Source organism: Mucilaginibacter sp. SG538B (genome assembly GCF_013376065.1).
Taxonomy (GTDB): Bacteria; Bacteroidota; Bacteroidia; order Sphingobacteriales; family Sphingobacteriaceae; genus Mucilaginibacter; species Mucilaginibacter rubeus.
This window is the reverse complement of sequence record NZ_JABMJI010000001.1, coordinates 1727345-1842687: the sequence shown is the minus strand read 5'-3', so window position 1 is coordinate 1842687 and position 115343 is coordinate 1727345. Positions and strand designations below refer to the sequence as shown.

Below are 115343 nucleotides of genomic sequence, written 5' to 3'. Positions count from 1 at the left end.
GCTACCCTTACTTCCAACTGATTGACCGTCCTTAACTGTGCTGAAGGCATAGTAACTACATATTGCGGACCGATGAGCGTGGCCAGCTTTTTTCCGTTTAAATAAACCTCTGCACTTTCATTAACTTTCCCCAAATCAAGCTTCCAAACAGCAGCATTTTGCACCGGCTTTTTAAAGGAGATAGCATAACTGCCCGTTCCGGAAAAAGCCTTGAGATCATCACCGCCTAAATCAGTCCATGATTTGAGCGCTGCGGTTTTTATTGGCTGAGGTAATGTTGGGCCACCTTCGGTAAAGCTCAGTGTCCACGTACCGTTAACAGGCACTTTATTACCTGCAACCTGATAATAAGGATATGCTGCTATTTGAGTTTTTACAGGCAGGGTTTGTAAAATACAGCTTTGTCCGGGCGATAATTGCAGGTATACGCTGGTTTTATCATCGGCCTGCTTGCGGCTTTTAGCCAATCCGTAACTTTTTGTCATCGGATCAAATACTACTACTGATGCAGCATTAACAGATAGATCAACCCAACCATTAACCTGGTTACCGCCGCTATTTGTTATAAAGTAGCTGTTCCCATTTTCATAAGTACGGCGTACAAATTGCAGCCCCTTATCGGTCATTTGTTCCCTGTTTATTCCCGCCGCGTCCAGCAACGGAGCAATATCATCTGCTATTAAAAAACTGCCTTTGCCAACTTTGGCAATTTTAACACCATTATTTTCAGCAGTAAAATTAAGCCCGGCAAGCACTGTTTTAAATGCTTTTTCGCGTTCCTGCAACCCGGAATATCCCGGAACACCCGATGGAAGATTTTTATACACCACAATTGTTGCCCCGGCCTTTGCCAAATCCACCATTTTATTAAAGGTTTCGAACGGGATATATTTATTATCAGGCAAAAGGATAGTCTTATAATTAAGACCGCCGGTAAGCAAATGACCACCGGAGGTTTGTAAATCCATTATTTGCTTATCTGATATAAAATCAAACGTGTAGCCTTGTTTAAGCATTTCTTCGGCAGAGGATTCAAAGCCTGTCCCCTTAAAATCGGGTTTCATGGCATCATAATGCTTAAGCAGGCCCCTATCCCCCGGCTCGGAAAAGCTATCAAATAACGGGTAATAAACCAATATATCATTATTGGGCTTTCCTTGCTGCAAAAACGACTGACAATTAGTTATGTATTTATTTAATGTTGAAAAATCATTCCAGAACGGATTGGTTTGATTAAAATGTACCGCGGCATAAAATAACCACCCCGGCCATTGGGCATTTTGAGGCGAATAACTGATTCCGTGATAGAAAATATGGTTTACGCCTCCTACAAAATATTTATCAATAGCCTGTTTAACATCTCCTAACGACGATAGAAAATGATCATTAAGCCATGTCGCCGACTCGGACGATGCAAGAGGTTTTCCCATTACATGTGCTGCCGATGTGGCAAATTTAAACCGCAGCACATCATCGCCCTCTGTTTCGGGAATATCAATAGCAGCATACAGATCCAGTATATTTGATGGGGAACCGTGTGATTGATTGCGGATTAAAGCGCCCCTGGTTTTAGCCCAGCCATGCCATGGTTTGGTAAAATCATCAAGCAACAGGTCGGATATAGTTTCCCGGTAGTCACACAGGATACGGCTATTGTTTTCTTTGCTATCATTACCAAACAGAGCAGGCAAGTGATCGCGCAGATCGTACCCGCGGCGTTTAATAAATTCGTCAAAAAACTGCGGGGTAAAGTTCGATTGCCCGCGAGCATCATCCACTTCGTACGAGTCATTAAAATATGCCCTGATCCCGCTTAAATCCTGCCCTTTAAATGCCTGATCAAACCGGGCAAGGTAATGATCAAGTGCCGGTTTGGAAAAATGATCGATGACATAACCTTCGCCGCCTGGAGCAGCACGCTCAACCATTTTACCATGCCAACCCTGGAAAAGTGCATAAAGTTTCCATTCGCCTACGGGAGCCGTCCAGTTAAGGTTACCGGCTGCATCAACTTTATCGGTAAGGTTCAGCACCTGCCCCTTACCATTGTAAGCCATTAAAACAGTTAAAGGGATCCGTTTTTCAAACCGGACCTGGTCAAGGGCCATCAACTGTAAATTTTTATTGCTGCTGATGGGTTCAACAAGGTCGGTGATCTTCGGAGCCTGGCCGTCCGCCCTCACTAAGGGTTGCTGCACAAATACCACGGCGTCGCTTAGTTTTTCGCCACCTTTAACATCGTAATTTTTCCAGAACAGTTCCTTACTGGCATCTTCATTGGTAACCCAAGGGCCACCAAAAGGCCAGCCAGTGGCATTAGCCAAATCGATACCCATATTTAGCCGCTTCGCCTCTGTGAGCGTATACTTCAACATATCCACCCATTGCGGCGACAGGTATTTTATAAACTCATTTTCGTGCCCTTTTACACCATAAATCGGCGTTATTTCCAAACCACCCAAACCTGCATTATGGTAGCTTTCCATGTTCCAGGTAAGGTCTTTTTTGTTTACAGCGCTGCCCTCCCACCACCAGCGGGCCCAGGGTTTGGTTTGTTCAGTAGTTGCAGGCCAGCCAACTTGTGCAGATGCTATTTGAGTGCCAGCTAACAGTGCAATTACAACAGCCTTTTTTAAATTATTTTTAATGAATGACATCTGTTTAAAATTATTGATGTTTAGCGATTTCCACAGCGTAAACACCTTCGTAACCTTCAAAGTTGGCCCTGAAGATAACCCATTTTTCATCGGGCGAGAAATGCACATTAGGTTCCAGGTGGTAATTATGATGTTTCATATTTACCAGTTTTTCTGATTTAAAATGATCACCATTGGGCTTAAATAAATAGATCCACATGCCATCGGGTGCTTTGGCTACCTGCCCGGAATTGCCACCGTCGCCGGCAAAGGTTTGCTCATCTTTAGTTACATTAAAATGGATAGACCATTCGTTCCTGTCCATTTGATAAACACGGTCTTCTTTTCCTGTTTTCATGTTGATACCTGCCAGAAAAAAAGTTTGCCCTTTAGGTTTCTGCAAATCAAACCACTCAGTATTGCCCAACGGTGAAAAAAACTCATGACCGGCTATTTCATTGACCATGGTGCGCTTGTGCAACAGCTTGTTTTCGCCGGTTTTTATATTGATGTTCCAGATCCGGTCCACCTTTTCCCAGGGGCCTTCATGGCAATATGAAAGGTTATCAGGATCTGCAGGCGAAAAAAGCAGATGGTTTGTCCACTCATTTTCCTGGTGTATTTGTTTCAGTGTTTTATGTTTAACATCAAGCACATACAAGGTATGCTGGATATGCGCATCATAGATCCGGTTAAAAAAATCATGCTTTTCGGGATATTTTGCAAGGATCTTACGTTCCTGCTCACCGGTAGCCTTAACACAGGCCATATAAGTTCCGTCGGCATTTACAGTACCGACCCTGCCTTTAAAATCGGGTGCAAAGGCGTAGATAAATCTAGTTTTGTGGGTGTTAACATTTACAGCGAATATGCTGTCGGCACTTTGATAAAAGGCTTCACGGGTTTTGGCACAAACCATCTCGCCGGATACTTTTGTCCTGTTTGTTAGCTGTTCTATTTTTTTCGTTTTTAAATTAACCGTAAATAGCTGTTCCCCCTTATCCGTTTTACCATAAAACACCATCAAATCGCCTTCATTCTTCAATTGAGGAACAAAAGGCGTATTGTTGAAATAAAAACTGCCGTTGTCACTTTCGCGGTTCACCAGGCGGATTACTTTATGACCGGTTTCGCTATCGACCCATTGAGCGGGCATAGGTTTGACACCTCCTGTTTCCATTACTTCCTGGGCCTCTGCAACCAGTGAAAGGACAAGTAAAAACTGCACGGGTAAAATGAGCCGCAACGAAACGCAAACAGAACACAGCAAGATCTTGTAAGGCAGCTTGATCATTATAGTATAATTTATCTGGTTACCGGCCGGTTTATATGGGCCGAGGTTTATAATAAATAAAGTTAGAGCATGTTTATACTAACAGCGTCCTGCACCATCCTGATTAAAGACTCTCTTATTGTAACAAATTCATCACTTTATTTATTTTGGCTGCTTATTAAGCTTCCCCTGCTTACACACGCAAAGGTGGGAGTCTTATCAAACCTAATTTGATTAACTTTAAGTTTTTGCCAGTAGCCAGTTCAATAGTTATGAAATCTTCACGTTTTTTAGAATACATCTATATTGATTATTATTCATCTACCCCTAAATACATCCAGTTAGCCAACTCAATCATCAAAAGTGTACGTGAAGGGAAATTAATCATTAACGAAACGCTGCCATCCATTAATGAATTAAACTGCAACTTTGAAATATCACGTGATACCGCCGAAAAGGCTTATAAACACCTGAAATCAATCGGCTTGCTTGGCTCGGTACCTGGTAAGGGGTATTACATTAAAAACACTGAAGCCGGGCAACAGTTTAAGGTGTTTTTAATATTTAACAAGCTAAGCACTCATAAAAAGCTGGTTTATGATGCCATAATTGATGGCCTTGGGCATGAAGCAGCTATCGACTTTTATATATACAATAACGACTTCGAATTTTTTAAAAAACTACTTCAAAATAATAGCAACGATTATACTCATTATGTGATCCTGCCGCACTTTATGCACGGCGGCGAAAACGTTCACGATATTATTAATACTCTACCCAAAGAGAAACTGATCATACTTGATAAATTAGTGCCAGGGATAAAAGGCGATTTTGCTGCCGTGTACGAGAATTTTGAAAAAGACATTTACCAGGCCCTGGAGGAAGCCCTGCCGCAATTAAGGAAGTATCACACCCTAAAGATTATATTTCCTGAATACACTTATTTTCCAGGCGAGATTTTGAAAGGCTTTTTCAGTTTCTGTATCCAATATGCATTTACCTACAAAGTAGTTCATGACATACAAGGCGAACCCATACATGAAGGAGATGTATTCATTAACCTGATGGAAAACGACCTTGTGGTCTTGATTGAAAGGATCCTGGCTACGGAATTAAAGATAGGTAAAGATGTTGGCGTAATATCATACAATGAAACCCCGCTAAAAAAAATCATCCTCAATGGCTTAACCACCATATCCACAGATTTTGAACAAATGGGAAAAATGACCGCGGAGATTATTAAAAATGGTTCTACCGGCCGTTACGAGGTGCCTTTTTACCTTACACTCAGGGCTTCGCTATAGCGATTTTCGGATAATTATTTTAAAAGCGTTTTTAATAACCGCGGCTTTGTTTTGCAACATTAGCTCAGCTGTTTTTCTGCCCATTTCTTCAAAATCACTGGTAATAACGGTAATATCCAATAATTCTTTAAACACGGTTTCATTAAAAGATATGATCCCTATATCTTTCCCTAATTCATATCCACTTGCTCTGGCGCCTTTAATCAAATCTGCCAGGTCATTTTCGGTCAATGCAATATAAAGGGTGCTTTTTTTGAGATCGTCTGTTTTAAAAGCATCTATTACTTCAAACTTTTTGTTTTTCTCTTCACAAAACTGCATTATTCCATCCTTAATTTCGGGCGGATGGTGGCGGTCTATGGGATATATGATAATTAATTTTTTGTATTTGGCAATCAGGTCGGTGACTACGTTTAATGCCCCATAGATATCATTGCGAAAATCCTGGAATACAGCCGACTGCCTGCCTAATTTGGGCAAATCTTTATCCAGCAATATCAACTGATCAACCGGAATCTTCTTTAAAATGGTTAAATATTCATGCTCGTTACTATAATCAAAAAAATGCGGCATTACCACATAATAATGGTAATTGCCCAAATTTGAATCTATACTTTCCTCGAGCAAAGCGGGATTATAATGATGAATATGAAGATCGACCCTGGCTTTATCACCCAGGGTGCGTACGATGGTATCATAAACTGTTTTCTTATAAGAGCTTAACTTATTAAACAACAAAAGTACCTTGATCCGCACATCGGGCTTACCGACCACAAAATAACCCTTTCCGGAAACCGAACGGATATAGCCATTGCTCTTAAGTATCGTGTAAGCCTTTTCAATGGTGTCTCTTGCTACACCGTGTTGCTTGCTGTATGTATTTATTGACAGCAGCTTTTCATTTTTCCGGTAAACACCTTTGTCAATATTCTTACTGATTGATCCGACAATTTGCTGTACGAGGGATTTCACCCCGTAATTAGCTCTTTGCTTTGTTTGCATTATGCTTGTTTAATTGGTTTACAACGGCGATTTAAACATAGTTTAATTTTATCAAAGCCGTGATAAGCAATGAAAATATAAAATATTATTAAATTAAAATATTGGGGCTATCGGCAGCACCGGTATTCTTATCAGATACTTGAAGACTTCATCTCTAATAAATTTATACTTAATACAGCCATTTTAACAATTTAAGCGTCGCATATGAACGATAAAACTACCTAACAGGTACAAAAAGCACTGCATCAGCCACAATTACGCCATCCGCGTTTTTATTGAAAATTTCAACATATGCCTTTTTTTCTCCTGAAAAGTTATATAGCCCCAGTGGAAGCCACTCACCTGAAGTTTGGCCTTCTACCTGCAAATCAGACTGGTTGATTATCTTTTCTGTGGCCTTATCACCATCATAAATAGCAATATAAGTTTTTGTTGCCGGATTCATAACCTTAGGAAAATAGGTATAAACGTGGTAAGCACCTTTTTTTAATTTTTCCGGAATAAACCTTACCGATTTTGCAGTTTCTGCTTTTGAATCATCCGCGAGATAGGTTGGCCCATAGCCGCCTGATTTTTCAGTTTTCCAGTCGCCTGTTATGTGACTGTCCTCATTATCAACCAGTACTTCGGGTATACTACCATCTGCAAGAGGGTCTGCCCTGAGCAAGCTTTGTACTTCTTTTACATTAACCTGCTGTACCGCAATTCTTTTATCAATAGCCTGGCATGCCGCCACAGCCGAAGATTGGCCTAATACCATGAATACCGGCTCCATCCTGATTGATCCGTAAGCTATATGACTTGCAGATAAGCATACCGGGACAAATAAATTAGCGGCTTCCTTTTGCTTTGGGACTATTGCCCTGTACGAAACAGCGTATGGCGCAAAACCATGTACCTGAACATCCCCCTCATTTTTCACCATGCCATTAACTACCAACCTTTCGCAATTATGCGAATCCATACCATATGCGGCCATTCCTACTCCATCTTCTACCTGTTCTTTTCCCTGACAATGATGCTGGGTCATAACCAGTTCACCAATCATTCGTCGGGCTTCCCTGATATAAAGCTGTGGTGTCCAGTTCCCATTATCCGTATATTCATCTTTGGGATACCCCCATTGTTTCATTTCGTCCCTGATATTTCCGGGTATGCGGGTGTCATTGCCGATAAAATAAAAGAAACCTTTGGTATAATCTTCATGCTCCTTCCATATTTTGGCCCTTGTATTATAATCAGCCTCCGGATATTCCCAGTTCATCCCGATCATATCCGTAGAGAAACCTCCGTTATTATTGATATCCGTTTTGCCATTGGGCATTTTACTTATAATAAAAACATCGGAAATTGATTTCCAGGGTTGCTTCTCTTTTAAACGCAGCAGTAACTCATACTTTTTAGGATCATAGTTGTCGGGTTTTGAAATTGGGATCCGGTTTTCGGGCACATTGGTTAACGTGATACGAAAATTGTATGCCTGCACTTTTTTATCGCCCGCACCATTTACTTGTAATACCTCATTACTTATGCCCCACAATAAACCGCTTTTTGCGTCGCCCGGCACTTTATAGGGATCAATATTATCCGGAAACTGGTGTTTATCCAGCAACTCCACTCCGTTTATAGTTTCATCATACTGGCTGTTAGCTTCTCTTCCTACAGTATAAAAAACACCCGAGCGGGCCATCAGGTCCCCTTCGTAAGTACAATCAATAAATACCTTAGCGCGAATAGTCTTATTGGTAGCAGTCGAGGGTTTATAGCTGTCCTCTACTATAATTTCCTTTAGCTGATTTTCTTCCTTTTTCACTTTTATAAGCCTGTTCCGGAATAAAACAGGAAAGCCAGCCCTTTTTACATAATCGTTAAAAATGCCCTCCGCTACCTTTGGCTCAAATATCCATTGTTCAAATTTTCCGTAATGAGCTCCTATACGGCGGTAAAAATCCCGTGCTAAGCCCGTCACCACATATTTGTTCCCAATATCCGTATAGCCAAGACCTCCCGAACTCATGCCACCTAAATGCTTTCCCGGCTCTATCAACATCACCGTTTTCCCCATCTTTTTTGCCGTATATGCAGCGATAACCCCTGCGGAGGTTCCGCCATATACACAAACATCGGCGGTAATTAATTTGCTGCTTTGCGCATTAACCGAAGCCCCGGCCATAAAAAAGGTAGTTATGATTGCGAGGATGATCACTTTAATATTTTTCATTATTGCTTATTAAACATTTCAAATTTTCAGAAAAAAGATATGCCGGTAAATCTTAAGGTATAGGTAGTTAAGACTTGTAAATTTTGATTATTTAATTTTAAGCCTAATATCTGACAATTTTAAAAAAATATATAAATGTTTTCAGATCACGCCGGGGAGCTTAAATGATGGCGTATAGGTTTCGGAAGTTTGCTGCGATGAGTTGCCAATTCCTTCGCGGGTTAACTCAGTTGGGCTGGTAGGATATATTAATACTTTTCGCGTATTTACTGATCACTCAATAGTTAGGGTCACAGGGGCATTTGCTAAACAGGCGGGCACATGCCTGTAGTGGAAAAGCCTCAGCAATGCTTTGGCAAATAATAAAACAAGTACGGGAATGCTAATGCAATTACCCTAAACCATCTTAATTTTTTGCGGGAGAGTTGCTGAGGCTTTAACTATTTATTTGGCAGCGGCATTTACTTCGGGAAACCAAACGGTCATTTCGCCTTTACCACGGTTTGCCCATGAATAATAAGGAATGGCCGTAAGTTCTACCTTTTTAGCAGCTTCGCCTTTTGTTTTACTCAGGATCTCTCCTTTTAAAACAGTTATGCCATTTAAGAGGTTTGGTTCGGCTACAGATTTAAAAGTTGCATTTGCAGGAATTGCTAAATTGCTCACTGTTCCGCCGTTATCTTTCCACTCGGCGCAGTATATAATCGGGCCGCGTTGAAGGGCTGTTTTACCTTTATCATCAACCAATGCTTTATTGGAAATAACCTTTTTAACTTCCATCGGCAGGTTTAATTGAATGTTATCACCTTTTGTCCATTGCCTGTTAATTACAGCGTAGCCATTTTCAACTTTATAAGCAACCGCTTTGCCGTTTAGTTTCAGGCTGATTTTTGCAGTCGATTTATTTTGGAAAGCATACAAATCAGACGGGATCGCCTCTGCCCTTGCCCAGCCCGGGATCCGGATGTGCATGGCAAAATTAGTTGGCGTCTCCGGTGTTACGGCAAACGACAGGGCGCCACTCCATGGGTAATTATTGCTTTGAACAATGCTCACTTTTTTATTACTTACCTCCATATTGGCTATACCGGCAATAAACAGGTTTACAAATACATTATTATCCTTTTGGGCATACATATAGCCTGACAATGAGGGCAGGAAACGCGCCATATTGGTTGGGCAGCATGAGCACTCAAACCAGCCGGAACGTTCGGGCTCAAGTTCATGATGTGTAACCCCATTGGTTACCTGCATGGCATTGGTGTAGAAGAATGTCTTGCCATCCAGCCCAACACCCGAAATTAACCCGTTATATAAAACCTTTTCCATCACATCAATATATTTCGACTCGCCGTGCAGCAGGAACATCCTCTGGTTCCAGAACACATCACCTATTGCCGCACAGGTTTCATTATAAGCGGTAGTATTTGGCAACTCATAATCGGCTCCGAAACGTTCACCGCCCGGCACTGCGCCGATTCCCCCCTGCACGTAGATCTTTTTGCCAACCATGTTGTTCCAGATCTTATCAATGGCGGTAATGTATTCCTTGTCACCGGTTAAAGCGGCAACATCGGCCATGCCCGAGTACAGGTACATTGCCCTTACGGCATGACCTTCGGCATCTTCCTGTGCTATAACAGGTTCATTGTCCTGCCAGTACATCCCGTTCTTCCATTCGTCGGTACTGGTTTTATCATAGGTGCGGTGCCCTCTTTCGTCAATAAAAAATTTAGCAAGATCGAGATATTCTTTTTTGCCGGTGATACGGTACAGGCGTACCAGGCCCATTTCCACAATCTCATGTCCGGGCGCTACATGCCTTTTACCCGGCCCAAAAGTTTTAACCAGCAGATCGGCATTTTTAAGGGCGATATCTAAAAAATTGCGCTTGTTGGTAGCCAGATAATGTGCGGCCGCTGCCTCAAACATGTGGCCGGAGTTATACAGCTCGTGGCTCAGCTCGTTCTCTTTTACCCAACGCTCCGGGCCCGACCATGCGTGCGGGTGCAATGGGTCAATAGTGCGGGCGGTATAAAGATATCCGTCCGGCTCCTGCGCTTTCCCTACTATCGTGATCAATGAATCGACATAGGCATCCAGCTTTGCATCAGGATGAACGGCCATAGAATAAGATGCGCCCTCAATGGTTTTATAAATATCCGTATCATCAAAAGGAAACTTAGTACAAAACTTACCGCTGCGGGCAGCCGCCATTTCAAAATTTTTAACCCTGCCGGTATTCTCGCAACGGGCAAATGATGCCGGGATGGTGACCGTACGGTTGGTTTCAATACGCGGGGTCCAAAACTTATCGTTAAGCTTCACATTGGTAAATGATACCGGCTTAATGGGGTAATCCTTAGTTTGCGCGTAAGCAATGCCGCAATAAAATGATAATGCAATAAGTAATCTTTTTTTCATCCTGATGATATGTTAGTCCAAAAAAACAGTGCAGGTCAACCCACCATCCCGCGCTTTATTTATTTTTATTAGTAACCTACGAGCTTTAGCCAATACCAGTTGTAGATTTCTTTAAACGCATCAATATCTCCAGATTCAAAGAGCCTGGTCAATTGAACATCCGTATGATCATAAAAATTTTTCATTTAAGATAAAATCATTCTTACCGGCATTTCGTACGTACATAATTATAAGCGTACTAAATACATTTAATTGAGCGAGATAAAATTAACCAATTCAGATTGTTGTTTACGTTTATCACATCCTAAGCAGCAATTTTGCCATGGTGTAACTATTTTTAGGCTATAACGACGACAAGATAAGAAATAATTTATATTGAAAAACAGAAATAAAAAATTAATTGTATTTATAACACTAATAAACACATGCAGACCGGCGATCCAATAAAGCGTTCGTACAGGGCAGATTTAGCTACCATGGGCTTTGCTTAAACGAGAAGCTGTTTCAATGACTGAAGATTTTCCAGCGCTGCTCCGGCGGTATTGTTGAAGTACACATAAACTGTTTTGCCCTCCTGCTGCCATTCATTGATATACGATGCGTATTCAGAAAGGAAACTTTCACTATAACTTCCTTTATAATTGCCAGATGGGCCATGAAAGCGCAGGTAAACTAGTTCATCGGCGGTGATCTCCATGGGCGTGGCCGATTTGGGCATATCCTGCAGTACCATTGCTGCCTGGTACCAGTTTAAAAGTTCAAAAACTTCATCCCTGTACCAGGACGGGTGACGAAATTCGACGGCCATAGGCCAGGTATAAGGTTTAAGGACCTCCAGCAATTCCGTTAATTGAGGAAGAGCACCCGCCTGCAGGCTTGGCGGAAACTGAACAAGCAGGCAACCCCGCTCAGTTTCCGGCAAATGGATAGCCTGCATAAAACGGGTAACCTCTTCCTCATTAAAAAACAAACTTTTTTGGTGCGTGATCCCCTGCCACAGCTTGAAAGTGAAACGAAAACCTTCGGTTACTTCCGTTACCCACCGGGCTATGGTTTTTGCCTGCGGGATTTTATAAAAAGAGCTGTTGATCTCGATGCTGTTTTCCTGCAAAGCATAATAACCAAGCCGCGACAAATGGCTGTATTCAGGGGGAAAATCCCGCCTGGGCCTGTCGATTTGTAAGCCACTGGTACCTCCAAAAAATAGTCCTTTCATAGGTCAAGTATGATATACCAATGATTGTTATCGTTAAGGGCATAGGCCAGGCCGTCACTCATTTCATAAACATCACGGCCATGTTTTTGACTAAAATAGATTTTCTCATCACGGATAATAGTCCCGTTGTTTTCCACCCGCAGAAAAAAAAGCAGTGCGCCTATGTTCGGCGCAACATCTTTAAGGTGCCTGGCCTCCTCCTCTTTTACAAATGCCGAACTCATGCCTGTTTCAGTTTGGCTTCCATACTTTGGGTAGTGTGCGGAACCGCAAGCAGGCGTTCCTTTGGTATCAGTTTACCGGTAGTACGGCAAATGCCATAAGTCCTGTTTTCAATGCGCATTAGCGCGGCTTCAAGCTGCTCGATGAATTTTTTCTGGCGGGCGGCCAACTGGTTGATCTGTTCCTTTTCAAAAGTTGCCGAACCATCTTCAAGCGTCTTGCCCGCAATTGCGGCATCATCCCCGTTGGTATTTGAAGCGCTGAGCGTACCCACCAGTTCCTGCAGCTCTTCGCGTGCCATGCCGATCTTTCCTTTGATCAACGTTTTGAATTCATTTAATTCGGTATCAGTGTACCGTGTTTTAGTAGTTTCTTGTTGCATGATTGGCTTAACAAACATCTGCCTAAATGGTTGGCATAAATGTGATATGCTATACAAAGCTGTTCAAACCATTCGTCCCCAATCGTTTGGACTCCCCTAACAGCACGTCACCGCGAAAAAGTTGATTATCTCAACTCCCCTCTCCTCCTGTAATTTAATTAAATAATTAAAAATATTCTTCGAAAGAAACCATTACGCATTTACACTGTATTTAATGGTACAAAATCTATGCAATGACATTTATGAACCTTAAACGAGATGGTACCAGGAATAGCCCCTGGCAGTCTCTCAGCAGCCCGGCAGCCAGGGTTAGGCCCGAAGATAAAATATATGATTGCCTCATTGTTGGCGCAGGAATTACCGGTATGACGACGGCTCTGCTGTTACAAAAAGCAGGTAAAGTTACGATTATTACAGAAGCGCATAATACCGGTTTTGGCACAACCGGCGGCACCAGCGCGCATATCAATACTTTTGCTGATACTACTTACAGCGAAGCTGAAAGTGCTTTTGGCGAGGAAGGCGCACAGGGTTTTGCAGACGCGATCAATGAGGGGTTCGAACTGATTAAGACCAATGTCGATATCTATGGCATCAAGTGCGATTATGAACCGAAAACCGGTTACCTGTATGCCGAAAATGAAGATGAAGTGAAAATGCTGGATGACATATACCAGGGTGCTACCAAAGTTGGCGTTCCTGTAAAATATACTGACGAAGTACCGACACCTATTCCTTTTCAAAAAGCTTTGGCTTTCGATGGCCAGGCACAATTTCATCCCATAAAATATTTAAAAGGATTACTAAAAGCTTATTTGGAAGCCGGCGGCACCTTATTAGAAAATACGCTTGTTGAAAAAATAGTCACTGAAGATGAAATACATAATGTGCAGGCCGGTGAAAATAAGATTCGTGCAAAAAATGTAATCTATGCCACCCACATGCCGCCGAATATCAATGTACTCAATTTCGAATGCGCACCTTACCGCAGTTACGTATTGGCCGTTAAACTCCATAGCGGAAAATATCCTGACGGACTAATTTATGACTGCCAGGAACCATATCATTATGTGCGGACACATGTAATAGACGGACAGGAATTATTGTTGATTGGCGGGTTGGATCATAAGACAGGGCACGAAGAGCCGGAGAAAGCTTTTGACGACCTTGAAAAATATGCACGTAAGTATTATAATGTATCATCGGTGAAATACCGGTGGTCAAGCCAGTATTATGTACCCGTAGATGGCCTTCCTTATATCGGCCGCATGCCTTTAGCGGCCAATGGTATTTACTGCGCAACCGGTTATAATGGCAACGGCATGATGCTTGGAAGTGTTGCCGCCCAAATCCTTGCCGACCTGGTAAGCGGCAAAGGCAGCAAATATGAAAAACTGTTTAATCCGGGCAGAATAAAACCGATAGACGGGTTTAGCGAATTTGTAAAAGAAAACGCCGATGTAGCCTACCACTTTGTGGCTGATCGCCTGAATATTAAAAGTACCGATTCGCTGAACAGGTTAAAGCCTGGCACCGGCAAAGTGGTTGAAGTAGACGGAAACAAAATCGCCGCTTACCGCGATGACGACGGCACCATACATGCCTTAAGTCCCGTTTGCACTCACGCCGCCTGCATTGTTAGCTGGAACAGCGAAGAAAAGAGTTGGGACTGCCCTTGTCATGGTGCACGCTACGATATTGATGGCAATGTATTAACCGGACCCGCAACCAAAGGCCTTACCAGGATAAGCGATGATGAAAACTAAAGAAATTTTAATTTCGGGAGTCACCGGCACTACCTTCATGACGCTGTTCAGCTATCTTGTCTCGCTGGCCGATGGCGAAAACTTTAGCGAACCGGAGCGACTGGGGCAGCTAACCGGCCGTCTGATCCCTAAATTAGATAAACAGCAAAGCCAGGCGTTAGGCTGGCTGGGGCATTACGGCGTAGGCCTGCTGTTTACGCTCGTTTATGTAGAACTATGGCACCGCGGTAAATTAAAACCTGACCTTAAAACAAATCTTTGGTTGGGTGGCCTAAGCGGGCTGTTAGCTGTAGCTGTTTGGAAAACGACCTTTAAAATGCACCCGTTGCCCCCATCCCTCAACTTTAAAAAATACTATCTGCAACTGATACCAGCACATATTGTGTTCGCAGTTTTTGCCGGCATTGGTTATCACATCTCACAAAAAACAACAAGCTATGCTACAAATAATTAATAATCTCCCGCAGCACGTGGTAGGGATTTATGCCAGCGGCGAAGTAACCCGCAACGATATGGAGACCATACTGATACCCAAGATACAGGAGCTGAAAAACCGCCAGGGTGAAATTAACTATTTGCTGGTATTGGGAACAGGCGTGGAGAATTTCACGCTGGCGGCCTGGTGGGACGACCTCAAACTTGGGCTAACGAACTTTACAAACTGGCACCGCATTGCGGTAGTAACCTACCAGAAAGGTGTGGAATGGTTTACGGACCTCTTCCGGTTTATGATACCGGGCAAGTCGCGCGGTTTTTCACCCGATCAATTGGAAGAGGCCAAAGCCTGGGTTAGCGGGGAAGAAATATGAAAGACCTGGCACAACGCTTTCCCGAAAACCCTTTGCTGCTGCCAAAAGATCTTGCTCCCAGCCGCGAGGGTTTACAAATCATCAGCCTGCTTAATCCCGGCGTTTTTAGGTATGGCGGTAAAACCTGGCTTATTGTAAGGGTAGCCGAAGGGGTTATGCAGGAGGAAGGAGTTTTATTTTTCCCTGCCCTTGATGCTCTGGGCAATACCGAGATCATCAAGGTACCGCTTAACGACCCCGACCTTATCGCTACCGATGCCCGGGTCATTAGTTACAAGGGGTTGGATTATCTCACTACAGTTTCGCATTTACGTTTACTGGCCAGTGACGATGGGATCTGTTTTACTGAACAGGAAGGCTATCCGCCCTTATTCGGAAAGGGATACCTGGAACGTTTTGGTATAGAGGATTGCCGGGTTGCGCAGATAAATGACACTTATTACCTCACCTATACCGCTGTATCTGACAGCGGCGTAGGTGTAGGCCTGCTAACAACCACCAATTGGCAGCACTTTGAAAGCGGCGGAATGATCCTGCCTCCGCATAATAAGGATTGCGCAATTTTTGAGGAAAAGATCGGCGGAAAATATTACTGTTTACACCGGCCAAGCAGCAAAGAGATCGGCGGCAATTATATCTGGCTGGCAGAGTCATCAGACAGCCGGCAATGGGGCAATCACCAATGCCTGATAAAAACCCGGCCCGGAATGTGGGACAGCGGTCGCGTTGGCGCGGGCGCGGCACCTATCCGTACGGAACATGGCTGGCTGGAGATATATCATGGAGCAAATGCTGAACACCGTTATTGTCTTGGAGCTTTTTTAATGGATATTAACAATCCATCAAAGGTTATCGCCCGAAGTGGTGACCCGATTATGGTGCCAACCGAGGCTTATGAGCTTAGCGGGTTTTTCGGTTATGTTGTTTTCACTAACGGCCATATTGTCGATGGCGACCGTTTAACCATCTATTATGGAGCAGCCGATGAGTTTGTTTGCGGCGCACATTTCTTTATCGGTGCCATTCTCCAAACTTTAATTTATTATTAAAATAATAAATTACAACAAAACAAAACCGTATTTCCGGAGGTTTTTATAGAGTCTGTAATCGACAGGCCTGGACCAATTAATCATGGCAGAAAATAAGATTAAAGAATGTAGTAAACTGATAGCTCAACAGGGGATGACCATTGCTTTTGCCGAAAGCGCTACGGCCGGCTGGCTTTGTTCGGAATTTGCACTTACCGACGAATCCGGCCAGGTGCTCAAGGGCGGGATCGCCTGCTATGATGCCGATCTCAAAGTATCCCTGTTAGGAGTACCGAAGGGATTGATTGATCAGTTTACACCAGAGTCGATGGAGGTGACGAGGGAAATGGCATACCGCCTGGCACATCTTATCCCATCCGACATACAGGTAACCGTTACCGGGCTCACTACACCCGGTGGCAGCGAAACCCCGGAAAAACCGGTTGGAACTATGTTTGTATATGCGCTGATCCATGACAGGCACCTCAGTTTTCGAAAAGTATTTCAGGGATCATGCGAAGAAATTATTCAGCAAACCATCCAGGCTACCGCGGAGATGCTGATCAGGGGGCTAACTCAATTTAATTATCATCAACATATATCTACTATGGCAACAAAAAACAACAAAAAGACCGCAGCAGCGGCCAGTCGCAGTCCGGAAGTCGAGAGTGCGCTGAAAGAACTATTCATCGACGAGATCAAGGACCTTTATTGGGCCGAGAAGCATTTGGCCACCGCCCTGCCCAAATTGATCAAGGGAGCTACCTCAGAAGATCTGAAGCAAACCATCACCACCCACCTGGAAGAAACCAAAAACCATGTAACGCGACTGGAAAGCGTATTCGAGTCTATTGGTGAGAAAGCTTCGGCTAAAAAATGCCTGGCCATGGAAGGTTTGCTGAATGAAGCAACAGAATTGCTGTCAGATACCGACAAAGGTACCGAAGTACGCGACGTAGCGATCATTTCAGCGGCACAGAAAGTGGAGCATTATGAAATCGCGTCATACGGCACCTTGCGCACGCTGGCCGGTACATTAGGCTATAGCGAAGCGCAAAGCCTGCTTGAGGAAACCCTGGCCGAGGAGAAAAATGCCGATGCACTGTTAACCCAGGTAGCTGAAAACTATGTAAATGAAGCCGCAGCAGCGGAAACAGAATAAAACAAACCGATTGTTAGGGCGGCTTTCGCCGCCCTATTTATTAACCTTTTATTTTAGTGCTTAACCGAAAATTGCAGCAGGGACTTTGCGTTGGGAATAGCTGCCACTGCCGCGTCATTGTTAAAATAACACCATGCTTCCCGGACTTCCGGTTTTGAATTAATCCCATCGGCAAATTTCCGTAATTGAGCATCACTATAAGATGAGCGGTATACATCCGGCACACCGTGAAAACGATAATATACCACAGGGCCGGTTACAACAGGCTCATCCGGCAGTTCGGGATGGCTCATACCGCAAAAAGAAACACCACGCTCCCTAAGCCGTGAATAAACATCTTCCTGCCACCAGCCCGGGTGCCTGAATTCCAATACATTACTAAAGCTGGGATCCAATTGCGCCAACACGCGTGCCAAACGTTCTTCATCATAATGAAAACGCGGCGGGAACTGGAACAATACAGGCCCTAACTTTTCCTGTAAACCATCGCGAATGGTATCATAAAAACTCGTGATCATATCCACGGTTCCGTGAAACTGCTTAAAATGGGTAATAGCCTTGGGGGCTTTCACCGCGAAGCGAAACTCAGCCGGCGCTTTTTCATACCAGGTACGCAACATAGATAATTGCGGAAAACGGTAAAAGGTCACATTTAATTCCAGGGTACGGAATTGCCCGGCGTAAAACTCAAACCAGCGTTTTTGCGCCAACCCTTCCGGGTAAAAAGTATTTTTCCAGTGACGATAGTAAAACCCTGAACATCCTATATGCCAATCCATACATATCATTTTTTAATGGCGCTGATATCGCCATTCCGTTCCATATACACCTTGTCTATCTTTTCTAAATCTTCAGTAAGTGCAGATTTGCGTACACCCTGCATGACATCTTCACGGCAAACCAGTGCCCGTTTCATCCGCTCTTCATCAAACCGGCCGCCACGAAAAAGCGGGATCTTCTCCCCTTCTACCCAACTAACTAAAGGACTGTTACGTGCAATAAGCCAGCCTAGCAGCCGGTGTAGCAGAACGATCACAAAGCAGCAAACAATAACCGGCACAAAAGCCGAGGCACCAACCACCGCCCTGCTCATAACAGCCCCAAGCGAAATACTGACGATATTATCAAGCGGGGTACGTAACCCAAAAGAGCGACGTCCTGAAATGCGGATCAGCATAAGCGCGATAAAAAAGATAACAACGCCGCGGCTACTCATTTGCAGCGCATTCAGGTCCTTCCCCTCTCCAAAAACAGTGATCAATAACTTTTCCATAACTCAATTTTTTAAAGGTCCGCTGCAAACAACTACGGGCTTGACGTTTTGGGCCGAACGATACCTTACCGCCAGCCAAATGCCCGCTGCAACAAACCCAATGATGATCAAAAATCTTATTTTACTTATCATAATCTCAATAATTAATGAGCCGGTTCCAGGCATTAGGTTACCCTGAATTCTTATTATTCCTGATATAACGTTTTGATTTATTTTGTTGATTTACCCGCGCGGCATCAATAGAATGTGTTTTGGTAAGGTCACTTTCTTTTTGCGCCAGTTCGGACAAACGGATATAAAATTTGTACAGGTGATCCAGCTCCTCTTCACTCAGGTCCTCAATATTAACCATCCTGTTACTGGTACCTTCATGAGAAGCCAGCAATTCATTCAGTTTTAAATGGACGGCTTTCGAATCCTTATTCTGCGCCTTCTGGATAAGGAAGACCATTAAAAAAGTAATGATGGTTGTGCCGGTGTTTATAATAAGTTGCCAGGTTTCCGAGTAGTGAAATACCGGCCCGGTAACAGCCCATATCACTATGGTGGACGCGGCTATAATAAAAGCGGCCGAACTGCCGGTTGCCGCGGTAGCCCAGTTAGAGAACCGCTCAAAGTAATTGATTTTCTTTTTCATGTTATTTCCAGCTAATAGTGATTTCGGCATTGCCGGGTATTAAATATTCAAAGTGGCCGCCTTTGATTTTTTTTCCGTCGATAGGCTTCTGATTAACACGCACTTCTACCCCTGGTAATTTGCCAGGACCACTCTTAACCACCATCAGGCGGCAGTCGATGCGATTATCGCCCGCCATGCGGACATGAAGATAATCTTGCTTCCTGGTGGTAAATCGGTAAACAGGATAATCAGTGAAGACCATGAAAGGCTGATCAGGTATACGGATATAGTGGCGCGGCAAGATACCGAAAGCGTTGCCTGCCCCATATACTTCCTGACCTACCTGCCCTGATTTTTCCCAGCCGTCGTGTAAATCCTCAAGCGCGATCCACAGGTTCGGATCAACCTCTCCTATTTTGGGCTTTTCCTGGAGCATTTCTTTTGGAAGCATTGTTGGGTAATAATAAGCGGCTCGGTCTACAAGGTAACGGACATATTCGGTTATCAGGAGGCGTACTGATGGTAAAATCTCAATATCCTGGGCGTGGCGGAGGTAGTCATGCAGCGCGCAGAACACTTCCTGCTCTTCGTATACTGCCGTATAAGGAGCATCATTAAGCGGGAACAATGCAAAAAATGTCGGAAAGTTTTTTCCATAGCCATAATCACAGTCCCACAGCTTCACGTTGTTAAACACACCGGCCAGGCACAGGTAACTAAGCTCGCGGTAAATTTCTTTTCTGGTGATTTTATATAAGCGCAGCATTGCACCAGCTGAAAAGGCGGTATTGTTGGCCTGGTAGAACAGGTCGAAACCCTGGCCGCGCAAATGCATAGCGGCTTTTTCCGCTTCGGTTAAATAGCGTTTTTCGCCCGTAAGCTCCCAGGCCTGCAGCATGACATGGGCATATAAACCGGGCACATCCTTTTCACCTCCTTTGCCTGGCTGCGTTTCGGCTTTCACTACCTCAAGGGTATCTACTTTATAAAAAACCGGCCATTTGTAATTAAAATGATGCGCCACCCGTATCGAAAATTCCAAAGAATCTAAAAAGAGTTTGCTGGCAACCTTATCGCCTTTCAGCGCAAGGCGAGACAGGTTTAACAAAGGGTGGTGCAGGTACCAGGAATCCATAACCAGCGGTTGTTTTTGCTCCTCCTCACCTTCCAACGTATCGGCTGCTTTTGGGTGCCAGCGCATTATGGTGCCGTATTTTTCACTATAGAATGATGGCAAGCCGGCTTTAACTTTTTTCATTACTTCCAGTTCCGCGCCGCTCCATTCCACATAATCAAGTAAAGGAAGCAGTACCGCCAGTTGCACCATGATTTCGGGAGGAGTGACATAGTCTGATACATAGGCGTTAAAATAATGATGACCATCAAGTTGTACCCAGCAGCCCGGGCTGTCTATCAGGTCCTTTAGTCCTTTGCCAAGTATGTCGGGCCAATGGATATAATTCGTTGCCGGTTTGGGTAAAGCCAGGTAAACTTCAGCCAGCAGGTTGAGATATTGCCGAACCATAGCCGCCTCATCAGCAGGCACTTCTTCCGAAAAAACAATAAAGGCATCACTCAAAGTATAGCTTTTACCTGCTGCCAGCGGTTTATTTTTAATGGTGGGCGGCAGGGCAAAGCCAATTTCAGGCCATTCACCGCCTACACTGTCCGCCGCGGAGGTTTCGGTTTGCTGGTTGTAACCGGCCAACGCGGTTAGGTTTTGCAGGTATAATACTGAACCCGCTTTTGGCCGGTTCATGCTAAAATAGAGCTGTCCCGAACGTGTACCCACCTGCCTGGTATGTATTTCTCCTTCTGCCATGCTTTCACTTCCCCCGGAGCCAAGCGGTACAATGTCGCGCGGCCAGTAAGGGAACAATAAGGTGGAGGCAGGCGTTAACCTGGTGGTGTAATGAAGTACGGGCCGGTTTTCTGTGGGTAGCGTCAAAACAACTTCGTAGTCGCCCAGTAACGAGCCAATCTTCAATCGCACGTCGTTTTTCCTTTCTTTTAGTGTGATCTGTAACCGGTCGTTTGGTGAATAGGCCAACCGGAAAGCAATCTGGCTGCTATTTGGCCATCCGGCCACCAGCCAGCAGCTGTCCCCAAGGTCATATATTTTAAAATCATAACTGCCTGCTGTGGTTTTATATACCGGAATAAGGTCAGGCAAATGCAGGGCGGCTTTGGTATTCCTGAGCCAGGGTGATGCGTTCATAGGTTTAAATCGATTAACAATTAAAAAAATCGCTGAAAAATATCTTTTAAATGATAATTAAAACATCGCTTGCTGTTTTAAGTTTTAATTATAAAACTATCAGTCTATGAAAAAGTTAATTACACCACTATTCTTAAGCCTTTGCCTGTTATTGAGCAGCTGTGATGCCATTGTCGGTATTTTTAAAGCCGGTGCTGCCGTGGGCATTTTCGCGGTAATCGTCGTTATCGCGGTCATCATCTGGGTTATCTCATTGTTTCGCGGCCGCAGCAATTAACAGGTAAATCATGGAAAAAGAGCTGCAGAATTTCAAGATCGCCCGTTTCGCGCTTAATGCCCGCTATGATGACATCGGTGAAGCCTCCGTCGAACAACTGAAACGCCATCTGCTTGACGCTTTGGGGTCGCTGATCCACGCCGGTAACAAACGTGCCATCCAAAAATTATTGAGGCAATTGCAGGTTATGGGCGAAGGCGGCAAATGCAAAGTGCCGCTTATTGAAAACTTACCCTACGACCGGGCGGCACAATTGTATACAGCGCTTATCCGTTATCCGGATTTTATGGATAATTTTATGGGCAAAGAAGCTACCTGCCATCCCAGTGATAATATTGGGCCGCTGCTGGCGGTAGCACAGTTTGGGCCGGTATCAGGTAAGGATTTCCTTGCTGCTATGGCCGTGGCTTACCAGATAGAATGCCGCCTCGTACTGGAAATCCCGGTCATGAAAGAAGGTATCGACCATACCTTGCTTTTAGGCTACTCGATGACAGCCGGAATTGCCCGCCTGTTAAACCTGACTGAAGAACAAACAGCTCATGCACTGGGCATTACCGGCACTTCAATAAGCCCGATGGTAAGCAGCCGGGCATCATATACCTATGAGTGGAAAGGGTTTGCATCTTCCCTGGATGCGCTGAACTGCGTTAACATCTGTTTCCTGGCCCGAGAAGGGATGACCGGCCCGGTGGCCATTTTTGAAGGCCCTAAGGGCTTTGATGATGTGTTTGGCATGAAGCTGGATTATGACTGGGATAGTGAGACCTTTGAACTGCTACCACGCTGCGTACTGAAGAAATATAATGTAGAAGTACATGCGCAAGCCACACTGGAAACCCTTGACCAGCTGCGCAAACAGCAGCAGGTTAATCCGGAAGAGATTGAAAGCGTCGAACTTACCACATTTTTAACTGCCTATCACATCATAGGATCCGGTGCTTACGGCAACCGGCAAATTGTGGAAACAAAGGAACAGGCTGATCACAGTTTATTTTATGCTGCCGCAGTGCTCCTGCTCGATGGCGAAGTTTATCCCGAACAATATGAGCCGGAAAGAATTAAAAATAACGATGTACAGCAATTGCTAAAGAAAGTGAAAGTAAGTACGGGTTTCCCACTGCATCAACCGCTGGTAGTTGCCGGTATCCTTGATCCTTATACCGTTGCATATCCCGATAAAATGAAAACCAAGGTGGAGATCAGCATGAAAAACGGCCAAACCCTAACCAGGGAACAGGAAGATTACCATGGCTTTTTTACCCGTCCGTTTACATGGAATGATACGATTGAAAAATTTCGGCGGCTGAGCAACAATATTATTTCCGCAGAGATGCAGGAGCAACTGATCGGCATCGTTCGTAACCTCGAAAACCTCCCCGAAATTTCAACCTTAATTAACCTGCTGGCTGCTATATAAAAAAGAATTATTTGAGCCGCTATGGTAACTGCAGGGCCATGGCACAGCCGGAGATTTACCGCATGGCACCGATCAAGCGGCAAAATGACGCACATGATTAACAAGTTCATTCACATCAAAAGGCTTAGCCAGATAATCATTGGCCCCGCATTGTTTCTCGTGCATCGTATGCAACCCGTGACTTGCCGAAACAATGATTATAGGTATATCCTGCATACCCGGATCATTTTTCAAATGTTTACAAATATCGCGGCCATCCATATCGCCCAGCATAACATCCAGCAACACAACATCTGGTCGTAAGGTCTGTATCGCTTCAAGGACGCCATGACCGTTATCCAGTTCGGTCACCGCATATCCCTCCATTTCCAGGATCAGGTGCATTAATTCACGAATGTCCTTATCATCATCAACAACCAGGACTCTTTTCTGATAAGAGGCAATCATTATAGTTCTAAAAGCTACGTTTTAACATATTAACATAGCTCTTTTTGCACAAACATCATGCCCTGATATCGGAGGATGATTGAAGAATAAGTAAACATCCCATCGTCTGGCCTGTTTAAAACAGCTTTAAACAGCCACCAACTCTTCGTTTTCTATCGGCACGGTAAAATAGAACGTACTTCCGATCCCGGCCTTACTTTCAAACCATATGGTGCCATTGTTTCTTTCCACAAGCTCTTTACATAATAACAACCCCAGACCGCTCCCCTTTTCACTGGCTGTGCCAAAAGTGGTATATGAGGTATACTTGTTAAATATTTTTGATTGCGCTTCTTCGGGAATACCTTTCCCGTTGTCCCGAACCTTCAGTATCGCAAAGGCCTCGCTTTTTTCCGCGGTTACGGTAACATGATCACCCGCTTTTGAAAACTTTACGGCATTCTCCAATAAGTTCTTGATCACAATATCAATCATAGTTTCATCTCCGAATACCATCACGGGCTCAGCTATCTCCTCACTTGTTACTACCACTTTCTTTTCAGCGGCCCGCTGTTTCAGCAGCATAACATTTTGATCAATTAACTTTCGCACATCAAAACCGGCAGGATTGGGCTGGATTCCGTCCAACTGACTTTTTGCCCAGTATAGCAGGTTTTCCACTAAGCTTGAGGTTATTATCAGGGTCTCATCTATTTTTTCAATCCAATAATCGCTTTCTTCTTCCGACAGGCTTTTTTCCTTTACTATATCCATCATATGACTGATGGTATGGATCGGTCCCCTTAAATCGTGCCCGATAATTGAAAACAGGCGGTCCTTTACGTGTACAAGTTCTTCGAGGTGAAGATTTTGCTCAGATATGTTTTTATTTTGCAGAGCCAGTTGCTCACTGAGCTTCTTTTTTTGCATGTAATTTCTGAGCAGGATAAAAGCGAGCAATACTAAAAGTATGGTGCCCGCAGTTAAAATATCCCGCTTCAGACTTACTTTTTCCAGCTCTTTTTGACCTATAATTTTATTTTTATTTAGCAAATCAATTTGCCGTTCCTTTTTTTCCAGCTCGTAAGCAGACTGCATATTCCTGATAGTTTTCAGTCTTTGTTCGGTTTTCAAGCTATCGTTCAAAGCAACTTCAAGGTTCCGGTAATATAGGGCCTGTTCGTAATTACCCATTTTCTGATGAGTTAAGTATAATACGTTATAGGCGGTTTGAATGAGTTCAACAATACCTGATCTCCTGCTTTCGTCAAGCCCTTTTTGTGCATACAGCATACTCGAATTGTATTTACCTGTATAATAAGATGTAAGTGCCAGGCCGGTATGGCAGTAAGCAACATCTTCGTCGTCGCCTGCATTTTGCGCAATATCAAGCGCCTTATTTAAATAACCCTCGGCAAGCCGGTATTCTTTCTTCGTAATATAATTTTCGGCAATATTGTACATTGCGGCGGCAGTAAAAACCGGGTCCTTTACCTTTTTTGCTATAACCAAAGCCTTTAAGTTATAAGCAATTGCCGAGTCTGACAATCCTTTTTTCTTAAATATCTCGCCAATATTCACCAACGGGCTAAACGTTCCTTCATGCGCGGGGTCGTTTTGCTTCATAGCTATCTTATAAGCCTTCTGACTGTAATAAAGCGCTTTCGAATAATCTTCCATTGAGGTGTACAGGCCGGCGATATTATTATACTCATTTCCGCTTAACCCTTCCATGCCCAGTTTTTCACTAATGCGCAGGCACTGTAAATGACTGTTAAGAGCTTCGGGCCATCTTCCTTTGTACCCGAAGGCTACCCCTTCTGCGAGATATGCCAGTGCAATACCTTTTTCATAATGGATTTTTTTTGCAAGATCAAGGGATTTTTGTGCCATCAGCAGCGCGCTGTCGGCATTCCTGCTCCAATACAACCTTGAAATAGAGTAATAGATCTTTACCCGGTCGGTGTCGTGCTTTGCTTTATCGAGATTTTTTATTTGCGTATTTATGTTATTGGTTTGGGCACGACATGCAGAAGTACTGATAATTATATTTCCAATACAAGCCAGGATACCATGCATGATAATACACAGCGTATATAAACGAAGTTTGCGAATCGTTGCCAAGCCGAACATTGATATGTTTTCTAAATGTTTATATAATGCCTTTATTCCCTGACACTTTAAGGCCTGCTCAACACTCCCGCGTGTTAACGACCGAAGGCATGCTGCTTTTTGTACAGGCGGATAGCTGTGAGAATAAGAACTAATATGAATATATAAATAATCCAGGTATCCAACGGACAATTATTATCCAGCGGGTCGCTGTCATCACACGGTGCGCCCGGATCATCAGCAAACAGCAAAATGGGGCTTATAACCAGGTAAAAAGTCAATAATATCCTACTGACCCGATAGATTGTTTTGCAGAGGTAAAATTTCATTTTTTATTAAATTTTTTAATTCCAATCAGCCTTTTGGTTGCCTTGTCCGAAATCTCAACAATGTAGTTTCCGGGCAGCAGACTGCCTACGTTCTGTTGTATATTATTGCCATCCGTTTCCCGGTAAAACATTACCTGGCCGGTTATGCCGGTTACCTTAAGTACCACCCTGTCCGGTACATTTCTATTGATCTTAATATAAAGTTCGCTGTTAACTGGATTAGGATAAAGTGTAATTTGCTCATTAATAATACCAGGTGCATTGAAACTTGCCGCTACTATTTTGCTATAGCTGATCGTATTAAAAGCATCATTTTGCTGCAAGCGATAGTAATTGGTTCCTGTTGACGGGAACCTGTCTATATAAGTATAAGATCCGCTGCCATTGCTTAACATTGATGTTAAAAGAACAAATTCCTTAGAGCCGTCCTGCCTTTGCAGTGTAAAGCCCGACAGGTTTCCTTCATGCTCAGTTTTCCAGGTTAACTGAATACCGTCTTTAACCGGGCTTGCCTCAAAACTCAGCAACCGGTAGTTTAATGAACTTTTTTTATGAAATACGATCTCAAACCTGTTTGCGCCGTAGCTGGTTGTATCTGTTTTGTCGATATTGAACGGGTAACGTTTATACTGGCTGAAAAGCAAAGAATCCTTTTTATAATGATCAAGCAGATATATGTCATATCTCGAATCAAGTGATTCAAATCCCGAACCGGAAATTGTATCTGTGGTCGCCGAATTATTAACATTCACAAATAACTTTACCCGGGTAGTGGAATCGATAACATTCATCCTGTTAATGGCGAGCATATTTTGGCTCCTGTATCCGTAGCTGGCCAGTGTCGAAACGTTTCCGATGCCGTTTAACCGGTCTGAATCATAAAAAGGCTCATATTCGTTTTTGGATCCGGGATCAAATAATACCATAATCTCATCCGTATTAACCGAATCAGAGGAGAGTTTCACCCGCATTAACTGGGGCCTGGCTAATGCCTGGCCTTTTTTGCTCATCAACATGTAAAGGGTACTCCCCAGGGAACTGGGTTGCACTGTTGTTTTGGCAACTTCATTAAAAGTCAATGAAGCCGAGGTTGTGGTAGCCTGCACAAAAAAGCCTTGTCCGCTGGCAATGTAACGGGTTGCATTATTGGTGCCAATGCCCCCCGGGATCAAAGCGGTATAAGTACCATAATTTTTATTGGTGTAATTAAAAACATATATGGTAGCAGATACACCGGGGCCGTAAATACCGTTTGTTGAACTGCTTTGCGAAAAAGTGTCCCAATCAATAGAAGACGCATATGGATTGCCTACCAGATTATAACCGGTTTGTGCTTTGCTTAAAGTGGTGGCGCTGCTGTTCCACCATAGTTTTACCGGGATGCTGCCCTGGTTAAGTGTGCCAACAGCTACCATTGTTGAAGCATCCGGGTCAATATAACTTCCGCCAAATCGGTATTGTTTATTCAGTGCTGTTGTGGAGGTGACATTGTTAACATTATTTCCGGCATAATATAACATGTAGCCATTACCTACCGGAAGCGTTGTTGTTGCAGTGGTGGTGCCTGTGCCGGTATAATAAGATATTGTATTACCCGAAATGTCTGTTAAGCCTTTAAAATTTCCGGAATTAAAAGTAGTGCTGCTTGCAGGCAGGTTCTCTTTGTATAAATAAACCGTAGAGGCAGCGTTGGTGACAGTAAATCCACCTGTCGTCCCTGTTGGTCCGGCAACAAAAACCCCGGAGAAATTCCCCGAATTGGCGTTCAGATAACTGAGGTTATAAGCACCTGTAGTGGTATTTACCGGGGAAGACAGAAGCCGATAATTGCGGGTATTGGTAGCAATAGTCCCGGCCTTGAAATAACGTTCTGCATATACTGTACCTGTAATGCTGTACCCTGATGGGATAGGATCGACAGAGGCCGTTTGAGAGAAACTGCTTTTGAGTACCATAATAGCCCCGGAGGCAACCGCCAGGTTCCCCTTGGTAATTTTGAGCTCGCTGTAAATATCAAGTGTATCACTATTAACCGTTATTGTTCCACCCGCCGAATTATTCACTTCCATAGTGCCCACATGTGTATACCCTGTAGAGGCTGCACCATTGTAGCTTTGAGCGGCACTGGTCCCATTCCAGGTTATCTTTGATGTATTTAAATTATTCCAATCTATTTTTCCGGTGCCCTGGTTATAAATATTGCACCCAACACTTAAATTTGCCTTAAGGCTTATTGAAGCCGTACCGCTTAAAGTAAGCCCGTATACCGAAGCATCAGAATTAATTGTAATACTTTTGCCTGTTGGAATAATTAAAGTAGCTGTACCGTCAAAAGCAGGTGCCTGATTGGTGGTACCAGCGGTGGTGTTATCCCAGTTGCTGGCATCGGTATAAGTTCCTGTAACGCCTTTATAAGTATAGGTTAGTGCGCCCGGTATACTTGCCGCATTAGTGACATTAACAGAGGTTGTACCAACAGTAGTAAACGTTGCCGGGTTATTTTGATTTACATATTCTGCCTTAAGCCAATCGGCCGTTTTTGCAACATTTGAAACACGCGGTTCATCAATTACCCCGTTAAAATAATAGCTGTTCCCCCCTTCTCCTACTCCAATATAAAAGCTGGTATTAGCAGCAGGATTGACGACCGATAGTAATATTTTATATTGTGTTCCATCAACATATGTACTGAGGGTCGTACCTGTATAAACACTTTGTATATAATGCCATGCGCCGCTGGTAAAAGCAGTTGGATTAGGGATACTAAGCCTGTTTGTGGCAATACCCGATTCCGATTCAGGGATGTCATTAGTATAGATCCCCATTTTATAGCCGCCGCTAAACCCTCCTGTTGCATCCTGGTTTGTCATTACTTTTTGATCAAGACCTGTAGCCCCTAATTTAACCCAGGCAGATAAGGTGAAGGGGCCTGTAACAGATACGGCATTGGTTGTAATTTTTTTGCTCGATCCGTTAAAGCTGTAAGCCGTGCCGATTTTACCGGTAACAAGGTCCGCCGAGGTCATCCCGCTGGCAGTGCCCGTATGCCCTCCCGCGGTACCATCAGCAACCGAACCCGTATAGCTCGATTCATTAAAATGGAATACAGCCAGGTAATTACTTGCCCAGGTATTCGCAAAAAATGCCGTATTGTGTGTTACCGTAGGTGATTTTGAACCGTAATAAAAAGATATGATATTGTTGGTAGCATAAGTTAAAGTAGGGATTTGTACCCAGACCAGCAGGGTTCCCGTGGTTTGGTTGTAGCTTTCAACCTGGTAATATAACTCGCTGCCGCCGCTTACAAATGCAAAATCGTAATTGGGGCCGTTGGGATTTTGCACTTTGTCTGAACATGTATTTGTAATGATCAGGTTATTATCCTGTATGCTGAGTAATGCCGGGAAATTGGTAAGGTTTGATGTAATGCCAAGCGAGGTTGTATTTAATGTGATGGTTTCACCAAAAGCATAATTACCATAGGTACCCAGGTTTACAGTTACATTTTGTGTTGATGACGACGAGCAGCCCGCAGCATTGGTTACAGTCAAAGTAATTGTTTTTGTTCCGGGCGTTGCCCATTGTACCGAAAACGGTCCCTGCCCGGTACCGGTTGAAGGTGTGCCTCCATTAAAATCCCAACTATAAGTTGAAGTTGAGGGGTCTGTCCCTGTATAAGTGACAGTAGCGTTTGAGTTAATGTTTACCGAAGACGTTGCAGTAAATGTTGTTGAAGGCAGTGCATTTACAACTGCGGTTACATTTAACTGCGAGGTACAGCCATTTGAACCGGTTACAGTAAGTACATAGGTGCCTGCATTTGCTGATGTAATATTGCTGATTGTAGGATTTTGAGAGGTAGATGTAAAGCTGCCCGGCCCCGACCATGAGTAGGTAGCGCCGCTTACCGTATTGGCCTGGAAAGCAAGTGTACCGCCGGGGCAAACCGGGGCACTGCCTGCACCGTATAACGTATACACTTGAGCCGCAGTTAACTCGGTTTGATAAACAGCTATGTCATCCAGTGAGCCGTTAAAATAATAACTGGATGGTGCACCTGGCCAACTTGCTAAATTGTCATAAGCAACCCGCCAATAACCTGTGTAAGCTCCTGCTGATGTCATCGTAGGATCACTGGCCTGCAGTGCGCCATCTACATACAGGTTGGCCCCATTTGTAGATGACATAGTTACAACTGCATGGTGCCATGCGCCATCAGCATAGGATGCAGTAGTGTTTATTGTGTTATATGTACTGCCAGGTTTAACCCCAAAGTATAGTTGTCCGCTGCTATTCATATAAATATGACGGTCATAACCAAAAGCACTTGAGCTTAACCCGGTTTGCGACGAACCGAAACCGACCAGCTTACCTCCTGCCGAACTTGTTTTAAACCACACACTGATAGAAAAAGTTTGCGGACTAATTAGTATCAGGCTGGAAGTGGCCATGTATTGACTTGAACCATTAAAACTATAGGCACTGTTTGCTGCTCCATAACGATCAGTAGTAAGTGTGGGAGCATTTTGAGGTATTCCATTATTAAAATTACCAGAGGCGTCATTAGCGTTACCTGTAAACGGATAGGAAAGATATAAGCTGCCTGTAGTGGGCGCAGTTGATATAACGGGTTTGGCATTTACTGTTGCCGTTACGGCGATGCGCGGCGTGCTTGTTGCCCCGTTTTGAGTATAGCTTACATAATAAGTAGTAGTTGCCGATATAGTTGGCGTAGTAAAGGTGGCTCCCGTTCCTAAAGATGAGCCGCCGGTAAGAGCTGCATACCAGTTATATACCCCGCCCGACGGGGAGCTTCCTGAAGCTGAAAGCGTTACAGTGCCCGAACCGCACGTTGAACCGCCGGTACCTGTAGGGGCTGTAGGATTAACCGTAATAGAAAATGTATTACTGGTACCTGCACCACTGGCATTATAGCCCGTAACAATATAATTGGTGGCTGCCATCGCTGCTGTCGGGGTACCGCTGATGCTGCCTGTTGAACTGTTAAAGCTTAATCCGGCAGGTAAAGCCTTGTTTAAAAAAAAGCCGCCGGTTGGCGTAGTTTTGTTTATTTGGTTGGCATAATAGACCGCGGTAAATATGACGCCCTTGCTGTCAACAGCTATCCCCTCAGGATCCGTAAGGGCTTTACTGGTAAGTAACGTACCGCTTTGATTGTAAACATAAACTATATTGGTAGCTGCATTGTCGCCTACATAAAAATTGCCGGCACCATCAATGGTTATGGCTTGCGCTGATGTATACCCGCTAAGAAAAATAGATTGAAATGTGCCGGCCGAATTGTATTTTGTTACATTCCCGGTGCCGTTATTTAATACGTAAATGTTACCCGATGCGTCCACAGCTACTCCAAGTGGAGTGCTTAAATTAGTAGTGGGCAGCGATAGTAACAGTGTACCACTGGTATTGTATTTTTGCACCGTAACAGCGCCCTGATCGGCAATGTAAATATTATCCGAATTGTCGATGGTAATTCCTAATGCATAATTTAAGCTGCTCAGTATGGTAGACTGGTATACGCCACTTGAATTATATTTATATACACTGCCTGTGCCCGGGGTAGCACCCAGGTTCAACACGTAAGCGTTGCCCGATGAATCAAAAACCAGGTCTTTAGGAAGCGACATGGTAGCACCCGTACCAAAGGTACCCAGGTAAGTACCGCTTGAATTATATCTGCTGATGGTGTTGTTACTTGTATTAGTTACATAAATATTGCCGGCCGCGTCGATAGCCATTCCGCGCGGGTTGCTTAAGGTAGCACCCGTAAGCGCTGTCGGCGTACCATAGCCTATCGCGCTAACGCCGTTAGTAACTGAGGGGGTCAAGGTAGTAATGGCTGTGCCAACTGTATAAACATTGGATGAAGTATAGGTAATGATGGGAACAGCGGCAAAAATGTTATTCCCCAGCAATATTAAAACAACCGATAGTAAAAAGTAAGCATGACGCCCTCTCATATTCACAGGTAAAACGTTATTAAATAATATTCTTAATAATATTCAACCTTTATACGGCCAGCCAGATCAATTGGTTTAGTTATTTACAGAAAATCAGTTATTTGAACAAAGTATTATAAGCACGCGATCAACACTTAAACATACGCTCAAATAATATAAAAACTAATCATTCGATTGACGTGCAGGAAAATAAGCAGCGAAAAGATTTCGGCTTTATTGCCCGATGACCGGCGAACAGGAATCGCCTTTATTTTCAAAGATTATTATATGCCGGCGGCTACCCTATGAAGGATAGCCGCCGGCCTTCTTCTTTGCTGACCAAACAATAGTTGGTAACCCTTAAGGTTAGACTTGTAAAAAATAGTTAATCAGGGGAAAGCGAAATAATGGCACCGTAACGGCGGCAACGCATGATCTTCTACAAGACACCTATATTTCAGATTGATACTCAACGTTAAAAGGCATTTTCGGTATCCAGATAAAAGAACATTTATTAAAAAAGTTACACTCCACCGAAACAGATCCGAAATCAACCATCCGCAACCGCACAATCACTGTGCGAAAACGAACGATTCCAAGACACACACACATCGCATTCAATTGACTTACAATAAATTAATCATTTGGCACACATTTAATACATATTCTTGAAGCAGGCCTGTCTGCGCATCGGTGGCTGCCAATTAAACAATCAATTTTATGATCAAAAATTATTTAATAATTGCATGGCGTAACCTTATCAAAAACAAGGTACACTCTGTTATCAATATCGCCGGGCTATCTGTTGGTATGGCAGTAGCTATGCTGATCGGCCTGTGGATATGGGATGAGCTATCCTTTGATAGCAATCATAAAAACCGAGACACTATTGCCCAGGTAATTCAAAATGTAACCAATAACGGGGAAGTGCAAACATGGCAATCAGTTCCGCTGCCCCTGGCCGCGGAACTGCGCAAAAACTACGGAAGCCTTTTTAAGCAAGTGGTGAACAGCGCCGGTTATGGCGATCACATGCTGGCGCTTGACAACAAAAAACTCAACCGTACCGGCATGTTCATGGAACCTAACGGCCCCGAAATGTTTACATTGCAAATGCTGAAAGGCAACCGCAATGCGCTTATCGATCCTTCATCTATCCTGATCTCCGCTTCAACGGCTAAAGCTTATTTTGGCGACAGTGATCCGATCAACAAAACTTTAAAGATTGATAACCATTACAATGCAAAAGTTGGAGGCGTGTTTGAAGACATGCCCTCAAATGCCACATTTGCTGGCCTCAATTTTATCGCGCCCTTTGATATGGGGTTTACTGCCAATGACATCAGATCGATGCGTGAACCATGGCGGCCAAACTTCTGTACGCTATATGTTCAAACTGCCGAAGGCGCCGACCTATCGGTCATCTCATCAACAATAAAAGATGCCAAGCTGCGTAATGTGAGCGCTGTTCTCGCTAAAAAGAAACCTGCGCTGTTCCTGCAGCCCATGAGCAAATGGCATCTTTATGATGAATTTAAGGATGGTAAAAATACAGGCGGCCGTATCCAGTATGTATGGATGTTTGGTATTATTGGCGTATTTGTGTTGCTACTGGCCTGTATCAATTTCATGAACCTGAGCACTGCGCGGTCTGAAAAGCGTGCCCGCGAGGTGGGTATCCGCAAGGCTATCGGCTCGGCCCGGGGCCAGCTGATCTATCAATTCTTCAGTGAATCAGTATTATGTGTATCCTTTGCCTTTGTACTTGCGCTGCTTTTTGTGCAATTGAGTTTGTCTTTTTTTAATGAAGTAGCCGGCAAACAAATAAGTATCCCCTGGACTAACACTTTTTTCTGGCTTATGGGAATAGGCTTTACCTTGTTTACCGGCATAGTGGCAGGTAGCTACCCTGCTTTTTATTTGTCGTCTTTTCAACCTGTAAAGGTACTGAAGGGGGCTTTCCGGGTTGGAAAAATGGCTGCCCTCCCCCGCAAAGCATTGGTAGTGCTGCAATTCACGGTATCTGTTACGCTGATTATAGGTACCATTGTTGTTTTCAGGCAAATACAATTTGCAAAAGACAGGCCTGTGGGTTATACCCGCGACGGGTTATTATCAGTTAACCCGGGTACAGACCAAATCCATAAAAGTTTTGAAGCCGTAAAAGATGAACTTTACAAAACCGGCACGGTGGTTTCCGCAGCAGAGGGAGATGTAAACCCAACACAAACCGCGGGCAGCACCAGTGCCATTGAATGGAAAGATAAAGATCCGAACCTGAGCATAGATTTTCAGCAGAATGGCGTTTCGGCCGGCTACGGAAAAACCGCCGGATGGCAATTCAAGGAGGGACGGGAATTTTCTAAAGATTTTCTGACTGATTCAACAGCGGTAGTCATCAACGAATCCGCCGTGAAGTTTATGGGGATGAAGGACCCTTTAAGAAATAGTATTACTTTTTATGGCGTCACTTTTAAAATCATCGGCGTGATCAAAGATATTATTGTCGATTCGCCATACGGACAGGTGAAGCCATGCGTTTACTTTTTTAATAAAGATGCCGGAGGCGCCGTACTGCTGCGTATTAATCCAAAGGTGAGCGCCGGTACTGCTATAGCAAATATCCAGAGGGTATTTAAACGTTTTAATCCTGAGCAGCCCTTCCAATATACTTTTGTCGACGGGGCCTATGCTCAGAAATTCGGTAACGAGCAGCGCATCGGCAGGCTGGCCGCATTCTTTGCCGGGCTGGCAATCTTTATCAGTTGCCTGGGATTGTTTGGCATGGCTTCCTTTATGGCCGAACAACGTGTTAAAGAAATCGGCGTTCGCAAGGTGCTGGGGGCAACAGTTTTCAACCTTTGGCGGTTATTATCTGCAGATTTCATTAGCCTGGTCATGCTTTCATTACTGTTAGCTACACCGATAGCGTTTTACCTGATGCACAACTGGCTTCAGCATTTTGATTACCGGGCGGGTATATCGGCGTGGATATTTATTATTACCGGTTTTACAGCGCTTGTCATCACACTGCTTACGGTTAGCCTACAGACGATAAAAGCAGCGTTAACAAGCCCGGTAAAGAGCCTAAAAAGCGAATAACCGGAAAATTCCGGTTACGGTATAGTGGGGTGAAGTTAAAAAAAGACCTGTCGTTAATTTTATTTGGCAGGTTTTCGCTAAAACGATAAATGCCGTAATGTTAAATTTTTACTAAGCCGTTATGCTAACCATTAAATTACCTGTTTAAAGATCGCGCGCAATTTGCATTACTTTTTCCGCTTCAATGCGACGATGGATCTCATGCACCATGCTGTCCATTTCCCGCGCGCATTCGCGGAGTTTTGAAAAAATCTCTCTTCGCTCGTTCTCATCTTCGGCCATATCCAGCAGGTTTACCAATCCGAGCATGGTTGCCACAGGCCGCCTGATCTCATGCGAGCTTATCCAAGCAATCTCACGGAGTAAACGGTTCTGCCTGTTAACCTCTTCTTCTTTTTCTTTACGGTAAGTTATATCCTGACAAACGATGATGTAGCCCTGAAAAGCGTTATCTTCATCATATGCAGGGGTTAACTGGGCTGATACCCAAACCGGGGTTCTGTTTTTGGTATAAATGATCGTATCAATACCAAAAGCTTCCCTGGCCTGCTGTTTCCTTAATAACGTTTGAATCACCGGGTCATCGGGATCTGTCAAAAAATCACCCGGCATCTTATTTACCACCTCTTCCATGGCGTAACCGGTCAGCTCTACAAAGGCATTATTTACCCATTGCACCCTGCGCAGATCATCTGTAATAAGCACCATATTATTTACCTGTTTGATGATCCCTGCCAACCGCTTATTTTCCTGGGTGCTGCGTTTAAGGGCATCAATATCTCTTACCGCTCCTATCAGTCGTATCGGTTGCTTCTGTTCGTTATATATAAAATACCCCTGGTCCATTACGTATTTATATTCACCTTTACCGCAATTGAGTCGGTATTCACATTCCCAATTGGTTAAACCGGCACGGCTGATCCTTTCCTGGCTGCTCACTACTTCTTCCATATCATCCGGATGGATCAGCGACCGCCACCATTCCAGTTCATAACTGATTTCGTCGAGCGATATTTGCACCAAATGTGTAAGGCTTGTATTGTATATCAGTTTGTTTTCAACAATATTAAGGTCATAAACAACATCCCTCGTCGCCTGGGCCACCAGTTCGTAACGTTCAACTGCTTCTTTTAACCGTTCGTCTTTAAGCCTGTCTTCGGTAATGTCGGCGAAGTATACGGCAACACCTTCATCAGTAGGATAAGCAGCCATCCTGAGCCAGCGCTGCAGGATAACCGAATAATCTTCGTGCCTTACAATAACCCTTTCTTCAAGCGCTTTATGGTAAACATGATAAAACTTATTTTCGGCTTTAGGAAAAAACTCAAAAATACTTGCACCAATAATCTGGCTTCTGTCTGTTTTAACCATCTCCCGAAAGATGTCGTTTATCCGGGTTATCTTCATTTGGCGGTCGAGCTCAAAAAAGCAATCGGTAATACTGTTCAGCGTATGCTCAAAGCTATACTGATACCGATTACGCTCCATTTCCAATTGCTTGAGCTCAGTAATATCCTGTAGCGAACCTGCTATCTTAAGTTCCTGCTCCCCGGTGCTTTCCACGCGGGCAAGCTGGCGGATATAACGGGTTGTGCCATCCAGAGCAGTGATGCGGTGCGTTACGTCAAGTTGTTTACCGGTACTGATGAGCTCATGCAAAGCGTTGATCATCAGCGGCCGGTCTTCCGGAAAAATGTGATTTACATAAATATCGAATGCTTCGCGCCCATCCCGCTTCAAACCTGCGATGCGATAAACTTCGTCTGACCATATCAGCTTGTTTTCACGGGGGTAGAATTCCCATCCGGCCACCCGCGACAACAACTGGGTTTCACTAAGCTTGTGTTTTTCTTCTAAAAGCTCCTGGTTTACTTTTTCAAGGGCTTGCTCAAATGCTACCCGTTCGGTCATGTCACGAGCCATAACCATGATATGGGGCTTTTTATTGAACCAGATTTTATGCGAGGTAATATTTACATAAATCAGTTGCCCGTCCTTTTTAATGTGACGCCAGGTACCGCTATCATTGAGCTTACTGTCTACCCGATCGGACGAAGCAATCACATTCTCCCGGTCTTCCAAAGGCCTGATATCCAATATTGTCCGTTGCCTGAACTCCTCCGCACTGTAGCCATAAACCGCAATTGCGGCATCGTTTACCGAAATGAAACGGAGTGTCCCCGGCTCGTAAATCCACATTGGGTTTGGATTGGATTCATACATGCTCCGGTATTGCTTTTCGCTCTGTTTCAACCTTCGTTCTTCTGACCTGATCAAAACGTAAAGAGCAATTGCTGTAACCATCACAAACAGGCACCCCTTTCCTAAACTCAGCCACAGGTATTGGTGGGGGCTAAGTATTCCTTCGAAATAAAACAACAGCCGGTCACTGAACAGGATCCACAGCAGGCTAATCAACAAATAAGCAAAGGCAATTCCGAACGCCCCTTTTCTCATATATAGTCAGTAAAATCAATAAAGTTGTTAAACGTTATTGTTAATTAGTAAGTTACCAATTAAAAAAATTAAGCCCCTGAATTAAAATTAAACCGTTGTATAAATAGCAAGCACCAAATAATTGTAACATCTATGTTACCTTCGATATTTATTACCGGTAACGCCAAACCATCCCTTTGGTTTTTTTCGTAAAAACATAAATTATTGTATACCACTTAACATCATTGATACCCGGTATCTCCATGCGACTGAACTTTACCCGCAATTTACAGCTCGGCTACGGGTTTTCGATATTGATCCTGCTGATCGTCGGATTCTTTTCCTATAATACGATTAATAATTTGCTAAATAGCAATAACGCTGTTGGCCACAGCACGCTGGTGATCCAGAAGCTTGAACAAGCTATTTCATCGATGAAAGATGCAGAAACAGGGCAGCGTGGCTTTCTGCTTACCGGCAAAACCGCCTTCTTAGGCCCTTATAAGGGTGCCTATCTCAAAACACAGCGCCTGATTAGTGAGGTAAGTGCCTTAACCGCCGATAACGCTCTGCAGCAAGCCAACCTGGGAAGCATTCAAGCGATACTAACCCGGCGAATGGCCATCCTGGAACAACTTGTTTCAAAAAAACAACATCAACAGGTTGTTTCCACAGCCGATCTGGAAGAAGGAAGATCTGCCATGGATGCATTGCGCCTTGCCGTTGACCATGCAGAAGATACCGAAAGCAAACTATTGGACGAACGCAGGGCGGTTTTGGAACGTTATACCTTTGTTGCTCCTGCAGCCATAATCGCAATGCTCATACTCGCCGTTGTGATCGCCTCTCTGTCATATATTAGTGCAATTCGGGATGTAAAGGTAAAAGAACGCCTGCAGCAGGAACTGGAGGTGAAAGAACAGGAGACCGCGGCTTTTAACGAGGAGCTTACCGCGGCTAATGAAGAGATCAGCACAACAAACGAGGAACTCCTCTCAATCAATGGGGAGCTTTTGGAGGCACAGCAGGCACTTTCACGGATGAACGGATCGCTGGAGGAACTGGTAGCATCACGCACTAAATCCCTTGCAGAAAGTGAAGAGGAAACGCAAGCTCTTAATGAGGAGCTTACCGCGATTAACGAAGAACTTGCGGCATCAAACGAAGAAATGCTGGCAAGTAATGAGGAACTACAAAAAAGCAGGGACGAAATACAAAAGAAGGAGCAGTTATTCCGTTCTATCGCCGTCAATATTCCCCGCTCGCTGATCCTCGTTATTGACAGAGAACATAACCTGATAACGATGGAAGGTGAACTGATGCAAAAATTAGGGTACAATGGAGATAGTTATGCAGGTTTACATATGGCCGAACTTAACTCTCCGGAGCGATATGCCATAACCAGGGAATATTATGAGCGGATGTTGAACGGTGAGCAGATAAGGACCGAACTTAAAAGCACCGGCGGCCACGATCTGCAGGTAGATTTTGTACCATTAACAGATGAACGGGAAATGGTGTATGCCGGACTGGTGATCGCGCTTGACATATCCGACCAGAAAAAAGCAGAGGAACGCAGTGCCAAACTGGCCGCCATCGTAGAATCATCAGATGATGCGATAATAGGCAAATCGCTGGAGGGAACGGTCACCAGCTGGAACAAATCGGCAGAAAGGATCTTTGGTTATCCGGCCTCCGAAATGATAGGACAGTCTATTCTTAAGCTGGTTCCGGAAGACCGACAGGATGAGGAACCGCAGATCATAGCCCGCTTGAAAAACGGGGAACGCATGGAGCATTTTGAGACAAAAAGGCTGGCGAACGGTGGTCGTGTCCTGGACGTATCCCTAACCATTTCGCCTATACGCGACAAACACGGAAAAATCACCGGGGTTTCCAAGATCGCCAGGGATATTTCGGAACAGAAACAGGACGAGCTGCGAAAAAATGATTTTATAGGCATGGTGAGCCATGAACTTAAAACCCCGTTAACGTCGCTGATGGCGCTGATCCAGGTAGCTAATCTCAAATTGAAAAATAATCCTGATAGTTTTCTCGCGGGCGCTATGGAAAAGGCGGAGATCCAGGCGAAGAGAATGAGCAGCATGATCAACGGTTTCCTGAATATATCGCGCCTGGAATCGGGTAAAATCGCCATTAATAAAGAATTATTTGATCTGAACCTGCTGATCAGGGAGGTTGTAGAGGAATACGGGCTCACTGTTTCCACTCATATTATTCACATTGATATCAGTAATCACGTACAGGTTAATGCCGACCGGGAAAAAATCGGCTCGGTGATTTCCAACCTGATTAGCAACGCCGTTAAATACTCGCCCAAACGCGGGAAGATTGAAGTGAAATGCGCTCCGGTCAATGGCTTTGCCCAGGTTAGCATAAAAGATGAGGGGATGGGGGTTAATGCCCAGGACCTGCCGAGGATCTTTGACCGTTATTATCGGGTTGAAAGTAACCAAACCCGTCATATTTCAGGTTTTGGTATAGGGCTTTATTTAAGTGCCGAGATCGTCCGCCGGCACGAAGGACAGATCTGGGCAGAAAGCGAAAGCGGTACAGGATCTGTTTTTCACTTCAGTTTACCGCTGGCTTAAACCGGGCATCATTACGGGTAACCGGGGATTTTTTATTAATTTACCTATCGCACCCGTTAAAGTTTAAAAAAGCATACGATGCCCGAAAAAAACACCATTCTATTTACATTGCATCACCTGGGCAATAGCGAACGTATCCATACACTCCCCGGGCAATATGACAGTTTAATGTCGCTCATATGTGATAAGCTGGCAATTCCGGGCTTTGGGCTGTGCTGCGGAATGGGGAGCTGCGGCACCTGTTTGGTGCAAATTACCGGCCATCACTCAACAATTAAAAGAAATGTATTGAGCTGCAGTATCCTGGTCAATGACGATCTATCAAATACGGATATATTTATACCGGATAAAATATATTAAAAGATCCCGTGAATGCTGATATAGCCTTGCTAATGTTTTTTTTATGCTATTTCTTTTTCGATGTTGTTAATCATTTCTTTTAACAAAGCTTTAAAATCACTGAATACTAATAAATTACATCACACAAGTATAGCTTTTAAATTAGCAGATGTACTTGAATATACCTAAATTTAAAAAAAAAGATTGATGCAGACAGGCTCCCAACCAAAGATGAAACGAGCTGACACGATACGAAAATGCAAACTGATTATCCTGTGCTTTCTTTTGGCCATTTCAGCAAACGCGCAGGAAATTACCAGGCGCCATGTTGATTCTTTGCTTTCGCAAAAAAGCTTCCCGGGTTCTGCCACCAGCCGCATCCATGTTGCGCTGCAACTGGCGGAGTTTTTCACCCATCTGCGACACCCTTCCACTGCACAGTTGGATAGTGCTTCTCACTTTATTAACCAGGCCGAACAGCTTAATTACCGCTCTCCGCAGGCTGAAACCAGCTTTCGCATTGCTTTGATCCGTTCGGCTTTTTACAAGTCGAAAGGCCAATCCAAAAACGGCCGCGCATTGCTTGAACAAACCATACAGGAAATTAAGCAGACACATAACTTGGTGCTGCTTGGTAAAGCTTATTTTGAGTTATCTGAATATTACAGTCAGGATTTTTTGCAGCAAACCATGGTTTCCCGAATTCGCTATTTAAATCTGGCCGTCGGTGCTTTTGAACGTACAAACCAACTGGTTGAACTTGCCAGGTGTTACCGGTTATTAGCCGACCTGCACCAGATGATGAATGATTATACCCTTGCTTTTGCCGAAACTAAAAAGGCATTAGCCTATTATGACCAGGCTCACTACACCGAAACCCAGGGGCTTTACGCGTTATTAGGAAGGCTATATTATACCCAGGGCGACTATAAAACAGCCATAAGCTATGAACTAAAGGCCCTGAAAATTGCCACCGCAAGCCACGCGGATAATGTGAGGTTAATATGCCAGATCAACAATAACCTGGGCTATGATTTTGTAAAGCTTGGCGACAATCAAAAGGCCATCAATTATTTTTCACGTGCTTTGGAAATTGCAAAATCGGAGAAAGATAATGCAACCATATACCTGCTGGCAGGCAATATAGTTGATGTTTACCTCCGGATGCATCAGCCCCAAAAAGCCAAAGCCTTTTTAACACAGGTGACTCAAAAATTTGTGCATCCCTCCGGTAAGTTATATGAAGGAGGCGATGAGGTAAGTCAAACCTATCTTAAAATTTACCTGGCATTAAAACGGTATGATACGGCTAAACTTTACTGCGACAAACTGATACAACAAACCAACAATCCCAACCTCAATTTATATGCGCGGACCAGCTATTATGAACTGATCATTAAGTTTTACACCGCAACCGCAAGGTTTGCCGAAGCGTTAAAATACCTCAAAATGAACCAGGACCTATTGAGGAAGATTGGTAATGACAATGACCTTGGCACCAATGAAACTCTTTGGTTTGGCCTGGATACCAGCCGGAGGCAGTATCAGTCGGCTATTCATCATCTTATATCAGCCAATATCATCAAAGACTCGATATTTAATACCACCAAAAGCAAACAGATTGAACAACTGCAAATTGAATATGAAACACGGCAAAAAGAAGCACAAATTACACTTTTAAACCAAAAGAGCAAGCTTGAGCAGGCTAATTTACAGCAGGCCAACCTGGTTAAAAACCTTACTATCGGCGCCATATTTTTATTGCTGGTCATAGCGGCTTTATTATTCAGGCAAAACGTACACAAGCAAAAAAGCAACGAGGTGATCACTTCCAAAAACGTTTTGCTGGAAGATCTGCTGCTGCAAAAGGAATGGTTGTTGAAAGAAGTACATCACCGTGTAAAAAACAACCTGCAAATTGTAATGAGCATTCTGAACACCCAATCGGCTTATTTACAAAACGATATCGCGCTTGAAGCAATTCGCGGCAGCCAGCACCGGGTAAATGCTATCGCACTTTTACACCAGAAACTCTACAGCAGTACAACCACTGCCCTCGTATCTATGCCCGCTTATATCGGTGAATTGATCGATTACCTGAGCGATTCATTCGATACAGGTTACAGGCAGATCAAAATAAACCAGGTATTAAATCCTCTTAACCTTGATCCGGCCCTGGCGGTACCCATCGGTTTAATATTAAACGAAGCTATCACCAACGCTATAAAATATGCTTTTGATCATAGGGGCGGCGAGATCAAGGTGAGCCTGTCAACATCAGACGATGAAAACGCAATTTTAAAGGTATCTGATACCGGTCGCGGCCTCCCTCCCGACTTTGACTTTAGTGAAGCTAATTCCCTTGGGATGGAAATGATGAAAGCGCTCGGCAGACAGTTAAAAGGGAAATTTGTAATTGAAAATGGCCATGGCGTTACCGTAATGATAACCTTTCCTATTGAACAAAACCGGGAAGAAGCTTTTGTAGAAAAGGACTATTTATAGTGCACGTTAATTGAAAACCCTTCGACCCGGCAAAATCTTAGATTGTTCATAAATATTTAACGTATCACAATGAAAAATAAACTTCTTTTAATCAAAAGCTTTTCGGGTTGATCGTTGTTTTTTCACAGCGCAGTCGTTTTATTACCGTTAGCTTTCGTCTTCTAAAAACTTGAAGTAAAGCACAATATTCACTAACACCTTTCGACCAATGATTGAAAGAACTAAAAAAACTTATTTATTTATACCAGGTGGGTGGCATGGTGCGTGGGTATTTGATCCAATAACAACGCGAATGAAATCGTATGAAAAAGATTGTTTTTCTTTAACATCTTACTTTTATCTATCTCAGCGGCTGGGAAAATACTCCTTTCCGGCAACTATATGAATTACATAAAAATTCTCCGGAATGGCGAGTGGAGGTGATTGATTGTGAACATAATGTTATGGAGCATCGCCCCGATGAATTGACTGAAATTTTACTGAGCATAGATAAATAGGCGATTTACGTAGTCTTGACCCATAATATTTGAATGATGCGATACGGCAAATCGGTCAACAAACGAGGAAACTCTCAAAGGTAATTTTCTTCTTCGGTCTGAAAATACAGCCATTCAACCGAGCGATAGCCCAAATGCCAAACAGGTTCATGATTGTATTTATTTTTAGGAGTTGTTAGGTCGAAAAAGAAAGTGAAGACTATCTGAATGCTTTTTAAAACAAAAACATATTTTCACAGAAATGGTTAATTAATCATGCGTTTGCGTCTTTGTTTTTTGATATGCTTTTCAATATCAGGCTTATGGGCCGCAGCGCAGACGTTAGTAACAGGGCAAGTGGTAGATGCCTCCAGTGGTGAGCCCCTCGCATCAGTTTCAGTGACTTTTGCAGGTAGTAATATTGGCACCCAGGCAGATTCGCTGGGACGGTTTCGGCTGGCCGGAGCAGTAACGTTTACACAGGTAGCATTTTCACATGTTGGTTATTTACCCACCGTCAAAGTAATTGTACCCGGGCAAGCGAATAAATTACAAGTATTGCTTGAACGGGATGCCAATGAGCTGGCTAATGTAACGATAACCTCGGTGAGAGGGCAGCGTTATCGCAACAAAGGAAATCCGGCAGTCGCGCTCATTCAGCAAGTGATCGATCATAAGCAGGAGAACCGGGCAGAGGCTGCAGCTTATTTGCAATACGAGCAGTATGAAAGAATGGGGCTGTCTTTTTTTAATTTACCGCAGAAAGTGGTTGAGAGTAAATTTTTTAGCCAATATAAGTTTATGTTGGATACGGTACAAGGGCAAACTTTTTTGCCGGTGTTGCTGGAAGAAAAACTGTCGGACATTTATTTTCGAAAGGAGCCGGAGAAGAAAATACAGATACAGAGAGCCTATAAAGGCGTCAATATATTGCAGTTTATTGATACCGCGGGGGTTAAACTTTATGTAAATCAACTGTACGGTCATCAGGTGGATATTTATGAGAATAACCTATTTATTATAGCTAACCAGTTTTTGAGCCCGATAGCGGATCATGCGCCAAATTATTATAAGTTTTTTATTACAGATACCATTAGCACAGCTATGGGTAAACAGGTGGAGCTCGCTTTTACGCCGCGTACAAAAGGAGATTTGTTATTTGAGGGCAAGTTGGTTGTGACGTTGGACGGGCGTTTTTCAGTAACCGCCTGTGAATTAAGGCTAAATGGGAAGATCAATGTAAATTTTGTTAGAAGCTTTGATGTACTGTTAGATTTTGCCCGGCAAACCGGCGGTCGGTATGAACTGGCCAGCAGTAGGGTTAAGGCAGATTTTGGGCTGACTAAAAAAGGTTGGGGTATATTTGGTGAGCGTAAGGTGATATATCGTAACTACAAAATCGGCGCGCCGCAGACTGCGGCATTTTACCAGGGTGAGACTTTACAGGTGGCTACGGGCAAAGCTGGTTTTGATACGCTTAGCAAAGGCCAGGCACAGGTTTACGAAAAGTTGTACAAACTGGAACAGATGCCGTCTTACAAAAGAACAATGTGGTGGTTGTCTGCACTTACGGCGGGCTATGCCGATACTGGCCCAGTACAAATCGGACCAATTGCACATTTTTTGTCTTTCAATAGCCAGGAAGGCTTGCATTTGGAATTGGGCGGACGAACTACTCCATTGCTGGATAGCACCTTTTATTTTGAGGGATACGGTGCTTATGGCACTAAAGACCATCGGGTAAAAGGGAATGCAATTGCTTATTTGTCTTTAAATAAAACAGCGCCCTATCGTTTTCCTAATAATTACTTTAAGGTAAGCTATTTATATGATGTAGATGTACCTGGTCATACTTTTTCGGTAACCAACCGTGCTACAGCATTCTCATCTTTTCAAACCGGAAAAACTAACTATTGGCTATATAGCAGAATATTTGAGCTACAATACTTCCGTGATTTCGAAAATCATTTCTCGTACATTCTGGGTTATAAAAACTGGCAGCAAACACCGGCTGCAGCACTGGTTTATCAAAAAAATGATGATGGCAGTTTGGTGAACAATTTAACTACCAGCGAGCTAAATCTTCACTTACGCTATGCGCCGCACGAAGAGCTTATTCAAGGCAGCCGCACGCGGCATAGTATCCATAACCCTTATCCTATTTATGACCTTCTTATTAACCGTAGCCTTGGTGGCAAGTATGCATATACCGACTTTGGAATTAACATTTATAAGCGCTTTTATCTCTCTCAGGCCGGCTTTACCGATGTTACCCTGCTCGGCGGCTATGTGCTGGGCAAAGTGCCTTTTCCTTTGCTCAATATCAGCCCCGCCAATCAATCGCTCGCCTATAAGCGAGATGCTTATAATGCTATGAACTATCTTGAATTTGTGAGCGATCACTACCTTGGCCTTAACCTTACACACACCTTTAACGGATTCCTGTTAAACAAAGTCCCGCTAATCAAGCATCTAAAATGGCGGGAATTCATCTCTGCTAAAATATTGTACGGTGGCTTGCGTGCCGAAAACGATCCGGCGCAAAGCACAGGCCTTTATCGCTTACCTGCTGCAACCAAAAGTTCCAACGGCACTTACACCCTTGGCAGCGCACCGTATGTTGAAGTCGGGGCCGGTATAGCCAATATTTTCAAATTTTTGCGGATCGACCTTATTCGCCGTTGCAATTATCTTGACCATCCCGGCGTACGCATCTTCAGCATCAAATTCAGTTTCCAACCTGAATTTTAAAACCAATGAAACTTAATTTGAAGCGGAGTTAAAATCTTTGAAGGGAAAATAACGCCGAACAGTTAGATAACGCTAAAATTATAGACGGAGCATCGTTGCGGCTAAATATGCTGTTTAAACCGTATAGAAAGGCTAAAATTGACGAAAAAAGGCCGATTATTGGTTCGATATTTCCAGAAAAATGAAAGATTTAGAAAAAGCTGTAAGAACCGATCAAATTAACTTGACGGCATTTTTAATTCACCATACTAACAATAAGTTAGGAAGAAAAAAGCCGGGATAAAAACTTCGAAAAGCTTTCATCCCGGCTCGGTACCCAGCGCCGGGGTACTTTAAATTAATTCAAACACCTTCATTTACCTTCAAAAGCTCACGTAATATTGCTAAATACACTCAAAAGGGAATATCCTATCTCATGAGACGATAGTAAATAAAACTACAAAATATTTAAACTATATTTAAACCAAAAGCTTTTTCGTAACTTTATCATAAATCATGATAATGAAAGCACCCAAAATTCAACCTGTATTATTTACTTCAAAAACATATAAAAACGGGGAACACCCTTTAATGATTCGATTAACTCAAGAAGGCATTCCTAAATATATTTCAACAACATATACAGCTAAGGCCGAAAACTGGGATGAACAGAAATGTCGAGTGTATGAAAAAAAACCATCTCTAAGCCAAAAAGAAAAGGATAGTCTTAAGCCTAAGGAGTTGACAGATCGAAAAGCTAAGTATTTAAAAGCTGCAGTGCTATCTAATGCAAAGCATATTAATCAAAGAATAGAAAACACAATCGATAGTATCAACGAAGCTATAAAATATCTTGAAGTGCATAAAAAAGAGTTAACTTCTCAAAACATTATTCAATTCGTTGCAGGAAAGCTTAAAGATGCTGACTCATCGATGAGCTTTATTGAGTTTGCCGACGAAGAAATAACAAAAAAATTGCATGGCAGTCCCATTACTTTAAAAAACTATAAGTCGACTGTAAATAAGCTCAAAGCGTATATTAAAGATCAATTAAAAAAGAAAGACCTAAAATTCAGCGATTTTACAGAGGTTTTTTTAGACAAATACCACGTCTTTCTCCAGGGTACGGGCATATCAAATAATACTATTTGGTCAGAATTAAAAAACTTAAAGGCCTTAATGAATAAAGCCGTAACGTTAAAACATATATCATCAAATGATAACCCCTTTTTAACATTTAAGGATGCCAAGTATCAAAAACCTAACAAAACTAAATTATCCGTTGATGAAATTGATAAAATAATCAATTTAAAGCTTGAAGAAAAAACTCCGGTGTGGCATGCAAGAAACTATTTTATGTTTTCGTTTTATAATGCAGGCATGAGAATAAGTGATGTTTGCCAACTTCGATGGTCAAATATTGAAAAAGGATACCTCAAATACGAAATGAATAAAACTGGCCACTTGTCAAAGTATTTGCTTTTGCCTAAAGCCAAAGAAATACTTACTTACTATGAGAATGAAAAAATGAACAGTGAGTCTTTTATTTTCCCACTATTAGATGATAATACAGATTATACCAATGAAAAAACTTTAAAAAATCACATTGCTTCAAGGAATACCATAATCAATAAAAACCTTAAAATTTTGGGAAAGTCGGCAAAAATTAAATCGGCCATAACTTTTCATATCAGCCGCCATTCATTCGCTGATTACGCGAGAAAAAAGGGAATAAGCACATATGACATCTCCAAAATGCTTGGACATAGCAGTTTAACTATCACAGAAGCATATTTATCATCATTCGATCAGGAGTCGCAAGACAAATCACTCTCCGAATTATTTGGGTAATAAAAGACTATTTTCAATAATGACAATTAGATGACGAAAAAACAGCATTTTTCAAATCACACGGAAGTTATGTAGATGTATATCAAATTATATACACATGGCATACGAATTCTGCTTTCTTAAAGTCGCTGTAATTAATCAGCTATTCAACGAACTTGAGGTCATTAAGGACCAACTTAAAAACATCCAACAAAAACAACTGTCTGAACAATGGATAGATAGTAAAGATGTTCCAAACTACCTTGGGTGTAGTGCAAAGACTTGGCAAAAGTTGCGAGATGAACGTAAAATCAAATTTACCCAATACGGGTCTATTATCCGGGTAAAAGTATCGGATCTGGAGATTTTCCTGGAGAACCATTCAGTAAAACGTAAATAAGCATGTACGACTTCATTAAGGGAGAGGTAACGCTCTCCCCTTCTGAAAATTTCAGTACTTCAGAAGTAAACAAAATTGACGTCCTGTCTTATGGCTACCAACATTATCAATTAAAATCTCTCAACGTTATGAAAATAAGGTATAACGACGATCTTCGCATTTTGAAATTCGAAGGAAGTATCCCCTATTTTTGGAATGGACATAATTATCATCAGACAAAACGAGAGTTTATTCAAGCCATAAATTTTATTTCCACTACGATTGGTGTTGATATAAAGAAAGCAATAGTAAAACGCTTTGAATACGGAAAAACAATCGAAGTTGACCACAATCCTTGGACAATAATTGCCAATCATAGTAAACTGGGATCGAAGCGACCCAGCATTAAAGATGAGTGTAAATTCTTTTTTCCTAATGGTTCTGATTATTTAAAAATGTATAATGCCAAAAAAAACTACCGATATAAAACAACCATAAAGCAACGGCAATCACTTATGGTAGCCGCAGGGTTTGATTCTAACAAAAGTTATATCAGAATTGAAAATCACTACCAAAATCTTGAAAGAATATTCGGCTGTGTAGCAACAATTGAAGATTTGATTTCAAGCCCTTTTATCAACTTTTGCAGACGAAACCTATTCCAGAATTATAAAAGGATTAAAATTAATACGCCAATCGGTTATCCTTGCGACAAAAAGCATTTAAACTCACTCAACATTTGCATTATAGCGATGATGAACCTGATTACTAACCAAAATTTGGAGGAAAATATACATGATTTAATTTGGCATACAATCGAAAACTCAAGCCGATTGAACAAAAATGATCGAGATGGTCGTAAACGCCAATTCAAAAAATCTTTTGATACGCTATTTGAGATGGCAAAGCCGCATTATGATTTATCACTATCAATGATCAGAAAAATTGCTAAAGACAGATACTAACTCTTTTTATTAATACAATAAAGCATATAAATATTAATCCTTTTATATGCTTTAACTTCCCTTTTAGTAACTAAGCTCAGTATTGATTGAGATCAACAAATCCCAAAAAGCCACCCCAAATATTATTAATAGAGGATCCTAATTAGCTAAAAAGCTTACAATCCGTTATTCAAAAAAATCTGACCTTGCTTCAGATTGCGACTGAACAAAGATGCTTAAATAATCAAAAAAAAGCCCGTAAAACCAATTAAACCAAGCAACCCAACTCTTAATACGCTCGACGTATTTCGATTGATTAGAGGGCTTATTTTCGAGCTAATTAAATTTTAGTTAATATGATTACTACAACAATCAAGAGAATAATTATCCCAACAATATAAAAATCGACTATGCCCTCACGCGGCATATCCCTTAAAACATCTGCATCGTAAGACACTATGTTGTTTTCATCAGTGAACTTCACGCCCCCATGCCCCGGTAAAAACTGCAAACCGCACATTAAACAAGTGATTTCAATTTCATTCGCATCTGTAGCCCCAAACAACAAGCCTTTTTTTACAATCCGCCCCAATGTAAATCCCCTTTTTGCTGATGTTATTTGCTCTGAATGACATTTAGGGCACACTACTTCCTTTTTCATTTATAACAATGTTAAAATTTAGTTGAACAAATAATTTATTGATAAATTTCTCTCTTGAGGTCGCTAATCAAAATCCAACCTCTCGTAATTTTATGGTTAGCACCAATAAATTCCACGTAACAAAAATTCCCCTGAGAGCTTCGGAGGCTAACGATATTGCCCTTTATTAAATATGATCTCTTAACAGAACCTCTCTCCGCCGAGGAATGAAAATAACTTTTAGCAACAATAACAACATAAGAATTCTTACGTATTGAATCTGCTGAGTTCGCGAAGCTATTTTCATTTGAGCTTGCTGTGTCAATTACTGAAGTATCGATTACCGCGGGATCAATAACATTAGTTTCAACAGAAGAGGTTTGTTGATCTATGACATTTCTTGAATTGTACAATTCAGTTAAACGAAATCTTTGGTAACAGTAATCAGTCACCCTCAACGCAGTTTGTGCATTATGGCATAAGGAATACAATGTGAATTGAAGTAGGTTCTTGCCACCTTTGTTTGAGTTACAAACAATGTTCAAAAAACCATCTTGAATTGTTTTATCACTTGAAAGTAGCTTGATTTTTGCTTCTATGCCAGCAAAGCTATCCATGGGATACACTTTTTGCATCAATGCAAATACCGTTGCGCTTACACCTTGATTGTAATGCTTGTTATAATTGACTTGATCACCGAAGTCTTCCAAATCTGCTTCAAATTGATTTTGGACTATCAACGTTGAATCCATTTTCGCAAAAGACGAGCTATTGCTTTTTGAATTGCAACTGCTCAAAAGTTGTAATGAAAGAAATGCAAATAAACATTGGCTTAACAACAGCAAGAATAGGTTTGCTTTCATGTAATAAGGTTAAAAAAGCAAAGCGTGGTAACGTCACCATCCTTGCTACTGAGGGGGTCGAATCCCTTTTGGACAAAGAATAGCAACGCCCACGCTTAACCGTGAGCGCTATGCTAAACTTCCCATCCATTTTGAATTTTCGACCTTTCAGTAGTGGGATTGTTTTGCTTAACGCAAATGCCTTATGTATTTTACTTTATAAATTATTTCACGTACGAAATTAATAAGAAAAAGCCCTTTATTAAAATAATTATTAGCTTGAAGGCAATTAGTTAAAAGTGAACCGTTGATAAATACTATTCAAGACTCAAATTACACCTCCCGTTTTTAGCTAATTAATCATATTATCGCAAAGCAACTTCCTATTGCAAAATTAGCTTCAAGTTTCGTATTATTGACAATTACAAATGTTATTAAAAATAACCTTATCCATAAATGATAACGGAAAAACTTGAATTGCCGGGACTTATAAATAAGCAATGGCTTGCAGAATGGGATAATGTTCACTTCGGTGGAGTAAACAGAGAAAAGCCGCAGCCCCATTTTTATATTTTCACTATCAAATCGAACGTACTAAAACGCTTGTCGAAGGTTTATCCGCGTAAAGCAGAAAAAGGCAGAAAAGATGATTCTGGCATTCAACGACGTCACGACCCAGACCGATCAGCCGATATAAAAAAATATGTCCATGGAGGGTTTCCTTGGTCTGAATTAAGTAAATCTCAGAAATTAAATCCTGATAATGACAATTTGAAAATGCCAGGATGGCTGCCAACGGCAATTATCGCAAATATTTTAGCACCAAATACTCAAAGAGGTGAACACACTTTGACGGATAACGATGCGGTGATAATCAAAAATAATGTTAATTCTACATGCACAATTACACTACCGCAAAATGTATTAGAAACAAGTTGGGATCCAACAGTAGCTCCAATTGAAATTATAGACGGTCAACATCGTTTATGGGCATTTGAAAAAGACGAAGCTCTTGATGGGGATTTTGAGTTTCCTGTGATTGCATTTTATAATCTGGATATAGCGTGGCAAGCTTACCTGTTTTATACTATAAATATCAAGCCTAAAAAAATCAATGCAAGCTTAGCGTTTGATTTATATCCCATACTACGAGTTCAGCAATGGTTAGAAGCTTCATCAGAAGGCAATCAGGTTTACAAAGAAACACGTGCACAGGAGCTTACCGAAGTCTTGTGGTCTAACCCTAAAAGCCCTTGGTATGACAAAATTAATATGCTTGGAGAATCAAATAGCGGGCTTGTTACTCAAGCAGCCTTTATCAGGTCTTTGATTGCAACATTTATCAAAGGTCTGAGTAACAAAGGACTTGGAGGGCTTTATGGTTCTATTATATCAACAGTGAATGACAATTGGGTTTTACCTTGGAATAGACCACAACAAGCTGCCTTTCTAATATACATTTGGGAATCGATAACTTCTGAATTAAAAAATTCTGAAATCGCGTGGGCTGAAAATCTTCGACAAATATCAAGTAACTCTGACCAAACGAATGACGAAGCATTTATTAGCCGCTTTTCACTACTTTCAACCGATCAAGGGGTTCGAGGTATTTTGCATATATACAACGATTTATGTTATCGCCAAGCAAGTGAATTAGGTTTATTTGATATACGTTGGGAAGATGAATTAAAAGAGGACTACATAGACACCAAAGATGTAAACAAGGCCTTGTCGCTACTTAATACCGGAAAAATAAAGAACTTCATAAATAAGCTATCAAAGGAAGTAATAAAGTTTAATTGGAGTACCTCAGCCACGCCAAATCTACAAGAAGCTGAAAAGCAAAATCAAATGCTTTTTAAAGGCAGTGGAGGCTACAAAGAATTACGGAGGCAACTATTAGTTTTATTACAAAATAGTAGTGAGAGTGAGATAAGTACTGCCGCAACAGAGGTTTTTCAAATATTACAATATTGATATGCCACTGAATGCAGTCCGGAATGCTTCGCACACAAAAATTGTTGAGGCCTTAGAAGAATTGAAATCGGATAATTTTTTGCTTTCAAAATGGTTATCCAATAATAATGTTTATAAAAACGACATCATAGAAGTTCTAAAGGTAGAATTTCGCAAAAAAGCCCCATTAGTTCCTCGATTTTATTACAAAAACCTTCGGCATTATACAGCTGCATCAATGGTATTGCACAATTCAGATGGGTGGACTTTTTTGGCTCGTGCGGTAGATTCTGTCTTAGCGGGAGATATTGGTTCTGCTGTATTTTTTGCTTACTATGCAGAATTAAGAGCGTTAATGTCGATGTTTGCGGGTAATGGAATTTGTATATTAGATAAACCACACCTCTATATCAAACGAAACGGAAAAGCTGAGAAATTCTGTCCTACTAACGGCACTCACACTGCGGTACTTGAAGTATTGAAAGAATGGATCAAAGACAACAATCGCACTAACCAATTATTGAATTGGATTAGAGTTGACAATACATCTCTTCAAGATTGGTTAACCAAATCAGGAAGAGCATTTAGGATAACTTATCTCGCCAAAGATTGGCTTGAGAAATGGAGCGTTGATGTCACCTTACTTACAAATGATCATAACACCAGAAATGAAGTCAGTTATCGCCCTAATACATTGAGCCCTGAAAGACTTAACTTCGACTACAAAGAAAATATTTTAAAAGTCCTCTCATTTCTTGATTGTTGCGAGCCATCCAATTCTGATAGTTTCTATGAATTGGATAAACATTTATTACGAATCTCATTAGAATCCGTATTTGATTCATTACCATTTGGCGCTTCATCATCTAATGGAAATCGTGTAAAAAAAAGCAAAGCATATAAAAAAGATTTTGAGAAATTCATCAACCCTTTACTATCAAATCTTGGAAAAAGCAACACTGGTTTCTTGAAAGACTTTTTAATAAGAAACAACGAGCCGGAAGATCCGCAAATTTTATTTGAAGCAAAGAAACCCAACTTTGACAAAGCAACTAATACTTATCAGCCAACTCCCATGATTTCCAGGGCTCTTTTGCTTTTGCGTTTAGCATCTGGAAATTGCGAATCTATGTTAAAAGAAAGCAATATCAAGAAGGATGATTTAGAATTTTGGTGGGGAAAATATGGGAATAAACATGGATTTTGGTCTGAAAACAACTTTCCCGATGATTTAAAAGATGCTTGGGCTGATTTACGAGATTCTTTGAAAAATATTCGTCAATTTTGCGCTTCAGAGAATATAGTTAATATAAAAAGTTTTGAAAAAATACCATCGGAAGACATTTTACGATTTAAACAAATTAATCGGGTCGCATTGTGGGGCATAGGCTTATGATTGAAAAGAAAGTATTACCATTTTTAAAATGGGCAGGAGGAAAACGATGGTTGACAAATAATTTACTTCAATATTTGCCTAACACCTATAATCGATATTTTGAACCTTTTTTAGGAAGCGGTGCGGTATTTTTCTCTCTTCAACCGAAACAAGCCGTTCTTTCTGATGTAAATCATCCTTTAATAAAAACTTACAATGCAATAAAGGAGGATTATAAGATGGTGAACAATTTGTTAATACAGCATAGTGAGCGTCATAGTAATGAATATTACTATGAGATCCGCGATACAGATTATTCAGATCAATTTCAGCAAGCAGCGAGATTCATTTATTTAAATAGAACCTGCTTTAACGCCATATATCGTGTAAATAAAAACGGAAAATTTAATGTACCAAGGGGTTCAAAAAACAATGTCATACTTGATAGCGATGATTTCGAATCGGTATCAAGGTGTTTAAAATCCGCAGATATCAAGCATAGTGATTTTGAATGTATTATTGGCCAGGCCATGGCAGGGGATTTAATCTATGTCGACCCTCCTTATACTGTAAAACACAACAATAATGGCTTTGTCAAATACAATGAAAAGATGTTTACTTGGCAAGATCAGGAAAGACTATCAGTTTCGTTATTTGAAGCTCAAAAACGTGGCGCGCACATTGTAATGTCCAATGCTGATCATGCGTCCATACGAGAACTATATTCAAACAACTCTAAGATTACCGCTTTACAACGAAGTAGCGTAATCGCAAGTGATCCAATAAATCGTGGCCAGTACTCGGAGCTTATTATAAGCATTTAGTCAAATGCCTTAACGTCAATGCCTCATAAAGTACCCAACTTAGACAGCATGTCTAAGCATGAAAAAGACGTGACTGGGTCAAAATAAAATGGCATGTAATAATATCGCCCCCCCTGTTACAGCTCAACATTCTTTCTACGCAAGCCGGAAACTTCAAATAAGTCTCATTCGTCTGCCAATCCCTCCAACTCTAAATTTCATGGCATTTTTTTTGCTAAATAAACAATTATTTAAACCTAATTTAAACCAAAAAAACAAAACCCCCGTAACTTATTAAGTTACAAGGGCTTATGTCTTTATAAAGTACCCAGCGCCGGAGTCGAACCGGCACGGTTTCCCACAGGTGTTTGAGACCAGCGCGTCTACCAATTCCGCCAGCTGGGCATGTTGTAAGTGTCTTTCCTTACAAGCGGGCTGCAAATGTAGATAAACTCTCCTTAATTCGCAACAGATATTTTTGTTTATAGTAAATATTTGCAATTTCTATCAGGCGGCTTTCCTTCGCGGTATCGTCCAAGTGTTCATAATCTTCGGTCAGCTTCGCCAGCTCGTCATTCATATCACCTTCAATAGCAAGTGTTTCTGCGGTTATGGCAGCCAGGTGCGTTGCATCATCAACTTCCATAAGGCGCTCATTAATATCCATCATTTCCATTAAAAAATCTGCAGGCAATTGTGGTTTTGCCCCTTCAGATACCAGGTCATGCAGTTTTAAAATGTATTCCAAGCGCTTTGCGGGGTCACCAAGCGCATGGTAAGCCTTGTTATTTAGGGTAGATAGCTCCAGGATCTCCTGTTGCCTGGTTTCATCCTCATTGGCATAAAAATCGGGATGGTAAAGCTTGCTCAGCTCGTAAAACTTTTTCTTAAGCAGCGCCTGATCAACCTTAAAAGATTCGGGGATGCCATAAAATTCAAAATAGTTCATAGGGCAAAGATAACTATTAACAATTTATCCATGCCGCTATCAACTTCATGTTAAAATAAGTTATCTGCTACGCGTTGGTCGGTTTCGGCTTTTTCTACCAATTCTGTTTTGGGGTGCATATCTACAAACAGCTTTCTGTCTTTAGTTAAAGTGGGCGCTACGCCCAATATACCTATCCCGGCAGTGGCCAATGCCATAAACAATATAAGCCCGCAAAGCCTTATGAACTTTTTAAGTCTTTTCATTTCGATCTCAGAAAATAAACGACAGGTATTATCCTTTTAGGTTTGTTCCTAAATAATTTATGGGAATGATTACCACATTGGGTAATCAGTAAGGAAGAATTATCCTATGAGGGAATTATCGGCATCGCCTAAATCCGGATTGAAATCTTTATTGAAAAGAGCCTGTTTGTTGAGTCTGCCGGGTATAAACAATTTCGAAGTTTGTTTAATGTTGACATCAGCTTTCCGGCTATGCAAAAAGCTTAACGCAGCAGGACAGCTATCCCCGGAAATAAAAGTTGAACGATTATTCCGCTTAGCCGTTTTAAGAGCAGCTTTATATGATAATGATTTTGAGACCCTGTTTACAAAACTGACAACTAAAGTTGTATCAGATAGAGCTACCTTATCTGCAGTTTGGGCAGTAAGCCCTGAAAAAGTAAAAAAGCCAGGTATTATAATGGCAGTTAACAACCATTTGGATAACACGCTTTTTACCGGACAAAATTTCATTATATAAATGTAATGATATTGATCCACAAAAAAGGCCCCTGCGAAAAATCACAGGAGCCAGCCCATTGGTCTGAAAAAATCTTATTTCTCATTTCATGTAATCTTTATCCAAAAACAGGTAGCGCGCCCGGTTAACCTCCGGCATCTCCTCGCTTTTAACGTCAATATTCATAAATTTAACATGATTGTTATCCTTAATTGCCGACCATTTTGGCAAGCCTGCGCCGTTAGGGTTGCCAGTTTTTATAAAGTTGGCAAAATAGTTTTCCATGGTTTCGGATACTTTGAAATCATCGGGTGTCCAGGCATAGGTTTTGTTCCCTACCAGGTTTCCCATGGCATATTCAATTTCTGAAGCATGGGCAGCACCCACAGGTGGCGGCATTTTCGGGGCCGGTTTTGCGGCATCGCCCTTCACCACACCGCCGGCAAGCCCCGGGGTGGCATTCCCCATAGAAGCCACCATGGCCGGGCGAACCCGTGAAAACAGGTAACGATAAACCGGCTTCCCTCCTGTTTGTACCTGCAAGTCGGCCCATTTCCAGGTGCTGTATACGATAAACCGGTCGCTTGATAGGTCCGTTGCAACTTTGATCACCTCCCCGTCATTAGCAGCCGGGTATAGTTTCAATGCTTCCTCTGCCCTGTCGCCATATAATTGTTTCAGTGTTTTGGTATAATTCTCAAGGGTTGGCGCATCGCCGCGCATCATGAACTGGAATGGTACTTCGGCCGAGTTCCAGCCCACTAACAAAGGAACTTTGGCTTGTTCGCCCCCCATAAAGATCTCAGGCAACGATTTTGGCAGCAGGTAATTATCAATGGTGGCCGACATTGGCGGCGTACCGGGTTTAAAAGCATCGTTCAATAATTGTTCGGCGGGTATGGCCCGGAGATCGGCCAGGGTATTGGCTTTCTCGTTAGCAGCAAACTTGAGGCCGTTTTGTTCAGCGTCAGCCAATGGTATAGGGAAAAGTGTTGGTTTGATACCCGCGCCACTCTCGCCGATAGCACCCGCGATCAGGTCTTTTGATAAAGGTGAAGCCATTTGTACCGATACGGAGATAGACCCTGCCGATTCACCCGCAATGGTAACACGTTTGGGATCGCCGCCAAAGGCAGCTATATTTTTTTGTACCCAAAGCAAAGCCAGGTGCTGATCAAGGTACCCATAGTTGCCCGACGAATGGTTAGGTGATTCTTTAGTTAATTCGGGATGCGAAAAAAAGCCAAATACACCAAGCCTGTAATTAACTGTTAAAGCTACAATACCTTTTTTAGCCATGCTTTCACCATCATAGCGCGATTCAGAACCATCGCCGGCCATCAAGCCCCCACCGTAAAAATAAACCAATACAGGCAGTTTTTCTTTGGATGATTTTGCCGGCGTCCATACGTTTAGGTATAAACAATCTTCGCTCATACCCGATGAACGAAAGCCCATATCACCAAAAATGGGCTTCTGCATGGGGTTATGGGCAAAATGATCGGCCTTTAATGTACCCTCCCAGTTTTTGGCGGGCTGAGGCTCTTTCCAGCGCAAATCGCCCACGGGCGGCTGTGCAAAAGGAATACCTTTAAAACTTAATACGTTTGATGCTTCGCGAGTGCCCTCAAGCGCACCGTTCTCAACGGTGGTTTTGTTTACCGATAGCTGCGCCATTACCTTTACCGAGGCAACTTGTGCAAGCAACAGCATTACTAAAATTGGTTTCTTCATTACTGGTATTTGGTTAGTCTGGTTTAATTGATGGATATTTTTGAGATTCGACCCTTATTGTATCAATTTGTTACAATAATAAATTATTTTTCGATGGCTGTCAATTTTTTTTATTTACTTGTGCCTTTGTTTTATTACGATACATGAATAAAGAGTTTCACCAACTGGAAAATAACATCGCGGGCGAGGGTTTTCTACCAGGTCTTGCTATAGATACAGTTATTTTTGGTTTTCATGACAACCAATTAAAGGTATTGCTGCTGGCTTATAAAAATACCGGGCTATATGCGCTTCCCGGCGGCTTTATTCATGATAATGAGGATGTGAACGAAGCGGCGCGGCGGGTACTTCAAAGCCGAACGGCTTTAACCAACATCTACCTTGAACAGTTTTATGTTTTTGGCAATTACAGCCGGTACGATCCCGGACCGCTTAAGGCCATTATGCAGGCCCGTGGCTATAACCCACCCGCTGATCACTGGTTATTAAAGCGTTTTATTTCGGTGGGATACTATGCGCTTGTCGATTTTACCAGGGCTATCCCCACACCCGATGAAATATCTGATAGCTGCGACTGGTACAGTCTGAATGAACTGCCCGTGCTGATGCAGGACCATCGGCAAATTATTAACAAAGCGCTGGAAACCCTGCAGAATGAGCTTGACCAAAAGCTGATAGGTTTTAACCTCATGACCGAGGAATTTACCATGGGCGACCTGCAATCGCTCTACGAAACTATACTTAACAAAAAACTGATCCGCGCTGCTTTTCAGCGTAAAATGCTGGGGCTGGGTATTTTGGAGCGGGTGGCAAAAAAATGGACTGGCGGCGCGCATAAGGCACCATACCTATATAAATTTGTTTCGGACGGAGTGCCGGCGGATAATAGCTAAAACCGGCAATACCTTCTTTATTGATCTATTTGTGTGTTTTGCGATGAAACAATGTCGCAATTAACCCCTTAACATGTCTTGATAGCCCCCTCCTATGTTAGGGTACAAGACTTAATTTTACTTTCACAAAATCACTCAATTATAAATCTATAAAAACAATCACATCATGTTAGCTATTAATCCTTATTTAAACTTTAACGGTAATACCGAAGAAGCTTTTAACCATTACAAGTCAGTATTCGGCGGTGAGTTTGCAATGATTATGCGCTTTAAAGATTCGCCTGCGGCTGCCAATACGCCCGAAAAGGACCAGGATAAGCTTATGCATATTGCACTCCCCCTTGCCAATGGCAGCATGCTGATGGGCACAGATGCAATTGGCGAAGGAGGCATGCCATTCGTAACCATGGGTAATAACTTTTCGCTTACCATCAGTGCCGAATCAAGAGAGGAGGCAGACAAACTGTATAGTGGTTTAGCCGAAGGCGGTAATGCTGTTTCGCCTATGCATGATGAGTTCTGGGGCGATTATTTTGGCTGCCTTACCGACAGGTTTGGCATAAACTGGATGATCACACACAATCCTAACGCCACCAAATAATTTATTGATTTTTTAGGGGAGCGGATGAACCAATCACCGTTCCCTAAAAATCAAACATTTCTATTGTTCAATCAAAGGTTTTAGGCACAAACCAAAACAGGCTTATGATAGTAGAAGTTTTTAAAACCAATGTAAATAAACGCCGCCAGGCTAATATGCTTTTGAATGCCATCCACACCACGTTTGGCAACCATAAAGCCAATTTCGATCTTGATGATTGTGACCGGATTTTGCGGGTACAGTGCGACAGCGGTACATTATGCGCCTATTTGCTCATTAATTTTTTAAAGGAATTAGGTTGCCGTGCCGAGGTTTTGGAAGACTAAACTCACTTTTACAAAACAAATTATTAAAAAGCAAGGTAGTATCAGTAACATAAAGCCAATTATCATGTTAAAAGACAGCAAAGCATTCAGCGGATTTTCGGTAGATGATACAGCTAAAGCCAGGGCGTTTTATGCTGATGTACTTGGTTTAGATGTAAGTGATGTACCCGAAATGCAAGGTTTACTTAACCTTAATATTACAGGCAGTACCCCAATATTAATATACACTAAGCCCAACCATACCCCGGCTACCTTCACCATTTTGAATTTCCCGGTTGATGATGTGGAAAAAACAATTGACGAACTCAGCGCGCGCGGCGTTAAGTTTGAGATTTATAACCAGGAGAATTTTAAGACAAACGAAAAAGGCCTGTTTCTTGACGGCGGCCCCAAAATAGCCTGGTTTAAAGACCCCGCTGGGAATTTTTTATCCGTTATAGAAAAGTAACGCTATAAATACCTATACCCAATATAAAATTAAATCCCATTTTGGGGAATTACAGCTACCTGCTGTGGGAATAAATTCCTCGACGGTTGTTAACTTTCCGTTAATTTCGCAATTTTTCACAACCATTTTATATATTAACCGTATAAAAGCCCACTAAGCCTTTGATTTCGGCTGTTTTTTATTTGAGGAATGTTTTTTGCATACCATTACAATGAAAAACAAAACGTGTTAATTGTCAGGCTATTTATTTTATACTTAGCTGTTAGTTAAAAACGGCTAATAAACCATTTCCTTTTCATTAATAACATTTATTAAATTTATATTTTTTTTGACATATCAGCATTTACAATAAATAATAATAACATACAACAAACTGATTAATAAAATACTTGCTTCTCTTTTATAAACAACCCCAATTAATTAAGTATGAAAAGAACGCTACTTATAGTTGATGACGACTTGAGTATCCTAAAACTGCTCAACTTCATTCTATCAAAAGAATATGATATTGTAGTTAAAAATAACGGCATCGAAGCTTTTAGCTGGCTCGAAGATGGCAACATGCCCGAATTGATTATATCCGACCTCCAGATGCCTTATTTTGACGGCCAATCTTTTATTAAGAACGTAAAAATCAGTGGCTTTTATCGTGAAATTCCTGTTATATTGCTATCGGCCGCCCATGATCTTGATGCCCAGGTAAGTAACATGCCCTTTAAGGTTGATGCCTACATTCACAAGCCGTTTAACCCAACTGCATTAAAAACAGCCATTAATCAAGTTTTACAAGTTTATGAATCACCAAACATCTGATTGGAACGAAAGTTCAGGTTCTAATATCAGGGTAGCCTACGCCGGCACCGAGTTTAAGGAAATGATTTCTGCTGGGCTAAATGAAGGCTTTAAAATTGCGTACAACAACTCTATTGACCAACTGAATGATTATTTAGGCGAGCAATCTATTTTATCCGTTCCTGATATTATTTTGGTTGAAGTTGATGCTGAAGGTAAATGGATTAAAATGGTTGAAGAAGTTAAGCAAAGCTTTCTTCTCAATGGTTTAATTATTGTGCTCCTTTCATCACAAAATGATAAAACTTTAAGGCAAAAAGCCATTAAATTAAAGGTGCATGACTTTTATGGCGAACCGTTTGCCATAAGTGACCTGCGCGAAAGGCTTAACTTTTTAGTACGCTTTAAACTGATAAAGCCAAAATTGCTTGAGCTTTCAAAAGTAGTTGATACGACTTATAAAATGCCGGCAGGTAAGCGCCTCATCGACCTGGTAATTTCGGGCGGTATGATGTTTGTATTATCCCCTGTTATGCTGATAGTTGCTATTTTAATTAAGCTGGATTCAAAAGGCCCGGTATTTTACAAAAGCAAACGCGTAGGTACAGGTTATAAAGTATTTGATTTTTATAAGTTCAGGTCGATGCGTACCGACGCCGATCAACTGCTGGCCAAGTTATCTGCCGAAAATAATCAATATGCCGCCGAAGGAGGCGACAATAAAGTCGCCTTTGTAAAAATCAAGAATGATCCGCGTATTACCAAGCTGGGCAATTTCTTACGCAATTCAAGTCTTGATGAATTACCGCAATTATTCAATATACTACGGGGCGATATGTCGGTAGTTGGTAACAGGCCATTGCCTTTATATGAGGCCGAGATGCTTACTTCTAACGAGTGGTCGATGCGTTTTCTTGGCCCAGCCGGTTTAACGGGCTTATGGCAGATCAGCAAGCGAGGAAAGGAAGACATGTCTGAACGTGAAAGGAAAAAATTAGATAATTTTTATGCGCAGAAATATTCTATTTGGTTAGATTTAAAAATTATTGCCGGTACAGTACCCGCATTATTCCAAAAAGAAAAAGTATAACTATATGCCCCTGAAACTGAAGCCCATTTATATTTTTATAATTGCTCTTTTATTTACCACCCGCGTACATGCGCAGCAAACTTCATTTGTAAGTGACATTAACTATCCTTTTCTTGAAAAACTTATAGCAACTGCTAAAAAAAACTACCCCGAAGTAAAATCCCGTCAAAGTCAGGTAAATGCAGCCAAAGCCGTTTATAACTCGGCCGTGTTTTCATGGCTCGATGGTTTAACTGCATCTTACATTTACAGCCCGCAAACATCTATCAACATTTCGCAGCCAACAATATTTAAAGGTTACCAAATAAGCCTTTCGCTAAACTTAGGACACCTGTTTTCGAGGCCGGGAGTTATCAGGCAAACGAAAGAAATTTATAAAGCGGCAGAGTTTCAACAGGCCGAGTATATGTTAAGCCTTGAGGCCCAGGTTAAACGTCTTTATTTTTCATATCTGGCAGCACAGGCCGAACTAAGGCTGCGGGCAAATGCCGTAATTGATGCCGAAAGTGCTGTTAAGCAATTAAAATACGCGTTTCAAAAAGGCGAAACAACTTTTCAGATCTATAATGAACAGCTTACCACCTTATACAGCCAAAACGCCTTTAAAGTACAAGCTGAATTATCGACATTTACAGCCAAAACCAATCTTGAAGAATTATTGGGTACTAAATTAGAAGACGTTAAGTAAAAGATGGAGATAGGCAATTTTTTCAATCTGCTAAAGAAATACAGAACTGTACTGATAATAATACCGCTTGTAGCAGTAATCACTTCTTTTTTCCTGGTAAAAAACTTACCTGATAATTACCAGTCGCACGCGGAAATAGCCACCGGCATAGTTGACGCGTCCAGCCATCTTCTTGATCAAGATCCGACGACTAACGTACAAGAGCAACAGGTTTACCGCGAATTCAGTAACCTCATGGCGATCATGAAGCTAAAGAAACTTATTGACCAGGTTTCTTATTCGCTTATGATCCATGACCTGAGCGATCCTTACCCCTTTCGTAAACAAAGTAAGGAATTACTTGAATTGCGGCCTTATGAAAAGGATAACGTATTAGCGATTTTTAAAAAGAAATTTGCCACCCTTCAACCATTATCTGTTTATGATAAAACCGAGAACTCACTTATTGGTTTGCTCAGGTCAATGAAATACGATGAACGTAACATAGTAAAAGACCTGCTAATTTACCGTGAAGAAAGCAGCGATTTTATTTCTGTAAGTTTTAATTCAGAAAACCCTCAGCTTTCGGCGTTTGTAGTGAATACATTATGCAAACAGTTTATCGACTATTATACCCAAAGCGTAAAGCAAAATGAATCAAATGCAGTAAACTTTTTATCAAATCTGTTAGATACCAAACGTAAGGCGCTGAGTGAAAAAACCAGCGAATTACAGCAGTATAAAATTCAAAACGGAGTATTAAACCTGGATGAGCAGTCCAAAGCGATTTTTAGCCAGATCATGACTTACAATGACAGAAAATTGCAGGCCGAAAAGGATGTAATATCCAATCAGGGCGCCATTGATGCTATCGTCCAAAAGTTCTCACCCGATGAAAGGAAATATGTTGAGTCGATAACCAACAAATACAACCAGGCTATCATTTCCACTCAGGACCAATTGCATATACTCGAAGATCAGTATGTACGCAGCGGGTTTAATAATAAATATAAAGAATCTCTTGATTCGTTACAGCAACAGCTCTCAAATCAGATAAATTTAACATCTGATAAATACATTACCAATCCGCTTGTGAGCAAAGAGGATCAGGTTAAACAAAAGCTTGGTCTTGAGATTTCCCGCGATCTGGCTAAATACAGCGTTAAATCAATAAATGACGAGCTCACAAACCTTAATGCTAAATTCTCCCGCCTGGTTCCGTTTGATGCGAAAGTAAAAACCCTTTATTTTGATATTGATATTGCAGGTAAAGAATACCTTGATGTATTGAACAAATACAATGAAACTAACCTGCGTTCAAGCATTTCAATAAAACTGGTGCAGATTGAGATGGCCCAGCCGGACGTGGCCCAACCTTCAAAAAAAATGCTGCTTATTATATTAAGCGGCATGGGCAGTTTATTTGCCTGTCTCTTCTGGCTGTTTATATTATTTTACATCGATGATACCATTAAAAGCCCTACCGAACTGGTTAATAAAACCCAGCTGCCATTATTAGGCTATCTAAACAAGATCAGCGGCGAAAATCTCGATCTGCGCAAACTTTGGGATGTTGAGCACCGTGAAAAAATGAAGATCTTTAAGGAGCTCTTGCGCTCTATACGCTTTGAGATCGATCAGGAATTAAAAGGTGAAAAAATTTTAGCCATAACAAGCATTGAGCCTGCCGAAGGTAAAACACTGCTGGCGATAAGCCTGGCATACTCTTACTCCATGATTAACAAAAGAGTGTTGTTAATTGATGGCAACTTCAATAACGCCACGATAAGTAATACCGCTCAGCCGCAGGTATACCTTGAAGATTATTTTAAAAACAGCCAATTTGGCCAACCCGAACTCAGCAGCTTAAACACTACTGTTTTAGGCAATCGCGGAGGTGACGTAACCCTGCTTGAAATTGGCAGCGAAGCCTTCGTTAAGAGCAAATTTGACGAGCTGCGGAGTAAATACGATATAGTAATCATTGATACTGCCCCACTTACCGCGCTTAATAAATCCAAAGAATGGTTATTGTTTGCAAATAAAACAATAGCTGTATTTGAAGCCAACAGGAAAATAAACAATATTCAGAAACAGCACATAACCTATTTAAAAGGGCTCGAAAACAAGTTTGCCGGCTGGGTACTCAATAAAACCGAATACAATCAGAACAAAGAAAAACGCTCCTAATTGAACGAAGCGCGCAACACCGGTTCATATACTTAACGTTACTTAAAATGAGAATTGACCCTCCCAAACCTAAAAAGGATCCGTTTGGAGATTTAAGTCCGCTTCAAAAAAAAACACGCAAAGCGGCTATAGTATTTGCGTTTATCAGTGTATTTGTATGGGCTGTGAAGATCTTGTTCCTGTAAATTTATAAAAAGAGTTACTACTTCATGCGCAATGAACCAACAGGTAATACTGAAATTAAGCAAAACTTTTGGAAAGCGCTTCTGATTCAAAAGTTTTCGCATCCGTTTGCCCTGTTTTTTCTGCTGATTATCTCACTTGTGATAAGTTTTTTAACCTATAAGCTTGGATTTATAGGCGTAGGTGCTGTTTTAGCGATAACTATAGGTTTACCCATTGTATTTGCCATTACCGTTTATCCCGAATTTGGAATTTGCGCGCTGATCATAGGTGCATTTTTCATCAGTTACATTGCTGAATTATTACCAAGCGGAGTACCCATCGGTACATTGATGGATGTAACCACCTATCTGCTTATCCTTGGTTTTTTTATAAAACAGCGCACCGAACAAAACTGGACCTATTTTAAAAATCCTATCAGCTACATGATATTGGTATGGCTGGCTTACAATATGTTTGAGTTTGTAAACCCTGCAGCCGCATCGCGGCTGGCCTGGATTTATACCGTTCGGACTGTGGGTTTCATTATGCTGATGTATTTTGTTTTTGTTTACCAGATCCGCACAGTAAAGTTTATAAAAACGCTTTTAAAGCTTTGGTTATTGCTGGATATACTGGCGGGAATTTCTGCTTTTCAACAAGAAAATATAGGTTTTTTTTCATTCGAGCGCCGATACCTGTATTCTGACCCTACCCGTGTAAGCTTGTTGTTCATCAACGGTCATATGCGTAAATTTGCCATCTTCTCTGACCCTGTTACATTTTCATACAACATGGTTATAGGCGCATTGCTCTGTGTTGTACTCATTATGGGCAAATTACCTGTCAAACGCAAAATATTACTGGGCTTTATCGCCGCTTTCTTCTTATATGTTATGCTCTATTCCGGTACAAGGGCTGCCTATGTATTGGTACCGGGAGCGCTTTCCATGCTGGCCGTTTTAAACTTCAACAAACGGGTTTTATTTTTCACACTTGTGGCAGGAGGCATGCTCGGCATTTTGATAGTAATGCCGACCTCCAACCCATTGATCAAGCGGTTTCAAACAGCTTTTAACCCATCCGATGACGCATCTTACAACGTCCGTGCTGAAAATCAAAGGAGGATCAAGCCTTATATCCTTTCCCACCCTATTGGTGGCGGCTTAGGTTCTGTAGGCGTTTGGGGCCGTAAGTTTTCACCAAACTCCATGTTAGCCAAATTCCCGCCCGACAGCGGTTATGTGCGCGTAGCTGTTGAAATGGGCTGGATCGGGCTCATCTTATTTTGTACACTGTTTTTTGTAGTGCTTAAAACGGGGATAAACTTTTACTTTAGTATCAAAAATCCCGAACTTAAAAACTACTGCCTGGCTATGTTGCTAATCTTGTTCGCGTTCAATATTGGTAACTTTCCGCAGCAGGCTATCGTTCAATACCCGTCAAACATCCTGTTCTACCTGGCCATATCCATCCTTGTAGTATGCAAGCGCCTTGACAACCAGGAGCAGGAGCAATTAAAAAAAATAGTATAGGGACAATACTAATTAATTAAGCAGATGTCATTTGTATCATCCATAAAATCAAATCCCAAATTAAAAAAATTAGTCCACTGGATGCTTATTCCGCCCGGACAGTCGAGGCCAAGGCTTTGGGTTAGGCTGATACTTAACCGCTTTTTCCATCACCGGGGTAAAAACAGTGTAGTAAGGTTTAATGCACGGATGGACCTTTTTCCGTTTAACAAGTTTTCCCTTGGCGCAAAAAGTATTGTGGAAGACTTCGCTGTGATCAATAACGGCGTTGGCGATGTATTTATCGGCGAAGGATCAGGCGTTGGCATCGGTACGGTAGTAATTGGCCCGGTTAAAATAGGCAATTTCAGCATGACCGCGCAGCATGTTGTAATATCCGGCCTTAATCATGGATATCAGGACGTAAGTATACCGCCCCGCCATCAAAAAGTAACCACCCAACTAATTACTATTGATGATAATGTGTGGATAGGCGCTAATTGTGTGGTAACCGCCGGTGTAACTATAGGTAAACATTCGGTTATTGGGGCCGGCAGTGTGGTTACAAGGGATATCCCGCCTTATTCGGTAGCAGTGGGCAACCCCGCCAAAGTAATAAAACAATATAATTTTACAACACAATTGTGGGAGAAAGCGTAAAACATGATACATGAGTTTATTTAAAAAATTAATAAACAAACACACGCTTTCACTGGCGACTAACGCCGTATTACCGGTTTTGGGAATGGTAATACTATCACTGCTGGCCCGCCGCTTAAGTAAACCCGCCTTTGGCAACTATGTATTTTTCCAGATTGTATTTACACTGGCCGATACCTTTCGCACGGGTTTTCTGCAAACATCGGTCATTAAATTTTATTCGGGCTCCACATCCGAAAGAATGAAAAACATATCAGGATCCGCCTGGTACCTGGGTTTTATGGTCACCTGTGTATTTGCCGTCGTAAATCTCCTGATCTATTTTATTTACACCAATCCGGATGCTGATATAGAAATTACACTTAAATGGTTCAGTATCATTTATTTATGCACACTCCCATCGGCGGTGAGCCTTTGGACGCTCCAGGCCGAAGAGCGCTTTGATAAAATGTTCACCTTGCAATTAATGAACCAGGGAGGTTTTCTGGCGCTGGTGGTTGGCGTTGCCGTTGCGGGCAAATCAAATTTTGAAATAACTATATATTGTTACTTTACAGCTAACCTGTTAAGCAGCGTTATTTGCATTATTACAGGCTGGGCTAAGGTAAAAACCATAGCACACAAAAACTGGGCTACAATAAAACAAATGGCCCATTTTGGTAAATACAGTGTAGGCACATCTATAAGTTCATACCTGCTCAGGAGCTCTGATACGTTTATCGTAAAGCCTATGTTCAGCCCTGATCTGTTGGCTGTTTATTACATTCCGCAACGACTTATGGAGATTTTTGAAATCCCGCTAAGGGCTTTCATTTCTACTGCATTGCCGGTAATGTCGGCAGCTGTACAGCGGGGCGATCAAAAATATGTCACCTATATCATGAAAAAATATGCAGGCATGCTGACCATAGCGCTTACCCCTATCGCTGTGATATGTTTTGTTGCTGCCGACCTTATTATCGGACTCTTGTTCGGAGCTAAATACCAGCATTCTGATGCAGGCAATATCTTCAGGATTTTTATGTGTTATGTAATGCTGTTGCCTATCGACAGGTTTTTCGGGATAACGCTTGATATCATCAACAAACCACATCTTAACATGATCAAAGTGTTCCTGATGCTAACTGTTAACATAATAGGCGATTTTACGGGAATTCTCATATTCCACAACTTGTATGCGGTAGCAGTTGCTTCTATCTTTACCTTTGCTACCGGTGCTATATTTGGTTACTGGGCATTAAAAAAACATCTTCAGTTTAAAATATCCGACATCTTTGTTTTAGGCTACATCGAATTAAAAGAGCTTATAGGTGTTGTGATGGGCAAAATAAAAGGAAAACGACTAACTGAATAAGCAAGTTATATGGAGCTTAAAAACCGGCATATCGTAATATTTTCGCAAATGCAGTTTGATAGCCGCCTCGAATCAACAAACTATACTATGGCCAAACATTTGGCCAAAGATAACTACGTGTATTATGTTGACAGGCCCTATACCTGGAAAGATTATATCCAGTTTAAAAATACGCCGGGCTATAAAGCACGCAAACCGCACTTCTTTTCTCCCAAAAATAGTTTTATCCAAACAGAGATCCCTAATTTAAAGATTATTATTACGCCTCCGGTGCCGTCGATCAATTCATTGCCCGAAGGAGCTGTCTATCGGCTGGCCGTAAAGGTGAACGAACGAATTGTAGCGGCGAGGCTCAATAAAATTATTAAGAGCCTTAAAATAAAGGACTACATCTTTATCAACTCCTATGCGTTTTACTATCCAACCATGCACCGGTTGTTGAAATTGAAACCATTATTAAAAGTTTATCATTGCGTTGATCCGCTTATTGAGGAATACCAAATTCGTCACGGCCTTATATCCGAAGATATATTGGTGAAAGATATGGATCTGGTGATCAGCACCAGTAAAGAGTTACGCAACGCAAAAGCAAAACTTAATCCTAACTCGTACTTCGTACCGAATGCAGCCGACATCGGCCATAGTCAAAAAGCGCTGGATCCGGCGTTGCCTGTAGCAGATATCCTTTTTGATATCCCTAAACCGATAATCGGTTATTTTGGCAATATTGAACGACGTATTGATTATAATTTACTAACACAGCTACTCGAACAAAATCCCGATAAAAACTTTGTATTTGTAGGGCCGGTTGGTAAAGATTATGAAAACAACCCTGCTTTTAATGCGCCTAATATTTTCAAAAAAGGAGCAGTACTTTATGAGCAGTTGCCTGCCGTACTTAAAGGATTTGATGTGGCTATTATCCCCTTTAAAAAAGATGACGTAAGCAGTTCCATTTTTCCGCTTAAGTTATTTGAATACCTGGGCTCGGGCCGGCCGGTAGTGATCACTGATTTTAACGAAGATTTAGAAGAGTTTACCGGCGACAGCGTATATATCTGCAAAAATGTTGATGAATTTTCTGCTGCCCTTAATTTATCGTTAAACGACACTCCTTTTTTACAACAAAAAAGATTAAAAATAGCCGCACAAAATACATGGGAGCACCGTATAACAGAGATCAAAAGTTTGCTGGCAACAAATTTGAACAATAAACCGAAAAGTTAATTTTTAATAATACAACCTGCTGCTAATTAATACAAACAGGGTTTAGCAATAAAACACATGGAAATCATTAAATTCATAGCATCCCTAATCGCCATTTTGCTGTTTATATACCTTGGTGTATATAGCCTGTACCTGTTTGTATTTTCGGTATTCGGAAAATTAATCCCCATCAAACCGCCTGCTACAGCCACCGCACTCAGTAAATTCATAGTTTATATCTGTGCTTATAAAGAAGATGAAATTATTTTAAACTCGGCGGCGGCGGCACTAACTATCGATTACCCTAAAGATATGTTCACGGTTTGTGTGATAGCCGACTCCATGAAACCTGAAACCATTGTTAAATTAAAGCAGATGCCTTTGCAGGTAGTAGAGGTGGTTTTTGAAACCAGCACCAAATCAAAAGCGCTGAACAAAGCCATTGAAAACACGGCGGTTGGATTTGATGCCGCGGTTGTTTTTGACATTGATAACATTGCCGCATCCGATTACCTATACCAGATCAACAACTATTTACAAGCAGGTCACCGGGTGGTGCAGGGCCATAGGGTAGCAAAAAACTCAAACACACAGGTAGCAATACTTGATGCTGTAAGCGAAGAAGTTAACAATCACATTTTCAGAAAATCGCAGCAATTGTTTAATTTTTCGGCAGCCATTATAGGTTCGGGTATGGCCTTGGAGTACAACCTGTTTGTAAATGTAATGTCGCGTATTGATGCCGTGGGCGGGTTTGACAAGGAAATGGGCTTATTATTGACCCGTGATAAGATCCATGTTGCTTATGCAGAAAAAGCGTATATCTACGATGAAAAAGTGAGTAATCCCGCAGTGTTTGAAAAGCAGCGTAAGCGCTGGCTTTCGGCTCAGTTTAACTTGCTTAAAAAGTATGGAGCAACCGCGCCGGCCCAATTTTTCCGCGGCAATTTTGACTACGTGAATGAGATTTATCAGATGGCTATCCTGCCGCGCGTATTAATGCTTGGCCTGATGCCTTTTATGCTATTGATCTCTTTTTTTACTCCGGGCATAGGCCCGCACTGGCATTTGTGGCTCGGGGCAACAGTGGCTTGTTACCTTGGCATCATAGTTGCCATACCAACATCGTTTTATAATAGAAAACTTTTAGAAGCCATGCTTAAACTGCCGCTTATATTTTTTACCATGTTTTTACTTCTGTTTAAGTTAAAAGGGGCAAACAAAAAGTTTATTCATACACCGCACGATAATGCTCCTGCAGAACCGGTAAACGAAGAGACAGCTGTGAAATAGCGAAAACGAGTGTGATAATTAATTGCCCAATAATATAATTACTTTGCCGAAAGTTTTTTCTCTGATGGTTGTAGTTCGGTCACTTATATAGAATACCCTAACCCATTAACAAAGGCCTTTAGAAATTATGCAATGATGCCTAACGCTGTTTAAGTTCAATTACCGAGGTAAATGTATTCACGCCTGTATCAGGTTTATGTTTGTAGTTAAACGCATCGCTGGCACGTGCAATGATCATCAGGCCATAATGTTCATTTAACCCCATAATGGTTTCCTTGTTAACATACCGCACATCGAGGTCTTCTGTAAAAAATTCTAACTGATTACTGTTTTTTACCCGTCCTTTTAATGTACCGAAGTCATCGCCGTAAATAGCAATTTCGTTTTGGGTAAATTTGCTGTGCGTTAACGGCCAGGTTAACAATGCCTGCCTGGTATTAATTTGCAGCGGCCTTCCCTTATCCTGTTTACTTATATATAATTTGTTATTTTTCAGATCGATCCCGATCCTGGTAACATCATCGCCCATGTGCTTGAGCGAATTAGTAAGCAGTTCAATCAGGATGGTTTTTATCCTGAAGCCGGCGTCGTCATCAAGTATATCTTTTGTTATGTTTTGGATATAATTAATGATTTGGACAGTTAAAGGATAAATACCTTCGGTTTCATTGTTAAAAACAAATTTTTTCAAGGTAGTAAATTCGTTTATGCCCCGGTTAAAGCCTCCTGTGTATTTGTATAGATCCTGAACACCTTATCAAGCCGCACTAATTGAAACAAGGACCTGATATCATTATTTAAACCAACTACGGCAATGTCTCCCCCGTTGTTCATGGCCAGTTTAAGAGCCGATACCAATGCACCTAAAAAAGAACTGTCAACATATATTACCTGTTCAAAGTTTACAATAACATACTTATTTCCTTTATTGATCAGGCTCATCAGTTCCGACTTAAATTGTTCAGCATTTGCCAAATTCGCCTCTTTAAGCTGAATATCCGCAATTAATGCATTATTAAGCAGATGTGTTCGTAATATCATTTAGCTGTTTTTTTGAATAAATATTAAACTGCAGTCATCAATTTGTTCTCTCGCTTTTTCGTTCAAAAAGCCATCGTATTTTAAGGTTGCAAATGAATTGGTTTTACCAAGATATTTTTCAATCTCATCAATAAAACTGTTCAGATCAGTTTTCTTTCCTGCCGGTGTCTCTTTATCTATCAATCCATCTGTTATCATGATCAATTGATCACCAGGCTGCATGGTAAATAAATGTTCATCAAAGCCGCCCTCTTTACTAATCCCCAGCAACAAACCTGATGAGTTAATCCTGTTAAGTTTATTTTCCCTGGAGCTAAAATACAACAGCGGCAAGTCGCCCGCGCCGGTATAACTTAGCGTTTCATTCTCCGGATCGATCCTGACAAGTGAAAGCGTCGACAACACGTCGCTCACAACCGGGTCATGATAAATTACCGAGTTGATTTTTTGCATGATACTTTTGGTTGATACGTCCCCTTCCGAAACACATATCCTTACAGCGGCCCTTATATAGCTCAGATAGCCGAATGAAAAAAACCACGCTCCCCATTTTTTGCCCATCACATCGCCCAGGATAATAAAAGTATACCTGTTATTTATAGTTAACACATCAATAAAATCTCCGCCAGGGTAATTCTCAAACGATTTATGCCAGAAATCTATTTCAAAGCCATTAATACGGGGCATTTCCTGCGGAACAGAATACAAATTTAAGGCTATTGCGGCGCTGCTCAGCTCCCTGATCGTGTGTTCGTGGCGTTCGCGGATGCTGTTCAAAAAATTATTGATCTTTGAGATAATGACCACAATGGGTGTATCCTTATCAATGTAGTCAATAGCATCAAGACTGATCCCCGCTATCATGTGAGCATGATCGGTAACTGATGTTAAAAACATAAAGGGGATATTTTTATACTCAGGTACAGTCATTAAATGCTGCCTGAATGCAAAACCATCTGTACCGGGCATTTGATAATCGGACAAAATCAAATCGGGGATCTCATTTTCAAGCGCCTTCATAGCTTCCTCTACATTACCTGCCTTGCGGCTAATAAAACCCTCTTTTTCCAAAGCCTGCCCTATAACCATCAAAATCAGCGGGCTATCATCAACCAGGAGTATTTTCGGACGTTTAGGCATATTAGTGAGTTCAGGCGTTAATTTTTCGGAGTAGGGCATTTATAAACAAATATACACCCGATAATACTATTAACACCGATATAACATCCATTAAAGTTATACCGTCGTCTTTTGAAAAATAAAAAATGGTAAACATTTCAAAATATGGCGGTGCAGGCATGATGATCATGGCTAAACCAAGTATGATCATGGTAACCGCAATTGCTACCAAAACTATATGTTTTATCCTTTCATGCAGCAGGTATTTCTTCGATTCCCGGCTATCAACCTGGTGTTGGGTAAGTAAAAATTCCAGGTTTGTTACCATATCAAGCCGGCTTTGCTCCTGGTCTAACCCGCTAAAGGCATCAAATTTTTGCTGGTTCGAATTACTTTCAATAGCATTATTTATTTTTTGCTGTATGGCTTTAACAAGTTCTTTATCAACATTCCCCTTTTTCAGCAATTGTATAAGCTCATCTGCTTTTATGGTAAGCAGTGACTCATCATTATTTGGTTGGTTATTATTCAAAGGAATATAGTGATATAATTGGTTAACTTTTACTAATATTAGCCGTAAAAAGCAATATTGATAATAACCCCTTTTAGATGAAAAAAGTTTCTGTTGTTACTGTAAGTTTTAATCAGCCATCCGTTACCGAGGAAATGTTATTATCAATTAAAAATACAAGTACTTATAGTAATATAGAAATAATTGTTGTTGATAATGCAAGTAAGGTAGATCCGGTTCCCGGCTGGAGAATAAAATACCCCGAAATAATATTTATCCGCTCGGATGTTAACCTTGGTTTTGCCGGTGGAAATAACCTCGGGCTTACGGTAGCTACCGGCGATTATATTTTTATGGTGAACAATGATACCGAGTTTACCCCGGGTTTAGTTGAAAAACTGGTTGAGGTAATGGATAGTAACACCGCCGTAGGAATGCTGTCGCCCAAGATCAAGTATTTCAGTGATAAACAATTAATACAATATGCGGGCTACACGCCTATGAACTATTACACCTGCCGAAATAGTGTGATAGGCTTAAAGCAAAAGGACGAAGGTCAGTTTGATCATATAACTGCACCTACAGCCTACTGCCACGGAGCAGCCATGATGATCAGGAAAGAAGCTATTGAAAAGGCGGGCATGATGAGCGAAAACTTTTTTCTTTACTATGAAGAGGTTGACTGGTGCGAGCACATTATAAGAGCAGGTTTTAAGGCCTGGGTTTGTACCGATGCGCTTATTTACCATAAAGAATCTGTTTCGGTGGGCAAAAAAAGCAAACTAAAAGAATACTTCATGAACCGGAACAGGATCCTTTTTATCCGCCGGAATGCCCCGCCGCTTAAAAAAGTATTATTTTATTTTTATTTTTTACTGATTGTTGTACCCCGTAACCTGGTTAACTACGTCAAAGAAAAACAATACGACTTTATTCCGATGCTTTTTAAAGCAGTATGGTGGAATTTTACCCACTCAAAAAACAGCAGCAATTTAGGATACCCCATTAACATCATAGCATGAAAATAATTTTAGCCATAAGCCTTTTTATTGTTTTTTACACTTTTGCCGGGTATGGGATTTTTCTGTACCTGATCATCAGGATCAAAAGGGCTTTTAAAGGCCGGAAAACTCTTCCTTCAGAAAACCTGGATGAACTTCCTACCTGTACTTTGGTGATAGCCGCTTACAACGAAGAATATTTTATTGAGCAAAAGATCAGCAACAGCCTCCTGCTTAATTATCCCGAAGGAAAACTAAAACTGCTCTTTGTGACCGACGGGTCATCGGATAAAACACCCGATATTGTTGCCAGGTACCCGCAGATACAATTGCTGCACCAGCCACAGCGCGCCGGCAAAATAGCCGCGGTGCATCGGGCCATGAACTATGTTAATACCGACGCTGTTGTATTTACCGATGCCAATACATTTTTAAATAAAGATGCATTGATCAAGATCTGCAGGCATTACAGCGATGCAACAGTTGGTGCCGTTGCGGGCGAAAAACGGGTACATATTGACGAGAACGCAGATGCCAGTGCGGCTGGTGAAGGGTTCTACTGGAAATATGAATCAGCCCTGAAAAAATGGGATTCGGAACTATATTCGGTTGTTGGTGCGGCAGGCGAACTGTTTAGTGTGCGCCGCTCGCTATATCAGCCTGTTGAAGCGGATACTGTGCTTGACGATTTTATGATCTCGATGCTGATAGCTGCCAAAGGCTACCGCATTGTTTATGAACCTGAAGCATACGCTACCGAAACGGCGTCGGAAAATGTGTCGGAAGAGTTAAAACGAAAAGTGAGGATAGCTGCCGGCGGAATACAATCTATTTTAAGGCTAAAAAAATTATTCAATCCTTTCCCCTACCCAATTTTATCGTTTCAGTATATCAGTCACCGGGTTTTAAGATGGACCATTACACCGTTCCTGCTTATATTATCGTTTATTTTAAACATTGTGCTGGCTTTTAAACCTGGAGAAACAGCTATGCAAGGACTATTATTAACGCAGGTATTGTTTTATTTGCTGGCTTTGCTCGGGCTGATAATGGAAAAGCGGCAGCTCCGTATAAAAATTCTTTTCATTCCCTATTATTTTTGTGTTATGAACTATGCGGTACTGGCCGGTATCATCCGTTATTTTAGCACGAAGCAAAGCGCTGTTTGGGAAAAGGTGCAACGAAAGCAGTAAAACATTGATTTAAGTTTTAATGACAGCTATTTTTTGAATGTTAAACATCTTAGAACCTGTTTAACACGTTGATTTGTATATTGAGACGCGTCACATTGCATCTCCTGTGCGCAATTTAAAATGGATTGGGCCACTCTAAAAAGCGGCTTTCGTCATTCAAGTTCTTGCTGATAATTTCCGTGAAGAAGAAATACAGTTTATGAAAGCTACTCCGGCAGAAAAACTCTTATTTTGATTTAAACAAGCCATATTTAAGGATACAGTAAATGGCCCTAACCCCATCCTTCCATCCTATCTTTTTGCCTTCTTCATAAGTACGGCCATAATAGGAAATACCTACCTCATAGATCCTGATCCGGTGCACCCTCGAGATCTTTTGGGTAACCTCAGGCTCAAAGCCAAAACGCTTTTCAGTGAGCTTTATGGATTGGATAACTTTGGTATTGAACAATTTATAGCATGTTTCCATATCAGTAAGGTTAAGATTGGAAAACATGTTTGAAGCAAAGGTAAGCCATCTGTTGCCAATGGTATGCCAAAAAAACAGGATACGGTGAGGGTTACTTCCCATAAACCTGGAACCATAAACCACATCGGCAAAACCTGCTACTACGGGTTTTAACAGGTCGTTGTATTCAGCGGGATCATATTCAAGGTCGGCATCCTGGATGATCAGGTAATCGCCTGTAGCTTTTGCTATACCTGTATGTAAAGCTGCTCCCTTACCTTTGTTTACTTCATGCTTAAAGTACTGAATGTTAACTTCGGGGTTGGCAAGTTTATATTTATAAATAGCTGCTTCTGTATCATCCGTTGAGCAATCATTTACAATGATCACTTCTTTTTCAATATCGTTGATAAGGTTTACCTCCTTAATTTTATCCAAAATTAAATGTATGGTTTTACCTTCGTTGTAAGCCGGGATAATAATTGATAATTTTTGTATCGTCATTTATTGTATTATTGCCTCGTAGATTTTTGCCACAATTATAGTTGTATAAACCTGAACTGGCTTAATATTTTTATATTTAGTAATGCAATTTGTGCTAAAACGAGCTAAAAGTTATTTAAAAAAGCCTAAAGTTATAGTATCGCTTTTCTTTTTGTTTGTTTTAACCCTGATATTTTGGTTTTGTTTGCCCAATCCTTTATTTAATAGTCCCACCTCCTACGTAATTGACGATGATCAGGGCCAGTTACTCGGTGCATCCATAGCAAATGATGGCCAATGGCGCTTTCCTTATAATCCCACAGTACCCGAAAAATTCAAACAATGTATTATCACTTTTGAGGATAAACGCTTTGAGCATCACCCCGGCTTTGATATTGTTGCTTTTAGCCGGGCCATCAAACAAAACCTGAGCTCGAAAAAGGTAAGCAGCGGTGGCAGTACCCTTACTATGCAGGTGATCAGGCTGGCTACCAGGCATAAACGCAATATCTGGAATAAACTGAAAGAGATTTTCATGGCAATGCGCCTTGAAGTAACCCATAGCAAAAGCGAAATTTTAGCGTTATATACCAGTAACGCCCCCTTCGGCACCAATGTCATTGGGCTGGATGCAGCGTCATGGCGATATTTTGGCCGCAGCCCTGATAAACTTTCCTGGGGCGAAATGGCGGCTATGGCTGTTTTGCCTAACTCGCCATCCCTGGTACATCCCGGCAGGAACAGGGCCATACTGCTCCGCAAACGGAATTCATTATTAGATAAATTGCATAAGGCAGGTATCATTGATAGTACAACCGCAGCCCTTGCCCGGCTCGAGCCTGTGCCCGACAGACCGATGGCCCTTCCTCAACTTGCTCCGCACCTGCTGCAACGTTTTAAAGCCGATCATCAGGCTAAGCCCAACGGAGATACCCGCATTACAGGCAGCATCAAATCGTCGCTTCAGCAACAGGTAAACGATATCCTGGAGCAGCATCATAGTTTATTAAAGGCTAACGATATCAATAACATTGCCGCCATTGTGCTTGATGTTGAAACAGGTGCAACACTTGCCTATGCCGGTAACATATCCCACCGGGAAGACCCGCAAATGGAGAGCGATGTTGATGTGATAGACGCCCCGCGAAGCCCCGGAAGTACCCTGAAGCCGCTGTTATACGCGGCAATGCTGCACGACGGGCTGATATTACCCAATAGCCTGATGCCCGATGTACCTACCATGATCGCGGGTTACCATCCCGAAAACTTTGATTTGGGTTACGACGGCGCCGTTCCTGCATCGCGGGCCTTATCCCGTTCGCTGAATGTACCGGCGGTTAAAATGCTGCAGCAATACAAATACGAACGCTTTTATGATTTTTTGCATAAAGCAGGCATCACCACTTTAACCAAACCTGCCGATCACTATGGACTGTCGTTAATATTGGGCGGGGGGGAAAACACACTTTGGGAATTAAGCGGTGCTTATGCTGATATGGCGCGTGTGCTTAATCATTACAACAAAAACGGCGGTAAGTATAACCCTGCCGATTTTCATAATCCTGTTTATGAAAAGAAGCCTGCAGCCAAACCTGAACTTGAAAAGTCCGGGCTGCTGGATGCAGCATCTATTTATTACACTTTCCAAGCCATGGAGGAAGTGATGCGGCCGGGCGAGGAAATGCTTTGGCAGCAATTTAGCTCGAGCCAGCGGGTGGCCTGGAAAACCGGTACAAGCTTTGGCTTTCGCGATGGATGGGCAATTGGGGTTACTCCTAAATATGTTGTTGGCGTTTGGGTTGGCAATACCGATGGCGAGGGCCGGCCGGGCTTAACGGGCATTAACACAGCTGCACCTGCCCTGTTTGAAATCTTCAGGCTATTGCCCGTATCGCGCGATTGGTTTGAAATGCCCATGGGCGAAATGGTGAAAATAAATGTGTGCAAACAAAGCGGCTACCGGGCCGGGCAATACTGCCAGGATGCAGATGAGCAATATGTACCCAAAAGCGGTCTGAAAGCCCCTGTTTGTCCTTACCATCAATTGGTGCATTTATCTGCCGATGCCAAATGGCAGGTAAACGGTAATTGTGAGCCGCCGGATAACATCCTCAATAAAAGCTGGTTTGTGTTGCCGCCATCTATGGAATATTATTACAAAGCCAGAAACTATCAATATCATGTACTCCCGCCCTTTCGCCCGGATTGTACCCAGGCCGACAATGGAAATACAATGGAAGTCATCTACCCTAAAAACGGCGCTAAAATATACGTGCCCCTTGAAGCAGACGGCACCCGTGGCCGCATGATTTGCAACGCAGCACACCGCCAGCCAGGTATGAAGATTTTTTGGCACCTGGATGATCAGTACGTTGGCGAGACCAAAGATTTTCACCAGGTGGCTTTAAACCCACCTCCGGGCAAACATATTCTTACGTTGGTTGATGGCAACGGCAATACTATCAGCATAGCGTTTGAAGTATTGAAGAAATAAAAAACACAACTTATCGATTTTAATTTTTCTGTAAACTAAATGTCCGCAGCAACCATCTACTAACTTTATCATTATATTGGCTCGATAATTTTTAACCGGATGCTTGAACAGTACGATCTGCATAATTTATTGGTAATTGATATCGAAACTGTGCCGCAGTACAGCACCCACGAACAACTGCCCGAAAATCTGCAGGTTTTATGGGAACTAAAAACCCGGCATCAACGCAAAGATGAACCTGCTGACATTCATTATGAGCGCGCTGGCATCTGGGCCGAGTTTGGTAAAATAGTTTGCATTTCGGCCGGGATCTTTACTGCCGGGAAAAATACTGGGTTGAGGGTAAAATCATTTGCATCACATGATGAAAAAGAGCTGCTTACCAAGTTCTGCAACCTGTTGTTCAGTCAGCCACCCAACCTTATTTTATGTGCCCATAATGGCAAGGAATTTGATTTCCCGTACCTCTGCCGCCGTTTACTGGTAAACGGCATACCAATTCCGCCGCAGCTGCAAATAGCGGGTAAAAAGCCCTGGGAGATTGTCCATTTAGATACCATGGAATTATGGAAGTTTGGCGATCACAAACACTACACTTCCTTAAACCTGCTTACCACAATTTTTAATATCCCAACCTCCAAAGACGATATAGATGGCAGCGATGTAGGCCGCGTATACTGGAATGAAAACCAGTTGGAGCGCATTTGCGCTTATTGCCAAAAAGATGTGATAGCTACAGCACAACTATTAAGACGTTACCGCGGCGAAGAACTGATAGCAGACGAATTTATAACCATTGTAGGCTAATAATGCTTAAAGTCAGTGATCTGTCGGTTAGTTTTAAGAATGGTAAAAACCAGTTCACAGCGGTAAAGGGAATTTCTTTTACACTTAACAAAGGTGAAACCATTGGCATTGTCGGCGAATCCGGCTCGGGCAAATCTGTTACCTCCCTTGCCCTGATGCGTTTGCTTAATGAAGATCAGTCCCTAATAGATGGCTCTGTACTTTTAAATGGTGTATGCCTGTGCAAATTATCGGAAGATGAAATGCGGCGTGTGCGCGGCAACCAGGTAGCCATGATTTTCCAGGAGCCCATGACCTCGCTTAACCCGGTACTTACTTGTGGCTTTCAGCTTACGGAAGCTATCAGGTTGCATTTAGGATCAAGTAAAGCGGAGGCTAAACAAAAAACCATTGAGCTGTTTAAAGAAGTACAATTACCGCGGCCCGAAGCCATATTCAACAGCTATCCTCACCAAATTTCGGGCGGACAAAAACAACGGGTAATGATAGCGATGGCTTTGGCCTGCAACCCGGAGATTTTGATTGCCGATGAGCCCACCACCGCACTTGACGTTACCGTGCAAAAAACCATCATTGAACTGCTGCACAAGCTGAAAGCCGAACGGCACATGAGCCTGATCTTTATATCGCATGATTTGGGCGTGATCAAAGAAATTGCCGACCGGGTTTTGGTGATGTACAAAGGCGAGATTATAGAGGAAGCCGCGGTAAAAGATCTATTCGCAAATCCCCGGCACCCTTATACTAAAGGATTGCTGGCCTGCCGCCCTTCCCCGCAGCAGCATTTGAAAAAGCTCCCTGTTGTGGCCGATTTTCTGGATGGGGCCAGGCCCGCAGTAACTATAGAAAACATCAGGGAATTATATCATTACCCGGACACTGAAATCGCCGAGAGAAAGCGTAAACTATATGAACAGCAGCCTTTGTTAAAGGCAGATAAATTAAACACCTGGTTTCCAACCGATACAGGATTTTTCAAACGGAAAGATCATGTTGTAAAAGCAGTGAACAATGTAAGCTTTGATGTATATCCAGGCGAAACCTTAGGCCTCGTCGGCGAATCAGGCTGTGGAAAAACCACTTTGGGGCGAAGCATTTTAAGGTTGATAGAACCAACATCGGGCAAGGTTTCTTTTGACGGCACTGATCTTCGTGAACTTAAAAAAAATGAGTTGAGGCAGATCAGAAAAGATATCCAGATCATTTTTCAGGATCCATACTCATCATTAAATCCTAAGCTTACCGTTGGGCAATCGCTTATGGAGCCATTGCAGGTACATCAGTTTTACAGTAACGATACAACCCGCAAACAAAAGGTACTTGAATTGCTTGAACGGGTCAATCTGCTGCCCGCACATTTTGACCGTTATCCGCATGAGTTTTCGGGCGGACAACGGCAACGGATTGTTATTGCCCGGGCTTTGGCGCTCCAGCCTAAATTTATCATTTGCGATGAATCAGTATCGGCGCTTGATGTATCGGTTCAGGCCCAGGTATTAAACCTCATCCGCGAACTACAAGACGAACTTAAATTGACCTATATCTTTATTTCGCATGATTTGGCCGTGATTAAACATATCTCCGACCGGATTATGGTGATGAACAAAGGCGAAATACTGGAAACCGGCTATCCCGACGATATTTATTATCGCCCAAAAGAAGAATACACCAAAAGGCTGATCGCTTCAATACCGGGTTGATTAAAACTGCTTTATCCATCACTATTGGGCCAAGATAGGGTCCCAAAATTCTGTATCTTTGATGCAAATACTATTCTATGTCTAAACGTAAGAAAAACAACTCTTCTATACACCAGGTACTTACCCAAATGGTACTTGATATATTTGAACAAAACGGCAATACGCCACTCAATTATAAACAGGTTTCTGCTAAATTAAACGTCCGTGACCCCGAATCGCGCGAGATCATCTACGACATCTTAAAAGACGAGGTTAAAAAATCGGTATTAAAAGAAATCGCTCCGGGCAAATTCCAGCTGCTTGAACTTAAAACCTTTATTGAAGGCGTAGTTGACCTTACCAACGATGGTTCGGCCTTTATCGTTACCGATGACGAGTTTGAAAGCGATATTTTCATCGCTCCTCGTAAGCTTCGCACCGCCCTTAACGGCGACCGTGTAAAAGTGTATGTATACGCCAAAAGTAAAGGCAAGCACAAAGAAGGCGAGGTTATCGAAATTCTGCAGCGCGCCAAAATGGAGTTTACGGGCATTGTTAAACTCTCAGAACGATACGCGTTTTTTATTCCTGATGATCGTAAGATGATGCACGATATTTTCATCCCCATTAGCGAGCTTAACGGGGCTAAAAATGGCATCAAAGCTGTAGCCGAAATTACCGACTGGCCAACGGAAGCTAAAAACCCTATCGGAAGGATCAAACATATCTTAGGAGCCCAGGGTGAAAACGATACGGAGATGAACGCCATCCTGGCCGAATATGGTTTTCCGCTATCATTTCCTGCCGAGGTTGAGCATGATGCTGAAGAAATTCCGGATGCGATCACGCCCGAAGAAATTGCCAAACGCCGTGATTTCCGAAACATCACCACCTTTACCATCGACCCATTTGATGCCAAAGACTTTGACGATGCCCTATCCTACCGTGCACTGGAAAACGGAAATTACGAAGTCGGTGTTCACATTGCCGACGTATCACACTACATCATTCCCGATTCGGCTTTAGACAAAGAAGCTTTGGACAGGGCCACATCAGTTTACCTTGTGGACAGGGTTATACCAATGCTACCGGAAAGACTGTCAAACGGCCTTTGCTCTCTTCGCCCTAAAGAAGAAAAACTCTGCTTTTCGGCAGTGTTTGAAATGGATGAGAACGCAAATATCATTACCGAATGGTATGGCAAAACCGTCATTTACTCCGACAGGCGTTTTACCTACGAAGAGGTACAGGAAGTAATAGAAACCGGCGAGGGCGATTTTAAGGAAGAAATATTCAAGCTTAACGCGCTGGCTTATAAGCTTCGCGACCGTAAATTTAAAAACGGCGCTATCAGTTTTGAAACTACCGAAGTTAAGTTCAAACTGGATGAAAACGGCAAACCAACAGGCGTTTATGTAAAAGAACGCAAAGACGCCCACAAGCTCATTGAAGATTTTATGTTGCTGGCTAATCGCAAAGTAGCCGAGCGGGTGAGCAAAATGGGCAAAGGCAAACACAAATACACTTTTGTTTATCGTGTGCATGATTCGCCCAAGCCCGATGCGCTGGCCAATTTTGCCCAGTTTGCAGCCAGGTTTGGTTATAAAATCAATACTAAATCTGACAAGGAAACAGCAAGATCCCTCAATTACCTGATGGAAGACGTAGAGGGCAAAAAAGAACAGAACGTGCTAACCCACCTTGCTATCCGCTCCATGGCTAAAGCTATTTATACCACTAAAAGCAGCAGTCATTACGGTTTGGCTTTTGATCATTATACGCACTTCACCTCGCCAATTCGCCGTTATCCTGATGTCATGGTACACCGGTTGCTGTTTCATTATTTAAATGGCGGACAATCGGCCAATGCCGAGTTTTATGAAAAACTATGTTCGCACAGTTCTTTAATGGAGAAAAAAGCCGCCGATGCAGAGCGTTCTTCAGTAAAATACAAACAAGCTGAGTATCTTCGCGACCAGGTTGGCAATACCTTTATGGGTATCATATCGGGCGTTACCGAATGGGGCATGTATGTGGAGATCATCGAAAACAAATGCGAGGGTATGATCCGCCTGCGTGATATCTCGGACGATTTTTATACTTTGGACGAGAAAAACTATGCCATCATCGGTCAGCGTAAAAAGAAAATTTACCAACTGGGCGACGAAGTAAAGATTAAGGTAAAACAGGTTGATCTGACCAAAAAACAGATAGACTTTATATTGGTACAAGAATAATGAACCGTGATTTTCTTGATTTTAGGATTTCCTGATATTTATAATCAAGTCGATCCTAAAATCAAGAAAATCAGGGTTCCCGTAAATAAATGAAACAACTTACAGAGTTACAGTTACTAATAAATGATGCAGTAGGCAAACTAAGCTATCCCGCTTACCCGGCCGATCTGTATGAACCGATAAGCTATATTTTATCTATTGGCGGAAAACGTATGCGCCCTGCCCTGCTCCTGCTGGCCTGTGACCTTTTTGGCGGCGACGTTGACAGGGCTATTGAACCCGCACTGGCTATAGAGGTATTCCATAATTTCACGCTGATGCATGATGATATTATGGATAAAGCCCCGCTCCGCCGTGGCAAAGCAACTGTGCATGAAAAATGGAACGCCAATGTCGCTATCCTCTCCGGCGATGCCATGATGGTAGAAGCCAACCGCATGATGATGAAGGTTGATGACAGCATTTTACGTAATGTACTTGACGTTTTTAACGATACTGCGACCGGCGTGTGCGAAGGCCAGCAAATTGATATGAGCTTTGAACAGCGTAACGATGTAAGTATCGAAGAGTACATCAACATGATCCGCCTTAAAACTGCTGTACTGTTAGGTGGTACATTAAAAATCGGCTCCATCATTGGCGGTGCAGCTTTAACCGACGCTGATTTGATTGATTCTTTCGGGGTTAACCTTGGTATAGCCTTCCAGCTACAGGACGACATACTGGATGTTTATGGCGATCCTGAAAAGTTTGGCAAGCAGGTTGGCGGCGATATCATCTCCAATAAAAAAACCTTTTTATTGATCCGCGCACTTGAACTGGCTAAAGATAGCCAAGCGCAAACTTTAAATCATTGGCTAAATGCTATTGAATTTGACAGCGTAGAAAAAGTTAAAGCCATAACAAACATTTACAACGAACTTGATATCAGGCAGCATGCTGAAAAAGCCATGCAAACCTATGCTGATAAGGCTTTTGCAGCCCTCGACGCTATTGATCTGCCCGAAGATCATAAACAATACCTGCGAGATTTTGCAGACGGCTTGCTGGTGAGGGAGAATTGATTTATATTTAAGGATGAAGAAATTTTTACCCATCCTTATCATTCTTATTTGCTCAATAAGCGCGAAAGCCCAAAAACTAACGCCGCCGCATTTTCGTGGAGGCGACAAGGCTTTTCATGATTTTTTAAAAGAAAATTTGAAATGGCCAAAAGATGTAAGCGGCGGAGAAGGCATTGTTACCATAAGCTTTTTTGTTGAAAACGACGGCCGTTTAACCGACTTGAAAGTTGTTAAAGGGATGAGCCAACCTTTTAATAAAGAAGCTTTACGAGTGATCGCCCTGTCAGAAAGATGGGTCCCTGCAATGCGTGACGGTCATTTTATCAAATCAAAATATTCCGTCCCCATACAATTTTATACAATGCAGGCTGTACAGGTTTTAGATAGCACAAAAGTTAATTGATCAATTATCATAAATTTCACTAAGGAACAAAGGGTAAATGAAAAGAATCTTGTCAGCTGCGATGTTCATAATGGGAGCCCTGGCAGCAAAAGCTCAAACAACTGATACAACAAAGGCTAAAGAACCCATATTTACATCAGTTGAACAAGTTCCTGTATTTCCGGGTGGGCTCCATAGGCTCGCCATGTTCATTGATGAAAATTTTAAATATCCCAAAGGAGAAACAATTGAAGGCAGAGTATATGTTCTATTTGTAGTAGAAAAAGATGGAAGCCTTAGCGATGTAAAAATTGCCAAAAGCTTATCTGAAGCAACGGATGCAGAAGCGCTACGGCTTATAAAAATGTCTCCCCCTTGGAAACCCGGTATGCGGGGAGGTCAGCCTGTAAGGGTTCAATATGCTTTACCCATTAACTTTAAACGTAGCCATTAATATTCTATGAAAAAAGTCATATTAATTTCAACTATCCTCTTTTTTGCGGGATATGTTCATGCCCAAACCCTAACATCTGGCGGAAAACTTAAACCAGAACAAGCCATTATGGATGTGCGACATTATACCATTTCGCTTGCTGTTGATCCTGTACAAAAAACTATCGACGGTTTCGCCACCATTGATGTAATTATGGCACAGCCTACCAAAGTCTTATTGTTTGACCTGTTAGATTCTTTAACTATCAGCAAAATATTGGTAAATGGTAAACAAGAACCTTTTGACTACAAAAACAATCTAATTACAATTAATACAGCCAAAGAATTGTCAGCAGGTAAAGCAAGCGTGAAAGTAATTTATGGCGGTAAGCCCCATGTTGCCCGTCGCCCACCATGGGACGACGGTTTTATCTGGACACAAGACTCGACCAGACACCAGTGGATGGCCATCACGGCCGAAGGTACAGGCGGCAAATTGTATTTCCCTTGTAAAGATCACCCCTCCGACGAACCAAACGAGGGTGTAGACATGTTCATCACCGTTCCTAAAGATCTTGTAGTTGCCGGCCCAGGATTATTAAAAAGTGTAAGCAAACAAAAGGGAACAGCAACTTTCCATTGGCAAACCAAATACACCATTAACAATTACAGTATCTTGTTCAATGCAGGTGACTATACCATAGTAACTCGTCCGTATACTACTGTAGATGGGCATAATGTACCTATCCAGTTTTATGTATTAAAGGAACATGCCGCCAAAGCCGAGCATCACCTCGATATTTTTGTAAAAACCATCAAAGAGCAGGAGAAATATTTTGGTGAATATCCCTGGGTAAAAGAAAAGATAGGCATAGTTGAAACTCCTCACCTGGGCATGGAGCATCAAACCATGAATGCTTACGGTGCCAAATTTAAATACACCAAAGTTGGGGGCGAAGATTACGATGGCCTGATGCACCACGAATTTGGTCACGAATGGTGGGGAAACAAAGTAACCGCCAAAGACTGGGCTGATTATTGGATTCATGAAGGCATCTGTACTTACGGCGATGCGCTGTATGTAAGGGAATTTGAAGGCGAAAAAGCTTATCTCAAGTTCTTCCAAAACTCGGCACTCTCATTCGGCAATAAAATCCCTATTGTTATCGGGAAAGATATTGATGAAGAATCAGCTTATAATGGTGATATTTATGGAAAAGGCGCATTTTTTATGCATACACTTAGGTATATTATAGGCGATAGTACCTTCTTCCCTACGCTTAAAGGCTTTGTTACTGACCCGCGCTACACCTATAGCAATTTAGCAAGCACTGATGATGTGATCCAATATTTCAGCAAAGCTGCCGGTCAGGATCTCAAGCCGCTGTTTGATTTGTACATCTATTCAATCAATAAACTGGAAGTACATGTTAAGGCCCAACGTGGCGATAAATACCAGGTTCAGTTGCTCAATATTGATATGCCATTGCCAATTGATATCACTGCAGATGGCATTACTAAACGCTATACGCTTGATAAAAAAGGCATTACCATAACCAGCAAAACTATGCCGGTTATTGATCCTGATACTTACTATTTAAAGAAACTGATCATCGAATAAACACATGAGATATCTGCTTGTATTTGGCTTGATTATAATACCTGTTGCGTTGTTTGCACAAGGCAAAGCTAAAAGGGAGAATGTTAAACCAGATACAACAGTTTATAAAACAGTAGATGTACAGCCAGAATTTCCCGGAGGCACAGAAAAGTGGACAAATTATCTTTTTAAAGTACCGATACCAAAAGACTACGACAAAGAGAATACACAGGCCAGTTTTCTTATACAAATGATTATAGAAACCGACGGAAGTGTAACGCATGCCAATGTCAGGAGGAAAATAAACGAAGCAATGTGCAAAGCATTCATTGCTCATGTAAACAAATCACCAAAATGGAAGCCGGGGCGTATTAATGGCAAACCGGTAAGGGTTTTGTATAGTTCTCCTATTAGTTGTTTTATGCTGCAATCTCAAGACGAATAATCACAACACAAAAAATCCCGATCAAAACTGACCGGGATTTTTTATATCCTAATATTTGTTAACTGATTATTCAGCTACAGTTTCTTCAGCAGCATCAGCAGCTTCTTCTTTTTTAACTTTTGGTGCAGCAGCTTTCTTTGCTTTTGGAGCTTCTTCAGCAGCAGGAGCTTCAACAGCTACAGCTTCTTTTTTAGCTTTTGGTGCAGGTGCAGCTACTTCTTCAACTTCAGCAGCTTCAAATGGAACTACTGATACGTATGAACGGTTATCAGCTTTCTTTTTGAAAACTACGATACCTTCGGCCAGTGCAAATAAAGTATGATCTTTACCAAGACCAACGTTTAAGCCTGGGTTGTGTTTAGTACCACGCTGACGTACGATGATGTTACCTGCAATTGCTGGCTGACCACCGAAAATTTTGATACCTAAACGCTTGCTATGTGACTCACGACCGTTTCTTGAACTACCGGCCCCTTTCTTATGTGCCATTTTTTATATCTTTTATGGAATTGCAGAACAACTCCGGTTCAACCTTTAATTATAATGTAATACCGGTGATCTCGATTTTGGTAAATTGCTGACGGTGACCGTTTTTCTTTTTGTAACCTTTTCTTCTTTTCTTTTTGAAGATAATTACTTTATCACCTTTTAAATGTGACACGATCTTAGCCGATACTTTAGCGCCTTTCAAATCAGAACCTAATTTGAATTTACCTTCGTTTTCTGCTAACAATACACTGTCAAATTCAATACTAGCGCCTTCATCGCCTTGTAACCTGTGTACAAAGATCTGCTGGTCTTTGGCAACTTTAAATTGCTGTCCTGCTATACTTACTATTGCGTACATGTTTGTTAAATATTGTTTTAAATTTCGAGGTGCAAATATAGGGATTGATTATTTAATAAACAACATCCCAATATTTTATTTTTTACCACGGTTCTCTACGTCGGTAAGTTTTTTCTGAATCTCGGCTATCAATCGCTGATTAGCATCAATTAGTTTAGGATTACCAAAGTAATCAGTATCAAAGATCACGCGCTTGGTTTTTTCCTTGTATTTGAACTCAATAATGTACCGAACAGCTTTTCCATCAGCAACTTTTGACGTATCACCCGTTTCCTTCGACGGAAAATCCCAGAAACCCAGATCGGCAGCTTTACGGTGGAGGTATAACAGGTCGTCTTTGGTTAAACGTAAATGCTCTTTAACCAACGAATCACGCTTGTCGAGATATTGGAACATGCCGGTATGTGAATCATATTTGTTCACAAGGCTATCCTTATGACCATATTGGAAACTGATCGATTCAAAATCAACAAAACGGTATGGTGCATTCTTGATCATCATACCATAATAATAAACGCAGTACAGTATAAACGGCACCACAACAGTCATGATCAGGAATACTTTTTTTAAACGGGGAGACATATGTAAGTAATTAGTGAATTATTGAATTAGTGAGTTAGTGAATTTATTTCTTCGCCCGTCATTGCGAGGTACGAAGCAATCGCGAACTTTACAGAGCGCCTATGTTTTATCAGACGTTATTAATTGATAGCTATAATTTGATTTTATAGGTATTAATGAGTTCTCTTTGGGTTTTTGTCTTATTCCTTGTAATGACGTACTTGTAAGCTGTTGATTATTGAATGTTTTTATCTATTTATAAACTTGGGCGTTGCCTGCGGCCGGGCTTTCCGTTACAAGTCCTCGCCTTTCCTGCCCGCAACCCCAACCCGCGCTGTGGGCTTTACACTGCAATCCCTAACGCGGCCCCTGCGCATATCCCTGAAATATATTTTGTGCACCATCACCGCTGATTCCAGGTTTCCCACAATGAAGGCATGTTTTATTCTCTTATTATTTGGGTACCTACTTCTTCTCCTTCCCACTTACTCACAACCGCTGTAGCCATAGCGTTGCCTAATACGTTTGTGGCTGAACGTCCCATATCAAGCAGTGGATCAATGCCTATCAGCAAAAACAAACCAGCTTCCGGGATATTGAACATTGCCAGCGTACCTGCTATAACCACCAGCGAAGCCCTCGGTACACCCGCCACTCCTTTGCTGGTAAGCATCAGCACCAGCAACATGGATAACTGGTGCCCGAATGAAAGATGAATATCATATGATTGCGCCAGGAATAACGACGCAAAGGTCATATACATCATGGAACCATCCAAATTAAATGAATACCCCAACGGTAATACAAAGCTTACTATTTTATTACTGCAACCAAATTTCTCCAGTTCTTCCAATACCTTTGGATAAGCCGCTTCACTTGTGGAGGTACTAAATGCTATCAACATAGCATCTTTAATACTGTTAAGCAGCCTGAACACCGGCTTTCTTAATACAATGTATCCCGCCAATATAATCACAGACCAAAGTACGATGAGCGAAAAATAAAACTCGCTGATAAAAATACCATAGGTTGAAAGTACACCTATTCCCTGCTTGGCCACTACCGCAGTTATGGCACCAAATACAGCTAAAGGGGCCATTTTCATCACATACCCGGTAATCTTCATAATCACATGGGCAAAAGCATCCATCGCTTTGATCACTATTTTACCTTGCTCACCTATAGCAGCGGTAGCTACGCCAAAAAACAAAGAGAACACCACAATCTGTAAGATCTCATTATTGGCCATTGCCTCAATAAAACTCTTAGGGAAAACGTGACCAACGAATTCGGTTAATGATAATGCCGTTTTTTTAATGCCTGTACTTAAATGACTATCAGGCAGTGGCAAATGCATGGTTTTGCCTGGCTCAAACAGGTTAACCAATAGCATCCCTAATAATAAGGATACCAGCGTAGCGCTGATAAACCAGAGCATGGTTTTGCCACCTATCCTGCCAACGGCTTTGATATCCCCTACCTTGGCTACGCCTACCACCAATGTGGTAAACACCAATGGAGCCACAATCATTTTAATGAGGTTAAGAAAAATCTTGCTCAGGATGTTATAAAGCTCAAGTTTATCCTCCCGCACATCTGTAGCCTGGCCTTGCAATTTAACCTGGGCAATTCTTTGTAACTTAAGGTCTTTGTAGGCTGCAACTGAGGTATCGGGTAATGCTTCTATTTTTTTGTCGATACTTTTAATTGCAGCACCTGCGGTACTGAGTTGTTTATTAAGATCGGCGAAAACGTAGGTGTTATAAATATAACCGGCTATCACACCCAATACCAGTGCGATAAAAATGAAGAGCGTCAGTCTGCTTTTTTTCATTTAATTTAATAAGCCTGCAAAACTACAAAATTTACGCGCTGTTTAAACTGCTATGGGAATATTCTATTTTCCGTTTAAATCGGATGAGGAAATAAAATCGTTGCCCCAGCAAACGCTATTTTAATTTCTTAACTAATTTTGCGAACTACATTAATTACATCAATATAATTAGTAGACCCATTCGTGTAATTCGTTCTAATTGAATCAAGCTTAAATGCAATTCGTGAAAAATATTTAAACAATTAGTATTTTGCCTGCTTATTTACAACATGACTACTACCGCCTACGGATTACAGCATATAAAAAAAGAAATTCAGCACCTGCCTAACGAGCAGCTGGCCGAATTAATGCTGCGCCTGGCACGCTACAAAAAGGAAAACAAAGAGCTGTTGGCCTACCTGCTTTTTGAAGCCCATGATGAAGCCGCCTTTGTAGAAAAAGTAAAAGCCGAAGCCGGCTTCATGTTCAGCCAGTTATCATCATTAAGTTACAACGCTGCAAAGGGCATGCGCAAAATATTGAGATTGCTGAGTAAATACATCAAGTTTATGGCATCAAAAGGTGCTGAGATTGAATTGCTGATCAATTTTTGCGAAAATTACCTTGAATATGCCGACAGGCGTACATCATACAAGCCTTTAAGGCTGATATTAATAAGGCAGGTTGAAAAGATCCGTGGCTTAATCAATAAGCTCCACGAAGACTTACAGTTTGATTACCAGGACAGTTACAATAAACTAATAAGCGATGCCGAAAGCAAGCTGGGCTGGTTTAAAAAGAATGATCACTTGTTGTAACATATAAAGCTTAACATCGTCTAAATATAAAATTAACTGAAGTGGCCAACAAAGAAGCAGCATTCAAGCAGATATATGAAGCTAATTCTAAAAAGATATTCCATCTGTGCTATGGTTATACCGGCGATGACGATGCCGCCAACGACCTGCTACAGGAAACCTTTTTAAAGGTTTGGCAAAATTTAGAGAAATTCCGTAACCAGGCCATGATATCAACCTGGATTTACCGCATTGCTGTAAATACCTGTTTAACCTATTTGCGCTCGGAAAAACGCCAGGCCAAAGACGAACTAACCCCACAATTAGCAGAAACAAAACGAGAAGAACTATCGGATAAAAACGAGCAGGTAGCTTTGCTCTATAAGTGTATTTCAAAACTGGAAGAATCAGAAAGGATTATTATAACTATGGTACTTGATGAGGTGCCATACCCCGAAATTGCTGAAATTTCGGGTATATCAGAAGGGAACCTGAGGGTGAAAATTTATCGTATAAAACAAAAATTAACGGAGTTATATAACCAGTATGAAAGACTTTGATCATTTGATGTCGGTTTGGCAGGGACAGCCAAAACCAGATCAGCTTTCGGTGGATGAGGTGCTGAAGCAGGTAAAGAAGGGAATAAGGAGTATAACCCAAAAGTTATACTGGAGTATTGTGGCCATGGTTGTAACCGTTGCGTTTGCTTTTGTCGTCACTTTTTTTCTGGCATTTAAGTCTGCAGTTACTACTATCGGGATCCTCATCGTACTGGTAACCATGTTGATGTATCTTTCGTTAATGGTACGTCATTATCACATTTTGAGTAAGCGCGATGCAACCCTCAATCCTGCCGAATATCTTGACAGCCTCAAAGCATATCAAAAAAACCGGAGCAAAGTTATAGGCTGGTTTTATTATACCTATATATTGTTGCTAAGCGCCGGTTTAGCCATGTATTTTATCGAGGTACTTGAACATTCATCACTCACCTTTAAAATAGTCACCTATACATCAATCGGGATCTGGTTTTTGTTCACCACGTTTTACCTTAAACCCCGAATGTTTAAAAATGAGGAAGAAAAATTAAATCTCATGATTGACAGGTTAGTAAGGTTGAAAGAGCAATTTGATTGAAAAGGTAGTTTGTTTAGATTTGCTTCATGACTATCGGGACTATAACGATTCAAAAACTGGCATTGGCCGATGCCGATGTATTGCTGGCTTTAAGCAAAAAAACATTTTTCGATTTTTTTGGCCATTTAAATAAACCGGAAGATATTGAGGCTTATGCATCTGTTGCTTTTACGCCGCAAAAAATACAAGCAGAACTCAGCAACCCAAACTCACACTTTTACTTTGCAATATCTAACGGCGAGATAACCGGCTATCTTAAGCTAAATTACGGTCCGGCCCAAACAGAATTTCAGGACCCTAATGCTGTCGAAATAGAACGGATCTATGTTTTGGCCGAACATCACGGCAAAAAGATAGGCCACCAATTTATTGATTTCACCTTAAAAGAAGCCGCCGGTAAAAACCTGCAATACGTTTGGCTTGGTGTTTGGGAACACAACCAAAAAGCAATTGCCTTTTATGAAAAACATGGCTTTGAAGTATTCAGCAGCCATGAATTTGCCCTGGGAAGCGATAAGCAAACCGATTTATTAATGAGGAAAGCGATCTTATCAAGCTCAAAGCCGAAAGCCTAAGGCTGAAAGCTTTTTTTGCTTTATTTGATTTCTTGTCGCTTTAAGCTTTCAGCCTTAGGCTTTTAGCTATTTAATAACGGCAATTGATAATTAACTCCAACCCTTAACGCTTTTAAGCCTGTAACGCCCTGTAACTCTTCCAGTTCAAGATATTCCAGGTCATCCAGCAAGTAACCCTGTACTTGCAGGTACCTGATGTACTCGTCATATTCAGCAGCTTCTGTTGGGTTAAAATATACCATGGCTATTTTGCCGGGCTGGGTAAGGCGTTCAAAAGTTCCTGCTATTAAAACTTTATCAATCCGCTTTTTTACCACCTCGTAACGGATATTATAGGCCCCCTCAACGTCAAAACGCCTTTCATCGTTTCTGAAACTGATATCTATAGCGTTTGAGTGAATAAATATTAAGTGCGTGGTTTGCAAAGGACGTGAAAGCTGATCGCCAAGGTCGTTTGTCATCCGGGCTATCTCGGCCATTGATCGTAACTGCCACAAACGGATATTTTTAAGGTACAGCATATCGAAAACGCGTTGCGGCGCTATTGATTGCCCTATGTAAATATCATATTCCACCCCATCGGTACGGAATTTTTCAAAATAACAGGGAAATGATTCCTGCACTTCTGTCTGAGCCTGCTCCAGGTATTGGTTGATAGAAGTATTGATAAGCTGCATGGAGGTTTCCAGGTTGCGCCTGTTTTCAAACGAAGCGCCGGTTTCCTCATTCATGGCATTAAAATACCTGTCAATAGTTTCCCTTTCGGCAGGGTAATTATTTCTGAAATGCTCCAGGAAAGGATTAATCTCGTTATGAAGGAAAGTATCCAGCATCAATTCATCATTGGTAGTAATATAACCGCTGATGCGTTCGAGCCACTCTTCGCATTTAGATACCAGCTTGCCGGTAAGGCTTAAATGAATATTTTCATTTAAAACCTCGAGCGTTTCAATAAGTATGGTGAGCAGATTTTTCAAATCCTCCTGCAGGGCGCTGTTACGCTCAACCGTGGAGTTACGGATATCAACCGCACCAAATAAAGGGTAAACATGGCTGAATGATACTGTTTCAATTTCAGGGCTCTTTTTCCTCTTTCTTTTTTCCTTAAGATAATTCCAGGCCACTTCATTAAACTTCCATTGAACCGACGGTTGCAACGAGGTAAATTTATTTTTGATAACACTTGAAATGCGGGCCTCAAACTGATCGATGCTGTTTTGCAGCAATTGGGCAATCAGCGGGATAGTAGCCTGTAATTTCGAGAGCAGTTTTTCGTAAAAAACAATCTCTTTATATGAAAACACTTCCATGATGCCTACATTTTTCTTATTGTAGTACACCGGGAAAATTCCGTAAGATTTAATGCCGGCTTGTTTCAAAACCTGCAAAAAGGGGAATTTACCTATCTTTTCGTCGGTAATGGAATTGAAAAAGATAGGCCTCGGGTTCTGGTTGTAATCATCAATGATGGCGTCAAACGTTTCTTCCGCAAGGTTAAAATCTTTAGCGGCCTTAAGCAGGATACTTCTGGAGCATTCGTCGTTATCAAAAATAGGCTCATTATTGATGGTTAAAAAAGGCATCAACCCAAACTCAATGCCCGGGCTTTCGGCAAGGGATTTTAGCGAGCTGATGATGTGCGCATATTGCTCATCCTCATTTGCCGAATGGTTAACAAGCTCAGTACGAATATTTTCAAGTGCATGCGTTAACGTTACATCTGTTAACGTAATTATTGTGAACCCCTTGAATTTAAAAATATTAAGCGGTATTACCTTTTCAATTAACTCAAGGCTGGTATGCGAATGTAAATAGGGTTCAATAGTATCAAAGCTAAGTTCAGGCAGTTCGCCATTCAATTCAATTTCCACGAAGCGGGCATCAGTCTGGATATTAAAATACCTTGAAAGACCGGTTTCAGGATCTTCGTATGAAAACAGCAATTCATTCTTAATTGCCGACGAAAAGCCATACATCCGCTCAAGGATCAGGTTATAAATGAACCGCTTTTGCCTGTCGCTAAACATTTCATTCTTGGATACATTCAACGCATATAAATTAGAATGATGACTTGAATGGAAATCATAAAAAGCCTCTGTACTGAAAAATATCTTATCAGGTACAGGTGTGCTTAGCGCCCAGTGAAATTCCTTTTCGTTAGCTATTGGCGGTGTCAGTATGGAGTAAATGAGCTCCAGCATTTCCCTGTATTTTTCGGCATCCGTGGGCCGCATATCCAGGTCAATACATATATCATGCTCAAAACGTTCCAAAACATAGCGATAGAACTCGCTTTTGAGCGTTTTTTCGGTAGCAATCCGTTCTTTTAAATGTGCTACGAACGGGTTAAATGTAAGGCATGTTTCAACCTGACAAATGGTGCATTCGTTTTTGCTTATATTGAGTACTTCCGTGTGCATTTAATTAAAGTTTTACCCTTATTAAAATCTGAAACTTGTTGAAAGATAAGGGTACCATCCTTCTTCAGAGTAAGCGGCAATTATCTTGATAACTGCTAACCTTGCCGGTGCTACATAAAAGCCTGCACCGGTACCGTTGTGCCATTTATCCGAGCTTTGCCCGTTTTCCCAAACACGGCCTATATCATAAAATCCTATAACGCCTATTTGGCCGGGAACTATATAACTGGCAAAATCAGTCAATTTTATCCTCAGCTCCAGGTTATTATAAAAACTATGCTGACCGGCAAACCTATAAAGCCTGTAACCTAATAAATTATCTTGCCCGCCTAAAAACAACGACTGATAAAAAGCGGTTTTTCCGATGGTAATGCCGCCGCCCACCCTATCGGCCAAAACAATAGTGCTTTTGGCATTCAGGCTTTTGTACAAAGCAACCTGGGGTATAAGCTGGGCAAAACTTGTGGAGTTATTATTTAAGCCATTAAACTCCTGAAGTTTAATATTTACAAAACTTCCCCAGGCCGGAAGCACCTTATCGTTGCGTTTATCGCTGGTAAAGTTAACAACAATACCGGCATGCATTTTTGTTTTGTCAAAGGTATAACTGTCAGGCGCGTTTGTGAGTAACGGATATGTAATAAATCGGCCGATATTGTCATCAACATCTAATTTATAGTACTGAAAAGCAGGACCTACCGTTACAGAAGTTCCCGATTCATTACGCCACCTAAAGGCTGGGCTAAAGGTAAAATTATCAAAGCGGGTACGATAATATTTGCGATAATCGCCAACTTTAACAAACAGCGTTTCGTTGCCCCTGCCAAAAAAATTGATGTTATCCGGAAAGTCGAGCTGGGCATCCATCAAAAAGTCGGCTTTGCCAAAAGCGTGGATCCACTCGCCGTTATATTTAATCTTAAAAGCCTTTGTTGTGAACGAGTGACTGGCAAACACTGTTTGCACATCGTTGTAAGGCAGTTTTTGAAAACCCTCCTGGTGAGTATATTTAAAACCTGCTCCAAGCAATACGCCCTCATCCGGGTTGTAAGAGATATTAGCCAGCGGCGCTATCACATTCATCAGATTAACTCTTAAGTATGACGTATTAGCGCTATCCTTGCTTATGTGTTTGTTAACCCTTGATTCGTCGCCAGTTATACTCAGCTTTTTGCCACGGTCATAAAGCTGTACCGTGTTAAGCGATTTTACAATATTGTAAGTTTTGGTGCCTGTGCTATCGATAAACCTCAGTTTTATTGGTGATGTGGCATTATCAAGCACTACCTTATCATCGCCGCCGCTTACATAAATGCGGAGCTCTTTGGTAATATCAGGATGATAATTCTGGTTCATGAGCGTATCCTTAATCTCACCATCTTTATTGATCTTATTGATGATCACATTGAGACTGCCATTAGGCTCATCTTTCACCGTTACCAGCTCATTTTTATTTGAAGTGTGGATATCAACTATTTTATTGATGAATTTGTAGTAATACTCCATTTCGGCCGGGATATTAGCGCGCCGTTCTTTCAGTTGCTTTAGCAATACATCATGCCTTAATTTATACGATGATTCGGGCAGGCGCCTTAAACCGGCTTCCAATACGTCGTCAGTTTCGGCAGCGACAAAATCATTCACAATTTTGGTCCATTGTTCATGACTGTATTGTACCGATGGCCACCGTTGCATAAACATGGTTTTCCATAAGGAATATTTTACGCTGTAGATCTCACCGCTAAAGCCCTGCAGGTTCGGCGCTACCCATGGCTGCGCTGCTATGGTTGGCAATACACCCTGGTTGGTGTAAAATACCTGATCGCGGTCGCGCGGAACGGCGGTATAAAACTTGCCTTTCCCTTTATCCTCATCGCGCCAGCGCCACTGGTCGCCGTGCCTGTCCCAGTCGCCAATAAGCAAATCGAGCAGGCGGGCACGTAAAAATTCGTCGCCATCTACTGTATTATCATTATCCTCCAGCATTTTACCGATCATCTTCACGGTATTATCGGATTTGCCACCTGGTTCGCGTTCTTCAAGCAAACAAACTTTATTGGCAAAAATATTTGCATATTGACCTAAAACAGGATCAGCCGATACCACACCGATTATCGGGTTGGCATGCGGCACACGGGCGGCATCGGCCAGCGGTGGTACTATCAACGCCGAAAACGGGTGCTGGGCGCTCATGGCATCATTAACCCAATCTTTAGCAAAGGTCTCCTGGAATTCGTCGGGCAAAATCTTTTCGGGCTGTTTCTCAACACTGCGCAGCACCCACTCCTTCCCATCCTTATCAATTAAACGAAGCGAGTGTGTTTGGAACCCGCCGCCAATGCTTTCGGCCTTTAATCCGCCATGAATTTGTGACAGCCTTATCACAGGCAGCTTAGTTTCGGCAGCCCACTCCTTACGGTAGTTTTCGCCAAACCAGCGACGGTGAAAATTGCTTACGCTATCGTATTTCGGATGGACCCTAACCATTATGCTATCTGCCTTAATAGGCGTGTGCAGCGTATCAGGGACATTTTTTACAGATGTATAAGGCTGCGTATACGTAAACACCTGTTTAACACCTTTATCACTGTCGATATAATACGTGAAACGCACCCGTTTATCTATCAGCAGATCGGCAGTTACGTAGCCTTGCGTAGCGTCAGCAAAAAGTGAGTATTTGCCTTTAATGGCGTAGGTTTGCTTGGCACCAGCGCCGCTAACCACCTGCACCTGTTTACTTTTAATGAATTGCAAGCCATGCTCATGACCCGCCACGTGGATCAGGTTTGGAAAACTTCCAAAAACAGCATCCACCTTTTTGATCATATCTTTATACAAGGGATGTCCCAGATCTTCGGGATTTGAAAATGTAGAGCGCAAAAACGGGTAAAGCGAACCAATTACGGGCAAGGGCACCCAAAGGTCTTTATTTGCTACGGTAAGCGGAAAAATGTGATCCTTAAGTGAAAAATAGCCGCCATGCGTTCCATAACTTTGAAACGGATGGTGCGATGCCAAGATGATCACTTTATCTTTATTGCGCTCAAAGATCAGCTTGATCTTATCGGCAATGTCATCTTTGTTTTTACAATCGCACTCGGCGCCGGGGTTACTTTTATTGAATGGATATAACCACCATTCGCTGTCAAAAGCTATTACGGTAAGGTCATTGGTAAGGTTGATCTCAACCGGATCGGGGCAGCCGTTTTCGGGCACCATTTTAAGCAGCTTATCGCCCTGCTGATCCAAAAACGCCCACTGGCGTTTTATTTTAGCTAAACCAAGCGGGCCCATCTTGTCCCAGTCATGATTACCCGGTATAAAGTAAACAGGCGCACCGGTGGCGCGCATAGGTAGATATTGCGATTGCAGGATCTTTTTAGTTTCGGCTTCTTCAGAACTACCCGGCAAACCCATTCCCCGTGGATAGATATTATCGCCCAGATAAAATACCGAAGTTTTATTTTTAAGAATATTGGCAGCGGCATGTTTCAAAACGGCACTTTGCTGCAGATCTATTTCGCCGGCATCGCCAATAAGGATCATCCTGTACTGTACCGAATCCTGGGCCTCGGCCTTTAGCATGCCCAATAATAAAACAAACAGCAAGGGTAGTTTTTTAATCATGAGGTTTGGTTGAGATGTATATTTATTTGTGTTATGAGTGCTTTAAAGAGCTATTTCTTAAAGCTGAATTTCAATATATTGCCTGCACTTAACTGATCGCCCTCGTTGGAGATATACAGGTTGCGCTGGTTATCAAATGCCATACCTTCGGGCTGTCCGAATATGGTAACACTTAAAGGATAAACATTTTTTACTTCCCAGTTAATATCGGTAACTATCAGCATCTTATTTACCGACGAAAGGATATACCATTCATTGGTAAATGTATTTTTCGCCATTGCCGAAGGGCGGAACGGTACACGCTTTTTATCAGCCAACCGCTCAATTTCCTTAACATCTATTGCAAAACTGCCGGCCTGCTTCAGGGTCCCGTCTGCCTGGATTTTCAAAATATAGCCGCTGCTGCTTTTGGATGTTTTTTCATCGGCGCAATGTTTGCAAAGCACGTAAACCAGGCTGGTCTTTTCATCGGCACACATAGCTTCAAATTCCCCTTCGGGCAGCTGGCCTTTAGTTTTTTGTACGTTGGTTACTTCTTTAGTCCTAACCTGGCTAAACGGAAAAGTAAATAACGTACCATCGCTTTTTAACATGATCACCTGTTCACGGCAAATGGCCACATCCTCATAGTCACCGCTTTTGCCAAACTTGGTATAGTTAGCTTTTTTATCACCCAGTTTCAGGTTAAACAAAAAGCCTTCTTCGTCCTGCTCGGCATAAACCGAATCATTTTTACCATTGTGAAAGGCAAAACCAGAGATTTCGGTGAGATCTTCGGGCATTTTATATTTAACAGGATTATTAAGGTCGTATCCCGTCGGACTGGCAGGGATTGCCTTTTCTTTATTTTTACAAGAGATGATCAAAAAAACTACGGCCACGGCAAGCATGCCGGCTACATAAAGGGTCATTGCACGTTTAGCATCTTGTTTTTTAAACCCTGTCATATTTTTTTTTGCTGTAAAAGTTCATAAATGGCGCGCTGCGATTGTACCTGCGGTTCAGTTTTATCAACCCTTATGTTTTGCAATTGTTCATTTAAATTTACGGCCTGCACATTATCGGCCAGTTGAATATCAAGCATGGCTATTACCTCGTTCCTGATACGTTCATCATAAACCGGAAAACAAACCTCAATACGACGATAAATATTACGGTTCATCCAATCGGCCGAACCCATAAATACCTCTTGATTACCACCATTGTGGAATATAAAAATACGCCCATGTTCCAGGTATCGGTCAACAATACGCCTTATGGTAATATTTTCGCTCATGCCTGGTACTCCGGGGATCAGGCAGCAAATACTACGTACAATCATCCTGATCTTCACCCCCGCCTGCGACGCTTCGTAGAGTTTGCCAATCAATACCCGCTCTTCCAGGTTATTGAGCTTTATGGTGATCCCTGCCGGCTTCCCTTTACGGGCCTGCTCAATTTCCCTGTCAATAAGCTCAATAAACTTTGATTGCAAATTAAATTGAGCCACCAGCAGGTATTTAAAATCAATATCATATCCCTCGGCCGATTTTGCTTTTTTAGCAAGGTAGATGAACAGCAGGTCCATTTCGCGCAGCAATTGCGGATTGGCCGTCATCATGATATGATCGGTATAAAAAGCAGCTGTAGTTTCGTTAAAATTACCTGTTGCTAAAAGTCCGGCATATTTAACGCGGCCGTCAACAAGGCGCTTTACAAGGCCAACTTTGGCGTGTACTTTTATGGCCTTATCACTGTAAATGATATTGGCACCGGCTGCTTTTAGCTTTTTAGCCCATTTGATATTGTTGGCTTCATCAAAACGGGCTTTTAGCTCAACCAGTACCCTCACTTTTTTACCGCTTTGGGCAGCACTGATCAGCGCGTTTACAATCCGCGAATCGCTGGCTACGCGGTAAAGCGTTACGGAGATTTCCTCAACGTTTTCGTCGATAGCTGCCTCGTTAAAAAAGCGAAGAATGGAGTTATAGGATTGATAAGGCGCATGAAAAATACAATCGCCTTTATCTATATAATCAAATATGGATTCGTCTGCGCTGATCTGCCGGTTTACCAATGGCGGCCATTTGGTATATTTTAATGATGGAATACCTACCGGCAAACTCATTAAATCTTTAAGGTTATGATAAAAGCCACCTTCAACAACGCTTGATCCCTGTACGCCCAGCTTATCTTCAATTAAATGCAATATGCGCAGCGGGATACCCGGCTGATGCAAAAAACGCGTTGCCAAACCCAGATCACGTTTTAGCAATTGTTTTTCTATCTGCTCCTGAACATCACCGTCATAATCATCTTTAAGTTCAAGCTCAGCGTCGCGGGTTATTTTGAAGCTGTAACAGCCTTTTATTTCTTCGGTTTTGAAGATCTTGCCGAGATTGTACCGCACAATGTCATCCAGGAAAATGATGTATTGTTTACCATCTTCGTTAACACTAAAAAATCGCGGCAACTGGTTCGACGGAATATTGAGGATCACTGACCTTTCCTTCTTCTTATCCAAACCAAGGTTCACTAAAAAGTATAGCCGGTTATTTTCGGGGAAGAATTGTTTTTTACCGCCTACCAGGTCAATAGGTTGCAGAAAGGCAAGTACCTGGCTGTAAAAATAGTCGCTCACTCTATCGGCTATAGAAGCAGGAATACGCTCATTGAACAACAGGTTTACATTATTTTCTTTTAACAACGGAATAAGTCTGTCTGTAAAAACCTTCCCAAACCGATTTTGCTGAGCTTCTACCAGTTGCTGGGCTTTATATAGCACATCCTCGCTTTCATCGGTTTTATTAAGCAGGTTAAGCTTGTGCAATGCCATTACCACCGGCATCCGCACGCGATAAAATTCGTCGAGGTTGGATGAGAATATAGCAAGAAAATTTACCCTTTCCATTACAGGGAGCTCTTCACTTTCGGCCTCCATCAATATGCGTTCATTGAAAAGTAACCAGCTCAGGTCCCTGTCGAAAAATGAGTATTCCATAGGCGTAGATTTTGTTTTTGGCAGTACCCCGACCGCCTACAGTAATGAAGATATGATGAATGCTACTACCGATACGATAAGGCCAAACATGAATATATTGTACGATGCCCTGAGCAACCTGTATTTTTTGCCAAGTACAACACCCTGCGAATAGTTATCGCGGATTAAGCTGCCGTACAGAAACTCGCGGTCTTCCATCATTTTCTCCATACCGTCGCTGTAATCCTGGTATGACATACGGTAGAAGTTACCGAAAAACAACAGGTTAACTGTTTTTTTATTGATATCCTCGGGTGTAAACAAACCCGGCGGAATTGACGGACGGGTTGAAAGTATGGAGAAGATCATAGTAGCCAAACTAACCGACAGGAGCATGAAAGTTGGGATCAACAAATTTGAATGCTCATCAAGCTTACGCAGCACCAAACTGATAATTGCCGAAAGGATGATAGAGTTAACCGTGATCATAATATGGGCTTTATTATCGGCCATATCGCTTAAACGCTGATGGTTGCTGGAGCTGATCCTGAACATTGTTTCGATACCGCGGTCGGGCCTGTCATTCTTATGTTTTTTACCACCGTGATCATCATCGTGGTCTTTGTCTTTATCCTTCTCTTTTTCGTGCGTGATGACAGCGTCCCCACCTGCATCAGCTATAAGAATTTCCGGTGTTTCCTTCACTTCCACATCAGCCTGCTTTTCTATCAGTTTTTGCAGGTTTTTATGTTTTTGATCGTTAAGCAGCAGTCGGCAATAATCAGTATAGTATTCGTGTCCCTGCAAAAATTCGATGTTGTAGTTGCGCCATTCATCCTTATCAATATCATGCTTTTTGATGGCTTCCATCTCTTTGCGCAACAACTTGTTTTTATCGCGAAAATCATCTGTACCTAAATGAAACAAATCTGCATCGCAGATGATCTGTTGCAATAAATCGGCAGGGCTTTGCGGCATTTTGGTTGCCAAAATACAGCCGGATACCTTATCGATAAAAGCTTGCTCAACTTTATGCTGTTTAAGAAAATGTGTAGCCAGCGCAACACTTTTTGATTCGTGATCTTTTTTATCGGTGAAGTACCCCGTATCGTGAAACCAGGAAGCGGAGATCACTACAAAAAAATCTTCATCACTTAACTGATAGTGGTTAGCTATCTGTGTGGCCGCTGCAACAACATCTTTAGTATGCCTCAGGTTATGATAAATTAAATCGGGATCATGATGTACATCAAAATAGGATATAACGTACTGTTTTACCTGTTCTAACAGCGGTTGAAATTTCATCGTAGTTTTTGTTGTTAAAAGTAAATCAATTTTTTAAAAATACCTATTTGCAGCTATGCCGGGGAGAACATCATTTATCGGGCATTGTTTATGCAAAAGGCAAGAAAATGGTTGCTCTTACATTAACAAACCGTATGCCACGCAAACATACAGCTGAATTTCAATACTTTGACCTTCCATATACACAGCTAAGTGGCGATATATCGTGAAACGCCGAAAAACTATATCAAAAGCTAAATAATCAACTATTAAAGACCCTTCCTTTAATAATCAACTAATTCAAGATGTCGCTTCCTCTGTAACCCGGGGCCTTCATAACTGTAGTTATAAGATGGATGCGGTACAATGAAGGTTTCTTGAACACGTGATGACTTTTTAAAATACGGAATCCAGATAGCCGCCATAACAGCTGATCGTAAAAGCGGACCAAGCGCAGATTCCGCAAGTTTACTGCTATTCATCCCTGCATTCAAATTTGCTGACAACTTAGTATAGTTAATAGAAATAAAATGGAATATTTCTATTAATCTATTTTTTTATTTATATTAGTTAAATAACAATATTTATCTACAAACCTTAATTATCAAATCATGAAAAACCTCAAACCAGTTTTATTATTGGCGATTTTGATCAATTTGTTGCCTCTTTCTTCATTTAAGAATGGGGAAAACTTCACTATTCCAACGAAAAAGTTTATAAAGAGAGGGGCGATTGAAGTAAGTCGTATTTCAGACACCGAACTTCTTCGAGAATACGGTTCACCACGAAATATTCCTTCTAGGCTTACAGCTAATTTCAGCGAAATTACAAAGACTGTAAACCTAACAGCAGTGCCCATAAATAATCCGGGCGTGGTATCCCCATCCTATGTTAGCCCGTCTATAATGTTTGTAGCTACTGTGACATTAAATAATGGATGGGCTAATGTCACTTTAAATTCATATGTAGAATTTAGCGGTAGCACAACCGTTCATGCCACGGTATTCAACATTGCTACTCGCGGCAACGTTGTTTACTTTTCTGTTAATTATCAGTGGTACACAGACGGCGCATGGGTTGGATCTTCTCATGGTGATTACTCTGTGGCCATGTAATATGATTAATTAACACAGTAGACACAACAAATATTTACATTAACTTTATATGAAAGTTGAAACAAATTAAGCACGCCCGCTTTAGACATCTGTAGGGTTTGCTTAATTCCTAAAACGGGATGCACTAAAATAGCGTTAGGGGTATCGTCCTATCTTTTTGCGCTCTTATCATCTTGGTATCGTATAAAATTCTTGATCTGTTCTTCTCCTACGATAGCTTTGGAACAACTTCCTGTATTATAGTTAAGTCATGAAAATTTGCTTTCACTTTATGGTTATAGACTATTAAAATACTCAATTGCAAACAATTATCAAATTCACATCAGAGAAATAATATACTCATTACTTTAAAATCTTACTTTTCGATCATTATTTAACGATTAATATATTATGAGTTAATTCCCTTTAAGCGTTCAATACTCGTTTTCTCCCTGAGTCTTTCCATCTCGCTGAAAGGCATAGGCGTAAAATCAAATTCGCCGTATGAAGATAAGGGAGTTTGCTCAAGGAATATCGCAATTGAATTGTTCATGGCTTCCTTAATTTTGATAATATCATATGTATCCTTATTTATATCTTCAATTAAACACCTTAGAACAAGCCGCCTTTCATATCTTATAAAATAATCGTTGGTATTTTGATTCTTGAGCGAAAAAAAAATATTGTAATTTAAAATAGAGGTTCCTGCTTCTCCATCGCTCCAAAAGGACTCTGTAAAATATTGTCGGGATATCTGGTGCTCTTTTTTGAAATGCTTAAAATCTATGGCACAATGCACCAAGCTGTCGTCATTCTGATAAATTTTCATAAATGCTATATTCAAAATAAAAACTTGTTGTTTAGAATCTAACTTTTCCAGCTCACTATTTATCAACTAAACCACAAACAAGGATTCTTAACTTCAATCCAATGACATGTCAGCAAAATGTTTTATATCGACGTAGACTTTATTGGAACGATGGTCAAGCACAGTGATTAGGATATGAAATCATCCATTCAAAAATACTAAAATAATATAAATGCCACTTATAAAAAGGACCAAAATTCCAGAAAAGAAATTATTATAGCAAGATAGCTTTATGCTGAACGCTTCCCGCAAAACCAACAAAGCCACCCCAACCGGGATGGCTTTATCAATAAATATTATCAAGGACTACTATTGTCCCCCGCCTAATACAGCACGGAATTTTGATTCGTAACCCTTTAACTGGTTTTCAAATTTGGTGGCAAGTGCCGTTTGATGATTGTCTTTGGTAAACTGCACCAAACCGTTCAATACCTGCATACCTATCTGTACGTCCCGGCCGTTAATGCTGTTTACATCCTGGCTAAGCAGGTACGCGTTGTAATCCAACTGATCAGTAAGGTAGTTATCGATATTGCCTGCCAGTTTATTACCCAGCACCACATCATGAAGCTGATACGCCAATTGGGTTAAATACAATTTGCGACCTGCAACATCAACATACGGGTAAATATCAGGTAATTCAGCATCATATTTTTGAACAACTTTTAACGCTTTATCGTTTTTGCCTTCCTGAACAAGGTTTTGAGCCAGGTCAAGGAAAGTGGTTACCATTACCGGGTAAAACATCGAAGTCGACTCATGATCAAGATATTTGGCTGTTTTGAACTTGCCGAATTTAAACTTGTTCATCACGTTATCATACATTACATCGGTATTGGTTTTGCTTAACTGGTCATGCAAAGCTGTATCCGGTTTAAACGGTATCAGGTGGTAGGTAAAACCTTCTTTGTACAGGTAAGGCTGTAAACCTATCAGGTTTTCGTTACCAATGGTGGTGGTAAAGCAGATAGGGCGTTTCCAGTGGTTGTGCGCCAGGATATCAAACATGGCCAAATTCTCTTTGGTTACATAATTTGAGGTATATTTCCACTCCATGGCGGTTGCCAGCTTATCTTTCTGATCGGCTTTTACTACGCCGTTGGCAACTACCTCATCAGGATTAATAGTAACTTTCAGATTTTTGGTTGGCAAATAGTTACCATATTCTCCGCTTTGATATTGCACCTGCGTAGCTTTGTCATCAGAAGTAATGAAATCAAACACCTCTTTAATATCCTGATAACCGGGCAGTTTCTGATCGTTAAAGTAAATAACATCCCTCACCCCTTCCTTATATTTATCAAAAGGCATGGTAATAGGCAAAGGTTCAGAAGCGTTCATTTTTTTCTGCATCTGGCGGATATACCAGTCGCCGGTAAACAAGCTGAGGTTTACAATCCGCACATCTGGGCGGATGCCTTCAACCTCCTGGTCGTACCATAACGAGTAGGTATCGTTATCACCATAAGTAAATAAAATAGCATTCGGCGGGCATGAGATGAGGTAATTGTAGGCCATGTCATGCGGCGTCATTTTGGTTGAGCGGTCATGGTTACCCCATTCTTTGGCAGCCAAAAGTACCGGACAAACCAATAAACCAATCACGGTTGAACCGATAGCGGCCATTTTAGCGTCGATATATTTGCGGCCAAATTCGGCAATGGCTATTACACCAAGGCCTATCCATATGGCAAAGGCATAAAATGAGCCTACGTATGAGTAATCACGCTCACGCGGCTGTACTGATGCCTGGTTTACATATAAAACAATGGCCAAGCCTGTGAAGAAAAATAGCAAGCCAACAATCAATGCGTCTTTACTACGGCGGTTAACATGAAAAAACAAACCTATTAAACCAATTATTAGTGGCAGGGCATATAGCGGAGTATAAGTAGTAGCTGCAGTTACTGATTTTGGCAGATGTTTGCCACCATCAAACAAACCTGTTGTCCAGTTACCATCAATACCTTCGGTGCTGGTTTGTCCGTCGGCATCGTTATAACGGCCAACAAAGTTCCAGAAAAAGTAACGCCAGTACATCTGGTACATTTGCCAGCTGAACATCCATTTCAGGTTATCGCCCATGGTTGGGGCCTGCCCTTCGGGAATCCTTAGCCATTGCTTGTAAAACTGTACATCGTTAGGATCGGTGCTGTACATACGTGGCAAGGCTGTAGTATGGTCATATACATAATCAGTTTTACGACCTGCATTTTCATATTTGGTTTTGCCTTTGCGGTAAATGATACTCCCCTGTTTTTGATCAGTAACCTGCGAATCATACATAGGGCCGGTTAGCAAAGGCACTTCGCCATATTGAATACGATTTAAATAACCGTAAAGCGTAAAAGCGTTATCAGGATGTGAGTTATTTAAATTAGTATTAGCAGTTGCACGAATAGGTATATAAGCGAATGAGCCATATCCAAAGTATATAAATGCAACGCAAAGTAAAGCCAGGTTTAACGCAGGCTTCTTTTTGCGGATGCTGTACAGGATCCCCAATACCAGTGCAACAACTATCAGCAGGATGAAAAAGAATGCTCCGGTTCCAAAGCCCATTCCTAAAGAGTTGACAAAGAAAAGATCGAAATAAGCCGCAAACTTAATGGTATATCCCCTGATGCCGTATTGTACCAGGCCAAGAATCACTACCCCTGCCAAAAAAGTCAGGATGCTATTGCCAACGGTAATATTTTTGGCTCGGCGGAAATAGTAAACCATTGCGATGGCCGGTATAGTCAAAAGGTTTAACAGGTGGATCCCTATGGATAAACCGATAACATAAGCTATAAAAACAATCCATTTATCAGCACCGGGTTCGTCGGCGTGCTCATCCCATTTAAGAATTGCCCAAAATACAATTGCGGTACATAGTGATGACAGGGCAAATACAATGGTTTCGACAGCCGAAAACCAAAACGTATCGGTATATGTGAAGGCCAGGGCACCAACAAGGCCGGCCCCCATAATTACATATAATTTATAACCGTCAATAGCCTCATCTCGTTTTTCAACCATCAGTTTTTTGGCAAAAGCAGTAATTGTCCAAAATAAAAACATAATAGTTGCACCACTGGCCAATGCCGACCCCATATTAGTAAAGAAAGGCACTTTAGTGTTATCGCCAAATGACAATAACGACAAAACCTTGCCTATCATGGCAAAAACCGGGTAACCAGGCTGGTGGGCTACCTGTAAACGGTAGGCACATGAAATAAATTCGCCGCAATCCCAAAAGCTTACAGACGGCTCTAATGTTAAAATATAGGTTATTGAGGCTATAACAAAACAAAGCCAGCCTAACAGGTTATTGATTTTTTTGTACTGCATTTAATAATATCAATTGATTTAATAGCGCGGCAAATATCATGATTTTTATAACTTATTTAAAAAAAACACCTGCACGTGACAAAATTTAACATTAATTAACTTTTTGAAGTACTGGGATTAAAGAAATTTTATTTACCGATCTCCACGAACAGGCATATTTCAATCCATTTATTTAATAACTATAAACCTGCTTTATTGAATAATTAATTCAATGATTATGAACGGTTAACCAGGTATCAATGTCCAAATCAATTTGCATAATTTTAATATATCAGAAACAACCTGCGGGGCATGTATGTATATATCCTTATTTACCAATGAAATTTTTAACTTAGAACAATTAATACTTATTTTGTTGTAATGCAAAAACTCTACTTCCTAAGCTTTCGAAAAACATTTATCATAGCTGTAATTGCCTTATTTACATCGCAATTAGCAAAAGCTCAATCAGTTTATTTACCTAATTCATACCAGTTGTATCAAAAGTTCAATTCGGATATTTATTCTGTAAAAAACTCGGTCCATACTTCATTGCGTCCTTTTTTAATTGACAGCACCATTTTGCATACCTATGATTCGGTAATGAATGTTGGTGTTAAAGACCGCAAAACCTGGGGCGGGCGTAAATTATTTAATGAACACCTTTTTGACGTAAAAGCAAAAGAATATACCTTTTATGCCGACTATATTACTGATCTGCAGGCCGGCAGGGATTTCACTAACAGTAATTCGACCAACTTAAATGTACGTGGCTATCAAATTGGGGGAACAGTAGGCAGCAAATTTTCATTCTACACAAGCGGTTTTGAAAATTCGGCCAAGTTTGTATCGTATTATAACAACTATGTTAATACCAATGGTTTTATACCCGGCCAGGCATATGCCAGGAAGTATACAGGCCAACCACGCAACTCACAAGATTGGTCGTACGTAACTGCAATACTCTCCTATTCAGTAACAAAAAAACTGAATATTACATTAGGCGAAGATAAAATGTTTATTGGTGACGGGTACCGGTCGGTGCTCTTATCTGACTTTGCCGCCAATATGCCGCTTCTCAGGCTTACAGCCGACCTTGGCCCCGTACGTTATATGGTAGCGTGGGCCTATATTGAAGACCTCAATAATGTTGCACAAAAATTTGACAGTTTTGGAAGTAACCGCCGCAAATGGGCTTTATTCCATTATATTGACTGGAATATAACCAAACGCGCCTCGTTTGGTATGTTTAACGCCCTGATAGCTCCCGAAGCTGATAACCAGGGCAACCGGGCAGGCTTTGACGCCAATTTTGTAAACCCTATTTTATTTGCAAGCTCATTGGGCCCGGGCGGGAACAAAAAGGATAACGTATTTTTAGGGTTCAATGCCAAATACAAGATTTTTGATAAAGCTGCCCTGTACGGACAGATCATGTTCGACAGGTTCAAAGGCAGCGATTTCTTTTCGGGCAACAGTACCGATAACACCAACGGCTGGCAATTGGGTATCCGTGGCGCAGATATTTTTAAAGTTAAAAGGTTAAACTATCTATTTGAATATAACACTGTTAAGCCATACACTTACAGCAACCAGCAGTCAATAAGCAGTTATTCATTTTATGGCGATCCTCTGGCCCACCCTTACGGAGCAAACTTCAGGGAACTTTTGGGTATTTTGAATTATTCGGTTGGCCGGTTTGATTTCCAGGGGCAACTTAATTATGCCAAATATGGACTTGATGCCATAAAGACTGAAAATAACGGCAAAATAATTATCAAGCCTTTTATACCTTCGGTAAATACTACAACTACCATAGGCCAGGGTATAAGCACACAGCTTTATTATGGTGAAGGAACTGTTGCTTACATACTTAACCCAAAGTATAATTTACGCCTGGAACTTGGCGCATTGTACCGCCAGGAAAAAAACGATCAGAAAGATTCAAAAAACACCATGATCACCTTCGGAATAAGAAGCTCATTCAGAAATTTATATCACGATTTTTAATCGATAAAAAGCCTTACGAAGTTTAAAACCTTTGTAAGGCTATAAACCAGAGAATCTTTACTCCCTTTTCTTTTTTCTTGAGCCTACAGATACCCCGACGGCTACACCAATTGCTATACCCACAGCAAGGCTATGTAAAGCCAAACCGATAGCTGTGCCAACCACCAGCCCACCTGCAAAATAATTAGGCTCTATCCTGTTCAAAATCGATATCAAAATTTATTTTACCAGTATTTTCTAACCGTATACAAAAACACTTCATCTTCTTCATGTATCAAATTGAACTTGTCACTGCCAGCCATTTTTGATATAGTATCACCAACCTTAGCAACCTCATCGAAGTTGGCCGTTGTACTTAATGAAACAGGAATGATACGAAATTCTTCGCCATTAACGGAAATCATAACATAGTCTCTGTTGCGATAAACAGATTCCAGCTTACCGTTAATTTCGGCATCGTGAAACTGATTATACTTTGTTACCCGTGCAACTACACAAACAATGATAACAGCAGTTATACAGCACAAAAGAAATAGTTTTTTCATTTATTATAAAAGAAAGCCCAAATTACAAAAGAAACTTTTTATTTCTACCCTACTGACAAACTGCTGTCATAACCATATATTTATTTTGAACAGCATTCAAAAGCATCAATATGACCAAGCCTGATATTGCCAGCCTGCGGGTTTATAACCAGCATCTTAATCACGATAAATTTAAAAAACCTGAAGATGTGGTTGGATATATGTGCGCCATGCAGGCGCAGGAATACACGCATGCAAAATGGGCAATTGGTTTACGGATGCTATCACCTGCGGATAAAATGGTAGAAAAGGCTATAACAACCGGAACTATATTGCGCACCCATGTACTAAGACCAACCTGGCATTTTGTTTTACCTCAGGATATCCGCTGGACGCTTAGCCTTACCGCACCACGAATTAATGCCGGTAATGCCGCCATGTATAAAAAGCAGGAGGTTACCGATGCAATTTTTAATAAAAGCTTTGATGTGTTTACAAAAGCCTTGCAGGGTGGCAAACAACTAACCCGTACCGAAATTGCCGCTGCGCTAAATAAGGCAAACATAGCTACCGACGATCTCAGGCTTACCATATTACTGATGAAAGCCGAACTGGAGCAGTTAATTTGCAGCGGGGCAAGGCAGGGCAAACAGTTCACCTATGCTCTGCTCGACGAACGGGCACCTGTAACACCGGCCATAGATCGTGACGAGGCGGTAGCTCGTTTGGTTTTGCGGTATTTTACAAGCCATGCCCCCGCTACAATAAATGATTTTGTACATTGGAGCGGCCTTACAGTTGCCGATGCCAAAACCGGGACCGAAATAAATAAAGGCCGGCTAAGTAATATAATCATTGAAGGGGTAAGCTATTGGATGGATGCTGATATCGATTTCAGTACAGCAAAAAAAACAGGAGCTTACCTTCTGCCTGTCTACGATGAGTTAATTATAGCTTATAAAAATCGCGATGCCATGATACCGGCCAGGTTTCGGGATAAAATGGGGGCTATTACTTTTTTCCCAACTATAATGGTCAACAACCAGGTGGTTGGCAACTGGAGCCGGAATATGGGCAAAAAGAATATTGATATTGAGCTCAAACCATTTAACAAACTAAATAAGGCTCAAAACCAGTCTATTGAAAGCGCCATACAACGTTTTAAAAAGTTTAATGGTGTCGGATAACAAACATTAACTACATCAACAAGTTACTTATAAAAACAACATATTATGCCCGAACTACCCGATCTGCAGGCTTTTAGCCATAACCTGCAAAAAATACTTGCAGGTAAAACCGTTAAAAAAATAGAAGTACCTAACGCTAAAAAACTAAATGTTAGCGTACACGAATTAAACGAGGTATTAAGCGGGCAAAAGCTCGAAAAAGTATATCGTGAAGGGAAGGAACTGCATATTAAATTTAGCAAGGGCGATGTACTGGGTCTGCACCTGATGTTGCACGGTAAACTGTTTTTATTCGATACCAAAAACGAAAACAAGTACAGCATCATCGAGCTGCACTTTGATGATGGCAGCGGATTAGTACTTACAGATTTCCAGGGAATAGCAACACCTACCCTCGACCCCGAAAAAAAGGATGTCCCCGACGCGCTTGATGCCGATGCTGAATATTTAAAAAAGCGCCTGGCAAAAACAAAAACCAATATTAAAACTGTACTGCTTGATCAAAAGATCATGAGAGGCATCGGCAATGCATACGCCGATGAGATTTTATGGCACGCCCGCATTTCTCCGTTCTCCATAAGCAGTAAAATACCGGAGGCCAAACTGAAAGACCTGGTTAAGGCAATAAAATCGGTATTGGAAGATGCAGAACAAAATATCCTTAAATCAAACCCCGACATCATTAACGGTGAAGTTCGTGATTTCATGGATATTCACAATTCAAAGAAAAAACACAGCCCAACAGGCGCCGCGATCATAATTAACGAAGCATCGCGGAAAACATATTATACTGATGAGCAGGAATTGTTCGAGTAAATCTCGCAGGGTTTAAAGAAGAGTATTTAGCGTATTTTGCTGCGCTCGTTTAATGAGCGCAATGCTCAAAAGGCTCCCCTTTAGAGAAGATCTGGAGGGGTATCTACTTCAACTTTTTCACCAGTACATTAAAATCAACACCAACAATCGGAATCTTCTTCCAGGGTTGGGTTTCACCATCCTTATGGAAGGTACCGCCGTAAAATAGGCCGCAGGCAAATCCAACGTTGGAGTTGGTTTTAGTTGTCAAAAATTCAATAGAAACCACAATATCACCGGCCACTTTAACATTGTATGGCGATAGGTCGACAGTGGTTAATTGATGGTTTTCCACATTGTCGTATTTTTTAATATAGCCTTTTATTTCGTCTTTAACCAAATTAGCTTCATTTGGAAACTTCCCGGCCATTTGGTAAACATTTACTTTAAAAGGAATGCTATCGCTTGATCGGTTTTGAGTATGAAAGTTCAGCGTAAGTAATTGTACCTGCTTTTTACCAGCATTCATTTCAATACCAACCTGCGCACCTTTAACAGCATCAAAGGTATTATTGGATGAGCCGCTTCTGGGTTTGTTGCCTATCGTTTTGGTTTTATCCTGGGCGGATACGCTAACGGCAACAAAGCATAAAAAACATAAGGCAAAGAGTTTTACAGAATTTCGGGAGAATATCGATTTGAACATAACAATAAGCTTTAGATGGATTTGTAAGGTAGACGATAGTGATAAACAAATGGTTGCAACCCCAATCTGATTTTTCTTAGGATCTACGCAGAGGCACTCTATTCACGTTTTTTCAAAAACAATCACTCCTTCTTAACAGCGTTATTCCTGATAAAAATAACCGACATCAGCGCACCCAGGAAACCAAGCCCGGCGCAGATCCGCATAATATTGCCATAGGCCGAAATAAATCCGTTGTGAT

At 41.6% G+C, this 115343-nt stretch carries 96 protein-coding genes and 1 tRNA gene (2 of these 97 running past the window's edge); 53 read left to right on the top strand and 44 right to left on the bottom strand.

Annotated features, from left to right (window positions below):
• Positions 1 to 2657 carry the 5' portion of a glycosyl hydrolase gene (locus FHW88_RS07485; RefSeq protein ID WP_176624313.1) on the bottom strand. Its footprint begins 202 nt before the window's first position, so 2657 of the gene's 2859 nt are visible here — the first part of the coding sequence; the start codon lies at positions 2655 to 2657; its stop codon lies off the left edge, out of view.
• A 10-nt stretch (positions 2658 to 2667) separates the two neighbouring features.
• Positions 2668 to 3930, bottom strand: coding sequence for an oligogalacturonate lyase family protein (locus FHW88_RS07480; RefSeq protein WP_176624311.1), 1263 nt, complete (start codon positions 3928 to 3930; stop codon positions 2668 to 2670).
• A 251-nt stretch (positions 3931 to 4181) separates the two neighbouring features.
• Here FHW88_RS07480 and FHW88_RS07475 point away from each other — a divergent pair, with 251 nt between their 5' ends.
• Positions 4182 to 5213: a GntR family transcriptional regulator gene (locus tag FHW88_RS07475; RefSeq protein ID WP_176624309.1), complete on the top strand. Its 1032-nt coding sequence runs from the start codon at positions 4182 to 4184 to the stop codon at positions 5211 to 5213.
• On the opposite strand, the gene FHW88_RS07470 is transcribed toward FHW88_RS07475, so the two are convergent.
• The 6 genes from FHW88_RS07470 to FHW88_RS07445 all read right to left on the bottom strand — a co-directional run bounded on the left by FHW88_RS07470 (position 5208) and on the right by FHW88_RS07445 (position 12680).
• Positions 5208 to 6215, bottom strand: a complete 1008-nt coding sequence (locus FHW88_RS07470; protein ID WP_176624307.1) for a GntR family transcriptional regulator — start codon at positions 6213 to 6215, stop codon at positions 5208 to 5210. The genes FHW88_RS07475 and FHW88_RS07470 overlap by 6 nt on opposite strands.
• A gap of 217 nt (positions 6216 to 6432) precedes the next feature.
• Complete coding sequence (locus FHW88_RS07465; protein ID WP_176624305.1) at positions 6433 to 8436, bottom strand: FAD-dependent oxidoreductase; 2004 nt, start codon at positions 8434 to 8436, stop codon at positions 6433 to 6435.
• Between the two features lie 444 nt (positions 8437 to 8880).
• Positions 8881 to 10860, bottom strand: a complete 1980-nt coding sequence (locus FHW88_RS07460) for a glycoside hydrolase family 127 protein (protein WP_176624302.1) — start codon at positions 10858 to 10860, stop codon at positions 8881 to 8883.
• Positions 10861 to 11347: 487 nt separating this feature from the next.
• Positions 11348 to 12076 (bottom strand): DUF72 domain-containing protein, encoded by a 729-nt coding sequence (locus tag FHW88_RS07455; RefSeq protein WP_176624300.1) that lies wholly within the window; start codon positions 12074 to 12076, stop codon positions 11348 to 11350.
• Positions 12073 to 12300 (bottom strand): hypothetical protein, encoded by a 228-nt coding sequence (locus FHW88_RS07450; protein WP_176624298.1) that lies wholly within the window; start codon positions 12298 to 12300, stop codon positions 12073 to 12075. Before FHW88_RS07450 ends, FHW88_RS07455 begins: the two co-directional genes overlap by 4 nt.
• The gene (locus tag FHW88_RS07445; protein WP_176624296.1) at positions 12297 to 12680 is read right to left on the bottom strand and encodes a TraR/DksA family transcriptional regulator; all 384 of its coding nucleotides are present in this window, start codon (positions 12678 to 12680) and stop codon (positions 12297 to 12299) included. The genes FHW88_RS07450 and FHW88_RS07445 overlap by 4 nt, the downstream gene beginning before the upstream one ends.
• A 242-nt stretch (positions 12681 to 12922) precedes the next feature.
• On the opposite strand from FHW88_RS07445, the gene FHW88_RS07440 reads away from it, so the two are divergent.
• From FHW88_RS07440 to FHW88_RS30135, 5 genes are all read left to right on the top strand, one after another.
• Positions 12923 to 14446, top strand: coding sequence for an FAD-dependent oxidoreductase (locus FHW88_RS07440; RefSeq protein ID WP_255485218.1), 1524 nt, complete (start codon positions 12923 to 12925; stop codon positions 14444 to 14446).
• A complete protein-coding gene (locus tag FHW88_RS07435; protein ID WP_176624292.1) occupies positions 14436 to 14900 on the top strand; it encodes a hypothetical protein in 465 nt (154 codons plus the stop codon). Before FHW88_RS07440 ends, FHW88_RS07435 begins: the two co-directional genes overlap by 11 nt.
• Positions 14884 to 15255, top strand: coding sequence for an STAS/SEC14 domain-containing protein (locus FHW88_RS07430; protein WP_090525118.1), 372 nt, complete (start codon positions 14884 to 14886; stop codon positions 15253 to 15255). Before FHW88_RS07435 ends, FHW88_RS07430 begins: the two co-directional genes overlap by 17 nt.
• The gene (locus FHW88_RS07425) at positions 15252 to 16304 is read left to right on the top strand and encodes a glycoside hydrolase family 130 protein (RefSeq protein ID WP_176624290.1); all 1053 of its coding nucleotides are present in this window, start codon (positions 15252 to 15254) and stop codon (positions 16302 to 16304) included. Before FHW88_RS07430 ends, FHW88_RS07425 begins: the two co-directional genes overlap by 4 nt.
• Before the next feature lie 82 nt (positions 16305 to 16386).
• On the top strand, positions 16387 to 17445 hold the full coding sequence (locus FHW88_RS30135) for a DUF892 family protein (RefSeq protein ID WP_255485217.1): 1059 nt from the start codon (positions 16387 to 16389) through the stop codon (positions 17443 to 17445).
• Positions 17446 to 17498: 53 nt separating this feature from the next.
• Here the strand turns inward: FHW88_RS30135 and FHW88_RS07410 are convergent, their stop codons facing one another.
• The 4 genes from FHW88_RS07410 to FHW88_RS07395 form a co-directional block, all read right to left on the bottom strand.
• On the bottom strand, positions 17499 to 18224 hold the full coding sequence (locus FHW88_RS07410) for a DUF72 domain-containing protein (protein ID WP_176624288.1): 726 nt from the start codon (positions 18222 to 18224) through the stop codon (positions 17499 to 17501).
• A 5-nt stretch (positions 18225 to 18229) separates the two neighbouring features.
• Positions 18230 to 18718, bottom strand: coding sequence for a DUF421 domain-containing protein (locus FHW88_RS07405; protein ID WP_112655007.1), 489 nt, complete (start codon positions 18716 to 18718; stop codon positions 18230 to 18232).
• 169 nt (positions 18719 to 18887) lie between these two features.
• On the bottom strand, positions 18888 to 19355 hold the full coding sequence (locus FHW88_RS07400; RefSeq protein WP_176624286.1) for a low affinity iron permease family protein: 468 nt from the start codon (positions 19353 to 19355) through the stop codon (positions 18888 to 18890).
• A 1-nt stretch (position 19356) separates the two neighbouring features.
• The gene (locus tag FHW88_RS07395) at positions 19357 to 21555 is read right to left on the bottom strand and encodes a hypothetical protein (RefSeq protein WP_176624284.1); all 2199 of its coding nucleotides are present in this window, start codon (positions 21553 to 21555) and stop codon (positions 19357 to 19359) included.
• A 106-nt stretch (positions 21556 to 21661) separates the two neighbouring features.
• On the opposite strand from FHW88_RS07395, the gene FHW88_RS07390 reads away from it, so the two are divergent.
• On the top strand, positions 21662 to 21832 hold the full coding sequence (locus FHW88_RS07390) for a hypothetical protein (RefSeq protein ID WP_176624282.1): 171 nt from the start codon (positions 21662 to 21664) through the stop codon (positions 21830 to 21832).
• A gap of 10 nt (positions 21833 to 21842) precedes the next feature.
• A complete protein-coding gene (locus tag FHW88_RS07385) occupies positions 21843 to 23252 on the top strand; it encodes an MmgE/PrpD family protein (protein ID WP_176624280.1) in 1410 nt (469 codons plus the stop codon).
• 72 nt (positions 23253 to 23324) lie between these two features.
• Here FHW88_RS07385 and FHW88_RS07380 read toward each other — a convergent pair whose 3' ends face one another.
• From FHW88_RS07380 to FHW88_RS07365, 4 genes are all read right to left on the bottom strand, one after another.
• Positions 23325 to 23699 carry a PleD family two-component system response regulator gene (locus tag FHW88_RS07380; protein ID WP_176624278.1) on the bottom strand — a complete coding sequence of 125 codons (375 nt, stop codon included), beginning with the start codon at positions 23697 to 23699 and terminating at the stop codon, positions 23325 to 23327.
• Between the two features lie 126 nt (positions 23700 to 23825).
• A complete protein-coding gene (locus tag FHW88_RS07375) occupies positions 23826 to 25757 on the bottom strand; it encodes a tetratricopeptide repeat-containing sensor histidine kinase (protein ID WP_176624276.1) in 1932 nt (643 codons plus the stop codon).
• A gap of 128 nt (positions 25758 to 25885) precedes the next feature.
• A complete protein-coding gene (locus FHW88_RS07370) occupies positions 25886 to 26119 on the bottom strand; it encodes a hypothetical protein (protein WP_090525102.1) in 234 nt (77 codons plus the stop codon).
• Positions 26116 to 32100 (bottom strand): DUF2341 domain-containing protein, encoded by a 5985-nt coding sequence (locus FHW88_RS07365; RefSeq protein WP_176624274.1) that lies wholly within the window; start codon positions 32098 to 32100, stop codon positions 26116 to 26118. Before FHW88_RS07365 ends, FHW88_RS07370 begins: the two co-directional genes overlap by 4 nt.
• A gap of 699 nt (positions 32101 to 32799) precedes the next feature.
• Between FHW88_RS07365 and FHW88_RS07360 the strand changes: the two genes are divergently transcribed.
• On the top strand, positions 32800 to 35181 hold the full coding sequence (locus tag FHW88_RS07360) for an ABC transporter permease (protein WP_176624272.1): 2382 nt from the start codon (positions 32800 to 32802) through the stop codon (positions 35179 to 35181).
• Positions 35182 to 35325: 144 nt separating this feature from the next.
• Here FHW88_RS07360 and FHW88_RS07355 read toward each other — a convergent pair whose 3' ends face one another.
• A complete protein-coding gene (locus FHW88_RS07355) occupies positions 35326 to 37638 on the bottom strand; it encodes a PAS domain S-box protein (protein WP_090525095.1) in 2313 nt (770 codons plus the stop codon).
• A gap of 242 nt (positions 37639 to 37880) precedes the next feature.
• Between FHW88_RS07355 and FHW88_RS07350 the strand changes: the two genes are divergently transcribed.
• The 7 genes from FHW88_RS07350 to FHW88_RS07320 all read left to right on the top strand — a co-directional run bounded on the left by FHW88_RS07350 (position 37881) and on the right by FHW88_RS07320 (position 49453).
• Positions 37881 to 40229 carry a PAS domain S-box protein gene (locus tag FHW88_RS07350; protein ID WP_176624271.1) on the top strand — a complete coding sequence of 783 codons (2349 nt, stop codon included), beginning with the start codon at positions 37881 to 37883 and terminating at the stop codon, positions 40227 to 40229.
• 78 nt (positions 40230 to 40307) lie between these two features.
• The gene (locus FHW88_RS07345; protein WP_176624269.1) at positions 40308 to 40589 is read left to right on the top strand and encodes a 2Fe-2S iron-sulfur cluster-binding protein; all 282 of its coding nucleotides are present in this window, start codon (positions 40308 to 40310) and stop codon (positions 40587 to 40589) included.
• 210 nt (positions 40590 to 40799) lie between these two features.
• A complete protein-coding gene (locus tag FHW88_RS07340; RefSeq protein WP_176624267.1) occupies positions 40800 to 43073 on the top strand; it encodes a histidine kinase dimerization/phosphoacceptor domain -containing protein in 2274 nt (757 codons plus the stop codon).
• Between the two features lie 833 nt (positions 43074 to 43906).
• Positions 43907 to 46300 (top strand): DUF5686 family protein, encoded by a 2394-nt coding sequence (locus FHW88_RS07335; RefSeq protein ID WP_176624265.1) that lies wholly within the window; start codon positions 43907 to 43909, stop codon positions 46298 to 46300.
• A gap of 501 nt (positions 46301 to 46801) precedes the next feature.
• Positions 46802 to 48130, top strand: a complete 1329-nt coding sequence (locus FHW88_RS07330) for a site-specific integrase (protein ID WP_176624263.1) — start codon at positions 46802 to 46804, stop codon at positions 48128 to 48130.
• A 97-nt stretch (positions 48131 to 48227) separates the two neighbouring features.
• A complete protein-coding gene (locus tag FHW88_RS07325; RefSeq protein ID WP_176624261.1) occupies positions 48228 to 48509 on the top strand; it encodes a helix-turn-helix domain-containing protein in 282 nt (93 codons plus the stop codon).
• Between the two features lie 2 nt (positions 48510 to 48511).
• Positions 48512 to 49453, top strand: coding sequence for a hypothetical protein (locus FHW88_RS07320; protein WP_176624259.1), 942 nt, complete (start codon positions 48512 to 48514; stop codon positions 49451 to 49453).
• Between the two features lie 319 nt (positions 49454 to 49772).
• Here the strand turns inward: FHW88_RS07320 and FHW88_RS07315 are convergent, their stop codons facing one another.
• Both FHW88_RS07315 and FHW88_RS07310 read right to left on the bottom strand, forming a co-directional pair.
• Positions 49773 to 50093: a hypothetical protein gene (locus FHW88_RS07315; RefSeq protein ID WP_176624257.1), complete on the bottom strand. Its 321-nt coding sequence runs from the start codon at positions 50091 to 50093 to the stop codon at positions 49773 to 49775.
• Positions 50094 to 50128: 35 nt separating this feature from the next.
• Positions 50129 to 50935, bottom strand: coding sequence for a hypothetical protein (locus FHW88_RS07310; RefSeq protein ID WP_176624254.1), 807 nt, complete (start codon positions 50933 to 50935; stop codon positions 50129 to 50131).
• Between the two features lie 435 nt (positions 50936 to 51370).
• On the opposite strand from FHW88_RS07310, the gene FHW88_RS07305 reads away from it, so the two are divergent.
• From FHW88_RS07305 to FHW88_RS07295, 3 genes are read left to right on the top strand one after another with little or no spacing between them, the layout of a single operon-like run.
• Positions 51371 to 52891, top strand: coding sequence for a DGQHR domain-containing protein (locus FHW88_RS07305; protein ID WP_176624252.1), 1521 nt, complete (start codon positions 51371 to 51373; stop codon positions 52889 to 52891).
• Position 52892: 1 nt separating this feature from the next.
• Complete coding sequence (locus tag FHW88_RS07300; RefSeq protein ID WP_176624250.1) at positions 52893 to 54266, top strand: hypothetical protein; 1374 nt, start codon at positions 52893 to 52895, stop codon at positions 54264 to 54266.
• On the top strand, positions 54263 to 55069 hold the full coding sequence (locus tag FHW88_RS07295; RefSeq protein ID WP_176624248.1) for a DNA adenine methylase: 807 nt from the start codon (positions 54263 to 54265) through the stop codon (positions 55067 to 55069). The genes FHW88_RS07300 and FHW88_RS07295 overlap by 4 nt, the downstream gene beginning before the upstream one ends.
• Before the next feature lie 304 nt (positions 55070 to 55373).
• On the opposite strand, the gene FHW88_RS07290 is transcribed toward FHW88_RS07295, so the two are convergent.
• From FHW88_RS07290 to FHW88_RS07280, 3 genes are all read right to left on the bottom strand, one after another.
• A tRNA-Leu gene (locus tag FHW88_RS07290) sits at positions 55374 to 55453 on the bottom strand.
• A 19-nt stretch (positions 55454 to 55472) separates the two neighbouring features.
• Positions 55473 to 55997 carry a Fe-S protein assembly co-chaperone HscB gene (hscB, locus tag FHW88_RS07285; protein ID WP_176624246.1) on the bottom strand — a complete coding sequence of 175 codons (525 nt, stop codon included), beginning with the start codon at positions 55995 to 55997 and terminating at the stop codon, positions 55473 to 55475.
• A gap of 50 nt (positions 55998 to 56047) precedes the next feature.
• Positions 56048 to 56242 carry a hypothetical protein gene (locus FHW88_RS07280; RefSeq protein ID WP_176624244.1) on the bottom strand — a complete coding sequence of 65 codons (195 nt, stop codon included), beginning with the start codon at positions 56240 to 56242 and terminating at the stop codon, positions 56048 to 56050.
• A gap of 106 nt (positions 56243 to 56348) precedes the next feature.
• Here FHW88_RS07280 and FHW88_RS07275 point away from each other — a divergent pair, with 106 nt between their 5' ends.
• Entirely contained in the window at positions 56349 to 56741 is a 393-nt protein-coding gene (locus tag FHW88_RS07275) for a hypothetical protein (RefSeq protein ID WP_176624242.1), read from the top strand.
• A gap of 81 nt (positions 56742 to 56822) precedes the next feature.
• Here FHW88_RS07275 and FHW88_RS07270 read toward each other — a convergent pair whose 3' ends face one another.
• Positions 56823 to 58454, bottom strand: coding sequence for a carboxylesterase/lipase family protein (locus FHW88_RS07270; protein WP_176624240.1), 1632 nt, complete (start codon positions 58452 to 58454; stop codon positions 56823 to 56825).
• Between the two features lie 143 nt (positions 58455 to 58597).
• Between FHW88_RS07270 and FHW88_RS07265 the strand changes: the two genes are divergently transcribed.
• From FHW88_RS07265 to FHW88_RS07200, 14 genes are all read left to right on the top strand, one after another.
• Positions 58598 to 59347 carry an NUDIX hydrolase gene (locus FHW88_RS07265; RefSeq protein WP_176624238.1) on the top strand — a complete coding sequence of 250 codons (750 nt, stop codon included), beginning with the start codon at positions 58598 to 58600 and terminating at the stop codon, positions 59345 to 59347.
• Between the two features lie 166 nt (positions 59348 to 59513).
• The gene (locus FHW88_RS07260; protein WP_176624236.1) at positions 59514 to 59948 is read left to right on the top strand and encodes a VOC family protein; all 435 of its coding nucleotides are present in this window, start codon (positions 59514 to 59516) and stop codon (positions 59946 to 59948) included.
• 104 nt (positions 59949 to 60052) lie between these two features.
• Positions 60053 to 60274, top strand: a complete 222-nt coding sequence (locus FHW88_RS07255) for a hypothetical protein (protein WP_218117138.1) — start codon at positions 60053 to 60055, stop codon at positions 60272 to 60274.
• 64 nt (positions 60275 to 60338) lie between these two features.
• Positions 60339 to 60722, top strand: a complete 384-nt coding sequence (locus tag FHW88_RS07250) for a VOC family protein (protein ID WP_176624234.1) — start codon at positions 60339 to 60341, stop codon at positions 60720 to 60722.
• 426 nt (positions 60723 to 61148) lie between these two features.
• Complete coding sequence (locus FHW88_RS07245) at positions 61149 to 61535, top strand: PleD family two-component system response regulator (protein ID WP_090525064.1); 387 nt, start codon at positions 61149 to 61151, stop codon at positions 61533 to 61535.
• Positions 61516 to 62604, top strand: coding sequence for a sugar transferase (locus FHW88_RS07240; RefSeq protein ID WP_176624232.1), 1089 nt, complete (start codon positions 61516 to 61518; stop codon positions 62602 to 62604). Before FHW88_RS07245 ends, FHW88_RS07240 begins: the two co-directional genes overlap by 20 nt.
• A 4-nt stretch (positions 62605 to 62608) precedes the next feature.
• Positions 62609 to 63292, top strand: a complete 684-nt coding sequence (locus FHW88_RS07235; protein WP_176624230.1) for a TolC family protein — start codon at positions 62609 to 62611, stop codon at positions 63290 to 63292.
• A 3-nt stretch (positions 63293 to 63295) separates the two neighbouring features.
• Positions 63296 to 65461, top strand: coding sequence for an exopolysaccharide transport family protein (locus FHW88_RS07230; protein WP_176624228.1), 2166 nt, complete (start codon positions 63296 to 63298; stop codon positions 65459 to 65461).
• 47 nt (positions 65462 to 65508) lie between these two features.
• Complete coding sequence (locus tag FHW88_RS07225; RefSeq protein ID WP_175489921.1) at positions 65509 to 65646, top strand: hypothetical protein; 138 nt, start codon at positions 65509 to 65511, stop codon at positions 65644 to 65646.
• Positions 65647 to 65670: 24 nt separating this feature from the next.
• Complete coding sequence (locus tag FHW88_RS07220) at positions 65671 to 67158, top strand: O-antigen ligase family protein (protein ID WP_176624225.1); 1488 nt, start codon at positions 65671 to 65673, stop codon at positions 67156 to 67158.
• A gap of 24 nt (positions 67159 to 67182) precedes the next feature.
• A complete protein-coding gene (locus tag FHW88_RS07215) occupies positions 67183 to 67797 on the top strand; it encodes an acyltransferase (protein ID WP_176624223.1) in 615 nt (204 codons plus the stop codon).
• Between the two features lie 10 nt (positions 67798 to 67807).
• Positions 67808 to 69151, top strand: coding sequence for a lipopolysaccharide biosynthesis protein (locus tag FHW88_RS07210; protein ID WP_176624221.1), 1344 nt, complete (start codon positions 67808 to 67810; stop codon positions 69149 to 69151).
• Positions 69152 to 69160: 9 nt separating this feature from the next.
• Positions 69161 to 70378: a glycosyltransferase gene (locus FHW88_RS07205; protein ID WP_176624219.1), complete on the top strand. Its 1218-nt coding sequence runs from the start codon at positions 69161 to 69163 to the stop codon at positions 70376 to 70378.
• Positions 70379 to 70435: 57 nt separating this feature from the next.
• A complete protein-coding gene (locus FHW88_RS07200) occupies positions 70436 to 71650 on the top strand; it encodes a glycosyltransferase (protein ID WP_176624217.1) in 1215 nt (404 codons plus the stop codon).
• Between the two features lie 139 nt (positions 71651 to 71789).
• Here the strand turns inward: FHW88_RS07200 and FHW88_RS07195 are convergent, their stop codons facing one another.
• From FHW88_RS07195 to FHW88_RS07180, 4 genes are read right to left on the bottom strand one after another with little or no spacing between them, the layout of a single operon-like run.
• On the bottom strand, positions 71790 to 72341 hold the full coding sequence (locus FHW88_RS07195; protein ID WP_176624215.1) for a hypothetical protein: 552 nt from the start codon (positions 72339 to 72341) through the stop codon (positions 71790 to 71792).
• A 14-nt stretch (positions 72342 to 72355) separates the two neighbouring features.
• Positions 72356 to 72691 (bottom strand): STAS domain-containing protein, encoded by a 336-nt coding sequence (locus FHW88_RS07190; protein WP_176624213.1) that lies wholly within the window; start codon positions 72689 to 72691, stop codon positions 72356 to 72358.
• Positions 72692 to 73831 (bottom strand): fused response regulator/phosphatase, encoded by a 1140-nt coding sequence (locus tag FHW88_RS07185; RefSeq protein ID WP_176624211.1) that lies wholly within the window; start codon positions 73829 to 73831, stop codon positions 72692 to 72694. It lies immediately after the preceding gene.
• Positions 73832 to 73841: 10 nt separating this feature from the next.
• A complete protein-coding gene (locus tag FHW88_RS07180; RefSeq protein WP_091167743.1) occupies positions 73842 to 74342 on the bottom strand; it encodes a hypothetical protein in 501 nt (166 codons plus the stop codon).
• Positions 74343 to 74419: 77 nt separating this feature from the next.
• Between FHW88_RS07180 and FHW88_RS07175 the strand changes: the two genes are divergently transcribed.
• Together FHW88_RS07175 and FHW88_RS07170 are read left to right on the top strand one after the other, a co-directional pair.
• Complete coding sequence (locus tag FHW88_RS07175) at positions 74420 to 75343, top strand: glycosyltransferase family 2 protein (protein WP_176624209.1); 924 nt, start codon at positions 74420 to 74422, stop codon at positions 75341 to 75343.
• Positions 75340 to 76515: a glycosyltransferase family 2 protein gene (locus FHW88_RS07170; protein WP_176624207.1), complete on the top strand. Its 1176-nt coding sequence runs from the start codon at positions 75340 to 75342 to the stop codon at positions 76513 to 76515. The genes FHW88_RS07175 and FHW88_RS07170 overlap by 4 nt, the downstream gene beginning before the upstream one ends.
• A gap of 226 nt (positions 76516 to 76741) precedes the next feature.
• On the opposite strand, the gene FHW88_RS07165 is transcribed toward FHW88_RS07170, so the two are convergent.
• On the bottom strand, positions 76742 to 77467 hold the full coding sequence (locus FHW88_RS07165; protein WP_090525035.1) for a glycosyltransferase family 2 protein: 726 nt from the start codon (positions 77465 to 77467) through the stop codon (positions 76742 to 76744).
• Between the two features lie 82 nt (positions 77468 to 77549).
• On the opposite strand from FHW88_RS07165, the gene pbpC reads away from it, so the two are divergent.
• From pbpC to FHW88_RS07120, 9 genes are all read left to right on the top strand, one after another.
• A complete protein-coding gene (gene pbpC / locus FHW88_RS07160) occupies positions 77550 to 79940 on the top strand; it encodes a penicillin-binding protein 1C (RefSeq protein ID WP_176624205.1) in 2391 nt (796 codons plus the stop codon).
• A gap of 99 nt (positions 79941 to 80039) precedes the next feature.
• Complete coding sequence (locus FHW88_RS07155) at positions 80040 to 80747, top strand: 3'-5' exonuclease (RefSeq protein WP_176624202.1); 708 nt, start codon at positions 80040 to 80042, stop codon at positions 80745 to 80747.
• A 2-nt stretch (positions 80748 to 80749) separates the two neighbouring features.
• Positions 80750 to 82447, top strand: a complete 1698-nt coding sequence (locus tag FHW88_RS07150) for an ABC transporter ATP-binding protein (RefSeq protein ID WP_176624200.1) — start codon at positions 80750 to 80752, stop codon at positions 82445 to 82447.
• 77 nt (positions 82448 to 82524) lie between these two features.
• Positions 82525 to 84663: a ribonuclease R gene (rnr, locus tag FHW88_RS07145; protein ID WP_176624198.1), complete on the top strand. Its 2139-nt coding sequence runs from the start codon at positions 82525 to 82527 to the stop codon at positions 84661 to 84663.
• 89 nt (positions 84664 to 84752) lie between these two features.
• On the top strand, positions 84753 to 85727 hold the full coding sequence (locus FHW88_RS07140) for a polyprenyl synthetase family protein (protein ID WP_090525026.1): 975 nt from the start codon (positions 84753 to 84755) through the stop codon (positions 85725 to 85727).
• Between the two features lie 13 nt (positions 85728 to 85740).
• Positions 85741 to 86130 (top strand): TonB family protein, encoded by a 390-nt coding sequence (locus FHW88_RS07135; protein ID WP_176624196.1) that lies wholly within the window; start codon positions 85741 to 85743, stop codon positions 86128 to 86130.
• A 37-nt stretch (positions 86131 to 86167) separates the two neighbouring features.
• The gene (locus tag FHW88_RS07130; protein WP_176624194.1) at positions 86168 to 86563 is read left to right on the top strand and encodes an energy transducer TonB; all 396 of its coding nucleotides are present in this window, start codon (positions 86168 to 86170) and stop codon (positions 86561 to 86563) included.
• Positions 86564 to 86569: 6 nt separating this feature from the next.
• A complete protein-coding gene (locus tag FHW88_RS07125) occupies positions 86570 to 88162 on the top strand; it encodes a M1 family metallopeptidase (protein ID WP_176624192.1) in 1593 nt (530 codons plus the stop codon).
• A 4-nt stretch (positions 88163 to 88166) separates the two neighbouring features.
• The gene (locus FHW88_RS07120; protein ID WP_176624190.1) at positions 88167 to 88586 is read left to right on the top strand and encodes an energy transducer TonB; all 420 of its coding nucleotides are present in this window, start codon (positions 88167 to 88169) and stop codon (positions 88584 to 88586) included.
• Between the two features lie 66 nt (positions 88587 to 88652).
• Here FHW88_RS07120 and rpmA read toward each other — a convergent pair whose 3' ends face one another.
• The 4 genes from rpmA to FHW88_RS07100 all read right to left on the bottom strand — a co-directional run bounded on the left by rpmA (position 88653) and on the right by FHW88_RS07100 (position 91828).
• Positions 88653 to 89075 (bottom strand): 50S ribosomal protein L27, encoded by a 423-nt coding sequence (gene rpmA / locus FHW88_RS07115; protein WP_176624188.1) that lies wholly within the window; start codon positions 89073 to 89075, stop codon positions 88653 to 88655.
• A 49-nt stretch (positions 89076 to 89124) separates the two neighbouring features.
• Complete coding sequence (rplU, locus tag FHW88_RS07110; protein ID WP_090467954.1) at positions 89125 to 89433, bottom strand: 50S ribosomal protein L21; 309 nt, start codon at positions 89431 to 89433, stop codon at positions 89125 to 89127.
• A gap of 75 nt (positions 89434 to 89508) precedes the next feature.
• Complete coding sequence (locus tag FHW88_RS07105; protein WP_176624186.1) at positions 89509 to 90015, bottom strand: hypothetical protein; 507 nt, start codon at positions 90013 to 90015, stop codon at positions 89509 to 89511.
• A 421-nt stretch (positions 90016 to 90436) separates the two neighbouring features.
• Positions 90437 to 91828, bottom strand: coding sequence for a dicarboxylate/amino acid:cation symporter (locus FHW88_RS07100; protein WP_176624184.1), 1392 nt, complete (start codon positions 91826 to 91828; stop codon positions 90437 to 90439).
• A gap of 269 nt (positions 91829 to 92097) precedes the next feature.
• Here FHW88_RS07100 and FHW88_RS07095 point away from each other — a divergent pair, with 269 nt between their 5' ends.
• Genes FHW88_RS07095 through FHW88_RS07080 form a run of 4 tightly spaced genes read left to right on the top strand, consistent with a single transcriptional unit; the run spans position 92098 to position 94316 of the window.
• Positions 92098 to 92625 (top strand): hypothetical protein, encoded by a 528-nt coding sequence (locus FHW88_RS07095; protein ID WP_176624182.1) that lies wholly within the window; start codon positions 92098 to 92100, stop codon positions 92623 to 92625.
• Positions 92626 to 92666: 41 nt separating this feature from the next.
• Positions 92667 to 93164 carry an RNA polymerase sigma factor gene (locus tag FHW88_RS07090; protein ID WP_090525007.1) on the top strand — a complete coding sequence of 166 codons (498 nt, stop codon included), beginning with the start codon at positions 92667 to 92669 and terminating at the stop codon, positions 93162 to 93164.
• Positions 93151 to 93741, top strand: coding sequence for a hypothetical protein (locus FHW88_RS07085; protein ID WP_090525003.1), 591 nt, complete (start codon positions 93151 to 93153; stop codon positions 93739 to 93741). The genes FHW88_RS07090 and FHW88_RS07085 overlap by 14 nt, the downstream gene beginning before the upstream one ends.
• Before the next feature lie 26 nt (positions 93742 to 93767).
• Entirely contained in the window at positions 93768 to 94316 is a 549-nt protein-coding gene (locus FHW88_RS07080) for a GNAT family N-acetyltransferase (RefSeq protein WP_176624180.1), read from the top strand.
• A 62-nt stretch (positions 94317 to 94378) separates the two neighbouring features.
• Here FHW88_RS07080 and FHW88_RS07075 read toward each other — a convergent pair whose 3' ends face one another.
• The 6 genes from FHW88_RS07075 to FHW88_RS30385 all read right to left on the bottom strand — a co-directional run bounded on the left by FHW88_RS07075 (position 94379) and on the right by FHW88_RS30385 (position 105100).
• On the bottom strand, positions 94379 to 96736 hold the full coding sequence (locus tag FHW88_RS07075) for a GAF domain-containing protein (RefSeq protein ID WP_176624178.1): 2358 nt from the start codon (positions 96734 to 96736) through the stop codon (positions 94379 to 94381).
• A 21-nt stretch (positions 96737 to 96757) separates the two neighbouring features.
• Positions 96758 to 100363, bottom strand: coding sequence for a BamA/TamA family outer membrane protein (locus FHW88_RS07070; protein ID WP_176624176.1), 3606 nt, complete (start codon positions 100361 to 100363; stop codon positions 96758 to 96760).
• A 50-nt stretch (positions 100364 to 100413) separates the two neighbouring features.
• Complete coding sequence (locus FHW88_RS07065; RefSeq protein WP_218117137.1) at positions 100414 to 101310, bottom strand: SdiA-regulated domain-containing protein; 897 nt, start codon at positions 101308 to 101310, stop codon at positions 100414 to 100416.
• Positions 101307 to 103343: a polyphosphate kinase 1 gene (ppk1, locus tag FHW88_RS07060; protein WP_176624174.1), complete on the bottom strand. Its 2037-nt coding sequence runs from the start codon at positions 103341 to 103343 to the stop codon at positions 101307 to 101309. The genes FHW88_RS07065 and ppk1 overlap by 4 nt, the downstream gene beginning before the upstream one ends.
• 36 nt (positions 103344 to 103379) lie before the next feature.
• Positions 103380 to 104627: a Pycsar system effector family protein gene (locus FHW88_RS07055; RefSeq protein ID WP_176624172.1), complete on the bottom strand. Its 1248-nt coding sequence runs from the start codon at positions 104625 to 104627 to the stop codon at positions 103380 to 103382.
• A gap of 263 nt (positions 104628 to 104890) precedes the next feature.
• On the bottom strand, positions 104891 to 105100 hold the full coding sequence (locus FHW88_RS30385; protein WP_410505618.1) for a DUF2569 family protein: 210 nt from the start codon (positions 105098 to 105100) through the stop codon (positions 104891 to 104893).
• 117 nt (positions 105101 to 105217) lie between these two features.
• Here FHW88_RS30385 and FHW88_RS07045 point away from each other — a divergent pair, with 117 nt between their 5' ends.
• Positions 105218 to 105721, top strand: a complete 504-nt coding sequence (locus FHW88_RS07045) for a hypothetical protein (RefSeq protein WP_176624168.1) — start codon at positions 105218 to 105220, stop codon at positions 105719 to 105721.
• 388 nt (positions 105722 to 106109) lie between these two features.
• On the opposite strand, the gene FHW88_RS07040 is transcribed toward FHW88_RS07045, so the two are convergent.
• Entirely contained in the window at positions 106110 to 106529 is a 420-nt protein-coding gene (locus tag FHW88_RS07040) for a hypothetical protein (protein ID WP_176624166.1), read from the bottom strand.
• A gap of 348 nt (positions 106530 to 106877) precedes the next feature.
• Positions 106878 to 109901 carry a DUF2723 domain-containing protein gene (locus FHW88_RS07035; protein WP_176624164.1) on the bottom strand — a complete coding sequence of 1008 codons (3024 nt, stop codon included), beginning with the start codon at positions 109899 to 109901 and terminating at the stop codon, positions 106878 to 106880.
• A 360-nt stretch (positions 109902 to 110261) separates the two neighbouring features.
• Here FHW88_RS07035 and FHW88_RS07030 point away from each other — a divergent pair, with 360 nt between their 5' ends.
• A complete protein-coding gene (locus FHW88_RS07030) occupies positions 110262 to 111890 on the top strand; it encodes a gliding motility protein RemB (RefSeq protein ID WP_218117136.1) in 1629 nt (542 codons plus the stop codon).
• Positions 111891 to 111947: 57 nt separating this feature from the next.
• Here FHW88_RS07030 and FHW88_RS07025 read toward each other — a convergent pair whose 3' ends face one another.
• Both FHW88_RS07025 and FHW88_RS07020 read right to left on the bottom strand, forming a co-directional pair.
• Complete coding sequence (locus FHW88_RS07025; RefSeq protein ID WP_176622197.1) at positions 111948 to 112094, bottom strand: hypothetical protein; 147 nt, start codon at positions 112092 to 112094, stop codon at positions 111948 to 111950.
• A gap of 20 nt (positions 112095 to 112114) precedes the next feature.
• The gene (locus FHW88_RS07020; protein WP_176624161.1) at positions 112115 to 112435 is read right to left on the bottom strand and encodes a hypothetical protein; all 321 of its coding nucleotides are present in this window, start codon (positions 112433 to 112435) and stop codon (positions 112115 to 112117) included.
• Between the two features lie 110 nt (positions 112436 to 112545).
• Here FHW88_RS07020 and FHW88_RS07015 point away from each other — a divergent pair, with 110 nt between their 5' ends.
• Positions 112546 to 113601, top strand: coding sequence for a winged helix DNA-binding domain-containing protein (locus FHW88_RS07015; protein WP_176624159.1), 1056 nt, complete (start codon positions 112546 to 112548; stop codon positions 113599 to 113601).
• Between the two features lie 45 nt (positions 113602 to 113646).
• Positions 113647 to 114417: a DNA-formamidopyrimidine glycosylase family protein gene (locus FHW88_RS07010; RefSeq protein ID WP_176624157.1), complete on the top strand. Its 771-nt coding sequence runs from the start codon at positions 113647 to 113649 to the stop codon at positions 114415 to 114417.
• Between the two features lie 103 nt (positions 114418 to 114520).
• Here FHW88_RS07010 and FHW88_RS07005 read toward each other — a convergent pair whose 3' ends face one another.
• Complete coding sequence (locus FHW88_RS07005; RefSeq protein ID WP_176624155.1) at positions 114521 to 115102, bottom strand: hypothetical protein; 582 nt, start codon at positions 115100 to 115102, stop codon at positions 114521 to 114523.
• Between the two features lie 122 nt (positions 115103 to 115224).
• Positions 115225 to 115343, bottom strand: the 3' end of a protein-coding gene (locus tag FHW88_RS07000) for an MFS transporter (protein WP_176624153.1). The gene runs 1423 nt beyond the window's last position; the window shows 119 of its 1542 coding nt (coding positions 1424-1542); the start codon falls outside the window, past its right edge — the gene reads right to left on this strand; its stop codon occupies positions 115225 to 115227.

What these genes read in the sequence shown, in the direction of transcription:
- FHW88_RS07480 (WP_176624311.1), bottom strand. Translation starts at nt 3,930, where the DNA reads ATGATCAAGCTGCCTTACAAGATCTTGCTGTGTTCTGTTTGCGTTTCG.
- FHW88_RS07475 (WP_176624309.1), top strand. Translation starts at nt 4,182, where the DNA reads ATGAAATCTTCACGTTTTTTAGAATACATCTATATTGATTATTATTCA.
- FHW88_RS07470 (WP_176624307.1), bottom strand. Translation starts at nt 6,215, where the DNA reads ATGCAAACAAAGCAAAGAGCTAATTACGGGGTGAAATCCCTCGTACAG.
- FHW88_RS07465 (WP_176624305.1), bottom strand. Translation starts at nt 8,436, where the DNA reads ATGAAAAATATTAAAGTGATCATCCTCGCAATCATAACTACCTTTTTT.
- FHW88_RS07460 (WP_176624302.1), bottom strand. Translation starts at nt 10,860, where the DNA reads ATGAAAAAAAGATTACTTATTGCATTATCATTTTATTGCGGCATTGCT.
- FHW88_RS07455 (WP_176624300.1), bottom strand. Translation starts at nt 12,076, where the DNA reads ATGAAAGGACTATTTTTTGGAGGTACCAGTGGCTTACAAATCGACAGG.
- FHW88_RS07450 (WP_176624298.1), bottom strand. Translation starts at nt 12,300, where the DNA reads ATGAGTTCGGCATTTGTAAAAGAGGAGGAGGCCAGGCACCTTAAAGAT.
- FHW88_RS07445 (WP_176624296.1), bottom strand. Translation starts at nt 12,680, where the DNA reads ATGCAACAAGAAACTACTAAAACACGGTACACTGATACCGAATTAAAT.
- FHW88_RS07440 (WP_255485218.1), top strand. Translation starts at nt 12,923, where the DNA reads ATGAACCTTAAACGAGATGGTACCAGGAATAGCCCCTGGCAGTCTCTC.
- FHW88_RS07435 (WP_176624292.1), top strand. Translation starts at nt 14,436, where the DNA reads ATGAAAACTAAAGAAATTTTAATTTCGGGAGTCACCGGCACTACCTTC.
- FHW88_RS07430 (WP_090525118.1), top strand. Translation starts at nt 14,884, where the DNA reads ATGCTACAAATAATTAATAATCTCCCGCAGCACGTGGTAGGGATTTAT.
- FHW88_RS07425 (WP_176624290.1), top strand. Translation starts at nt 15,252, where the DNA reads ATGAAAGACCTGGCACAACGCTTTCCCGAAAACCCTTTGCTGCTGCCA.
- FHW88_RS30135 (WP_255485217.1), top strand. Translation starts at nt 16,387, where the DNA reads ATGGCAGAAAATAAGATTAAAGAATGTAGTAAACTGATAGCTCAACAG.
- FHW88_RS07410 (WP_176624288.1), bottom strand. Translation starts at nt 18,224, where the DNA reads ATGGATTGGCATATAGGATGTTCAGGGTTTTACTATCGTCACTGGAAA.
- FHW88_RS07405 (WP_112655007.1), bottom strand. Translation starts at nt 18,718, where the DNA reads ATGGAAAAGTTATTGATCACTGTTTTTGGAGAGGGGAAGGACCTGAAT.
- FHW88_RS07400 (WP_176624286.1), bottom strand. Translation starts at nt 19,355, where the DNA reads ATGAAAAAGAAAATCAATTACTTTGAGCGGTTCTCTAACTGGGCTACC.
- FHW88_RS07395 (WP_176624284.1), bottom strand. Translation starts at nt 21,555, where the DNA reads ATGAACGCATCACCCTGGCTCAGGAATACCAAAGCCGCCCTGCATTTG.
- FHW88_RS07390 (WP_176624282.1), top strand. Translation starts at nt 21,662, where the DNA reads ATGAAAAAGTTAATTACACCACTATTCTTAAGCCTTTGCCTGTTATTG.
- FHW88_RS07385 (WP_176624280.1), top strand. Translation starts at nt 21,843, where the DNA reads ATGGAAAAAGAGCTGCAGAATTTCAAGATCGCCCGTTTCGCGCTTAAT.
- FHW88_RS07380 (WP_176624278.1), bottom strand. Translation starts at nt 23,699, where the DNA reads ATGATTGCCTCTTATCAGAAAAGAGTCCTGGTTGTTGATGATGATAAG.
- FHW88_RS07375 (WP_176624276.1), bottom strand. Translation starts at nt 25,757, where the DNA reads ATGCATGGTATCCTGGCTTGTATTGGAAATATAATTATCAGTACTTCT.
- FHW88_RS07370 (WP_090525102.1), bottom strand. Translation starts at nt 26,119, where the DNA reads ATGAAATTTTACCTCTGCAAAACAATCTATCGGGTCAGTAGGATATTA.
- FHW88_RS07365 (WP_176624274.1), bottom strand. Translation starts at nt 32,100, where the DNA reads ATGAGAGGGCGTCATGCTTACTTTTTACTATCGGTTGTTTTAATATTG.
- FHW88_RS07360 (WP_176624272.1), top strand. Translation starts at nt 32,800, where the DNA reads ATGATCAAAAATTATTTAATAATTGCATGGCGTAACCTTATCAAAAAC.
- FHW88_RS07355 (WP_090525095.1), bottom strand. Translation starts at nt 37,638, where the DNA reads ATGAGAAAAGGGGCGTTCGGAATTGCCTTTGCTTATTTGTTGATTAGC.
- FHW88_RS07350 (WP_176624271.1), top strand. Translation starts at nt 37,881, where the DNA reads ATGCGACTGAACTTTACCCGCAATTTACAGCTCGGCTACGGGTTTTCG.
- FHW88_RS07345 (WP_176624269.1), top strand. Translation starts at nt 40,308, where the DNA reads ATGCCCGAAAAAAACACCATTCTATTTACATTGCATCACCTGGGCAAT.
- FHW88_RS07340 (WP_176624267.1), top strand. Translation starts at nt 40,800, where the DNA reads ATGAAACGAGCTGACACGATACGAAAATGCAAACTGATTATCCTGTGC.
- FHW88_RS07330 (WP_176624263.1), top strand. Translation starts at nt 46,802, where the DNA reads ATGAAAGCACCCAAAATTCAACCTGTATTATTTACTTCAAAAACATAT.
- FHW88_RS07325 (WP_176624261.1), top strand. Translation starts at nt 48,228, where the DNA reads ATGGCATACGAATTCTGCTTTCTTAAAGTCGCTGTAATTAATCAGCTA.
- FHW88_RS07320 (WP_176624259.1), top strand. Translation starts at nt 48,512, where the DNA reads ATGTACGACTTCATTAAGGGAGAGGTAACGCTCTCCCCTTCTGAAAAT.
- FHW88_RS07315 (WP_176624257.1), bottom strand. Translation starts at nt 50,093, where the DNA reads ATGAAAAAGGAAGTAGTGTGCCCTAAATGTCATTCAGAGCAAATAACA.
- FHW88_RS07310 (WP_176624254.1), bottom strand. Translation starts at nt 50,935, where the DNA reads ATGAAAGCAAACCTATTCTTGCTGTTGTTAAGCCAATGTTTATTTGCA.
- FHW88_RS07305 (WP_176624252.1), top strand. Translation starts at nt 51,371, where the DNA reads ATGATAACGGAAAAACTTGAATTGCCGGGACTTATAAATAAGCAATGG.
- FHW88_RS07300 (WP_176624250.1), top strand. Translation starts at nt 52,893, where the DNA reads ATGCCACTGAATGCAGTCCGGAATGCTTCGCACACAAAAATTGTTGAG.
- FHW88_RS07295 (WP_176624248.1), top strand. Translation starts at nt 54,263, where the DNA reads ATGATTGAAAAGAAAGTATTACCATTTTTAAAATGGGCAGGAGGAAAA.
- hscB (WP_176624246.1), bottom strand. Translation starts at nt 55,997, where the DNA reads ATGAACTATTTTGAATTTTATGGCATCCCCGAATCTTTTAAGGTTGAT.
- FHW88_RS07280 (WP_176624244.1), bottom strand. Translation starts at nt 56,242, where the DNA reads ATGAAAAGACTTAAAAAGTTCATAAGGCTTTGCGGGCTTATATTGTTT.
- FHW88_RS07275 (WP_176624242.1), top strand. Translation starts at nt 56,349, where the DNA reads ATGAGGGAATTATCGGCATCGCCTAAATCCGGATTGAAATCTTTATTG.
- FHW88_RS07270 (WP_176624240.1), bottom strand. Translation starts at nt 58,454, where the DNA reads ATGAAGAAACCAATTTTAGTAATGCTGTTGCTTGCACAAGTTGCCTCG.
- FHW88_RS07265 (WP_176624238.1), top strand. Translation starts at nt 58,598, where the DNA reads ATGAATAAAGAGTTTCACCAACTGGAAAATAACATCGCGGGCGAGGGT.
- FHW88_RS07260 (WP_176624236.1), top strand. Translation starts at nt 59,514, where the DNA reads ATGTTAGCTATTAATCCTTATTTAAACTTTAACGGTAATACCGAAGAA.
- FHW88_RS07255 (WP_218117138.1), top strand. Translation starts at nt 60,053, where the DNA reads ATGATAGTAGAAGTTTTTAAAACCAATGTAAATAAACGCCGCCAGGCT.
- FHW88_RS07250 (WP_176624234.1), top strand. Translation starts at nt 60,339, where the DNA reads ATGTTAAAAGACAGCAAAGCATTCAGCGGATTTTCGGTAGATGATACA.
- FHW88_RS07245 (WP_090525064.1), top strand. Translation starts at nt 61,149, where the DNA reads ATGAAAAGAACGCTACTTATAGTTGATGACGACTTGAGTATCCTAAAA.
- FHW88_RS07240 (WP_176624232.1), top strand. Translation starts at nt 61,516, where the DNA reads ATGAATCACCAAACATCTGATTGGAACGAAAGTTCAGGTTCTAATATC.
- FHW88_RS07235 (WP_176624230.1), top strand. Translation starts at nt 62,609, where the DNA reads ATGCCCCTGAAACTGAAGCCCATTTATATTTTTATAATTGCTCTTTTA.
- FHW88_RS07230 (WP_176624228.1), top strand. Translation starts at nt 63,296, where the DNA reads ATGGAGATAGGCAATTTTTTCAATCTGCTAAAGAAATACAGAACTGTA.
- FHW88_RS07225 (WP_175489921.1), top strand. Translation starts at nt 65,509, where the DNA reads ATGAGAATTGACCCTCCCAAACCTAAAAAGGATCCGTTTGGAGATTTA.
- FHW88_RS07220 (WP_176624225.1), top strand. Translation starts at nt 65,671, where the DNA reads ATGCGCAATGAACCAACAGGTAATACTGAAATTAAGCAAAACTTTTGG.
- FHW88_RS07215 (WP_176624223.1), top strand. Translation starts at nt 67,183, where the DNA reads ATGTCATTTGTATCATCCATAAAATCAAATCCCAAATTAAAAAAATTA.
- FHW88_RS07210 (WP_176624221.1), top strand. Translation starts at nt 67,808, where the DNA reads ATGAGTTTATTTAAAAAATTAATAAACAAACACACGCTTTCACTGGCG.
- FHW88_RS07205 (WP_176624219.1), top strand. Translation starts at nt 69,161, where the DNA reads ATGGAGCTTAAAAACCGGCATATCGTAATATTTTCGCAAATGCAGTTT.
- FHW88_RS07200 (WP_176624217.1), top strand. Translation starts at nt 70,436, where the DNA reads ATGGAAATCATTAAATTCATAGCATCCCTAATCGCCATTTTGCTGTTT.
- FHW88_RS07190 (WP_176624213.1), bottom strand. Translation starts at nt 72,691, where the DNA reads ATGATATTACGAACACATCTGCTTAATAATGCATTAATTGCGGATATT.
- FHW88_RS07185 (WP_176624211.1), bottom strand. Translation starts at nt 73,831, where the DNA reads ATGCCTAAACGTCCGAAAATACTCCTGGTTGATGATAGCCCGCTGATT.
- FHW88_RS07175 (WP_176624209.1), top strand. Translation starts at nt 74,420, where the DNA reads ATGAAAAAAGTTTCTGTTGTTACTGTAAGTTTTAATCAGCCATCCGTT.
- FHW88_RS07170 (WP_176624207.1), top strand. Translation starts at nt 75,340, where the DNA reads ATGAAAATAATTTTAGCCATAAGCCTTTTTATTGTTTTTTACACTTTT.
- FHW88_RS07165 (WP_090525035.1), bottom strand. Translation starts at nt 77,467, where the DNA reads ATGACGATACAAAAATTATCAATTATTATCCCGGCTTACAACGAAGGT.
- pbpC (WP_176624205.1), top strand. Translation starts at nt 77,550, where the DNA reads ATGCAATTTGTGCTAAAACGAGCTAAAAGTTATTTAAAAAAGCCTAAA.
- FHW88_RS07155 (WP_176624202.1), top strand. Translation starts at nt 80,040, where the DNA reads ATGCTTGAACAGTACGATCTGCATAATTTATTGGTAATTGATATCGAA.
- FHW88_RS07150 (WP_176624200.1), top strand. Translation starts at nt 80,750, where the DNA reads ATGCTTAAAGTCAGTGATCTGTCGGTTAGTTTTAAGAATGGTAAAAAC.
- rnr (WP_176624198.1), top strand. Translation starts at nt 82,525, where the DNA reads ATGTCTAAACGTAAGAAAAACAACTCTTCTATACACCAGGTACTTACC.
- FHW88_RS07140 (WP_090525026.1), top strand. Translation starts at nt 84,753, where the DNA reads ATGAAACAACTTACAGAGTTACAGTTACTAATAAATGATGCAGTAGGC.
- FHW88_RS07135 (WP_176624196.1), top strand. Translation starts at nt 85,741, where the DNA reads ATGAAGAAATTTTTACCCATCCTTATCATTCTTATTTGCTCAATAAGC.
- FHW88_RS07130 (WP_176624194.1), top strand. Translation starts at nt 86,168, where the DNA reads ATGAAAAGAATCTTGTCAGCTGCGATGTTCATAATGGGAGCCCTGGCA.
- FHW88_RS07125 (WP_176624192.1), top strand. Translation starts at nt 86,570, where the DNA reads ATGAAAAAAGTCATATTAATTTCAACTATCCTCTTTTTTGCGGGATAT.
- FHW88_RS07120 (WP_176624190.1), top strand. Translation starts at nt 88,167, where the DNA reads ATGAGATATCTGCTTGTATTTGGCTTGATTATAATACCTGTTGCGTTG.
- rpmA (WP_176624188.1), bottom strand. Translation starts at nt 89,075, where the DNA reads ATGGCACATAAGAAAGGGGCCGGTAGTTCAAGAAACGGTCGTGAGTCA.
- rplU (WP_090467954.1), bottom strand. Translation starts at nt 89,433, where the DNA reads ATGTACGCAATAGTAAGTATAGCAGGACAGCAATTTAAAGTTGCCAAA.
- FHW88_RS07105 (WP_176624186.1), bottom strand. Translation starts at nt 90,015, where the DNA reads ATGTCTCCCCGTTTAAAAAAAGTATTCCTGATCATGACTGTTGTGGTG.
- FHW88_RS07100 (WP_176624184.1), bottom strand. Translation starts at nt 91,828, where the DNA reads ATGAAAAAAAGCAGACTGACGCTCTTCATTTTTATCGCACTGGTATTG.
- FHW88_RS07095 (WP_176624182.1), top strand. Translation starts at nt 92,098, where the DNA reads ATGACTACTACCGCCTACGGATTACAGCATATAAAAAAAGAAATTCAG.
- FHW88_RS07085 (WP_090525003.1), top strand. Translation starts at nt 93,151, where the DNA reads ATGAAAGACTTTGATCATTTGATGTCGGTTTGGCAGGGACAGCCAAAA.
- FHW88_RS07080 (WP_176624180.1), top strand. Translation starts at nt 93,768, where the DNA reads ATGACTATCGGGACTATAACGATTCAAAAACTGGCATTGGCCGATGCC.
- FHW88_RS07075 (WP_176624178.1), bottom strand. Translation starts at nt 96,736, where the DNA reads ATGCACACGGAAGTACTCAATATAAGCAAAAACGAATGCACCATTTGT.
- FHW88_RS07070 (WP_176624176.1), bottom strand. Translation starts at nt 100,363, where the DNA reads ATGATTAAAAAACTACCCTTGCTGTTTGTTTTATTATTGGGCATGCTA.
- FHW88_RS07065 (WP_218117137.1), bottom strand. Translation starts at nt 101,310, where the DNA reads ATGACAGGGTTTAAAAAACAAGATGCTAAACGTGCAATGACCCTTTAT.
- ppk1 (WP_176624174.1), bottom strand. Translation starts at nt 103,343, where the DNA reads ATGGAATACTCATTTTTCGACAGGGACCTGAGCTGGTTACTTTTCAAT.
- FHW88_RS07055 (WP_176624172.1), bottom strand. Translation starts at nt 104,627, where the DNA reads ATGAAATTTCAACCGCTGTTAGAACAGGTAAAACAGTACGTTATATCC.
- FHW88_RS07045 (WP_176624168.1), top strand. Translation starts at nt 105,218, where the DNA reads ATGAAAAACCTCAAACCAGTTTTATTATTGGCGATTTTGATCAATTTG.
- FHW88_RS07040 (WP_176624166.1), bottom strand. Translation starts at nt 106,529, where the DNA reads ATGAAAATTTATCAGAATGACGACAGCTTGGTGCATTGTGCCATAGAT.
- FHW88_RS07035 (WP_176624164.1), bottom strand. Translation starts at nt 109,901, where the DNA reads ATGCAGTACAAAAAAATCAATAACCTGTTAGGCTGGCTTTGTTTTGTT.
- FHW88_RS07030 (WP_218117136.1), top strand. Translation starts at nt 110,262, where the DNA reads ATGCAAAAACTCTACTTCCTAAGCTTTCGAAAAACATTTATCATAGCT.
- FHW88_RS07020 (WP_176624161.1), bottom strand. Translation starts at nt 112,435, where the DNA reads ATGAAAAAACTATTTCTTTTGTGCTGTATAACTGCTGTTATCATTGTT.
- FHW88_RS07015 (WP_176624159.1), top strand. Translation starts at nt 112,546, where the DNA reads ATGACCAAGCCTGATATTGCCAGCCTGCGGGTTTATAACCAGCATCTT.
- FHW88_RS07010 (WP_176624157.1), top strand. Translation starts at nt 113,647, where the DNA reads ATGCCCGAACTACCCGATCTGCAGGCTTTTAGCCATAACCTGCAAAAA.
- FHW88_RS07005 (WP_176624155.1), bottom strand. Translation starts at nt 115,102, where the DNA reads ATGTTCAAATCGATATTCTCCCGAAATTCTGTAAAACTCTTTGCCTTA.